Here is a 115,343-nt window from a genome sequence, read left to right as displayed (position 1 = left end):
CGCCGATGGGCAGAGTCAGGCGGATGGTGGTACCCGGCCCCTCATGATGGACCAAACGGATGGTGCCATTGTGCCGCTGGACAATTTCTTTTGCAATCGAAAGACCTAAGCCGGTTCCGCCGGACTCGCGGGAACGGGCCTTATCCACCCGGTAAAACCGGTCAAAGATCCGCTCCTGATCCTCTTCGGGAATCCCGATGCCGTCGTCTGCCACCTCCATCCAAACAGAGGCTTCCATGGAACCGGCAGTGATGTGAATATGACCGCCGTCCGGGGTATATTTGATGGCATTGCCTAAAACATTCATCATGACCTGTTCCAAACGGCTGCGGTCGCCGACAATTAACGGGAGGTTATCCAGCGGCCCGCAGGTCAGACTGTGGCTGTGGCGCTTGGCTTCCAGTGCATTGGCCTGAAACACACTTTCAATTGCCGCACCAAAGGAAAAACGGGACAACGTCAATTCTGCATTCCCCGCATCCAGACGGGAGAGCGTCAGCAAATCCTGAACGATGTGGGTCATTCTGTCCGTTTCGTTGATGATAATGCCCAGAAAGCTGCCGGCTGTCTCCTGCGGGAGATCCCCGCCCGAATCCAACAGAGTTTCCGCATAGCTGCGGACATTGGTGAGTGGGGTGCGCAGCTCATGGGATACATTGGCCACAAATTCCTTTCTGCGCTCTTCGTTACGGTGCTGTTCTGTCACGTCGTGCAGTACGATCAATACACCGCCGCTGACCTGATCGGAAAAAGGGGCCAGATACAGCTCCAGTGTCCGCTCACCGACCATCATTTCGCCCTCGGCATAATTGGGGCGCTGCAGGGCCAGCATCTGCTCAAAGGGATAAACTGTTCCGAACAGCTCGCCATAGGAACAGTTCTCATCCACTGTTCGCTGCAGCATGGTATTGGCGGCTGGATTGCAGTGAATCAAATGACCCTGGTGATCGAAAGCCACCACCCCGTCTGTCATATGGAGAAACAGGGTGTCCAATTTATTGCGCTCGTTTTCCATGGCAGCCAGTGTACGGTGCAAAACACCTGCCATCTCATTGAAGGTTCCGGTTAGAATGCCGATCTCGTCCGTAGACTCTACCGGCAGTTCACTGTCAAAGTCTCCGGAGGCAACTTTCTCCGCACCTGCTGTCAGCTTTTCAATGGGGCCAACCATGGTTTTTGACAGAAGAAAGCTCAACAATACAGAAATCAAAAGACCGATGACCAGGGCCTGCATAATGATTAGAAAAAGCTGGGAGTTCAGACCGGATACCGTATCCTTGGTGTCGAGAATATAAATGATGTAGGAGCTGTCACCATTGAAGATGGGAATGGCTACATCCATGTAATTTGCAGTGATATCGCTGTGATCTCCTGCCGTGGCTGCATCTTTTTGGACAATGGCGTTCCGGGCAGTTAAAAGATTGGCAGATGGATCCCGCGGCAACTGAGACGCATCTGTAGATCCAACGATGTAATCGCCGGTTCCTCCGTCCAGAATAAAGTAGTTCCGGGTGTTGTAATCAATTCCAAGCTTGCCGGTATTGGCTTTCAGCATCTCCTCCATCCGGCTTACCGCATCCGGCTGACCCGCTTCTTCCCGGAGGGTGTAAACGAAATCTGCATTTTCTTGGCCAAATACCGTATTCATCTGCTGATAAAAGGTTTCAATATAAAAGCTGGAGACACTGGTGGTCAAAAAGGCGCCCACCACAGCCATCAATGATGTGATCAGCAGCAGCAATATCAGCATCAGCTTCATATGCAGACTTCGGAACATGAGGCACCTTCTTTCAGGAAAGTTGGAACGGCGATTCGAACCCTGTGTGCGGGAGCAGGAACTGTGAGCTGCTTTGGGCAGCATCGGCCACTGCTTGTACAGCCGGAAGGGGAAAATAAACGGACGCCGCTTTATACTGCAAAATAATAACCTGCACCCCGCCGGGTCAGAATATAGACCGGGTTGGCTGGATCAACCTCAATTTTTTCGCGCAGCCGACGCACCGTTACATCCACGGTGCGCACATCATCCCCTACATAGCCGTAGTTCCACACCTGCTCCATCAGATCAATACGGGAGTATACCTTGTTGGGATGGCTGGCCAGAAAGGTGAGCAACTCATACTCGCGCTGGGTCAGATCGATGGCTTTTCCGGCCCGGAAGACTTGGTGACTGTCCGTATTGATGGACAAATCCCCTGACACAGGCATGGCGGAAGCTGCGGCTGCGGAGGCGGCGGGAGGCGTCATAGCGGTGCGGCGGATGTTGGCACCGACCCGGGCAATGAGCTCCCGCATGGAAAACGGCTTGGTGATATAGTCATCCGCGCCGATTTCCAATCCCAAAACCTTGTCCGCTTCTTCTTCCCGAGCGGTGAGGATGATGACCGGCACATTGTCCCCTTGTTCCCGCAGACGGCGGCACACATCAAAACCGTTCATCTTTGGCAGCATGACATCCAGAAGGATCAGATCCGGCTTAGAGGATACGGCGGCAGAGAGGCCGTCTTCTCCGTCATAAGCCTCACAGGTCTGATATCCCTCCCGCTGGAGATTAAACCGTAAAATATCCACAATGTTCTTCTCGTCTTCCACGATCAAAACAGTTTTTTGACTGTTCATGAAGAAACCTCCGTTTGTTATTACAAATCCAGTAGAATTTTCGCTTTCAGAACAGCAGCTACGGTTTTAGCATCGTCGATCTCGCCATTCATAATGCGATGAACCATCTCGTCAAAGGGAATACGCTCCAGGCGCAAAAATTCATCCGCATCTGGCTGCTGCTCGCCGATATGCAGGCCTCTGGCCAGAAAAAGATACAGCGTTTCGCCGTAACAACCGGGGGCTGGAAGAATTTTTCCCATGGGCAGCAATGTGTCGGGAACCGCTCCCGTCTCCTCCTTCAGCTCCCGCAGGGCACCGGTAACGGGATCCTCTCCTCCGTCCAGCTTTCCAGCGGGAATCTCCAGTAGCGTCTTCCCGAAAACATAGCGGTATTGTGTGACTGCCAGCACATTGTTCCGATCGTCCAGGGGTACAATGGCCACGCCGTCCACATGCTCAACGACCTCGCGAAAGGATGTGTGGCCATTGGGCAGTTCCACTTGGTCTACATGGACACTGAGAAACTTACCGGTGTATTTTTCCTCACGGGAAAGGGTTTTCTCCGTGAGATCCAAGGGATCATTCATTTTACAGCACCTCGCGTTTGATTCCTGAAAAATCAGGTTAGCCTACCATATCAAATTATTATATCACGGCGTATGAAAAATGCCAAGGCTGTTCTTTCTCTTGAAGAATGGGCGGAACTATGGTATACTGAATCAACTTTTTGAAAGAAGGAAATGAGGTGAGTCCCACGGAGAGGAAGGGAATTAAAATCGCGGCTCAGAACCGCAAGGCATTTCACGACTACTTCGTGGAGGAGCGGTATGAGGCTGGCATTGAGCTGTTTGGCACGGAGGTCAAATCCATCCGCGCGGGTACGCTGAACCTGAAGGATGCTTACTGCACGGTGAAGGATGGGGAATTGCTGGTCCATGGCATGCATATCTCCCCTTATGAAAAAGGCAACATTTTCAACCGGGATCCAGTACGGACACGGCGGCTTTTGATGCACAAGCGGGAAATCCGAAAGCTCCATGACCTCATCAAGCAGGATGGCTATACGCTGGTGCCCTTGTCCGTATACTTCAAGGATGCCCGGGTCAAGTTGGAAATAGGCCTCTGTAAGGGCAAGAAAAATTATGATAAGCGGGAGGCGGCCGCGCAGCGGGACGCAAAACGGGAGATGGACCGCACGATGCGGGAGCGGAATCGCTGATGAAACGGGATGCTACGCTGCAGCCGCGACGGAAAGGTGCGGAATTGTCCGGAGACGGACGGATATCGTGCATGTTTGGCAAAATGAATAAAGGCAGTAAAATTTAGATGAGGGCGGCACAGCCCGGAAGAAAGGAACGAAACAAAATGTCTGAAGTAAAAAATCCCATTGTCACCATTACCATGGAGGATGGCAGAATCATGAAAGGGGAGCTTTATCCGGAGAAGGCTCCCAACACCGTGAACAATTTTATCTCCTTGGCAAACAAGGGCTTTTACGACGGCCTGATTTTCCACCGGGTCATTCCAGGCTTCATGATCCAGGGCGGTTGCCCGGACGGCACCGGCATGGGAGGCCCCGGCTATGAAATCAAGGGTGAATTCTCTGGCAACGGCTTTGCCCAGAATGATTTGAAGCACACCACCGGCGTGTTGTCTATGGCGCGGGCCATGCATCCGGATTCCGCTGGCAGCCAGTTTTTTGTGATGGTGGCTCCGGCACCACACTTGGACGGCCAGTATGCTGCCTTTGGCCAGATCACCGAAGGAACAGAGGTTGCCATCGACATCTCCCGTGTGCAGCGGAACATGATGAACGACAAGCCCAAGACTCCGGTAGTGATCCAGTCCGTTCGGATTGACACCCAAGGCGTGGATTATCCGGAGCCCGCCACGCGATAAGCAACGAATAAGGAGGCGGTTTGATGAAGACTGCCATTATCACGGGTGCATCCTCCGGGCTTGGACGCGAATTTGTCCGCCAGTTGGCGGATGTGTTCCCGGAGGTGGAGCGAATTTGGCTCATTGCCCGCCGAAGAGAACGACTGGAAAAAATTGCCGAATCTTTGCCGGATCTATCGGTGGACTGTATGTCGCTGGATCTGTGTGATCCCATGGGCTTTTCCGCACTTCAAGGGAAGCTGATGGCAGAAAAACCGGATGTTGTGCTGTTGATTAACAATGCCGGCTGCGGTTACCTTGGAAATCTGGGCGAGGTGGAGACCTCCACGCAGACCCATATGATTGATCTGAACTTGCGGGCGCTGACCGCTGTTACCAACATGGTACTTCCCTTTATGGGCAGCGGAGGCCGGATTTTAAATGTATCCTCCATCGCTGCATTTTGCCCAAATCCGCGCATGACGGTTTATTCGGCCAGCAAGGCATATGTCTCTGCCTTTACAGTAGGGCTCTCCGAGGAAGTGCGAAAAAAGGGAATTGCCGTCACAGCGGTGTGTCCCGGCCCGATGAAGACGGAATTTTTAGAGGTGGGCGGTATTACCGGCAATTCCTCCGTGTTTGCAATGCTTCCGTATTGCGACCAGGTACGGGTGGCCGGCGGCGCCCTGCGGGCGGCAAGGGCGGGGCGTACCATTTATACGCCAAGGCTTTTCTATAAATTTTACCGCCTTCTTGCCAAGGTAACGCCTGTGAAGCTCATGGTGAAGCTGACAAAAACTTGATTGGAAGTCTGAAAAAGCCGGCCCTGAATGGGGCCGGCTTTTTACAGCGGCAGGGGCAATATGGAGCATCTGGAAATGGTTTTCATTCAACAGACTTTTTTGAGACACACAACAGGAAACGGCGGCATAGAATGCAAGGACGGATATGATTGGAGGAAGATATCATGGAAGATACCATCACTACCCCTGCCACAATACGCGCCAGGGTTCTCAGAGTCCAGTGCGATTGCCTGTTGGTTTGCGACTGCTGTGCCTGCCGGAGAATTGTGGTACATGCGGAAAACGCTTGCTGCTTTTGCCCGGGCGATCTTGTGTGTATCCAGTACAGCGGAGCCATGACCAAAAGCATCCCGCCGCAAATCAGTGCTACCTGCATTACAAAACTGTGCCACGGATAGGCTTTTCCAAAAGAGAGAATAAAAACAGCTGGTGGTGGAGAAACTTCTGCTCTGTAACGGAATTGTAATGGAATTTCAGATGGGGATATGTTATAGTAAGATTCAGTAATCCTGCAGAGCTCTCTGCGGACGGGGTTCCCCCATCATCTGATTGCGGATTGGTAATACCTGCGATTGGAAGAGGAGATACAGCAACATACCGTTGCTTTTGCCAAAGGCAGAAGGGAATGGTATGGAGTCTGTGTCAACAATAGGGGGGTGTACCGGTTTCGACGGGGGTATGGAGACGGGACCAGCGGGCGGCGGTGCCTGACCGCCATAAAACGGGCAACTTTTATAAATTAAATAACAACAACACTGTTGCTATTGCTGCCTGATTAAAGGCAGCCGTCCGACTCGGAAGGACCGCGAGCTGAGAAGGGCGTCGTTTAGCGGTAAATGTGAGCGCAGTAAGCTTTGCCTGCACCACACATCATGAAGCTCACCTGACCTGACGGCGTGACGGTTTGCCGTCTGGAAGGGGAACAGGGAGGAAGACTCTCATAATAATCGTCTGCGCCCGGAGAAAGTCCCGTTAAAGTGCTTTCGGACGCGGGTTCAACTCCCGCCACCTCCACCACGTCGGAGCAAGCGTCATATCGCTTGCTCCGACTTATTTTATAAGTCAGAGTGCGCTCATTCTGCTGCTCTTCCTCCTTCCCGAATCGCAACCGCCTGCACTGGGGTGCGCTTTGGGTTTGGGAGCATATCCGAGGAAGTGCCCTCAAAAGCGTTCGCCTGTTCCAATGAGTGCAAATCCGAACAAGGTGGGTTCGGATTTGGAACGCCATATTCCGCCAATAAAAATACCACGACAGAAGTCGTGGTATTTTTATTGGACTTCGGCCCAGCGGAGCGGACCCCATACCATTCAATGATTTAACGGCGGAAATGAATCCCTCCTATAACAATTCTCCGCTTCGATCCAATTACCGCGCTACTCAGCGCGGCTGTCAGAAGATAGAATCTACAGTGTAGCGACGTAAAAAATCTCAAATTCTTAAACTTATCAGAATAGGAGGTTTCCCTTTGCGTTCAGTGACTTTATAGTATTTTTGCTATGCATCATGTAGAACAGATACGCTGCATTTTTTATAGATGATTCGTGTGTGATGTACAGGCCATTTTACACTTGTATTATTGCGCGTAGTGAGAAAATGATTTAAGATGGAGGCGATACCTCCTATCAACAACGGAAAAGAGGGCACCTATGAAACTTCAAGAATTACTGGTTGGAAAAGGAGTCAATCTTGAACGGACAAAGCTCATCCGTCACAATTTGACAAATGAAGTGGTGGCAGAAAATTACGCACATGGGTATTTGGAAATTTACCAGTCTATTCAAGCCCCCACCCGCTTCAAAAACTGCAATATGGTCATCAGTTTCTTGGGAACGGAAGGGACAAACGGCGTTTTTCAGGGTTGTTATCAGGTGGGCAGTTTTACTCCCTACGATAGAGCCAAACTTCCCAAGGATTTCACACCGGACAGCGGTATGACTTCTGAGTCTGCCATCTTTGAATTGACCAGGACAGACCTCCTTGCGGATTTGAAGGACCGCCTTGTGATTGACTGGGGCAAAGGGGCTATCAATTGGTGCCAGAACGGAACAACGGAGAAAGAAGTGCTGGCTATCCGCCCCGCCGTATCTGAAATCAGCTTTACCAGTTATGACAAGGTATTGCTCTCCTTTGAGGCACTCCGCAAAATTATCTATAACAAAGCGGCATACAAGGAGTGGGAAGAAAAGCTGTCTGCCGTAGCCGGGGTATATCTCATTACTGATACGAAAACGGGTAAGCACTATGTCGGTTCCGCCAGTGGAGAACAGGGGGGTATCTGGGGCCGCTGGAGTGAGTACGCCCGGACAAAACACGGCGGCAACAAGCGCCTTGCGGAGCTTATCGCTGCCGACGCTGAGTATTGCAATAACTTCCAATATTCTATTCTGGAGGTGTTCCCCATTAAACGGGATAGACATGAGGTGCTGGAATATGAGCAGCTCTATAAGAAAAAACTGTGGTCAATTCCGTTTGGATTGAATGATAATTAATTTGTAAAAAGCTGCCTTACATTGATGTATTTGGTGCTACGTTCTTCGATGGGAAAAGCCTGACGGAGATATTTCCTGACATTGTGTTTGGCGGGGACAAATAAGAAGTTTACTTATGGATGCGTAAGCTATGAAAAAGATTTGGGTCATCATAACGGCGTGGGAATGAGGCTGTCTGGAAAACGGCGGTTCATACAATTCCTGCAAATAGTTTTAGATGAAAAAAGAGCGGCCTGGGTTTTAAAGCCTTGGCCGCTCTCTTTGCGATTCTGACGGATGTTTGTTCTGGCGATTCTTACAGCCTGTAAACGCTGTTTATCCCTCTGCGCTGCCGTAAAATCTGCGTATCCCTCCTGGGAGAGAAGACCGGCAAACAATTTTGAAATCCAATGTGGTATTTTCATGGGTATTGTTTTCGCGGATTTTAACGTTGGAAGTTATTCAGGATCCGGAGTAGGGAGGCACTTGACGTACCGAATAAAAATTACAGGGATGAAAGGTGATTGACCGCCATGTAATTTGTTTGGGACAGAATATGAGAAATCTCTCCTGCACAGCGCTTTAGCTCGCTGATGATTTCATCGCGCACATGCCCCTGCAGTCTGCCGACAGGACCGGAAACACTGATGGCGGCGGCAGGGGCGCCGGAGCAGTCAAAAATAGGCGCCGCGTAACAGCAGAGACCCTGCTCCAACTCCTCGTTGTCGCAGGCATATCCGCGCTCTTTCACAGAGCCCAACTCCCGGAGGAGGACTTCCGCGTTGGCGACAGTACCGCTGGAAAAACGACGGATGACCAGATGCTCTAAAAGCGGCTGAAGTGTTTCTTCCGGATAGTAAGCAAAAATGGCCTTCCCGTTGGCGGTACAATAAAAAGGGAGCCTTTGCCCAATACGGGTACAGGTCCGCATGGAATAGTCGCTTTCAATCTTATTAATATAAATGATATCGGTATCCATAGGAGCGGCAAGGTTGACAGTTTCCAAAAACCGTGCATTCAGGGAGGAGAGGTAGGGAAGGGTCAACGTGCGAAGATTGATCTGGGTACTGGATCCTAAAATGAAGGAGCCCATCCCAAGGCGGTATTTGCTGGTGGAGGGATCCTGCTCCAGCAACTGTTCATTTTTTAAAGTGGTCACCAGCGTGGAGGTGGTACTTTTGTGAAGCCCCACCATCTCGCAGATTTCCTGCAGTCCGAGCTCCTGATGGTCATAAAAGCAACGGAGAATTGCTGCCGCACGGGAGACTGATTGGATGGGGCCTTTCATTGTCTCTTCAGCCATAATTTGATTCCTTTCCAGAATGAATTGATGCGGCCGGAAAAGACTGGGTGCCCGGCGTACAGGGGTATCTTTACAAAAGAGTAATCAAAAATTGGCGGAAAGTCAAGGGATTGTCCAAAATCCAAAAAGGAAGGACAGAGGAAAATCACCAAAGAAATATCGTGGAATTCGTGGTATGTGACTATTGCGTTCGGAAATGTGAAATGTTATAATGCCTATATTATAGGACATAGTACTATATTATAGAATTAATCGGAGGGGAATATGAAGAAGCAGTTGAAGACGGCGACCATGGACGGCAACACTGCCGCCGCTTATGCCTCCTATGCATTTACGGAGGTAGCGACCATTTATCCCATCACACCTTCCTCGGTGATGGCGGAGATGGTGGATGTCTGGAGTGCCAATGGCAGAAAAAATATCTTTGGACAGACCGTAGAGGTTCGGGAGATGCAGCACGAGGGCGGCGCCGCAGGTGCCATCCACGGAGCTCTGCAGGGCGGCGCACTGGCGTCTACCTATACGGCTTCCCAGGGCTTGATGCTGATGCTGCCCAATATGTATAAAATTGCAGGCGAACTGCTGCCCGGTGTGTTCCACGTTAGTGCCCGGGCTCTGGCTTCCAATGCACTGTCTATTTACGGCGACCACCAGGATGTCATGACCTGCCGGAATACCGGCTTTACACTGTTGGCGGGCAGTACCGTACAGCAGGCGCACCATCTCGCCTGTGTGGCGCATTTGGCGGCGATTCAAAGCAGAGTTCCTGTACTGCATTTCTTCGACGGTTTCCGCACCAGCCATGAATATCAGAAGATTCAGTTGATCGATTACGAGGATTTGCGGGAGCTGGTGGATTGGGAGGCGCTGAAGGCCTTCCGGGACAATGCACTGAATCCGGATCATCCCAAGTCCAGGGGATCTGCGGAGAACCCGGATGTGTTTTTCCAGACCCGGGAGTCTGTAAACAAGTACTATGAGGCGGTTCCCGGTATTGTGGAAGCGTACATGGACAAAATCAACGCCATTGCCGGAACGAATTATAAGCTCTTCAACTACTACGGAGCCGAAGACGCCGAGGATGTCATCATTGCCATGGGTTCCGCCTGCGGTGTGGTGCGGGAGACCATGGATTTCTGGAATGCCCGGGGAAAGAAGCTGGGCCTGGTGGAGGTGCACCTGTACCGCCCCTTCTCCGCAGAGAAGCTGCTGGAGGCCGTACCCGTCACCGCCAAGCGCATTGCCGTACTGGATCGCACCAAGGAGCCCGGATCTCTGGGAGAGCCTCTCTATCTGGACGTGAAGAACGTGTTTGCAGACAGTGACCGCCATCCCCTGATTGTAGGCGGACGCTATGGCCTGGGCTCCAAGGACTTTACTCCTATGGACGTTATGGCTGTCTATGCCAATCTCCATGCGGACGCGCCCAAGAACGGCTTTACCGTTTCCATTGTGGACGATGTGACACACCATTCCCTGCCGGTGTATCCGGAGAACTTTGACTCCACGCCGGAGGGCAACTTCTCTTGTAAATTCTGGGGTCTGGGCTCTGACGGCACGGTGGGAGCCAACAAGTCCGCCGTGAAGATCATCGGCGACCACACGGACTACAACGTGCAGGCCTATTTCGCCTATGACGCAAAGAAGTCCGGCGGCGTTACCATCTCGCATCTGCGCTTTGGCCCCAAGGAAATCAAGGGTTCCTATCAGATCAAGGCTGCCAACTTCATTGCCTGCCATAACCAGGCCTATGTGGACAAGTATGATCTGATCGGCGATTTGAAGGAGGGCGGAACCTTCCTGCTGAACACCATCTGGAAGGGCGAGGAGCTGGAGAAAAACCTGCCCGCCTCTCTCAAGCGCCGCATTGCGGAGAAAAAGGCTGATTTCTATACCCTGGACGCTGTGGACATTGCCAAGAAGATTGGGCTTGGCGGCCGTATCAATATGGTTATGCAGGCGGGCTTCTTTGCTCTGTCCAAGATCCTGCCGCTGGACGATGCCGTTCAGTATCTGAAGGAGCAGGTGGAAAAGACATACGGCGCCAAGGGCCAGGATGTTGTGGACATGAACAATGCCGCCATCGACCAAGGCATCGCCCGGCTGCAGAAGATCGATGTGCCGGAGGCCTGGGCCACCGCTGAGGATGCTCCCGCCGCCGATAAGCAGGAAGTGCCTAAGTTTTTCAAGGACGTGCTCTTCAAGATGGGCCGCCAGGAGGGCAACGATCTGCCGGTCAGTGCCTTTAACGGCCACGAGGACGGCAGCTGGGAGCCCGGCTATACCCAGTATGAAAAGCGCGGCATCGCCATCGATGTGCCCGCTTGGGATGCGGCCAAGTGCGTTCAGTGCAACCGCTGCTCCGTCATGTGCTCTCATGCGGTGATCCGTCCGACACTGCTGAATACGGAGGAGGCCGCCGGCGCCCCGGCTGACTATGCCATGAAAAAGGCCAACGGCCAGGCGGAGCTGCAGTATCATCTGGCCATCTCTGGCATGGACTGCACCGGCTGCGGCGTGTGTGTGAAGGCCTGTCCTGCAAAGGCACTCACCATGGAGGCTTTTGCCCCCCGCAAGGAGGCGATGGACGAGGCGTGGGAATACACCCTCAAGCATGTCACCGCCAAAACGGTTACGCCGGCCCAGAAGGCCACCGTCAAGGGAAGCCAGTTCCTCAAGCCCTATCTGGAATTCTCCGGCGCCTGCGCCGGCTGCGGCGAGACACCTTACATCAAGCTCATCACCCAGCTCTACGGCGACCACATGCGGATCGCCAACTCCGCTGGCTGCACCCATATCTGGGGCGGTTCTCCGGAAATTCCCTTCTGCACCAATGAAAAGGGCCAGGGCGTGGCCTGGGCCAGCGGCCTGTTTGAGGACACCGCCGAGTACGGCTTCGGCATGCTGGTTGGTTCCAACGCCGTCCGGAAATGGCTGAAGACCCAGGTGGAGACATTGGTCGTTGCCGCACCTGAAGGGGAACTGAAAGCCGCGGCCCAAGACTGGGCAGCCCACTTTGAAGAGGGCGAGGGCACCCGGCAGCGGGCAGACCGTCTGATCGCTGCTCTGGAGCAGGCGGGGGTTTCTGAGGAACCCATGAAGTCCATCTATGAGCGCAAGGATTATCTGCCCAAGACCTCTCAGTGGATTGTGGGCGGCGACGGCTGGGCTTACGATATTGGTTACAGCGGCCTGGACCACGTGGTGGCCTCCGGGGAGAATGTGAATATCATCTGCGTGGATACCGAGGTGTACTCCAACACCGGCGGACAGTCCTCCAAAGCGACGCCCACTGCTGCTGTGGCACAGTTTGCCGCAGCCGGCAAGAAGACCAAGAAAAAGGATCTGGGCATGATGTGCATGAGCTACGGCTACGTGTATGTGGCCCAGGTGGCCATGGGCTATGATCCCCAGCAGACTCTGACGGCGATTCGCGAGGCAGAGGCTTACGACGGGCCCTCTATTATCATTGCCTACGCCCCCTGCATCAACCACGGCATCAAGGGCGGCATGAGCAACACCCAAAACCGGGCCAAGGCGGCCGTGGAGGCTGGCTACTGGCACTGCTATCGGTACAATCCCACTCTGCGGGCGGAGGGAAAGAATCCCTTCAGCCTGGATTCTAAGGAGCCTACGGCAGACTTCCGGGAATTCCTGATGGGTGAGGTACGGTATTCCTCCTTGCTGCGGAAGTTCCCGGAGACAGCGGAGGCACTCTTTGCCAAGGCAGAACAGGATGCCAAAGAGCGGACCGAGTCTTACCTGAAGCTGGCCCGAGGCTAAGCCGCATAGGACGGTTTCCCACCTCTTTATTTTGTGATCCTCTATCTTTATCCATAACGGCAGCAGCCCGCGGTGATGTGCCGCGGGCTGCTGCCGTTATTCACGGAGGAAGCTCAGGTTCAGGAGCCGTCTGCCAGACGGCTGGCGGCACGATGGATCACATCGGCCGCATTTGCGCAGAGCAGATCAATATCCCCGTGGGTGGCATTGTCCACATGAATTCCAGCCACCACAACCACATTGCAGCCGGAGGCCTGCAAAAGCATTTGAGCAGCATCCTGAGCAAGTGGAAGCTCTTTGTGGTTTCCGAAAGCCCCGGAATGCACCTGCGCCTCCGGCCCGACTGCGGCCCAAGCACCCAGATGGGGACGGGTACCGCCATACAGCTCGGCCAAAACACTTTCGTGGGTTTGCGTCACACGCATCCAAACAGCATAAGGCGGCTGTCCGGCTGTGATGGTCCATTGCAATTCCGCCATCGTGAAGCTCCTTTTACCTGAAAATAAATTCATTGTACAGCAAAATTGACAATCAGGCAAGACAGCAGAGACAGCAGCCTTGTGACGGAGAGATTTTCTTGGTATGATAGAATCAATAAATTTCCGCTGGTCGGGATTCTGGACCCAAGAGAAAGAGAGAACGGAATATGGAAGATCTGTTGGAACAATTTGACCGTATTGTGATCTTTGATACGGAGACCACCGGCATTGAATTCGGCCGGGACGAGATCATTGAGCTGGGGGCGGTCTGCCTGGGCACGGAGGGAGAAACGGACAGCATGAACTGCCTGCTCCGTCTGACGGACGGCCGGGTATTGCCGCCGTTTATTACAGAGCTGACCGGCATTACAGACGCGCAGCTAGCGGCAGAGGGCGTGGAAAAGGAAGAGGCCAGCAGGCAATTCTGCCGTTTGCTGGACGGGGCGGAGCGCCCTCTCCTGGTGGCGTACAACGCTCAGTTTGATTTGAACTTCCTGTATTACTTCCTGCGGCCCTTCCAGCGGCTGGACGTGCTGAAGGCAGCGCGCTTTCTGGACGCGCTGACCGTTTACCGGGACCGGCGGGACTATCCCCATAAGCTCTGCAACGCCATTGCGGCATATGGCCTTGAGGACCAGGCGGTCAACAGCCATCGGGCAGTGGATGACGCCAGGGCCGCAGCAATGCTGCTTTTTGCAATGGCGGCGGAGAAAAACGACCTGCTGCAGTATCTGGATCTGTTCGGCTACAATGCCCGGTACGGCGTCTCCGGACGGAAAATTTCCTCCGTGACATACCGGGCGCAGCCCTATCAGCGGACACGCCCGCTGTATGAGCTGTCAGCGGATACTCTGTGAAGAATTTGTGAATTGTTGCGAAAACTACTTGCAATACGACAACCTGTCAGGTATGATACCTGACAGGTTGTCGTACTATATTAAGGCCGTGCTGATAAAACGCTTGACCTTCCACAAGGGGGAAGGTGTAAAGTTTTTCTGCGGTTGAAGAAAAGGACGGCTGTATTTCGTAACAGAGAGGATGGACGGCATGCCGACCACAACATTTTTGAATCTTCCCGCGGAAAAACAGGAGCGGCTGCTGGACGCGGCCACCCGGGAGTTTTCTGAAAAGGCCTACAATGAAGCTTCCCTCAATCAAATCATTCAGGATGCCGGAATTCCAAGGGGCAGCTTTTACATGTATTTTCGCGATAAGGAGGATTTGTTCCGCTACCTGGTGCATGGATATATGGAGCAGCTGCTGATGGTTCTGGAGGAATCGCTGCTGCGGGAGCAGGGAGACGTGTTTGCCGCGCTGCTGCGGCTGTATGACTATACGCAGGAGAAGCGGCAGGAGCAGGGCCTTGGAGGAATCGGGGCCATGTCTGCCATTGTCAGCCGGAACAATGGCATGCAGAAAAATGTTCTTCTGGAGATGGTGGATTCCGCTGCAGTTTTGCGGCGGCTTCGGGAACTGGTGAATCCGGAACTGCTGGATCTGCGGCAGGAACGGGATCTGGGAGACATGCTGGGGGTTTTGATGATGGTGACAGCGCCGATGCTGTACGCCGGCCTTCAGGCCGGCGCCGCTCCCGGTGCCCGGGAGCGGCTTGAGAACATTCTGAAAATTTTACGGCGGGGCATGGGCAAAGAAAAACTGCCCAGTGCGTCAAATCATGAAGGTAAGGAGAACTGACCATGAACAAGGAATTGATGGAAGAGGGAAAAGTGGAGGCAGAGCCACTGTCTGTATCTGCTGAGTCGAAAAAGGTGAAAAAATTAGCATTGCCAAAGGGAAAGAAGGGACGACGCTGGCTGAAAGCAGTCCTTGCGCTGGCGGTTGTGGGGGCAATTGCCGTAGGCGTTTCCCGCTTGGGCGGGGGATCCAGTACCGCCATGGGTGCCAGCTATGTGCCAGTGGCAGCGGAACTGCGGAATTTAACCATTTCCGTTACCGGCACGGCCACGTTGGAACCGGCGGATGCCTACAACGTCACCACGCTGATGACCGGCGAGATTCTTACGGCGCCTTTTGAAGAGGATGATTTGGTGGAAAAGGACGCTCTGCTTTACAAGCTGGACAGCAGCGATGCGCAGGAGACCGTCAGCCGGGCCAACATCTCGATGGAGCAGGCACGGATGCAGGTTCAGCAGGCCCAGGAGGCGATGAAGCCTACCGCGCCAATCTCCGGCACCATCAACGAGGTTTATGTCCATGACGGAGACAGCGTTGTCATGGGGGCGCAGCTTTGCAAAATCGTGTCCAGCAAGGACCTGACTATCGATTTCCTGTTCCCCTATACCTCCTCCAGCTCTTTCTATGCGGGCCAGCCAGCTACTATTTTTATCGGCAATTTTGATGGATCCGTCCAGGGAACTGTGGTCTCCGTATCGGATTCCACTGCACTCACCAGCAATGGGATGGAAGCCTGCTCCGTCCGGGTGAAGCTGACCAATCCCGGCATTGTGTCGGATTCCTTTACGGCCTCCGCTGTCATCGGCAGCTATTCCAGCTATGGAAATGCCTCTGTGACAATGGCGGGATCTGCCATTGTCTATGCCGGCGGCTCCGGTACGGTCAGCGGCTTTGGCAAGCTCTCCGGCAGTACGGTGACCAAAGGGGAGACACTTTGCACCATCGACTCTGACAGCCTGCGGGACAATCTGAAAAGCGCAAAGCTGAACTTGGAGTCCGCCCAACTGTCCGCCAACACAGCAGCCAGCAATCTGGACAACTATACCATCAAATCTCCCATCTCCGGCACAGTGATTGAGAAAAAGCTGAAGGCCGGAGATAAGGTGGACGGTGTCTCTTCCGGCACTCTGGCCACAATTTACGACCTGAGCTATCTGAAGATGCAGATGAATGTGGATGAGCTGAACATCGGCAAGGTGCAGGTGGGCCAGATGGTTGAGATCACTGCGGATGCCCTGCCCGGCCAGAGCTTTACCGGCACGGTGGATAAGGTCAGCATCAACGGTACCACGACCAACGGCTTCACCACCTATCCCGTCACCATCACCCTGCAGGAATACGGGGATTTGAAGCCTGGGATGAACGTCTCTGCCCGAATTCTGGGTGAGACGGCAGAAAACGCCCTGTGCGTGCCCGTGGCCGCGGTAAGCCGGGGCAATACGGTACAGGTAGCGCAGCCCGGTGCCTTGGCGGAGGACGGCGTCACAGTGGCAGATGCCTCCAAAATTGAGGAACGGGCGGTGGTGCTGGGCATCAACGACGACGCATACATCCAGATCACCTCCGGCTTAGAGGAGGGGGAGACGGTTCTGATGGAGAGCCAGAGCGGCGGCGGCATGACTGCCGCGATGGGAGGCTGATGGTCTTGGAGCAGCTCATCCAATTAAGGGATGTCTATAAGATCTACCAGATGGGCGAGGAGGCGGTACACGCCCTGGATGGAGTCAGCTTTTCCATCAGCCAGGGGGAGTTTGTGGCGATTGTGGGATCCTCTGGATCCGGCAAGTCCACGGCTATGAACATCATCGGCTGCCTGGACGTGCCCACCTCCGGTACGTATCATCTGGGCGGCACAGACGTCTCCACCATGGACGATGACCAGCAGGCGGAGATCCGCAACAAGATGCTGGGCTTTATCTTTCAGCAGTACAACCTGATTCCAAAGCTGACGGTGCAGGAAAATGTGGAGCTGCCCCTGCTATATGGGGGCATTTCCGCCGAGGAGCGGCACAAGCGGGCCGTGCAGTCCCTGGAGCGGGTGGGACTGGCGGACAAACGGAGGAACCTGCCCAGCCAGCTCTCCGGCGGCCAGCAGCAGCGGGTATCGATTGCAAGGGCGTTGGCCGGGGAACCGTCCGTGATTCTGGCCGACGAGCCAACCGGCGCTCTGGATTCCCGGACGGGCCGGGAGGTATTGAGCTTTTTGCAAAAGCTCAATGCAGAAGGAGACACAGTGGTTCTAATCACCCATGACAATTCCATTGCCGTGAAGGCCAAGCGCATCATTCGCCTGCAGGACGGTAAAATTGTTTATGATGGCGATGCCAGGGCGCCCGAAGCAGTGGTTCAACCCCTGGAGAGCGGAGAGGAGGCAGAGGCATGAACGTATCCCAGTCATTTAAGCTGGCAATCAAATCCCTGCAAACCAGCAAAATGCGGGCCTTCCTCACCATGCTGGGCATCATCATCGGCGTTGGAGCAGTGATTGTTATTATCTCCCTGGGCAACGGCCTCACAGGCATGGTTGAGCAGCAGGTTGAGAAAGTGGGCGTCACCCAGATTTACGCCTATACCTGGGGCCAGGGCGATGGCACCACCAGCAATGTCACGCCGGAGGAAATGTATGCCTTTACTGACAGCCATCCGGATGTATTCGAGGGCATTACTCCCTGGGTTTCCGGTGGCCAGGGGGTCCGGTACGGCAACGAGGAGCACAAGAAGACTGGCATTTACGGCGTCAGCGAGGATATGTACCGCCCCCGGACTGGCACCACCCTGGATGGAGCCAGGCTGGAAAAGGGACGATACCTGCAATACGTAGACATCCTGACCCGCAGCGATGTCTGTGTGGTAGGAGCCTATGTGGAGCAGGTAATCCTGGGGGGTGACGCCGTGGGAAAGAGTCTCTCAATTGGCGGAGTCCCCTACACGGTGGTGGGTGTGCTGGCCCAGAACTCGGAGGAACTGCGGGAGGGCAGCGGCGACGACCAGGTGTTTATCCCCTATCCCAACGCCATGCGGCTCTCCGGCAGCAGTGTTGTCCAGCTCTACCAGATGACCGCCACTTCCAGGGATACGGTGACGGAGGCCCAGGCCCTGCTGCTGGACTTTCTTCAGACGTTCTACCACGATGAAAACGGAGAATACTTTTTTGACTGGTACTACGTCCAGTCCATGCTGGATCAGGTGAATCAGATCAATGCCATGATGGGTATCGCCATGGCAGTGCTGGTGGCCATCGCGGCAATTTCCCTGCTGGTGGGTGGCATCGGTATCATGAATATTATGCTGGTGTCCGTCACGGAGCGGACGCGGGAGATTGGCATCCGCAAATCCCTGGGAGCCAAACGGAGGGACATCCGGCGGCAGTTCATCATTGAGGCGGGAACCACCTCTGCCATCGGCGGTATCATCGGAATTCTGTTTGGGTGCCTGATGGCCATGGGAATCGGCACGCTGTTCGGCGGAATGCTGGTGCAGAGCTTGGGGGCCAGCGGCATTACCTTCAGTGCCACCCCAACTCTGGGTGCTATCGGCATTAGCTTTGGCGTCAGCGTTGGAATTGGCATCCTCTTCGGGTATCTGCCCGCCAATAAGGCGGCAAAGCTGAATCCCATCGATGCTCTGCGGTATGATTGAATCATCAGACAAAAGAGAAACCGGCTTTGCCGGTTTCTTTTTGCGATAAAATTTTTAAAAATTCAAACTTTTTAAGTTCCCCCTGCGTCTATCATACAGAACACACAGAAAGGACGCTTCATTGTGGCACAGTTGAAGGAGCGACAGCTCGTGACATTCCTTGTGGAAAATCAGACGCGTTTTTACCGTCTGGCCTACAGCTATCTGAAGAACAGGGAAGAAGCCCTGGACGCGGTGCAGTCCGCTGTCTGCAGGGCACTGGAAAAACAAGACAGCCTGCAGGAGCCGGACGCCATGCGCGCTTGGTTTTACCGCATTTTAATAAATATATGTACTGATGTGCTGCGGAGGCGGAAGCTGGTGACCTTAATACCGCCGGAAGCGTTGGATGCCGGCAGCTATGAGGATCCGCTGCCGTCCGACGGAACGCTGGCAGAGCGGGTGAATGCCCTGCCGCCTGAGATACAGACCATTATCAAGCTGCGCTTTTATGAGGAACTGTCTCTCAAAGAGATCAGTATGGTCACGGGCTGCAATCTGAGTACTGTGAAGACAAGGCTGTATAGCGGCTTAAAAAAGCTGCGAATCGAATTGAAAGGAGATTTGGCATGAACGAATTGAAAGATGCAAAAAAGGAATATGAGGAAACACCGCTCCCGGAGGAGCTGGACGGCCGGGTTCAGGCGGGCATCCGTCAAGGGCGGGCTGCCTGGGCACGCCGGAGATGGCGGAGAGGATTCACGGCTGTTGCTGCCTGCCTCGCGGTGGCGGTTGGAGCCCTGAATTTAAGCCCCACTGTGGCGGCGGCCGCTGCCGATGTGCCGGTACTGGGCGGCCTGTTCCGGATTCTGACGGTGCGGAACTACGAAGCGGCAGAGGACGGTATCAACTATCAGGTGTCCGTTCCGGAAGTAGAGGCTGGTGGAAACCTGGCCGATAAGGTGAACGAAGCCATTCAGGAGAAAGTGGATTCCCATTTGGAGAAGGCTCGGCAGGATTGGGAGGCGTATCGGGAGGCATTCTTTGCAACCGGCGGCACCGAGGAGGAGTGGGGTGACCGCGAGATGGATGTCTTTGTAGATTACGAGGTCAAAAGCCAGACGGACACGCAGGTTTCTTTTGTCGTGACATTGGCAGAGGGTTGGGTGAGTGCCATGGAGGAGCAGTACTGCTACAACCTGGACCTGGCAGAGAACCGGAACATCACGTTGGAGGATCTTCTGGGCAGCGATTGGGTGAATATCTGCAACACTGCCATCCAGGAACAGATCGACGCCAGTGTGGACAGTGAGGGCTTCACCTACTTCTTTGCGCCGGAAGAGGGCGGCTTTACCACTGTGGATGAGACAACCTCCTTCTATATCAATGAGGATGGAAATCCTGTTGTGGTGTTCCCGGAATACTCTATTGCCGCTGGCGCAGCAGGCATTGTGGAATTCGAAATTGCAAAAGCATGAAGGAAGAGACCGGCATAGCCGGTCTCTTTTTCATTGCGGCAGAGGACAAAAGGGTGTATGATGGGAAAAAAGCTTGGAGGTACCCTTTTATGAACATTGCCCGCAGCGTTGCCGATCTCATTGGCCATACGCCGCTTCTGGAACTGACAAATTACGAAACAGCCCACGGCTTGTCTGCCACGATCTTTGCAAAATTAGAATGTATGAACCCCGCGGGCAGCGCGAAAGACCGGGTGGCGGTTCGTATGATTGCCCGTGCGGAGGCCGAGGGCCGTCTGGCTCCCGGCGCAACCATCATTGAGCCCACCTCTGGAAATACGGGTATTGGCTTGGCTGCCGTGGCTGCCGCCAAAGGGTATCGGGTACTGCTGACTATGCCGGAGACTATGAGCGTGGAGCGAAGAAAACTGATTGCTGCCTACGGGGCGGAAATCGTGCTGACGCCGGGAAAGGAAGGAATGGCAGGCTCGGTAGCTAAGGCGGAGGAGCTGCACCGGAGCATTCCGGGAAGCATGATCGCCGGACAGTTTGAAAACCCCGCCAACCCGGAGGCGCATTTCCTCACCACCGGGCCGGAGATTTGGACAGATACGGACAAAAAAGTGGATATTTTTGTAGCAGGTGTGGGAACAGGCGGCACGATTACCGGAACAGGCCGGTATTTGAAGAAGAAAAACCCTGCTGTTCAGATTGTGGCAGTGGAACCTGCCTCCTCGCCGCTGCTGACCCAGGGGCACGCTGGCTCCCACGGCCTTCAGGGAATCGGTGCGAATTTTGTTCCGGAAAATCTGGATCGGAAAATTTTGGATGAGATTCTGCCCGTGGCGGAGGAGGACGCCTATGCTACCGGTCGAGAGTTGGCCCGGCGAGAGGGCATTCTGGTGGGGATTACCTCCGGCGCGGCCGTTTGGGCAGCGGCGGAACTGGCCCGTCGCCCGGAGAATCGTGGCAAGATCATCGTGGCGTTTTTGCCCGACAGTGGTGAGCGCTATCTCTCTACCCCTATGTTTGAAGAAGCGTGACAGAAAAAGGCGGGGCCATTTGGCTCCGCCTTTTTGCAATATGAGAAAAAGATGCAGGAAACTGCAACATTTCTCCGGGCCGATGGATATTGATAGGTAGAAAACCGCACAGCCTGAGCTGCGGCGGCAGGGAGGGAGTTCTTTGCAGGACCAAGTAGTAATACAGCTCCATCTGGGAGATCCAGCTGCTCTGGAGCAAATCATTGACCGCTACAGTGCCTACGTGGCAAAGATTATCGCTGCATATCTGAACCGGATGATGACGCAGGAGGATATAGAGGAGGCACTTTCTGATGTGTTTGTAGCCCTTTGGAACAGCCGGGAGCGGATAAGGGGGGACGACTTGCGGCCATATCTGGCGGCAATCGCGCGGAATACAGCCCGCCAGCGCCTGCGGGGATTGCACTTGACAGATCCGCTGCCGGAGACGGAGGAAATAGAAGACCCCTGTTCTGGTCCGGAGAAGCTGGCGGAGAACCTGGAGACTGCAGAGGAGCTGCGGCGGGCTGTGGACAGTTTGCCAGAGGAGGAGCGAAAGCTATTTTTTCGCTTCTACTATTTGGGACAAACCACCGACGAAATTGCTGCGGTGACAGGGGAGAATCCGGCTACGCTGCGCAGCCGTCTGCGGCGGGGGCGTGAAAAACTACGGCGGTATTTGATGGAAAGGGGGATGGCACAATGATGGATCGGATGTTTCCAACAGAGGAAGAGCTGGATGCTTTGGTGCCGGATCTGCCAACGTTTAATCCAAATGCTGTAAAGCGCCTTACACTTATGAAAATTGAAAAAACCGTCCCATCCAAATCCGCTGCGGGACGAAAGACGGCGCTTCGCGGACTTTGCATTGCGGCCGTAATTTGCGCACTGTCTGCCAGTGCGCTGGCAGTGGCCAACTATGCCACCCAGGGAACCATTGCAGCGGCGTTCGGACTAAAGACGGCACAGCCGCAGATCAAAACGGAGGAAACGCTTGCCCCGAAGCTGCAGCTGCCGGAAAAAGCGGCTCCGAAAGAAACTGCTCCAGAGGAACTGTGGCCGGAGAAGGAAGCACCGGCAGAGCCGGGCAGTTATGAGATGGACACGCGGGTGGCGGCGCGCCTGCAGGTGCCTGAAGAGCAGCAGGAGGCGCTGAAGCCTATGGGACAGGCGCTGAATCTGGTGACACAGGCAACCGGAGCGAGGATGACGGTTCTCCAGACCATTGGAGACAGCCGAAACCTGTATGCGTTGATCCGGGTGGACTTTCCGAATACCTTCCAGCTGACGGATGAGATGGACTTCCGGGAAAAATATTTTGAGTTCCGAAATACGGATGAGCTGAGCGGGGTTCAATTTGCATCCGGCCATTGGGAAGAGCTGGAGCGCACAGAGCATTCCATCACCTATCTGGTAGCGGCGGGAGCCAGAAACAGCATCTCCGGACAAACTGCCGCCGTGACGCTGGAAGAGTTTGGCCGGGAGAGAACGTTGCCGGAGAAAGACGATTATGTGCAGGTGTCTGCCGGCAGGGCGATCCAATGCACCTTTGTGCCGGACGAAACAGGGGCGTTTCGTGCCTATATCAGTGCTCCGGAGACCATCATAACGACCGGCTCGGCTGAAAAGCAGATTTGTATCGGAGACGGTAGTCATGATCTGTTCACCGAGGGATGGGAAACAGCGCTGGAAGAAGCCGGGGGCAGAATTGGTTGCCGCTGGGAGGACGGTGTCATCGCCGTACTGATAAAAAGTGAGCAGAATGCCCTGGTGTATCTGGATGGAATCACAAAAACCGTTTCCGTCACGTATGGCGAAGCGGCGGCCGACCCCTCTTATGAAGTGCTTCTGGCGGACAGCCTGACACAAAGCTGGGTGCTGGACTATCAGGATGCCACCCGGAGTTGGACAGTGGAACTGAAAAAAGAAGATGGCAGTACTGTGGAGGTGGGAAAGTTGGAGGTCTCACCGCTGGCGATGAATCTGGACCTGATTGGGAGTGAGGAGGCTCAGGTGCCGGTTGAAAAAGTGAAGGGAGCCCGGCAGACAGTTACGCTTCATCTGGCCGATGGAACGGAGGTTTCACCGGGAATTTTCTGGGAGTGGTGGCCTAAGGCAGGGATTCAGGTCCGTGAGCGGTTTGAGCAGATGATTGATCCGGCAGATGTGGCCGGACTGACGGGCTTTGGCCTGGAGTTCACACTGAAATAGAAACAGGAAGGCCGCCGAAAAAGCCAGTTGGCTTTTTCGGCGGCCTCGCATTTAAAAAAATCAGATCAGACCCTGTGCCAGCATCACGCCGGCCACCTTCAGGAAGCCCGCAATGTTGGCGCCCACCACCAAATCGCCGGGAGCGTCGCACTCCACAGAGGCATCATAGGTGTTGTGGAAGATGTTGACCATGATTTCCTGCAGACGGTGGTCCACCTCTTCGAAGGTCCAGGAATAGCGCATGCTGTTCTGGCTCATTTCCAGGCCGCTGGTGGCCACGCCGCCCGCATTGGCAGCCTTGGCAGGAGCAAACAGCAGACCGGCTTCCTGGAACACCCGAATAGCCTCGGGACGGCAGGGCATATTGGCGCCTTCCGCCACGGCCATCGCACCGTTTTTGACGATGATCTTGGCGGTTTCTTCGTCGATTTCATTCTGAGTAGCGCAGGGCAGGGCGATATCACAGGGGACATTCCAAATGCCACGGAAGCCATCTGCATACGTGCTGCCGGGAACCTCATCTGCATAAACTTTGATCCGTGCGCGGCGCTTGAGCTTGATATCCTTTACCACATCCAGCTTGATGCCGTCCGGATCGTGGATATAACCGTTGGAATCGCTGAGGGCCACAACCTTTGCGCCTAGTGCCGTGGCCTTCTCTGCAGCGAAGATCGCCACGTTGCCCGAGCCGGAGATCACAACCGTTTTGCCGGCGAAGCTGTCGTTCTTCATGCACTTGAGCATCTCTTCCGTCAAATAGCAAAGGCCGTAGCCTGTGGCTTCCGTCCGGGCCAAGGAGCCGCCGAAAGCCAGTCCCTTGCCAGTGAGAACACCGGCGTCATAGCTGCCGCGGATGCGGCGGTACTGGCCAAAGAGATAGCCGATTTCCCGGGCACCCACGCCGATGTCGCCGGCAGGAACATCCACAAACTGGCCAATGTGGCGGTTTAACTCTGTCATAAAGCTCTGGCAGAAACGCATGACCTCGTTGTCGCTTTTGCCCTTGGGATCAAAGTCAGCGCCACCCTTGGCACCGCCCATGGGCAGGCCGGTCAAGCTGTTCTTCAGAATTTGTTCAAAACCCAGGAACTTTAAAATAGACAGGTTCACTGTGGGATGGAACCGCAGGCCGCCCTTATAGGGGCCGATGGCAGAGCTGAACTGGATCCGGTAGCCGCGGTTTACCCGCACGCGGCCCTGGTCGTCCACCCAGGGTACCCGGAAGCTGATCACGCGCTCCGGTTCCACAAATGCTTCAATGATGCCGTGCTTCTCGTACTCGGGGTGCTTTTCCACGATCAAGTCCAGGCTCTCCAGAACCTCTAAAACCGCCTGATGGAACTCCCGCTGATCTGGATCGCGGGCGATCACCTGTGTATACACGCGCTGCAGATATTCGCTTTTCAACATACCCTTTGCCCCTCTTACTTCTATCAGCGTCACACTGATATTTTTATAAAATTAGGATACCGAAAAAACCGGAATTTACACAAGATCGAAAATCTCTAAAATATGGAGAAAAATGGGAGCGGTTTTTCATGGTTTCAACAAAAAAACAGAGCTGCCAGTCAACGGGGGACAGCGGCTCTGTCTTTTGTGTTTGATAGACGGGCGGGGTTATTCCGGTTCCATGGCGCTCCGGAGCTTATCAGTAATGGCGCCCTCGAACAACGGCGTGGAATGGGCGTGAAGCGTTTCCAGCGCGCCGGCGGACAGCGTGCAGGGAATATTCCCGCCCATGGATAAATCCATGTCGAAAATGAACTTGATCTCCGGATCCTGAGGAGCGCCGGGAGTGTTGGCTTTTATCCGGCCAGGGCCTGCGTGAATTTTTGCCTGGCAGCTGGAGTCCAGCTTCAGCTGCAGGTCATGGGATGCGGTGAGAACGTCATCCTCCCTGATGTCAGGTTCCTGGAGAAGGCCGGTGTAGGCAGGGGGGAACAAATCAGCCCAGAGTGTCCCCTCCAGTCCCAGCCGCTCTCTGGAGAAGATATTCACATACCGCAGTCCCACACGCTGGAAAAAGGCGGGCTTGTAGATCTGGATAAAGGCGGCCAGCGGCTTGTCCAGTTGACGGGCAAACTCCTCCCATCCCGAATAACGGAGCGTGGAGAGGGCGATAAAGTTCTGGGTCAGATTCAGCTTCCACTGATTATCCTCCGAGAGGAAGTTGTAGTTTGTGACAGGCCGCGCCTGTTCAACCTTCGGGCTGGGGCTGCCCAGGCCGGAGATTTTTGGGGGTGGGGCGTCCTGCCGCCGGACATACTGGGGAAACTCCGACCGGATGGCCTCCTGAAAGTCAGCGGGCTCCACGTTGTTGATGGTGAGAATGGTGGGAAACCGCAGCTGGCAGATAACCTCTCGGATCGGCGACACGCGGTAATGATTTCTGGGACGATGATCAAACAGCATGGATAAGGCTCCTTTGCTCTATATTGCCTTTATTTTATCCCGGCTGTATGAAAAAGTCAATTACAGGTAAAACCGGTGGCAGCCAATCGTTGTGTAATATGTACGGTTGGCGTTGATCCAGATGCCCTGGGACAGAGCAGGTGCATAAAAATACAGCGCGTTTCCAATGGCTTCCTCACCGTTCAGCACCCGCTTGGCCGCCTCCACCGACTGCGTGGTGGGAGTGCGGTAGACGGTACCGTTTTCCACAGGCTCAAACTGCACGCCGTCCACCCGGTCAAAAATTACAGCGGGAATCGTATCTGGAAACTCCTCGCTGAGAACTCGGTTCAAAACGACATTTCCAACGGCCATCTGACCGGTCAGGGACTCGCCCTGGCTCTCGGCGCTGATGATGCGGCTGAGCCAATAGAAATCCGAAGCATCAAAGGGAGCGTCTGCGGAAGTGACGGCGGCACCGCCGAGATACGTGTCCCACTCCGCTGTACCGCCCACAGCGGTGGTGACGGTCCGCAGGGGGATATAGGTCCGTCCGCTTTCCACATACACGGTTCCGGAATAGTCCACTCCGTTGATGGTAATGGTGTTTTCCGCCGGATTTGCCGTCAGGTGATAGTTCTGGGAGGAGGCCACCGCCTCCTGCTCCTGGGCGTCCCAGAAGACCTCCCAGCCGCCGAAGGCATCCATCAGAGTCCGAAGGGGAACGTAGGTAACACCCTGCTCCAGATAGCAGGCCGCAGGCAGGATATCGCCGTCCACCTGAACCGGCACTGTCCTGGCTGCCCTGGCGGGAAGCGAGAGGGAGGCCGCGGCCAGAAGACCGCATAAAAGCGTTCCCCCAAGGGAGTGCCCCTTGCCATTTCGCGTCAACATACCTTGCCGTTTCATATCGTTTCTTCCTTTCTTTGGCGTGTTATACAAAAAAGCATACCGGAAACCAGCGGAAGGAACAACCCTCAAAACCTGCCAGCGCTGGGAAGAATTTGCGAGGCTTTGCGAAAACCTGTTGACAATATCGAAACACGATATTACACTGGTGCTATACAGAATATCGATGAACGATATTGGGGGGGGAGACCATGGCGAAGGAACCGCTGAAAGTATTGACGGAGAGTATGTTTTATGTGCTGCTGTCCCTGTTGCGGCAGGAGCGGTGCGGCACGGAGATCGTCCAGTTTGTGGAGGATACCACGGCGGGCCGGGTGGCAATGGGGCCGGGGACCCTGTATACGATTCTGGCGAAATTTGTAGAGGAGCATTTGATTGAAGAAACCGCGGTGGAGGGCAGAAAGCGGACCTACTGCATCACGGAGCGGGGACGGGCACTGTACCGGCAGGAGCTGAGCCGCCTGAAGCTCTGTGTGGCGGATGGAGAGCGGGAGGGGACGCAATGAAGAAACGGTTTTTTATGCCCGATACCTACTGGGAGACAGGGCTTTTGGAGCAGTGGCTGGAGGAACAGGCGGCCCAGGGCTGGCTGCCGGTGTCTTTTGCCGGGTACAGCAGCGGAAAATTCGAAAAGGCGGAGCCTCAGATACTCCGATTTCGCCTGGAGCCCAACCAGCCGGAGTCCTTCGCGGCCCGGGAGGAACGGGAGAACGCCTACCGGGACATGGGCTGGCGGTTCGCAGCCAATTTGGGGGAGTATCGGGTCTACTATTGCGGCGATCAGGACGCTGCGGAGCTACACACCGATCCCGCCGCGCAGAGCTGGGCCTGGGAGACGCTGCTGCGCAAGCTGCGACGGAACAGCTGTATCTCTATGGCACTGCTGGCGGTGTGGACTGTGCTGCAGTTCCGCAGCATCTGGGAAAAGGGCATCCCGGTGGAGACCTTCCTCTATGGGATGTGGGGAATCTGGCTGTTTGTGCTGTGGTACTTCACCAGAAGCCTTGTTCAGAATCTGCGGGCGCTGCGGGGCATCCGCGCCGTGGGGCGCCGTCTGAAGGCAGGAATTCCCCTGGAGCACGGCGGAGATCTGAAATCGTCCCTCCGGCGGCGAAAATGGGGGGAGGCTGCCTCCTGGGCGGCAATTGCCCTGCTGGTACTCTTCACAGTGAGCATTGCCGGGGGCGCAAGCAGCATGGATTTGGAGGAGGCCCCGGTGGAGCGGCCCTGGGTGGCCATGGCGGCGCTGGATCCGGAGACCGCTGATTTGGAGATGGACTGGGCGCAGTACCGGGAAAATCGAAACCTGCTGGTGCCCTTCTGCTGTCAAATGGAGCAGTGGCGGTGGGAGTTTGGCCCCTGGATGAGAGCCGATTTTGACCGCACCGTGCTGCCGGTATTTGCCAAGGCCCTGTATGAGGAACGACTGAACACCCGGATAAAGGCCCGGCCAAATGATGTGGTAGAAATTTTAGAGGATCCCCGGTTTGACGGCGCGGCGGTGGTGACGGGCCGGGACAGCGATGGCGGCAGGAACATCCAGATGTTCGTGGCCTATAAAAATAAAGCGGTGGTGTGCCAGGCCATTCGCATGGACGCGGATCTGCGGGACCATTTGGACGACTTTGCCGCCATCCTGGCGGAATTCCAGTGAGAGGGGGCTCGGCTATGACGGAACAGCAGACGCCGGAAAAAGTGCTGCCGCCGGTCAGTGCCTATGATGTGGCGGCGGTGGAAACCTGGCTGGAGGACGAGGAGAGAAAGGGATACCGGGCGGTGGGGATTTCCGGCGGCCGGGTGCTGCGGCAGAGAGAGGAGCACCGGGAGAGCCGCTACCGCCTTCAGCCCATCAGCGAAAAGAAGGAGCCGCTGGATCCGGAGCGGGAAGCATTATACCGGGATTTGGGCTGGGAGCATGTGGGGGTGCTGAATGGGGTGTTCCGTGTCTGGCGGTGCACCGACCCGGCGGCACCGGAGCTGGACACCGACCCGGTGGTGCAGGCGGAAGGCTACCGCTATCTGAAACGGCGGATGCTCTGGCAGACGGCGGGGTATCTTCTGGTGCTGCTGGCACTGGCTGCGGCCACGCTCCGGATGGTGGCGGACATGACGCTGCTGGAGGCTCTCCGGGAGACCCGGTGGTCCGAATGGGTGGTGCGGCCGCTCCTTGGAAGCGCATTTTGGGTGCTGCTTCTGGTGGAGCTGTGGCTGGATGTGCGGAACATGCGCCGGCTTTGGAAAACACTCACCGCCGGCATTCCCCTGGAGCGGCCCCGGCCCTACCGCCGGCAGCTGTGGCTGGCCTGGATTTCCTACGGAACAGCCGTGGCGATTCTGGTGCTGCAGCTGGTGTACACCTTTCCCGGGACTGCGGGCTATACCAGTTCCAGCTTCCCCCAGCATACCAAAGAGGCCATGGACTGGGAGAAGGACCGCCCCCGGCCGGAGGTGGTGACGGTGGAGCTCTCCGCACTGGATGGAATCCCGGAGAATATGGTCAATTGGTTCAGCGCCGACCGCAAGTCCCTGCCCCCTGCTCCGGAGATGTACTGGACACGCCAATATGCGGACTTGCCGGATGGAGAGCAGGTGTTTGCAGAGATGGCGTACTACCGCCTGCGGACGCCCGCTCTGGCGGACAGACTGGAGGAGGAGCTGCTGGAGGAATTTGACGGCTGGCGAAGCTGGGAGCCTTTGGCCTTTGCGGAGGCGGCAGGGCTGGACAGCCTCTGGTGGACCCGGGAGCGGGGGGCGGAGGGAGACACGTATTGCACACAATATCTCGTGGCGGCCCAGGGAAATGCCCTACTGACGCTCTATTACCACGGCGCCGCAGATCTGCGGGACGCCGGAGAGTATCTGGCTGGCATTTTGGCCCGTACATAACGGCATGAAGGCAGCGGCGCTGCCCGGCATATTGGAATTCCATCTGTTCATAGACTGGAGAGGGAAGAGAGGAGGCGGAGTTGTGGACCCCATTGAGTGGAGCGCCAGCGTCTATGCCGCGGCGGCAGCCATCGCAAGATGCGCGGAAAGCCAGGAGGAACTGACCCGGCTGGCATTGCTGTTCACGCAGCTGGGAACAACCCTGTCCACCATTGCCGCCCTGCAGGCGCTGAACCAGAACACCGCCGCTGGTGATGCCGCGGCGGCGGATTTGAGCAGTCTGTGACATACAGAGAATGCCGACGGGGAGACGGGAATGTCGCCACCTATTGGCTGTACGGCAGATGAAGTGAAAAGCACCCGCGCATCTTTTGGATGCGCGGGTGCTTTTTTTAATTACGCCAGCTTTTTCGCCAGCCGACCGGCAATGGCATCCAGAAATTCCTCGCTGTTGACAGCGGTTGTTTGGAAGCCCTCGTCCACAAGGCCGATCAGATCACGGGTCATGATGCCGCCCAGCAGCGTTTCCAGGGAGGCATCCTCCAGGGCCTGGCCAAACGCAGCCAAGTCCTTCAGTCCGTCCAGTTCACCCCGGCGCTTAAGGGCGCCGGACCAGGCAAAAATTGTGGCAATGGGATTGGTAGAGGTCTTCTCCCCCTGCAGATACTTGTAGTAGTGCCGGGTGACGGTACCATGGCTGGCCTCAAACTCCATGGTGCCGTCGGGGGAGACCAGCACGCTGGTCATCATGGCAAGGCTGCCGAAGGCGGTGGCCACCATATCGCTCATCACGTCTCCGTCATAGTTCTTCAGCGCCCAGATAAAGCCGCCTTTGGAACGGATACAGCGGGCCACGGCGTCATCAATCAGCGTATAGAAGTAGGTCAGGCCCAGCTTTTCAAATTCCGCCTTGTAGGTCTGTTCGTACTCCTCCTCAAAAATCCGCTTGAACTCCCCGTCATAAATTTTGGCGATGGTGTCCTTGGTGGAGAACCACAGATCCTGCTTTTGATTAATGGCATACTGGAAACAACTCTTGGCAAAGGCACGGATGCTGGCCTCCTTATTGTGCTGCCCCTGCCATACGGCGGGGCCGTCCACCTTCTGAACAGTCAGCGTTTTTTCAGCCCCGCTCTCCCCTTTGAACGTCATGGTGCAGATGCCCGGCTCCTCCGTGGTCATATCCACAGCCTTGTACATGTCGCCATAAGCATGGCGGGCGATGGTGATGGGCGCCTCCCAGTTTTTCACCACCGGATGAATGCAGGGCAGAACAATGGGGGCCCGAAAGGCGGTGCCGTCCAGAATGGCCCGGATGGTGCCATTGGGGGATTTCCACATCTCCGTGAGCTGAGGGTACTCCTCCATCCGCTGCTTGTTGGGCGTGATGGTGGCGCACTTTACAGCCACGCCTAGGCGCTTGGTGGCGTTGGCGGCATCTACCGTCACCTGATCCTGGGTCTCGTTCCGGTGCAGCAGGCCCAGATCATAGTATTCCGTTTTTAAATCCACAAAGGGGAGAATAAGCTTTTCTTTAATCCACTTCCAGAGAATCCGGGTCATCTCGTCGCCGTCCATCTCCACCAGCGGCGTCGTCATTTTGATTTTCTCCACGTTATTTCACCCTCTTTGCATAGTAATTCATCAAACAGCCGTCCAGGATGATCTCTTTCTCGTCATCTGTGAGCCCCCTCACATGGAGGAGAATTTCCGTCTCTTCGCCGTTCTTTCGGAGAACCTTGGCGGGAATGTCTTCCGCGCCGGTTTCAATTGCCTGCCGGATCCCGGGGATGAATACGCAGTCGCCGGGCGCATAGTCGAAGGGCGTTTCCCAGTCGATGGTGAAGGGCAGAATGCCCCAGTTGATGCAGTTGGAACGGTAGCGTTTGGTGGCAAATTCGTAGCAGATGTTGGCAAAACCGCCCAGAACTTTCTGGCAGCTGGCCGCCTGCTCCCGGGCGGAACCGTCGCCGGGCTTGTTGGCGAACACACAGGAGCCGAACTGGGTGTTGTTCAGCAGTGCGGATCCGTCTCCAACTCTGTCCAAAATGGACCGCAGCGCTTCCGGAGCGCCTCCGGCCAGCCGTGCTGCTTCCAGACCTGCCGCAGCCTTGGCCCGGGGCACATAGTCCGGCTCCCGGCGGGAGAGGGTAAACTCCGCCAGACGCAAAGGATTGGAGCGATAGGAGGAGGTTTCGCCGGAGGGAATCAGCTCATCGGTGGTGGTGACGGGGTCCCGGAGCACTGCCGCCAGCTCCACCAGAAGGTTTTCTGCCAAGGGCTGCATCTTCGGCCAGTCGGTGATGTTGGGGCCCATAATCAACTCCGCATTGGGATCCGCCTTGCCGAAGCCATAATACAGACGCCGGTCGTAAACGCCCTTGTCAAAGTGATACTCGTGGCGAACCGGCGTATAGTCGATGTCCGTGGCGGCGGTAATCCTGCCGCCGCAGCGGGCTGTGGCGGCAATGGAGCGGGCGTCCATCAGGCACACGCCGGCAAACTGGCCCTCGCCGGGCTTGCTGCCCTCCCGGTTGGGGAAGTTCCGGGTGGTGTGCCGCAGACTCAGGCCGTTGTGGGAGGGCACATCTCCGGCACCGAAGCAGGGACCGCAGAAACTGGGTTTGATTACTGCGCCGCTCTCCAGCAGATCAGTCGTAGCGCCGATTTTTGTCAGTTCCAGACTGACGGGCACGCTGGTGGGATAGACGTCCAGCGTGAAATAGCCGTTTCCGCAGGAGCCGTCCTTCAAAATCTCCGCCGCCTCGTCGATGTTGTCAAAGAGTCCTCCGGCGCAGCCGGCAATTACGCCTTGATCGGCCCAAACGCCGCCGTCGTGGATCTTGCCGGAGAGGTCAATTTTTGCCTTGGGAAAACGTTTCTGGGCATCCGCCTGTACCCCGGCGAGAATTTCGTCTGCATTTTCCAGAAATTCGTGGATGGTCCAGGCATTGGAGGGGTGGAAGGGCAGCGCAATCATGGATTCCACCTTGTCCAGCTCAATGGTCACCATCCGGTCGTAGTAAGCCCCCTCGCCGGGATGGAGGGGCAGGTAATCCTCCGGCCGCTGGTGGGCTTGATAGAAGCCTTCTGTTACGGCGTCCGTTTCCCAAATAGAGGAGAGGCAGGTGGTCTCCGTGGTCATCACATCGATGCCGTTGCGAAAGTCAATGGGGAGAGCTGCAATGCCGGGACCGGCAAATTCCAGCACCCGGTTGTTGACAAAACCATTTTCAAACGTAGCTTTTACCAAGGCAATGGCAACGTCGTGGGGGCCGACGCCACGCTTGGGCGTACCGGTGAGATAGACCAGAACCACCTCGGGATAATTGACGTCCCAAGTGTTTTTCAGAAGCTGCTTGGCAAGTTCGGGGCCACCCTCGCCCACCGCCATGGTGCCCAGGGCGCCGTACCGGGTGTGGGAGTCAGAGCCCAAAATCATTTTTCCGCAGCCTGCCAGCTGCTCTCTTGCATAGGAGTGAATGACGCTCTGGTTGGCGGGCACATAGATACCGCCGTATTTTTTGGCGGCGGACAGGCCAAAGACATGGTCATCCTCATTGATGGTGCCGCCCACTGCGCAAAGACTGTTGTGGCAGTTGGTCAGTGCATAAGGAATGGGAAATTCCGTCATACCGGAGGCCCGGGCCTGCTGGATAATGCCAACATAGGTAATATCGTGGGACACCATGGCATCAAAGCGGATTTTCAGCTTTGACGGATCGCCGGAGGTATTATGAGCCTGGAGAATTTTGTAGGCCATGGTCTGCCTGCGGCCCTCCGCCGGGGAAAGGGATGCGGCGTTACAAGGGACACCGCCGGTCAGAAATACGCCATTTTCGTGGAGCGTGATCATGTGTGCGACCTCCTGATCATCACGGCTTTCGCCGGAGTTATCTTGCAGAATAATATAGCACAAATCCAAATTGTTGAAAAGTAATTTTGCAAGGAAAAGCACTTTAACTTGCAAATTTGGAAAACTGTCCAAGAAATTTGGTATCAGCGGATAAATGACGGTCCGTTTTGCATAGAGGAAAAATCTTCGGTTGGTGCGTTAAAGCGCAATTCAACGCAGCGTTGATTGCAAAATCCTCTGGAATCGGGTATGCTGATAAATGAGGTGAGTACGATGGACAGCAAAGAGACTGGCGCATTGATTCTGCGCCTGCGGATGGAACGGAATTGGACACAGCGATACATGGCGGAGGCACTGCATGTCAGCGTCCAGGCCGTCAGTAAGTGGGAACGCGGGGGTTCACTTAGATAAAGATACCACATCAATCCCACGCTGACTTTTGCTCAACCGATACAGCCGGAGGGCTGGATAACAAGAAAAGGCGGTATGCGCCCCGTGGAGGGGTAGCGTACCGCCTTTTCTTGTGGGGGTTTCCAAAGGGGGCAACGCCCCCATTTGGCACACGACTTTGCGAAGCAAAGTGTAGTGTGTTATACGCTCTGTCGGCGTTGCCGTGAAAATGCCGTTGCCGCCGGGGAGGGCAAGGGCATTTGAAGCGGCAGGAAAACAGGGCTGTGCTTGTGTGGCGTGGAGCCGTAAGCGCAGGTCTGGTTTCAACAGCAGACAGGGCGTATATGAAAGCCCCCGTTCATCGCCCTACGCTCCGACTTGTGGACAAAGTGTCCCGAAGTTGTGGCTACACTCCCGGAAAAGTAACAGGACAGCGGGTAACCGTCAAGGCTGAAATGAACGGGTTTACACCCGGCCTTGACCGCCACCCGCCGTCCCACTGAATGGGTGGACAAGGCGGCCAATCCCTCAAAGTGCTTGTCCGCGTTCTTTCTGATTTTGAGGTATTCAGTTTTTCAAAATTGAATAATCAAAATAAATTTTTTCGATTGAAAAAATTTTATTTGTTATCATCTTCAATGCCATATTTTTTCTTTTGCCGAATCACATAATTACTGATTTTTTCATCATATAGTGGATACTGGTAATCCAACTGGCATGCCACTTCTGACGAAACCTCCCGGAACAATGCCATACATTGTTCAAAGGATTCCCACATATGGGGATAGGAATCCATATTATAAGTGGACATAAGTCGTTCCCACAATTCCTCTGGGACATATTGCTTCATAAATTTATAGTTTTTTCCCAAACTGAAATGAAATCCCTGTTTGATACCAATCAGCCAGGAAATCATGCGAAGCAATTCTTTTCGTACTATATCATTCATATGGTCAATAGCAAAAAGAATTTCTTTGCGGCATAAGCCCTTTACTACATATGTTGTAGTATTCCAAAATTCATTACAGCAATCGTCAAACATTCTTTGAGTAGGCTTCTGCAAGTGGTAGTCTATATCCGTTGGTATTGGCGGCTTTACGATACGGTTGTCTTTATCCAACAGTAACTTTACCAGTTTATCCCATGTAAAATACTCGTCTATCAGTTCCAGCGGCAGCAAAGTTAAATCTATCTTAACATCATCAGTAAACAGCATTAAATATGAAAATCCCTTTTCTACAGCTGGAAATAATTCCATATCTTCCGGCTTTTGCAGAATCAACCTTTCACCAAATATATCTAGCCATTTATCATCACTTGTGAAGCTGTCCATATCCGTAACAAAAAAAGTAATATCAAAATCCTGAAAATCATCAGGCGGAATATTTGTATTTGTTCTAGATCCTTCCAAAGTAACCATGCGAATGCGTTTGTCTGTTTTTGCAAAATTCAAAACAATATCATAAACTTCCTTTTCTGATCTCATTTTTATCTCCTCCAATTATTGAAATAGGTGTGAAACCATTTTAGGGCTTTCCCGCCTTGATTACCCATCAGCAAAGACTGGCTCGGCTGGCTTTGTTATTTGTATCCATCTTTTAATTCAAATATATTTTTTCTTTGTCTATTCAATTTTTTAAGCCTTGGTTTTATGAGCAAGTATATTACATAGCCAATAACGGCTCCTAACACATTGGTGATAATGTCAGTCACATCAGATGACCTTGCGCCATTAATAAGTGGTTGCAATAGTTCGATGGAAAGGCTCATTAAAAAAGCATATATCACAACAGATGAAAAATTTTTCCTGGTATTCATAGGTAATAAGATACCAAACGGAATCGTCATTAGGACATTTAATCCGATTTGCTTGAAAAAATCGCCTCTCCCTTCTAATACATCAATAAATGGCACCATATTCATTGGTACATACGGGTGATTAAAAATAAGTGGTAAAGATGTGGCTATAGGCATCAAAGTAAAGTACAGAACAAATGCAAGGTACACATACATTGTTGTCCTGATAAATACGATTTCTTTTCCCTGTGCTTTCCATCTTTTGTAAAAATAAAGAATATACAGCAATAACAAAATTGCAAAATCTATGGCGTATTTCATTAGCGATGATATAACTCCTAAAGTCCTTAAACATGTAATTTATTGGTTTATTTATGTCCCCGTTGTGACTTGGGATTTTTCAGCAAGTCCGACTTCTGTGCAATCTTTTTCAGCCACTTCTTTTCTTCCTCAGACAGCTTCTTGTAATTCAGTTTAAGCCGCTTACAGATAAACGCCAAAGCCGCCTGCTCCGGGTCGCTGTCCTCTTTAGCGGCTTCCTCGGCTGTCTGCAAAAAATCTTCCAGAGGATTGTCCTCCGGGACGCTGAAAAAATCGTCCTTGTGGGCTTCCCGCAGGTCGAGGGCTATCTTGTTTATGTCCTGCTGTATCACATAGCGGCAAAAGCTGTCGTCGTCAATGTGGGCGGCGATAAGCTGTCGCAGCTGCGGGTCAGTCAAGCCGGGATTGTGTTGTTTCATAATCGTTGCACTCACAGCGTCCACAATGGCGTTTGCGCTCTGCACCTGCTTTCCCGCTACGCCGTTCACATAGATTTCAAGGTCGGCCATGAGCCGGGGGAAATCCGGGTGCGTCGCCAGTTCACACAAAAGGGAATTGTCCACCAGCCTGCTTTTCAAAAATTCAATCATATCATCACTCAAACGCAGGTCTGCAAGATCGGCGTTTGGGTGATTTTTTGTTTCAGAACGGCACAGCAGATAATCAACGGACACTTCGTAAAACTTTGCCAGCTGGATAAGGGCATAGTGGCTGATGTCCTTGAACTTGTCCCCCTCATAGCTGCCTAACGCAGACTTGGAGAGATGGGTTTCTTCCGCAAGCTGCTCCAGCGTCAGGCCACGCTCCACACGCAGGTCTTTCAGGCGTTCTTGTATGGATAGTTCCATGTTCTCCCTCCTTGTCTGCAAATCTTACTTTCATTCTACCACAATTCCGAGAGCGTGGAAATAGGGAGTTTTCCGGGCGGATTTCCTACCTTTCGGATATACGGGACGGGCGGTCATTTAGGTGTAGACTTAGGATAGTTCATCGATGGACAGCACCTTGAAAACAGAATGACCGTCCAAAAAGGAATACCCCGGCTGGGGAAGCACCGCAAGGAACCGAGCTTCGGGACAAAATGTCCCGAAGCTGCGGGGAGCGTGCCAACGCCGGAACACGCCGCAGGAATGGGGCAGGAAAACTTTTCGGGGGGAACGGCAACGGAAAGCAAAATGGAGGGAACGCATGAGAGATAACCCCTATAAAGACTTGCCGCCGCTGGAACGCAGGCTGGACGGTTCCCTTTACCGCATGACACCGGCGCAAAGGAAACAGGCGGCCAGCCTGATACGCCGAGAGTGCTGTTGCTGTGAGGACGGCAACTGCATTGTCCTTGACGATGGGGACACCTGCACCTGCCCGCAGACGGTTTCTTTCTCGGTCTGCTGTAAGTGGTTCCGCTGGGCGGTTTTGCCGCTGGACGGAACGCTGGAAGCGGAGATTTTCCGGGATAAGGACTTGAAACGCTGTGCGGTCTGCGGCGGTGTATTTGTCCCTAAATCCAACCGGGCAAAATACTGCCCCGGCTGTGCCGCCAGAGCTCACAGGCGGCAGAAAACAGAAAGTGAACGGAAAAGGAGGTCTGCTGTGGACAGTTAGGAGCGGAAAAAGCCTTGATTTATCAGGCTTCGCAAGCCCCAAACCGGGGCAGGTGGTATAAAGTATCGTCCGCCCCGGAAAACGGGCTTCTAACCGTCCACAAAACGCACTATGACAAATACCATCTATATCCATCAGCCGGAAAGGGCGTTCAGCTTCACCCGGCTCCCGAATTTCCTCTTTGAAGCCCCCACATTCAAGCCCCTGTCCAACGAGGCAAAGGTTCTGTACGCCTTTATCCTGCGCCGGACAGAGTTATCCCGCAAGAATGGGTGGGCGGATGACTGCGGACGGATTTTCCTGTATTACCCCATCTGTGAAGTGGTTGACCTGCTCCACTGTGGGCGGCAGAAAGCGGTGAATACCCTGCGGGAACTGCAATACGCCGGACTGGTGGAGATCCAGAAGCAGGGCTGTGGAAAACCCAATCGCATTTTTCCAAAATCCTATGAAGCGGTTCCAAACACCGACTTCAAGAAATCCCGTTCTGGTACGCCGGAGGACTGAAAACCGTACCCATGAAGTACGGAAATCACTCCTGAGACGTACGAAAACCGGACGGTATATAGAAATACAAAGATAAAAAGATTGATTTATATTCTATCCATTCCAATCCTATCCGAGCTATTTTCTGCGGGATTTTCCCTGTGGAAAACCCCGGATAGGAAAGGAATGGGGAAAGGAGCAGAATGGCACAACACGCAATTTTACGGTTTGAGAAGCACAAGGGCAACCCGGCAAGGCCGCTGGAAGCCCATCACGAAAGACAGAAAGAACAGTATGCCAGCAATCCCGACATTGACACAAGCCGGAGCAAATACAACTTCCATATCGTCAAGCCGGAGGGACGCTATTACCACTTCATTCAGAGCCGGATTGAGCAGGCCGGGTGCCGAACCCGCAAGGACAGCACACGGTTTGTCGATACGCTGGTAACTGCCAGCCCGGAGTTTTTCAAGGGGAAATCCCCAAAGGAGATACAGGCGTTTTTCCAGAGGGCGGCGGACTTCCTCATTGGCCGGGTAGGACGGGAAAATATCGTGTCGGCGGTGGTACACATGGACGAGAAAACGCCCCACCTGCATTTGACCTTTGTTCCGCTGACAAAGGACAACCGCCTGTGTGCAAAGGAGATTATCGGCAACCGGGCAAACCTGACGAAGTGGCAGGACGATTTTCACGCCTATATGGTGGTGAAATATCCCGACTTGGAGCGTGGGGAGAGTGCCAGCAAGACAGGCCGGAAGCATATCCCCACCCGGCTTTTCAAACAGGCGGTTTCCCTCTCCCGACAGGCCAGAGCCATTGAAGCCGCCCTTGACGGCATTAACCCGCTGAACGCCGGAAAGAAAAAAGAGGAAGCCCTCTCCATGCTAAAAAAGTGGTTCCCGCAGATGGAGAACTTCTCCGGGCAGTTGAAAAAGTACAAGGTCACAATCAATGACCTGTTGGCGGAGAATGAGAAGTTGGAAGCAAGGGCAAAGGCCAGCGAAAAAGGAAAGATGAAAGATACGATGGAACGGGCAAAGCTGAAAAGCGAACTGGACAATTTACAGCGGCTGGTTGACCGTATCCCGCCGGATATACTGGCGGAACTGAAACGTCAGCAGCGGCACACGGTAAAGGAAAGGTGATAGATATAAGCAGAAATTTTCGCCGCCTTTGTGCGGCATTGTACCTTGAAAACTGAATATGGAGGACACTGGATGGCAAAAAGCGAAAGCGATATTTTTACACCCCGGACAGGGCAGGTCATACAAGCAGAGAACGGCACGCAGTATTTTGTATGTGGGAACAACCGTATAAAAATCTCCGAACACTTCGCCGCAGGCGGGAAGCCCCTCGGTGATCTGATTGTAGATGTGGTGCGGCATACCGCAGAAAAAGCCGCTTCAACCTGATAGCCCATCATTGATAACACGCCCACGCTTATGATATAATTGCCATAGAGCAAAAGTATTGTAAGCGTGGGTTGTTTCTTTAGAAGGAGGATTTTTAACGGTGAAACAACCTTACAATACTACGATTTACAACACGGCGCTTTATATGAGATTGAGCCGGGACGATGAACTGCAAGGAGAAAGCGGGAGTATTCAGACACAACGCATGATGCTCCGGCAATATGCCGCCGAGCATGGCCTGAATGTCATAGATGAATATATCGACGATGGATGGTCTGGAACGAACTTTGACAGGCCGGATTTTCAGAGAATGATTGATGACATTGAGGACGGGAAAATCAACTGCGTTGTTACGAAGGATTATTGTGCGATAATGGGACTAAATCAGAAAGACCTTGAAAATCAAGGCATTCTGGCTTAGTCCCTTCTTTTTTTGACCGAAAACAAAGGACTACACACAATAATCAAGCAGCCGGACGGGAAAGCCTCGGCACACCCCCTCCGGCAGAAGGAGGAACAATGAGGGCTGTTAAAACACTGATCAAGGAGGTCATTCTTCCGCTTGCATTTGCTCTCTGCCTTGCCGCTTTTTTCAAACCGATATACATGACCGATGGTATCTGTGACTACTTCCTCATGTGGCTGTTGGTAGGATGTCCATTCGGTATCAGAAGGATGAGCCTCTGGCTCATCCCACATGGGTTTGGAATCGGCGGTACATTAGGGGTGCTTGCGGTCAATTTTATCGTCGGCGGTCTTATCGGAGGACTCGCCCTGATTATCGGGCTAATGCTCGGTATCATTCACACCATCCGAGAAATCATCTGAATATCAAAAAAGTAAGTTAAGAGGGGTTCGTTTCGTCTCCATCACGGAGTACGGAACGAACCCCTCTTTTTTTGTTGCCCGAAAGCTGGAAATAACAGGATTTGCAGTCTGACGGCAAGTAGCTACAAGAAAGGAGAATTACACCATGAGCTATTACACTGCCGGAAATCTGCAAGCCTTTGAAGCTCTCATGCGAGAAGTACCCGGCTTTAACCACTACGATAGCGGCTGTGATGGTATCTGCCCAGAATGCCGATCCTGCTGTTTCCATCGTCCGCATTGGAAATATCAATCCTGCGTTTTTGAGAAATGTCCCTACTCACCGGTTTCCCTTTCGACGCTTCGCAGTCCGCAGGATAGCAAAAAGGAGCGTTGATCACATGGCAATCTATCGCGTAAACAAAGACCGCAGCTACACGGTCATGGCTAATTTCCATCTCAGAGATAAAAGCCTGTCTCTCAAGGCAGTCGGGCTGCTTTCCAAGATGCTTTCATTCAACGACGGCTGGAAGTTTTCGACTCGCGGTTTGTCGGCAATCTGCAAGGAAGGTCCCGATGCCATCCAGTCCGCTCTCCGTGAGCTTGAAAAGCATGGTTATCTCGTCCGGCACAGGACAAGGGACAGCAAAGGCAGAATGTCCTGCATGGTCTTTGAGATATATGAGAAGCCGCAGCCGGTTCTTTCTGATACGGAAAATCCACATACGGAAAATCCAGATGTGGATAGTCCTGACATGGATAAGCCACACACGGATAATCCCGCACAAATAAATACTAATCAAGTAATTACCCAAGAAAGAAATAACTCTCTGAGTAATTATCAATCCATCAATCTTGATGGGATGGATGAGATGGACATGAGAGCGCAGTATGAAGAGATTATTCGGGACAATCTTGAGCTTGACATACTCTCTCAGGACAAGCGCTTCGATACTGACCGCGTAAATGAAATGGTTGAGATCATGCTGGATGCCATCTGTTCTACTCGCCCGACAATCCGCATCAACGGAGAGGAGATGCCGCAGCAAGTGGTAAAGTCCCGCTTTCTCAAGCTTAACAGCAGCCACATTGAGTATGTCCTTCACGCAATGGACGAATGCCCGTCCGACATTCGGAACATCCGGGCATATATGCTCACGACCTTGTATAACGCATCGCTGACGATGGACAACTACTACTCCGCTCTCGTCAATCACGACCTTTACGGTCAGAAATAAGCTCTTCGGAAGGAGGTATCAATCATGCGCACAATCTATCTCCGGGGTGTGCCGCCTTAACTGCGGCAAATGCGCTCGCAATAACTCAGGAAGGAGGTTCCCATGCAGGATGAAGTAAATACCAAGGTTGTTGCTATTGCCATCAAGGGCGGCAAAATCACCGCAGAGGTTCTGGATAAGGCTCTTAAAAAGTTCGTAGAGGAAATTGAGAAGGCACAGAAAACCGCCTCTCAGCCTAAGACCTATCGCGGGAAGCAGTCCATCAAGCATCTCGTCGAGCAAAACGCCGCCATCAGCAACATCGAAGTGACCGACGGAAATATCAAGTCCTTTGAGCGTACAGCAAGCAAATACGGGATTGACTATGCACTCAAGAAGGACACTTCCGAACAGCCTCCGCGATACCTTGTCTTTTTCAAGGGGCGCGATGTCGATGTAATGACACAGGCGTTCAAAGAGTTCTCCGCAAAGACGGTCAAGCAGAAGGATCAGCCATCTCTTCGCCGGAAGCTGTCCAGACAGCAGGATCAGTCCAAGAAGCAGCAGCGTGAAAAGGCTAAGGTCAAGAGTAAGGATCGAGGCGTTGAGCTATGACAAGAAAGCCCGACATAAAAAAGCTCATTCTTCTCAATCTCCCGTATGTGTTCGCGTTCTACTTTGTCAACAAGGTTGCTGCGGCTTTTCGCATGGCACCCGGCACCGAGTTTGTTGACAAGCTCACCACAGGCTTCGCCAATTTCGGTTCTGCTTTCGTAAATCCGCTTCCCAGCTTTCATCCGATGGATTTGCTCATTGGTGCTGCCGCAGGAGCATTGCTCAAGCTGGCAGTCTACATGAAGGGCAAAAACCGCAAGAAGTTTCGCCAAGGAGAGGAATATGGATCTGCCCGTTGGGGAAAACCGGAGGACATCAAGCCCTATATGGATGATGATTTCGCCAACAACATTATCCTGACGCAAACGGAAGCTCTTACCATGAACAGCCGTCCGAAGCAGCCAAAGTATGCCAGGAACAAAAATGTCATGGTAATCGGCGGTTCTGGCTCAGGTAAGACGCGCTTCTATGTGAAGCCAAACCTGATGCAGTGTTCCTCTCAGTCTTTTCCGGTCAGCTACATTGTGACCGATCCGAAAGGAACGCTACTGGTCGATTGCGGACGGATGCTTGAGCGCAACGGCTATGTGATCAAGTCCCTGAATCTAATCAACTTCAAGAAGTCTATGCACTATAACCCGTTTGCCTATATCCGCAGCGAAAAGGACATCCTCAAGCTGGTCAATACGATCATCGTCAACACGAAGGGAGATGGCGATAAGTCCGGCGAGGATTTCTGGGTGAAAGCTGAAAAGCTGCTCTATCAGGCATACATCGGCTATATCTGGTACGAAGCACCGGAACACGAGAAAAACTTTACTACCTTGCTCGAAATGATCAATGCTTCGGAAGCCAGAGAGGATGACGAGACCTTCAAAAATCCCGTTGACATCATGTTCGATGAGTTGGAAGCCAAAAACCCGGAACACTTTGCAGTACGGCAATACCGCAAATACAAGCTAAGTGCCGGCAAAACTGCAAAATCGATCTTAATTAGCTGCGGTGCGCGGCTTGCTCCCTTCGACATAGCTGAACTGCGAGAGCTGATGAGCTACGATGAGTTGGAGCTGGATGCCCTCGGTGACAGGAAAACCGCTCTGTTTGTAATCATCAGTGATACGGATGACACCTTCAATTTCGTCTGTGCCATCATGTATTCGCAAATGTTCAACCTTCTCTGTGATAAAGCTGATGATGAGTACGGCGGCAGACTTCCCGTTCATGTACGCTGTCTGCTCGATGAGTTTGCGAATATCGGTCAGATTCCGAAGTTCGATAAGCTCATTGCAACCATACGAAGCCGCGAAATCTCTGCATCCATCATTTTGCAGTCCCAGTCGCAGCTCAAGACCATCTACAAGGATGCAGCCGATACCATTGTCGGCAACTGTGACGCAACGCTCTTCCTCGGCGGCAAGGAAAAATCCACGCTGAAAGAGTTAAGTGAAGTGCTTGGCAAGGAAACGATTGACCTTTACAACACTTCGGAAACCCGATCCACCAACAATTCCTACGGGCTGAACTACCAGAAGACCGGCAAGGAGCTGATGTCTCAGGACGAGATCGCTGTTATGGACGGCGGCAAGTGTATTTTGCAGCTTAGAGGCGTGAGACCTTTTCTCAGTGATAAGTACGACATAACGAAGCATCCAAAATACAGGCTATTGTCCGACTATGATAAGCGAAACACCTTTGACATTGAAAGATACCTTTCCCGCAAGGCAGTTATTAAGCCCAATGACAAGTTCGATCTCTATGACATGGGCGTGATCGAAGCTGAATGAAGCCCCGTCTTGTACCGCGCAATGAAGCGGAACAACGACGGGGCTTCTATTTTTTTGCCCAGAATCCAAAACTCACAACATTTTTAGGAGGAAAAGCATATGGCATTTATCTCTCAGGCAATTACGGTTCTGCAGACTCTCGTTATCGCCCTCGGTGCCGGTCTGGCTGTGTGGGGCGTGGTCAACCTGATGGAAGGCTACGGCAACGACAATCCGGGTGCAAAATCTCAGGGCATCAAGCAGCTCATGGCTGGCGGCGGTGTGGTGCTGATCGGCACTACCCTGATCCCTCTGCTCTCCGGTCTGTTTTAATCGGCAGTCCGGCAAACCATCCACCGGGAGGGCGTGACAGACGCGCCCTCCCTTCATTTTAACAAAAACTAAGGAGGATTTTCTTTATGGCATTTATTACTCAGGCAATCACTGTTTTGCAGACGCTTGTTATCGCTCTCGGTGCCGGTCTGGCTGTGTGGGGCGTGGTCAACCTGATGGAGGGCTACGGCAATGACAATCCGGGTGCAAAATCTCAGGGCATCAAGCAGCTCATGGCTGGCGGCGGTGTGGTGCTGATCGGTACTACCCTCATTCCCTTGCTCTCCGGTCTGTTCTGATACCAAGCATCCCAGATAACCGAAAGGTGGTGAAATATTGGGCAGTATCTTAGAAAAAATCGAAGAAGCGATCAAGGAACTGCTTATCGGGTGGATTGAAAGCAACCTGACCAATATGTTCACCGATGTCAACGATAAGGTAGGCACAATCGCTGCGGAGGTGGGACAGACCCCCTCCGCATGGAACGGCGGCATCTACTCGATGATCCGGGGATTATCCGAAAGCGTGATAATCCCCATCGCCGGTATCATCATTACCTTTGTGCTGTGTTACGAGCTTATTTCCATGATAACGGAAAAGAACAATATGCACGAGATGGACACATGGATGTTCTTCAAGTGGTTCTTCAAGTCCGCAATCGCGATCTACCTCGTAACCAATACCTTTGACATCGTGATGGCGGTATTCGACATCGGTCAGAATGTCGTTGCGGGAGCTGCCGGAGTAATCAGCGGCAATACCAATATCGACATACAATCCACCCTCGATTCCATGCGAAGCAGCTTTGAAGCAATGGGTGTCGGTGAGCTGCTTGGCTTGTCCATAGAAACGCTGATGATCAGCTTGTGTCTCAAGATTATGTCCATTCTCATTACAGTCATCCTCTATGGGCGAATGATTGAGATTTACTGCACCGTCAGCATTGCGCCGATTCCCATAGCGACAATGAGTAACCGTGAGTGGGGCAGCATCGGCACGAATTATCTCAAAGGCTTGTTTGCACTGGCATTTCAGGGCTTCCTCATCATGATTTGTGTCGGCATTTATGCGGTGCTGATCAACAACATGATTATTGCGGCAAATATCCATTCGGCACTGTTCTCGGTGGCAGCGTACACGGTCATTCTCTGCTTCTCGCTCTTCAAGACCGGTTCGCTTTCCAAGTCACTTTTCAATGCTCATTAAGGAGGACGCGATGAAGAAATACGACATCATCTACGCCGATCCTCCGTGGCAGTACCGGACCTACTCCAAAAAAGGAAAGGGACGATCTGCGGAAAGTCATTACCCGACAATGAGCATTGAAGAGATCAAGGCACTTCCGGTTGGAGAGCTTGCGGCGAAGGACTGTGCGCTCTTTATGTGGATCACCTTTCCATGCTTGCAGGAGGCTTTGGAGGTTATTGCGGCATGGGGCTTTTCCTATAAGACCGTTGCCTTCGTGTGGGTAAAGCAAAACCGGAAAAGCGATAGCCTCTTTTGGGGCATGGGCTACTGGACTCGCGCCAATGCCGAGCTTTGCATCCTCGCAACGAAAGGACACCCGAAGCGAATAAGCTCCGGTGTGCATCAGGTCATTATGAGCCACATTGAACAGCACAGCAAAAAGCCGGATGAAACCCGTGACCGCATTGTTCAGCTCATGGGCGATCTGCCTCGCATTGAACTGTTTGCCCGTCAATCCCCGGAAGGTTGGGATGTATGGGGCAATGAGGTCGAATGCAGCATTACTCTCGGAAAGGAGGTTCCCAATGGCATTTGTACCGGTCCCGAAGGACCTGAATCGTGTAAAAACCAAGGTCATGTTTAATCTGACCAAGCGGCAGCTCGTCTGCTTTGCACTTGCCGCTGCGATGGGCGTTCCCGTGTACTTCCTCACCAAGCCCAGCCTCGGCATTTCAACCTCGGCAATGCTGATGGTTGTGATCATGCTCCCGTTCATCTTCTTCGCACTTTACGAAAAGGACGGGCAACCGGCAGAAAAAATCCTCGGTCATGTGGTGAAGTCCATGTTTCTGAGGGACAAGGTGCGTCCGTATCGCACAAACAATCTCTATGCTGTCATTCAGCAAAAAATCAAGGAACAGGAGGAATTGCAGCTTGAACAACAGCACGACGGCAAGGGCAAACGCCGCCCCTAAGAAAACCATCAAAAACGGCAAGGTGTATGGAGATGCGCTGTCCGCACAGGAGAAGAAGCGGATTGTCATGCAGAAGAAAAAGGACAAGAAGGCAAAGAAAATCCCCAAGTCCGCACAGCAGTCCATCCCTTATGTGGAAATGTGCCGCGACGGTATCTGCAAGGTGAACCATCGCCTTTACACCAAGACCATTCGTTTCAACGACATCAATTACCAGCTTGCGCAGAATGAGGACAAGACCGCCATCTTTGAAAACTGGTGCGACTTCCTCAACTACTTCGACAGCTCCATCTTCTTTCAGCTCTCCTTCATCAATCAGAGAACCAGCATCAATGAGTTCAAGAAACAGGTTCATATCCCGGATCAGGATGATGCCTTCAATGACATCCGCCGCGAATACTCGGATATGCTCCAAAACCAGCTCACCAAGGGAAACAACGGTCTGCTCAAGCGAAAGTACATCACCTTCGGCATCGAAGCCGATTCTCTCAGAGCGGCAAAGGCAAAGCTGGATCGGATTGAAACCGATATTCTCAACAACTTCAAAACGCTGGGCGTAACCACCGAGCCGCTGTCCGGCTACGAAAGGTTGAAGGTGCTGCACGATGTTTTCAACATGGACAGCAATGAGCCGTTCCGGTTCTCCTTTGACATGGTAGCCAGAACAGGGCTTTCTTCCAAGGACTTCATCGCACCTACTTCCTTTGATTTCTCCGAGGGCAAGTGCTTCAAGATGGGAAAAACCATCGGTGCGGTGAGCTTTTTGCAGATTCTCGCCCCTGAGCTGAATGACCGTATGTTGGCAGACTTCCTCGACATGGACACCAACATTACGGTCAATTTTCATATTCGTACCATCGATCAGGCAAAGGCAATCAAGAGCATCAAGTCCAAAATCACCGATCTGGACAAGATGAAGATTGAAGAGCAGAAAAAGGCAGTTCGCTCCGGCTATGACATGGAGATTATCCCCTCCGACCTTGCCACCTATGGCGGCGAAGCAAAGCGTCTGTTGCAGGATCTCCAGACGAGAAACGAGAGAATGTTCCTTGTGACCATTCTCATCATGAACACTGCGCCGTCCCGTGTTCGCCTTGAAAATGCGGTGTTCCAGACGGCATCCATCGCCCAGAAGTACAACTGCGCACTCAAACGGCTCGACTTCCAGCAGGAGGAAGGGCTGATGTCCTCGCTGCCTATCGGTCTGAATCAGATCGAAATTGAGCGCGGGTTGACTACCTCTTCCACGGCAATCTTCATGCCCTTCGTGTCGCAGGAGCTTTTTCAGGACGGTCAGGCACTTTATTACGGTCTGAATGCGCTGTCCAACAACATGATCATGGTGGACCGCAAGCAGCTTAAAAACCCCAACGGGCTGATTCTCGGCACCCCCGGCAGCGGCAAATCCTTCTCCGCAAAGCGTGAGATGACTAATGCCTTCCTGATCACAGAGGATGACATCATCGTCTGTGACCCCGAAGCCGAGTATTATCCCCTTGTCCAAAAGCTCGGCGGTCAGGTGATTCGCATTTCGCCCATCAGCCCCGACTATATCAACCCGCTGGACATCAACCTGAATTACTCCGAAGAGGAAAACCCGCTGACACTGAAATCCGACTTTATTCTCTCCATGTGTGAGCTGATTGTCGGAGGCAAAGACGGCTTGCAGCCGGTCGAGAAGACCATCATTGACCGCAGTGTCCGCATGGTCTATCAGGACTACCTTTCCGATCCCGTGCCGGAGAAGATGCCCATTCTGGAAGACCTCTACAACATCCTGCGCAGTCAGTCTGAGCCGGAGGCACAGCGTATTGCCACTGCCCTTGAGATTTATGTTCACGGCTCTCTGAATGTCTTCAATCACAGAACGAATGTGGATGTCAACAATCGCTTCGTCTGCTACGACATCAAGGAGCTGGGCAAGCAGCTCAAAAAGCTCGGTATGCTCATTGTGCAGGATCAGGTCTGGAACAGAGTAACCGTCAACCGCGCCCAGCACAAGGCAACGCGCTACTACATGGACGAGTTCCATCTGCTGCTGAAAGAGGAACAGACGGCAGCGTACAGCGTGGAGATTTGGAAGCGATTCCGTAAATGGGGCGGCATTCCCACCGGGATCACGCAGAATGTCAAGGATCTGCTTGCCTCCCGCGAGGTTGAGAACATCTTTGAAAACTCAGATTTTGTGTACCTTCTGAATCAGGCAAGCGGAGACAGAAAGATTCTCTCGGAAGCTCTGAATATCTCCCCCAGCCAGCAGAACTACATCACCAACTCCAATGCCGGTGAGGGCTTGATCTTCTACGGCTCTACCATCGTTCCCTTCAAGGACGATTTCCCGAAGAATACGATGCTCTACCGTATCATGACCACTAAACCCGAAGAAACCATGCAGAACTAAGGAGGATTATCTATATGAACAAGAACATGAACCACCCCACGAACGACATCATCAACGAGTTCACCGAGAAGTTTGGTGACAAAGAGGTCCGGATGACCTTCCGCACTGTCAAGGAGGGCATGGACAGCTACTTCGGCTTGATCGAAATGACCGCCGAGCTGGTGCGGCTCATCCGTGAGGAAGAGATGCTGCGCAAGCATCATCGCGCCTATCTCCATGTCCGGGAAGCAATCCTTGAAGGCTGCAATGAGCTGATGGCGTATATCAACGCCGAGCTGACCAAGTGCGGCGAAGAGCGGCATTTCCACTACATCCCCAAGTCCGAGTGCAGCAACGACTATCCCTTTGCGGAGGCAGAGGATGCTGATGACGATGAGGACGAGGAAACCGTCACCATCTTCAAGGGGCAGTACGAGGACATGATCGATGACCTTCTGACGATGGCAGAGCTGATCGACATGGTATCGGATATGCGCACCAAGGACATCCGCTTCATTCAGGAAATGGCAAAATTCATGCCCGCTTATGCGGAGTACGAAAAGAGCCGCCTTTCGCTTTACCGTGAGGCGGCAAAGGAAGCCGAGGCTATCTTTGACCGATGGGAAGATGAGATCGAAGATGATTACGAGCCGGAGGAATACTTCTCTGATTAAGTGTAACTGACAAATCTGAGGAAGGAGGAAACCGCTATACAGCTCGACACAATTTATACCGGTGATTGTCTCGAAGTCCTGAAGACGCTGCCCAATGAAAGCGTCCATTGCTGCGTCACATCCCCTCCGTATTACGCACTCCGCGATTACGGAATGGAGGAACAGATTGGCAGAGAGGCATCGCCCAAAGAATATATCGCGCGTCTGACCGAGGTTTTCACGGAAGTCAGGCGTGTTTTGCGTTCCGATGGAACGCTATGGCTCAACATCTCCGACACTTATGCCGGTAAAGGTCATCAGGGTGACTTCGTGGACCCGAAAAATCCCAACGGCAGAAATGGTCAGGCTGTGGCTCTCAACTACAAGGTTGAGGGCTGCAAGCCGAAGGACATGATCGGCATTCCGTGGATGCTGGCATTTGCTCTCCGTGACTCCGGCTGGTATCTACGAAACGACATCATCTGGATGAAGGAAAACCCCATGCCGGAAAGCGTCAAAGACCGCTGCGCCCGTTGCTATGAGCATATTTTTCTCTTCTCCAAGTCAAGGAGATACCACTTTGACCACAAAGCAATCTCCGAACCGATTGCTCCTGCAACGGCAGAACGGCTCAAGCGCGGCATGAAGGGCGGCAATAAGTTCGGCAAGGCGATTCCCGGACAGTCTCAGGTGCAGACCATCAACCGTCCACGGGAGCGCGGCGAAGTCACGGATGCGATGATCAATCCGCTCCGAAACAAGCGAGATGTCTGGATTATCAACACCGTCCCCTTCAAGGGCGGTCACTACGCTGCCTATCCTCCGAAGCTGGTGGAAACCTGTCTTCTTGCAGGATGTCCCGAAGGCGGCATTGTTCTCGACCCGTTTATGGGAAGCGGGACAACCGGCATGGTTGCAAAGCAGCTCAATCGGCATTATGTCGGCATTGAGTTGAATCCTGCGTTCACCGAGCTTGCCTATGCGCGGATTGGAGGTGAAATCTGATGCCACGCGAAGAGTACAAGCCCAAAGACAAGGTTGTCATGAGAATGACGCGGGAGGGTGCTGTCGAAGAAAACCTCACGGAAGGCACCTCCGAGAAAATCTCACAAAGGCCCGAAGACGCCCAGCTCGTAAAACCGCTTGAAACTGCTGCGGCAAAAGCTCCGGAAGAGGAAGTCAAGCGCAGACAGCCAAGACCGGAAGAATTTGAGCCGGATGCAGAGAAAGTCCCCACCGAGCAAATCCAGCCGGAGTACAAGCCCGGAGAGCTGCCCGTACATGGCACAGCTTCTCCCATTCCGTCTGTCGTGGATATTCAGCGCTCGTCCCATGTCAATGTCGGGCGTGTAGTTGCTGATACCGTAGTTTCAAGCAAAATCCGAAAAACGGATGCTGTCAGGAATGTAGACGGTGAAGTTGTCCTGAAGCAAGCGGCAAAAACGGCTGCGGATCAGCCTGTGCCCGACGAAGGGATTCCTGCCACAAGGAAAATCCAACGGCTTGAAAAGAAGTCCGAGAAGGCGCATGAGCGTCTGGATGCCGCCCGTGAGAAGCTGCCCACAAAGAAGGTCCTCAAGAAGGAGCGTGTCTTCGATGAGGAAAAGGGCAAGCCGAAGACACGCCTTCATTTTGAGGACGAGATCAAGCAGCCCAAGGGACAGAGCAAATTGTCTTTTGAAACAGAGAAAACCGTCCGCAAGGTCGGTGATACGCTGGCATCCGGCATTCATGGAAAAATCCATGAGGTCGAACAGGAAAACTCAGGTGTAGAAGCGGCACACCGGACAGAGATCGTTGCGGAGGCTGCTGCCCGTCATTACAGCCATCACCGTCAAAGTCAGGCAAACAAGCCCTTTGAGAAGGTTTCCAAGCTGGAACATGAGGCGCAAGCTGCTGATACAAAGCTCCATTACGAGAAAACCCAGCAGGAGCATCCTGAGATGAAGAAGCAGCGTCCCAATATGAACAAACACTATCAAAAGCAAGCCATCAAGAAGGAATACGCCGCAGCTCGAAAGTCCGGCTCTCAGACGGCAGCAGCAGCTACACAGAAAACCGGAAAGAAGACCGGCGAAAAGGCAGCGGATAAGGTCAAGGAGTTCTTTGCCAAAAACAAGAAGGTCTTCCTCTGGCTCGGTGTCGGGATTATGGTTCTCATCCTGTTTGCCGCCGGTATCAGCTCTTGTACGGCAATGTTTTCGTCCACCGGTTCTGCGATTATTGCATCCTCTTATCTCAGCGAAGACGAGGCAATGCTTGACGCCGAGGCAAGGTATTGTGAGATGGAAGCAGAGCTGCAACGAAAGCTCGATAACTACGAAGCCACACACAGCTACGACGAGTATCACTTTGATCTGGACGACATTGAGCATGATCCCTATGTGCTGATTTCCATTTTGTCCGCGCTGCATGAGGGGGAGTTCACCTTATCCGAGGTACAGGGGACGCTGGATATGCTTTTTGAAAAGCAGTACATCCTCACCGAAGAGGTCATCCGCGAAACCCGTTACCGCACAGAAACCCGTACCGGCACGAGGACGGTTACAGATCCGGACACCGGAGAATCCCATATCGAAACCTACACATATACGGTGCGCGTTCCCTACGACTATTACATCTGCAATGTGAAGCTGGAAAACTTCAATCTGTCCCATGTTCCGGTCTACATCATGTCGCAGGATGAGCTTTCCATGTATGCCACCTATATGTCTGTGGTCGGCAACCGTGAGGATCTGTTCCCGGATTCCGGTTATGTAGACAAGTACATCACAAACCCTCCCGCCGACTATACGGTCAATCCCGACTATCTGACGGATGAAACCTTTGCGACGCTTATTGCGGAAGCCGAGAAATACCTGAATTATCCCTATGTGTGGGGCGGCAGCAATCCGAGTACATCCTTTGACTGCTCCGGCTTTGTTTCCTATGTCCTGACAAATTCAGGGCTGGTCAACACCGGAAGACTTGGTGCGCAGGGGCTTTACAATGTCTGCACGCCCGTATCAAAGGCGAACGCAAAGCCTGGTGATCTGATCTTTTTTGTCGGCACCTACGATACGCCCGGCGTGTCTCATGTGGGCATTTATGTGGGCGATAATGTGATGCTGCACTGCGGCGATCCCGTCCAATACACCTCAATCAGCTCTTCCTATTGGCAGTCTCATTTCTATGCCTTTGGAAGACCCGACTATTAAACGAAAGGAGCTTCCCTATGAATCCCAAGTATCAGAAGGTCTGCGCTGACATTGCAAAGACTGAAAAGAAGGTGGAAGACCTTCAGGCGCAGCTCAAGGAGCTGTATGACAAGAAAACTGAGCTGGAAAACCTTGAGATCATCAACACTGTCCGCGCTATGGTGATGGACAAGGATCAGATTATGGCTTTCCTCTCCAACATGAAGGGCAGCAAGCCCGAAATCGACGAATATACGGAGGTATCTGAGCATGAGTAAGAAAAAAGGATTGCGACTTCTGACGGCATTTGCGCTCTGTTTGATGCTGGTATGCAGCTTTTCCGTTACGGCGTTTGCCTATGCGGATGACACCGAACAGAATCTCCCCGTAACCGAGGCAACGCAGCCGGAGGATATGCCCGACAGCACAGAACCGGAAAAGGACGAGCCTGTTCTGCCCGAAGGTGAGCCGATTGACGAGGAAGGCAATGCCTATACCCGCGATTTGCTTTATGACAAGGCAACCAACAAGCAGTTCATTACCGTTCAAACTAAGAGCGGCAATACCTTCTACATTGTCATCGACTACGATGCGCCCATCAACGAGGAAGAGGAACAGTATCAGACCTACTTCCTGAACATGGTGGACGAAGCCGATCTGCTTGCTCTGATGGATGACGCTGCTGTGGAAGCTCTGACAACCTGTGTTTGTGAAAACCATTGCGAAGCCGGTGCGGTAAATACATCCTGCCCGGTCTGCAAAAATAACATGAGCGAATGCGCCGGTGCAACACCTGAACCGGAAGCTCCCGCAGAGGATGCTCCTACCGTGACTCCCGTGGAGGAACCGGAAAAGAACAGCAACATGGGCATGATTATCGGCGTAATTGCCATTGTCGGCATTGGCGGTGCGGCTTATTACTACTTCAAGTTCATTCGCGGCAAAAAGCAGAAGGATGAAGACCTGGACTTCTACGACGATGAGGGCTACGAGGAAGAACCTTATATCAATGAGGATGCCGAGCCTGATATTGCTGCCGATGAGGAAACGGAGGATGAAGACATTTGATTTTAGTCATCGCTGAAAAGCCGAGTGTAGCCCAGTCTATTGCGAAGGTGTTGGGCGCAGTCTCTCGCAAGGACGGCTATCTCGAAGGAAACAACTACATCGTCTCATGGTGTGTCGGTCATCTCGTGGGGCTTGCGGATGCAAGCTCCTACGATGAACGCTATGCCAAGTGGAGATACGATGATCTGCCCATCGTGCCGGAGGAATGGCTTTTTGAAGTTCCGAAGGATAAAGCGCAGCAGTTCAAGGTGCTGCGTGATCTCATGAGGGACAAGCGCGTCACCGAGCTTGTCTGTGCCACTGATGCAGGACGCGAGGGTGAGCTGATTTTCCGTCTTGTCTACAACAAAGCCGGATGCAAGAAGCCGTTCAAGCGTCTCTGGATCAGCTCTCTTGAGGATGCTGCCATCCGCGAGGGCTTCCGTCATCTGCATGACAGCAGCGAGTATGACCGGCTCTATGAAGCTGCTCTCAGCCGTTCAAAGGCAGACTGGATTGTCGGTATCAACGGAACGAGGCTGTTCAGTACACTATACAATCGGAAGCTGGTGGTTGGGCGCGTTCAGACCCCTACACTGGCAATGCTTGTAGAGCGCGACGGGAAAATCTCCACTTTCAAGAAGGAGAAATACTTTAATATCCATGTGTCGAGCGGCAGTCTGACCGCCGATATGGAGAAAATCAAAACCGAAGATGAGGCAAAGACTATTGCGGCGGCTTGTGATAAAAAACAAGCCGTCGTTTCTTCTGTCCGCAAGGAAACGAAGACGGTCAATCCTCCCAAGCTCTACGATCTGACCACCTTACAGCGTGAAGCAAACCGCTATTACGGCTTCACGGCACAGCAGACGCTTGATCTTGTGCAGTCCCTCTACGAAAAGAAGCTCCTGACCTATCCCCGTACCGACAGCCAATTCATCACAGATGATATGGGAGGCACAGCCCGTTCGGTTATCGACATTATTTGCCGAAAGCTGCCTGTTTTCGACGGCATCTGGCTTGATCCCAACATCGAGAGAATCACCAACAATGCGAAGGTCACTGACCACCATGCCATTCTCCCTACCGTCCAGCTTGAGAAGCAGGACATCTACGAGCTGCCGCAGTCTGAGCAAAAGATTCTGAGCCTTGTGGGGATGCGTTTGCTGGCTGCTACCGGTGAGAAGCACATCTACGATGAAACGCAGATTACGCTCTCCTGCGAAGGCTACGAGTTCAAGAGCAAGGGCAAGACGGTTGTTCAGGAAGGCTGGAAGACTGTGGAGCAGCGTTTCAAAGCAGCTCTCATAACAAAGGACAAGGAAGAACCTGAGAATATGCTTCCTGCGGTCAGTGAGAATGATATCCTCAGCACGGTCTTTTCCAGCGTCACCGAGCATTACACAACGCCTCCGAAGCAGTACACCGAGGATACCTTACTGTCCGCTATGGAGACTGCCGGAAATGAAGCGTTCGATGACGATACCGAAAAGAAAGGGCTTGGTACTCCCGCCACTCGTGCCGGTATCATTGAAAAGCTGGTGAAATCCGGTTTCATCGAGCGCAAGGGCAAATCCCTCGTACCTACGAAGGACGGCAACAATCTCATCTGCGTCCTGCCTGAGCAGATCACTTCACCCACGATGACTGCTGAATGGGAAAACACCCTGATGGAGATTGAGCGCGGCAATGCGGATGCGGACACTTTCCTCAAGGGTATCGTTCAGATGACCGGTGATCTCGTGAAAACCTACCCCTTTCTCTCGGATGCCGAGGCAAATCGCTTTGAATCCGGGAAAGAGGTCATCGGCAAATGCCCTCGCTGCGGATCTCCGGTCTATGTCGGCAAGGGCAACTATTACTGTTCCGGCAAGGGATGTTCCTTCTGTATGTGGGAGGACAATAAGTTCTTTGCCTCAAAGAAAAAGAAGCTGACGAAGAAGATTGCAAAGGAGCTGCTTGACAAGGGCTGGTGTCGAGTGACCGGGCTTTATACCCCGAAAAAGCCTCAGCTCTACGACGCAATCATCAAGCTGGATGATACCGGCGGCAAATATATCAGCTTCAAGATGGAGTTTGAAAAATAAGGAGGTCTGAAATGGCTGAAAACAAGAATGCCCAGCAAGTCCGTGAAATCACAGATAAGCTGGAACAGGGCATCAAGGAACTCTTTGAATCCGAGCGTTTCAAGGAATACCTTCGCACGATGTCCAAGTTTTACAATTACTCGTTCAACAACACACTTCTCATTGCCATGCAGAAACCGGATGCTACCCTTATTGCCGGATATACCTCGTGGCAGCGCAATTTTGCCCGTCATGTCCTGAAAGGCGAGAAAGGAATCAAAATCCTTGCTCCCGCACCCTATAAGGCAACAATGGAGATGGAGAAGATAGATCCGCAGACACAGAAGCCCATTCTGGACGCAGACGGCAAGCCCGTCACGGAGACGGTTGAAGTGATGCGTCCCGCCTTCAAGGTGGTCAGCGTTTTTGATGTTTCTCAGACCGATGGCAAAGAGCTTCCTGATATTGTTGTGGATGAGCTGACCGGCAGCGTAGAGAACTACGCTGCCTTTTTTGAAGCTCTCACACAAATATCTCCCGTCCCCATTGCTTTTGAAGATATTTCCGGTGGTGCGAAGGGCTACTACCATCTGGAAGACCGCCGCATTGCCATTCAGAAAGGCATGAGTGAAATCCAGACAATCAAAACGGCGATTCACGAGATTGCTCACGCAAAGCTCCATGCGATCAATCCCGATGAGAAGGCTGCACCCGAAGACCGGAAGGACAGGCACACAAAGGAAGTGGAAGCCGAAAGTGTTGCTTATACTGTTTGCCAGAGATATGGCATTGAAACCTCGGATTACTCCTTCGGCTACATTGCCGGTTGGTCATCCGATAAGGAAACCAAGGAGTTAAAAGGCTCTTTGGAAACGATCCGAAGCACTGCGGCTGAGATGATCGAAAGCATTGACGGCAAGCTCAAGGTGCTGCTTGCAGAGAAAGCGCAGGAGCAGACCGTAGAGGTAGAAGTCGAAGCAAAGCCGGTGTATCACGATGTTCCCGTCTATCGGGAGACCGCAAACTACGCTTATGAAGCCGGTGAGCTGGATGCCTACCGCACCTCCCGTGACGCGAATATGGCTTGCAAGGAGGCAATTGAAGCTGCGATCAGCGAGAACTATGTCGATTACAGGCTCTCCACAAGAGTTGCCGTTGAGACAGTGCTTGAGCAGTTTCCCGAAGAGCGCGTTCAGTATGTATTGGCAAATACGGTGCAGCACAATCTTCACGACGGGCGGTATCACGCAGAAAACAAGGATTGGGCAGAAACGATTTCCGTCTGCGAGGAAAACAGCGATGCCTTTATTGTCAGTCAGGTGCATCCGGGCTTAGTCAATCTCTTTATCAACCAATTCAAGGATTTGCTGCCGGATAAATCTCAGGAGCAGATTGAAGCTGGCACCACACCGACTCTCGAAAAGAATGCTGCCTCAAAACCACGGCTTACTCCCGACGAAAGGAAGATCAGAGATGCCGTCATGGACACACTCAAGGCTCGAATCGCCTATTCCAACGACGGGATGATGTCAACTGTAAAAGTCTCCGCGCAGTCTCAAAAAATCATGGCTCAACACAAAATCAAGATCGACGGCAACACGGTTATACAGAACGGTGAGCCGATGTTTGCCATTCATCGCCGGTATTCTTCAAGGAAAACGCAGGGCTGCTACCGGGAGCTGACGCCTACTCTTGAGTATATCAAGCAGGAAAAAGCGCAGGAAGCAAAACCGGAAAAGCCGTCTATCCGGGAACAGCTCAAGTCTGCTGCCAAAGCCCAGCCGGAACGCAAAGCTCCGGTCAAGGAAAAAAAGCATGATATGGGATTGGAGTGATGCCTATGAAATATGAAAATATTGATCTGATCAGTGCAATGCGGCAAATCATGGAGCTTCACACAAAGCATTACAAGGAAGACTTTGAACTGGATGCAAAGCTGCTTCGTGATATGGCGGCATCGGAAAGTGCCGAGGACAAGCACTTGCTCTGGATGTCCCGCCCCAATGGGACACACATTCTGAGAGAACGGGAGGTCTATATCGAAGACACCTATGAAAACAAAACATGGGAGTTCTATCGTGATCAGACAAGTGACCCCATTCTCGCTTATGCGGTTGAAATCACGGAAGTCAAGGATGGAATAATTCACGGAAACCTCATTGAGCTTGATTATGCCGCTCATGTGGATCGTATGAAGCAGCTAACCGTTTCTGTGGACAAGGTTGCAGTCACCTTTGAGGATCAAAACACCTATTATCTCCCGTTTTCGTCCTACCGCCGTGATGCAGCAGCTATGCAGAAGGATCACGGCAATTTGAAATCTGTTGCCTTTCTCCCCGAAGGCGAACGAGAGCTGCAAATGATCCTGAGCCGGGAGCGTTTCAAAACAAGCTATCATGCAAAAAGCGGAGATATAGACGAGCATATTCATCAACTTGCCGTACAGCATGGCAAGAAAGCAGAAATGCTTGCTCCGCTTCCGGTTGCAGAGCTGCGGAAATATGTAGCAATTAAACAGAAGCATCCCGACGCGATGGTTTGCTTTGCACAGAACGGTTACTTTGAGCTTTACGGTGAAGATGCCAGAAAAGCAGCCCCGCTTCTCGGAGCAAAACTGCTTGAGAAAAAGGTACACGGGAAGCCAAACATTCCCGTCACCGGTTTCCGCGAAGCTGAGTGGGTAGCCGGTTCTCACAAACTATGGAAAACGGGCGAGGATGTCCTTCTCATCAAGAGCGGAGAAATCTTCAAGGAACTCAAGGGCGCGGATTATATTCCCATAGGCGCAACTCTCATGGTAGACAGCACGAAGTGCAAAATTGATGCCGTTGACTATGCGGCGGATGAAGTCCGTCTCATCAATCTTTCCGATGGAACGAACGCAGTTCCATTCACAGAAAGCATAGCCTATGTGCGCAGCTTCGTAGAGGATGCCGGGATTACTATTTACGATACGATTCCGAAGAAGGCTTCCGAGCGCATTTCCATCCGAGACAAGCTGAAAACGACGCAAAAAGAGCAGCCTAAATCAAAGGACAGACCGCAAAAAATTAAGGGAAAGGATATGGAATTATGATTTTCACCGTGGAAGAAACCAATTTGATGTGCTGCTTCGACACTTCCAGCCGCAGCAAGCTCATCTCTGAAATGAAAAAGCTGCCCAGCAAGGAGCTGGACAGCGGCATTGCCGAGCTGATTTGCAAGACAGTTCGGAAACTCGAAAATATCACGGATGCCGAGTTCGATGCGCAGTATATCGCGCCGGACAGCATGATGGATGATTGAAAGGAGTATGCCTATGCCCGTTTTAGATGGAAACTTTGAAGCATTTGTTACGAACCTCGGTAAGTACAACGAAGGTGTACTTGTCGGTGAATGGGTGAAGTTCCCGACTACCGAAGAGGAAATGCAGAAGGTCTTTGAGCGTATCGGGATCGGCTCAAAGGATGAGTTCGGTCAGGTTTATGAGGAATGGTTTATCACCGACTACGAATGCCCGGTACACGGTGTTTATGATATGCTCGGTGAGTATGAAAGCCTCGATAAGCTCAATTATCTCGCGTCCCGTATCGACGAGATGGACAAATGGGAGCAGGAAAAGTTCGTTGCCATCGTAGAGAGCGGCTGCGATGAGGTCAATGACATCGACGATCTTATCAACCTGACCTACAATCTGGACTGCTACGACTTTATCCCCGATATTCACGACGAATCGGATCTCGGCTACTACTATGCTCACGATGCCGGTATTTACTCCGAAAAGGAACTCGGACCTCTTGCCAACTACATTGACTATGAGCGTTTCGGACGCGACATTGCAATGGATGAGAGCGGCAAATTCACCGACGAAGGCTACATCCGCAATACCGGAGACGGCTGGAATCACTACTTTGACGGAACACGGGAGGATATTCCCGATGAGTACCGGATTACCGGTTCCGGAGAAGAGCAGGATCATGACAGTACCATAACCGTTCTGATTGTTGAGCCGGGAAAAGAGCCGTATGCAAAGGAGATTGACTCCGGTCTTGAGTCCTTGCAGCATGAGGTTGGCGGCTACATTGAAGCGGTCTATCCCTTTGAAGAGCCGGTTGCTATTGTATGCAACGAGGAAGCAAAGCTCGAAGGACTTCCGCTGAACCGCGCTCTCCGGGATGATGACGGAGACATCTATGACATCGTTGCCGGAACCTTTATGGTTAGCGGGCTGACGGAGGACAGCTTCGGCTCTCTTTCTCCGGAACTGATGCAGAAGTTTACCGATCACTTCAAAACGCCTGAGCAGTTCGCAAAGCTCGGAGACAGGATTGTTGCTATTCCCATGATTTCCGAAGAGCAGCAGGAGCATCAGGCAGCGGAACAGAAGGATTTTGAGGTCAACGCAGACACCTCTGGTCTGGCAGTGTCCGGTCATATCGGGACTTGGCACGCGATTGATCACAAGGAGGTTGACGGTCATACCTTCTGGCTCATGGAGCATGACACCTATGGTGATGAAGCTGCTTGCATTATCGTCGATAACTACGGCAAGCTGGCGATCTCCGATGTCTATGACGGCTTTGACGAGCATACCGTTGATCTGCTTCGTCAGGAGGTCATGCCAGTTGATCGGATGCCGGATGACAGCATCTCTGTTGACGAGATGAAGGAGTATGGTTATTCGTGGGGTGGTATGCTGCCGATGAGAGAGGAAGCTGCGGCAAAGGTTATGCAGTCCTGCACCGTCTATCGTCTTTACGGCGATAACACGGAGGGCATGGTCATGGATGCCAGCGAACTCAAGGCACACGCAGCTCAGGGCGGTATTTTCGGCGTTGAAAAGGTTGAGTGGATTGCCGCTCTGGAACGGGAAAATCCGCTGAAAGCTGCTGAGATGTCTATGGAGGATGACTACGGCATGATTGATGGGATTATCAACAACGGTCCTAAGGAGGACAAGTCCGCTGAGAAATGTGAAAAGTCCTCCATCATGGACAGGCTCAAAGCATCGAAGTCCGAGCCTACAAGGGACAAACCCGTGCCGCACAAGGAGCGCAAGGGGGATCTGGAATTATGAGCCGCAGCCAGAAATGGAAGGATGAGTGGGCATTCTTCTTAGACACAGATGGAAGGCGAAAATATAATGACCAGTGCCGCCGCTGCATCCATGATTGCAAGCAGAGCTTCCGCACCGAAGTTGTAGCCTGTCCCCGTTATTTCTCGAAGCGGTCTGAGGACGCGGTTTACTGTCAGGATAAAGGTCGAAAATGACGGATTTTCCGCTCTCAGAGCCGCGCGAAGAAGCAGCACTATTGTTTTCCCATGTGGCAGTCTTTCCTCGTTACTGCGCGAATAAGTGTCGATTTCAGGCACTAAGTTGAATCCCCAATAAAGCATGAAGAGCCTCAGTCGATGCCCGTTGTGGGTGTCGGCTGAGGCTCTTTTTTGCTTTTCGGAAAAAATATTATCAAAACTATATCGTTAATCCATATATACGATATTAGCGTTTCTGTATATGTATGTCGTTAATCCATATAATTATGGTGAGCATTATAGAAGGGCATGGTATCAGACATGATTGATCCCCGAATAGGAAAGCGCATAAAGCAATGCCGGGAGCGTTTAGGACTTACACAGGAGCAGTTCGCAGAGAAAACCGGACTCACAACCAACTACATTTCCACCGTAGAAAGAGGTGCGTCCTTTCCTCGTTGTGAGAAGCTGATCCTGATAATGAATGCTCTTGAAGTTTCGGCAGATGCTATTTTCTGTGATGTGCTTACCCATACAACAAGCTATCAGGCAACAGCTCTGTCAAAAGAACTTGCTGCATTATCGCCGGAAGCCCAGAAGCGTATTTTGCAAATGGTTGAGCTGATGGTCAAACAGGAAAAAGAAAACGACAAATGATTGTCTTCCGAAGGCTGCGCAAATTTTTTGCGCAGTTTTTCTTTATTTCACATCTTTCGACACATTTCTTCTTTTTTTATGTGCTATACTATGTATTAGAACCATAGTTCAATTCTTTAATACATATACAGAGGTACTTTCAATGAAAAATAAGATATGCGCATTTACCGGTCACAGACCGCAAAGCCTTCCTTTTGGCTTCAATGAAGCTGATGAGCGGTGCATTACTCTGAAAGGAAAGCTCAGAGAAGAGATTACCAAGCTCATCGAAAAAGAGGGCGTGTCACACTTTATCACCGGCATGGCACTCGGCGTGGATATGTATGCTGCGGAAATTGTACTCGATTTGAAGACAACTTATCCTGGCATTACTCTTGAGAGTGCTATCCCATGTGAAACTCAAGCAGTGAATTGGACAGTGCAGCAGAGAGAACGCTATTTTGACATAGCAAGCAAGTGCGACAAAGAAACGCTCATCCAAAACCATTACACAGCGGATTGTATGCAAAAGCGCAATCGTTATATGGTGGATCAGGCAGACTATATTATCGCCGTATGGGATGGCAGACCGAGCGGAACCGGTAATACCGTGAAATATGCCAAAAAGCAAGGAAAGCCCATCATCGCTATCAATCCCAAGACACTTTTAGTTGAAAACTTATAATCACATGAAAAGCCTCATCCAACACCGTTGCGGCGGTGCTGGATGAGGTTCTTTTTTTATAAGAGATCGTTCAGAAGATTCATGCACTTCACCTTTTGTTGGAGATTTGCGCTGCCGTAGACATTCAAAGTGAAGGAAACATTCTTATGCCCAAGAATTTCAGAGAGCGATTTAATATCAAACTCTGGTATCTCGATTGCCCTTACTGCGAATGTGTGCCGGATTTCATGGAATTTGACCTTTTGCAGCCCGTTTCGCTTGAGAAAACGGGTGAAGAACTGGCGGTATGTTCGTGGCTCTGTCGGCTTTGTTTTACCGGTCAAGAAATAATGATTCGGATTGTCCGTGTAGAACTTCTTGATGATGTTCATGAGCAGAGACGGAACAGGTATTGTCCTCGCAGATGTCTTAGTTTTCGGCGGGCCGATATGGAGATAGGACTCGCCTTTCTTTTTGTCGTAAATACGCTGGACAGTCTTGTTGATGCTGATTGTCTTATCAGCAAGAGAGATGTCCTTCATCTGCAAACCGCAGAGTTCACCGATTCGTACACCGGTAAACAGCGCAATCAGGATGCCAGCAGTCTTTCGGTTCAAGTCCATATATATGCACTGAATCAGGGCTTGCTCCTGATCCTTCGACAAGGAGACTACTTTCTTGACCCCAAGCTCTTTTGGGTACTCAATTAAATCCCAGTTGAGCAAGGGTATCGCCCGTTCTTTGTACGCATACTCCATCGCAAGCCTGAGTACGAGAATGACATCTCTGATTGTCTTTACAGTCAGACCGCCTGAGTTGTCCAACCTTCCGGCATTGTAGAGATACGATATGTAGCTCTGAATGTCCGCTTCGGTGATGCTGCCGATCTTACGCTTGCCGAAGTACGGAATAAGATGATTTTCGGCAATCAGCGTAAAACTGGCATGGGTTGACGGCGTGATCATTGGCTTCTTGTGATTTAGCCAAGTGTTCAGCAGCGTCTTGAATTGTGTATTGTTAGTCATATTGACCACCTCCACGAACATTATCAGGTGGAGGAATGAAATAGGCTTTATCATCCTCAAGTAACGGTCTCGAAAAGCGTCCGAAACTCCGGTTTCCGGGCTTTGACGAGCCGTGGCAGTCAACATTGCTATCCTCTGTGTTTGCTAAGAACACGAAGAAAAACACGGATGGGCAGATCACTAATGTTATCTGTAATTCTGCAAAACAAGGATTGATACCACAACGCGAGTATTTTGACAAAGACATCGCAAACAGCGACAACACCAGCGGATATTACATCATCGAAGAAAACGACTTCGTGTATAATCCCCGAAAATCCTCAGATGCCCCTTACGGTCCTATCAGCAGCTACAAATATCCTGATGCCGGTATTGTATCTCCGCTTTATCTTTGCTTTAGAGCCAAAGGAGCGATCAATCCCTCTTTCTATGAGTGGTATTTTCGTTCATCGGCTTGGCACAGATATGTCTATATGTCCGGCGATAGTGGAGCGAGGCATGACAGAGTTAGTATAAAGGACGATGTGTTCTTCGCTATGCCAATCAGTATTCCCTCAGCTCGTGAGCAAGAGCATATTGCCTCTTTTCTTGATATGATTGACCAGCGTATCGACAAACAACGCGCTTTGGTCGATAACCTCAAGAAGTATAAAAGAGGTGTCATGAGAGCCATTTTCAGAGAGAAGGCTATTCTTTTTTCTGAGACAACCAAGTGGAAGTCAATTCGCTTGGGGGACGAGTGTACCTTCTTTTCAGGAGGCACACCGAAATCAACGGACAGCAGCTTTTATGGTGGCAACATTCCATTTATTCGTTCCGGAGAGATACACGGGGAGAAAACAGAACTCTTTTTGTCCGATGATGGCTTGAAATATTCGTCTGCAAAGATGGTTTCCAAAGGTGATCTAATTGTTGCATTATACGGTGCAACAAGCGGCGAAGTCGATATTTCAAAGATAGAGGGCGCAATAAATCAAGCAATTTTATGTATTCGCCCAACATGGATAAACAGAGTTTTTCTGAAATACCTTCTTGAAGACAGCAAGGACGATATTCTGAACACCTATCTACAAGGCGGTCAAGGAAATCTATCCGCAGAGATAATTAAAAATCTTGTTTTTGATATTCCCGATGAACGCTCACAGTTAGCGGTTGTTGGATTCCTCGACATATTTGAGCAGCATATCAATAGTTCAATCGAATTGTTGGAGAGACTCACTGTGCTTCGCTCTGGCTTGATGCAACAGCTTTTTATATGAAAAGCTGTTGCATCAGTGCGGCACGAAGATCAAGCAGCGTATGCAAAGCAGTTTCTTCACAAGACACTCTTTGATCAAAAGCATTCAGCATTCCACAGATCTTTCGTTGCTCTCTCATATCCGGGACAACTATATTAAAATCTGATATTTGCTGGAAGTTTAGACCTTCACGACTGCCTCCGTTCTGACAGTCCATAACTTGTTGTTGAATACGATCCGACAAAATCTGCTGCAAAAGGAACTCAGGGAGCAATCTTTCTTTACCTTCTTGCGAAAGTCGCAATATGCACACATGCTGATTGACATTTGCGCGTTCATCAAGCGAGTAAATACAGCTTCGACCTATTGACGCACCGGTTATATTCAACAGAACATCGCCGCACCGGACTTCCGATGAAAGCATTGAATTATTTGTTTCTTCGTCAATATAAGATACATCGTTTAGATCAAGAGTACCCCATAGTACATTTTGGCTGCGGAGAAACATTACTCCGTGATCGACATATACTGATGAGCCGCCCCGTGGTGTTTTGCCGCTACCTATTTTGGAGCAGCACGGACCTAATTTACACTTATCCCATTTGCTATGAGTATTCCACTCATCAGTCATAAAATATGAACGAAGCAATCCTCTTTTATACTTCTTGAGGGCAGTGATAAGTTTTCGTTGATGCTCTATTCGCCTATTCAAACACTCTAAAAAAGATGCTATTTTGTCTTGCTCATCACAGCATGGTAAATCAAGCTTTACAGCTTTCAAAGCCTCAAATGAAAGAACCACTTGGCTTGTACCGACTGCGAGGACAGCCAGCCTTTTCTTTGCGCGTGGTGATGAGTTTAGAAACTCGGACATGAAGAGACTGTTTGCGTTCACGAAACGGAAAACGGGATAGAACTTGCTGACAATCGCTTTTGAGCTGATTGTGTTGATATTGAAAGCAAATCTCCCATCGTCACTTCTATTTCGGTATGTGCAGTAACCAAGAGGAATAATGTTATATCCATCAGTGTCATGCCGCTGCTTTGAGCCAAAATGATCTTCTTGCCGTTGGAGACCTTCGCGAGAAGAAGTTAGAATATCATACTCATGTTCTCCAAATACCTTTTCCGAATAAGGCTCTATAATAGAACTCAGAGAAGTTCTACTCCAATCGGGGAAACTTGATCCATCTGCATTTCTAAATGTTAATCTCGGACGCTTTTCGAGACCGTTACTTGAGGTTTATTTCAAGGGCAATTTTTCGCATGATCTAAAAGTAAAATCCCTTGCAGTAGCAGAGATTTTCCGCTATTGCAAGGGATTTCGTCTGTCATATAGCTATTTCTGTCTGCTTGATCAGAAGTATAAAAGAGGACTGTTGCGAGAGATTTTTGCTAAATTAAACGAGAGTTGTGATAAGCGAACTCTCAAGGATATTTCCGTGTTGTTTGCTGATGGCGATTGGATTGAATCTAAGGATCAGGCAGTAGATGGAATCCGTCTTATTCAAACCGGAAATGTAGGCTTCGGAGTGTATTTAGATAAACCTCAAAATGCTAAATACATTTCTGAGACTACATTCCATCGTCTCAACTGTTTGGAAGTATGTGATGGTGATATTCTCGTTTCCAGATTGCCTGAGCCAGCCGGAAGAGCGTGCCTTTTACCCCAAAGCGCTGAAAGAAGGATTACAGCAGTCGATTGTACCGTCATCAGAACGGACGAATCCGTAATAGATAGGAATTACCTTCTCCAATTCCTATGCTCTGACCAATACCTAAAAACAGTTAATTCCTTTCTTGCCGGTGGAACACGCCAAAGGATCAGTCGCAAAAACCTTGAAGGGATAGGAGTTCCTTATCCTTCCATTGACCAACAGAAATATTACGGGAGTTTTTTGGGCAAGGTTGATGCTCGTATCTCCAATGCGGAACATTGGTTAAACTGCTTGAGTAAATTGCGTTGCTATATGTTACAGCAGCTCTTTATATAAAAAGTTGCTGCATCAATCCTCTTCTGGCGCTCATAAGGTTATCAAGTGTTTTCTCTGCATTTGCCAGCTTGAGATCAATGGCTTGAAGGTATTCCGCAATTTGAGTTTGTTCAACCAGCGTCGGATAGGGAATCCTGATATTCCAAAATGTGTCCATGTTGATTGATTTTCCATCCCTTATTCCTTCAACTGCCATCCTGAGCTTATTACTAATAAACCAATACGATCTAAAATAGGCGTAATAGAACATCGGGGATATTTCTTTACTTGCTCTCAGGATAGTATATGCTGGACTAACTATGCCTTCGCTGTTAGCAATTTCAAGTCCTCCTTCAAAGGAGCGAAGATGAAGTATGAAATCGTTCTCAATGACACGCTTATATGTATTTGTGTTGGTTTTATCATAAGAAATGCGTCTGTCTACGCTGTCACGAGGAAGAGTTCCCGTACCCTGAACGATAGTTAATACAGTAAGATCACCATGCCCTTTGTCACTGATTGGCGAAAACAGGTCGGCTATTCTTATTTCTTCCCAATTATCGCTCGCGCGGAATTTGATTTTCCGAGACAACAGACCATCAACAGCACCTCTTTTATACTTCTTGAGGTTATCTACGAGAGACTGCTGCGCTTCGATACGACGCTCCAAAGCAATGATAAAATCGGCAATCTTTCTTTGCTCATCAGTGTTTTCAGGCAGATAGTGTTTCGTTTCAAAGAACTCATCGGTAGGAACATTCAAAAGACCATGATTTCTTGCTCCTTCGGCAGAAATCATATATATTTCCCGATACCATTTCAGGGAATCAAAATATGCCTTGATGAAGTCGCTATCATGTTTTTTGAGGGTAAAGCAGATATAAAGTGTCGATAAAGCCCCCATTGGGTAGCGATCCAGACGCTTGATAGAGCCGAAGTCATAACCTACGGAATAACTCTTGTTGTATGCAAACTCCCCGTTTTTGAGCAGATAGTAGCCGCTCATATCTTTACTGGCAACCGTCTTATTGAAGTAGCTCACCTGATCAACAAGACCGTCTTTTGACGAAATCGTTAAGGGGAGATTAGTTTCATTTTTGCTGTTCTTTCGTGTCACGCGGTCTGCAAAGTCAGATAGCTTCTCGGCTTTCCACGGCTCGTCAAAGCCCGGAAACCGGAGTTTCGGACGCTTTTCGAGACCGTTACTTGAGGATACATTTGCCATAATTATTTGCCCTCCACATCAAACGGGAAATCCAGTCCCAGCTCATCAAAGAAAGGTTTCAGTTCAGCATCAATATCCTTGATCTCAGCTTGCAGCTTGCGGATCTCGGCGGCAACTTCATTCAGGTCAATTTCTTCTTCCGGCTCAAAGGTGTCCACATAACGGGGGATGTTAAGGTTAAATCCGTTTTCCTCAATTTCCTGCATGGTTGCAACATGGGCATACTTGTCCACATCCTCACGCCGCTCGTATGTCTCGACAATCTTATCAATGTCGCATTCTCTGAGGATGTTCTGATTTTTGCCAGCCTCAAAATCATTGGAAGCGTCGATGAAGAGAATATTGTCAGAGTTGCCGTTGCGTTCTCTCTTGAGTACGAGAACACAAACAGGAATGCCGGTGCCAAAGAAAAGGTTAGCAGGAAGTCCGATGACGGCATCCAGAACATTCAATTTCTGAATGAGATGTTTACGAATCGTTTCCTCAGCCGCTCCACGGAACAGAACACCGTGCGGCAGTAGAACAACAGCGCGTCCGTCCTCATCCATGTGATATACCATGTGCTGAACGAATGCGAAGTCAGCTTTGCTCTTCGGCGCAAGTTTTCCGTATTCATTGAAACGCTCATCTTCCATGAAGCGCATATCGGCAGACCAATTTGCAGAGTACGGAGGATTAGCAACCTGAACGCGGAACTTCTTGTCACCGAAGTAATCATGTTCCAAGGTGTCCCCGTTGTAGATGTTGAAGTTGCGGTAAGGGATTCCACGCAGAATCATGTTCATTCGGGCAAGGTTGTATGTGGTGGAGGTCAATTCCTGACCGTAGTAGTTGCGGACATTGGCGTAATTCTTGAGCCGAAGCAGCAAGGAACCGGAACCACAAGTCGGATCCGCTGCATCCTTGACATCTGTTAGTCCAAGGCAAGCCAGACGGCAGAGCAGTTCAGCAGGACCCGAAGGCGTGTAGAACTCACCGGCTTTCTTACCGGCAGTTGCGGCAAACTGACCGATCAAATACTCATAGGCATTGCCGAGAACATCAATCTTAGTGTCTTCAACGCCAAAGTTGATCTCATCCAGCGAAGCAATAATTTTTGCCATAACTGCGCTACGATCTTTAACGGTGTGTCCGAGCTTCGTGGAGTCAAGCTGCATATCAGAAAACAGACCGTCAAAGTCTTCCTGAGAATCGTTGCCGATGGTAGACTCCATCAGAGCGTTGATCGCTTTTTGCAGGAACTCAATATCGAAGGAACGGTTTTCAACCATCTTGACCATCTTACGGAACAGATATTGAGGCTCGATGATATAGCCGAGATCGCGGAGTGCTTCTTCGATAACAGCGGCTTTGTATTCCTCGTCTGCCCATGCTTCTTCGTAGCTGATACCGTCATCCTTCAAAAGATTGACCATGTATTTCTCAGTTCTGTCGGAGAGGTAGTAGTAGAAGATCATGCCCAAGATATAGTTCTTGAACTCGTATGCTTCCATATTTCCTCTCAGGGCATTTGCCATTGCCCACAATTTGTTGCATAGCTCTTTCTGATGAGCCTGAATCGAATTATCCATCTCTCTGTCTCCTTATTGGTATTTCTCTGTGTGCTGCCGGATGAAGTCAACAATACGATTGACCAGTGAACGCTTTTTCAAAAGCGGCATCGGTTTTTCTATGCGATCTCGGATGTTACCGGCATCCATCGTGCCGGAGAACTCATACTCCGAAATAATGTCAGTCAGCATAGACGAGTCAATGTCCTCAGCCGTCGCAAATGCAATGATTTCCTCGCGCTTTGCTTCATTCTCAAAGTCATTATAGGCTGCATCAATTTCATCGGCACTTTCCAGCCCGACAACGACACGATCCAAGAAGGCTTGCAGAATCTCAACCTTGCGAAGCAACTGCGGGTTATCCGTTCTGCCCAGCTCTTCCTTGATGTGCTTGATGTCATAGTCCTTCTGCTTTGCATCATCAAAGTGGATGTTGCGGATGAGGTTCATGATGTAGGCAACATTGATTCTGTCGCTCTCCATCAGCTCAATGCAGAAGTCAACATCATTGAGAACTGAAACGACTTCACGATCCGTCTTTTGCCTTGCGTACAGCATCAGGTACTTGCTCTTGTAGTCCTGGTATTCCTGCTCAGACATGATAAGAGCATCCTGATCAAAGCTGAACTCAATAAAAGTTTGCAGCGATTGAAGATACTTCGTCAGCTCACGGAAAGTGATGACAAAGCGTTTCTGATCATCCTCGCTCTGCATGGTATCGACAGACTCAGGGAACAATGCAATTTCCTTGAGCTTCATCACCATCTCGTTGAACTTCTCCACAAAATACTGATAGCCCGGAACAACGATACCAGAGGTATCATGACTCTTCGAGAAGAGCGTCAGAGCATCGTCCGTTCTCTTCTTGAGGTTGCGGTAGCAGATAATAATGCCAAAGGGCTTTGTTTCTTTTTCAACACGGTTTGTGCGGGAGTAGGCTTGCAGCAAATCGTGGTACTTCAAATCCTTATCCACATAGAGGACGGAGAGCTGCTTGCTGTCAAAGCCGGTGAGGAACATATTGACAACAATCAGAATATCCAAGGATTTTGTTTTCTTACCCTTTACGCGGTCAGAAATATCCTTGTGGTACGCAGAGAAGGTATCAGTTGAGAAGTTCGTCCCGTACATCTCGTTGTAGTCAGCGATAATTCTCTCAAGCGAGTCACGGCTATGCTCGTCCTTGCCCTCTGCATCTTCATTCTGACCATAGGAGAAGATGCCGGTGATGTTCAGGTCGTGTTTAATCTTCTTGAAGATGTCGTAGTATTTCACGAGAGCTTCAATCGAAGAAACGGCAAAGATGGCGGTGTACTGCCCGTTTCTTGTCTTAGCCTTGTGATTCTGGACGATGTGGTTTGCAATCAGGGACATTCTCTCTTCGGAGAGGTAGAGTTCTCCAACATCAATGGCATCTGCAAGGGTGGGATCATCCCAATCAAAATCTCCCTCCATTGTCTTGATGTATTCGATATGGAAGCCAAGAACATTGTTGTCAAAAATGGCGTCCTTGATCAGATAGTTATGTACGCACTCGCCGAAGAGCATTTCGGTTGTCTGCGTGATCTTACCCTCAGTTTTTCCGTTCACTTCAAAGCGCGGCGTTCCGGTAAAGCCAAAGAACTGTGCTTTCTGGAAATGACGGACAATATCCTTGTGCATATCACCAAACTGGCTACGGTGGCACTCGTCGATGATAAAGACAACCTTTTCATCCTTGTATGCGTCCATGATTTTTGCATACTGAGGACGCTTGACCGCATTCGCCATTTTCTGCATGGTAGTAACGATGAGCTGCCGGTTTTTGTCCTGCATCTGCTTCACAAGAACATCGGTGCGATCCGTAGCATCCACGGAACCAGCTTCAAATTTGTTGAACTCTTCGGTAGTCTGAGAGTCCAAGTCCTTGCGGTCAACGAGGAAAATAACCTTCTTGATGTTCGGATTAGCAGCGAGGATCTGCGCAGTTTTGAACGATGTCAGCGTCTTACCAGCTCCGGTCGTGTGCCATACATAAGCATTCCTGTTGGTCAGGGTTGCTTGACGCACAAGAGCCTCAACAGCATATACCTGATAAGGACGCATAACCATCAGCAGCTTGTCCGTGTCATTCAAGATTGTATAGCGCGTCAGCATCTTAATGATGTGATCACGGGCAAGGAAGGAAATAGAAAAATCCTTCAAGTTGGTAATGCGGACATTATTGAAGTCTGTCCAGAAAAATGCAAGGCTGTAAAGCATATCCCTGTCGGAGTTCGCAAAGTATTTTGTATCAACACCATTTGAGACAACGAAAATCTGGATGAAATGGTACAGCCCATTATAAGAGTGCTTTTTGTATCTCATCACCTGATTGACCGCCTCGCGTATATCAATGCCGCGACGCTTTAACTCAACCTGAATCAAAGGCAATCCATTTACGAGCAGCGTCACATCATAGCGATTGACATACTTGCCAACAACGGTTGTTTGGTTTGTGACCTGAAAGATATTCTTTGTGTGATCAGTATCAAAGAACGAAAGATAAACCTTCGTTCCATCCTCCCGCTCTAATACAAACTTATCGCGGAGGATTTTGGCGCTCTGGAAAACGGACTTTCCGAGCATGAGGTTAAAGATACGCTCCCATTCCTTGTCAGTAAGAGGCGTATCAAGTTTTGCAGCATTGAAGGCTTCAAACTGAACTTTGAAGTTTGCCACTAAAGCATCGTAGTCCGGTATTGAAACCGTGCTGTAACCCTGTTTGTTTAATTGCTCTATGAATTGCTGCTCAAGAGCAGCTTCACTTTGGTATGCCATATCTTCATCTCCAATACTTGAGGATATTTTTTGGGGGTATTCCAGATGGCTATTTTAATTACGCATTTGCTTTTCTTTTGAACTCAAGGATGACATCGCCTACATCGCTGATTCGCATTTGCATGGTCTTTATATACTGAGCCATAAACTGTTTCTTTTCTGCATCGCTCATCTCTATACGGGTAGACCGAAGAGCTTCTGCAAACATTTCATTTACATTCAGCCGGACAGCACTATCAATATATCGGTACATCTCCTTGAAAAGTGCGCCCAGCTTAATATCCTCTGTATTGCCAGAGTAAAAATCATCTATGTAGCAGTAGAAGATTCCCGCATTAACAAGGGCATTTTTCAAATCTGGTCCGCAGTTTTCATGTTCAATCATGACAAGAAAACGGGCATCCGGCAAAGAGGAAATCAGTCCCCAATAGTCAGAATCGCTGGACACGATGATAAAGGAGTCCACATTGTTTCTGTAATGTTCCTGACAGGCTCTTGCCGTCAATTTTATATCGACGAGGGATTTATTTGACTTTACACGCTCAATCATCATGTGTTCGACGGGTATCTTCGTGAAGTTTTCCAAGATACTCCATGCGGATGCGGTATGCACATCGTCAAACAGAATGATCGTCGCAATTTTCTTCGTATACTGATAATCAAGGTTCTTCAGCGTGGCACACAGTTTATACGGATCTGAGTTCTCACAGTCCACAACCACCACGACTTTTTCACTGCTTTCGATGAACTCATAAATGCTGCCTTTTATATAGCTTCCGGCATCAGAAACCTTGCTGTACTCCGAGAAGTAATCATTGTGCCATTGATAGAGAAGCGAAACAAACTTCTTGTCGTTGTAAAGAATGTTCCCTTCCTCTTGTGGAATCCAGTTGATATACATTTGGTACGGATAGAGTGACAGGTTTGCATAATAAACATCCGCTGCGGTTTTCGTTCCATCTTCTTTCAAGCCGTCAGGCATAATGAAAAGTTCTTTAATGTAATCCCAGTTGATCCAGAGCGGAAAGAGTCTCTTGCAATTATTGATACGATCTGAAATCAATCTGTTTAGCTCAATAATATGATGGCACAGCTTTGTACTTGATTTCTTTATGAAGTTGACTCCATCCGTGTTTAACTGATTCAGACTTTCTGCTGGGATATATTCCGGCATGGACAATATGGTGCGGTATTCCATCCGCATTTTCTCATTGATATTCTTGAAGTTGCGCTCTATGGATGTCCGAATTATGCAAAGATGTCGGATAATCCTTGCGGTCTTATCTTGCTCAAGACGCGCGTATATTTCCATTTTCGGTGCCTCATGCTCGTTTTCAAAGATGCGTAGAGGAACACCGATAAGATAGGCTACCTTTGATACAATTTCGTATGTGCTATCTTTGTATGTAGCCTTTTCTTCGTCAGAGAAGTCAGCGGAGATCATATCCTTGCTGTCTCTTTCAGGTATCGCCGTGTAATGATGATCCATGAAACTCTCCCTTCGGTGTGTCGTGGTTTTTACTCAACTCGGACAGCTTCACATATATCGCCAATGTCACAATTCAGGTATTCACATATTCTCAGCAATACAGAAAGTGCAACATCCTCACCCTTGTTTAGCTTGCTCATTGTACCGGCTGCAAGACCTAAATCTCTTTTCAAAGTTACTTTAGTGATGTCCCTTTGAATAAGCAGCACCCATAGTTTTTTGTAGCTAATCTTCATGAAAGCACCTCTTTCAATCAAATCCTCGCGTGAATAGGTATATCTAAATCATATTATAGCAGAATAGGTCGATATTTTCAATCTATCCATCCAAGGATTAACAAAAAAGATGCAACTTCTTGGAGTAATTCGTTTACCCATAGTGTAACTGCTAAATATGGACTGCCTGAGAAGGCAGTCCATACGCACGACCACTTTATTCAAGCTGTTTGCTACGCTTTGGCATCGATTCCTGCTCTCGTCCCAGACTGAGGAACATATCGACATTCGCCTTGATGGTATCAATCTGCTTCGCTTGCTTCTTGAGACTGGCGCGTTCATCGTAAAGCCTCTGCTGCTCCTGAGAGAGCCGTTCCTGTTCGGCTTGCAGTGACTTCAAACTCGGCAGCTTTCCGTCTCCCTGCATTGCAAGAAGATTGCTCTTTGCTGCATCAAAGATGACCAGCTCCGCTTCGTGTTTTGCCCGGAATGCGTTCTTGTCCTTCGTCTTCTGGAAGGCATCGTAGACCGGCTTGAGGCGTTGGTAATTGCCGATATTTTTGAGAAGCGGCTGCACTTCTCGCAGACGGGCTTCCACGCCTTTCAGCTCTTCGCCGGTACGAGCATAGGAGCTGTGGATATCCTCGACCTTCGCTTCAAGATCAGAGTATTGGAGAAGATTATTCTCGGTGAGGAAGTTGAGAGTGCGGGCAGCTTCCTTTAGGTTGTTGAGCTTTGCCCAATGCTCGTAGCCTTTGCTTTCCTGAGCCTTGATGCAATTCTGAATGTCGATGATGAGGGAGACACCTTTGCGTCCGGTCTGCATTTGACGCTTGCGGGGATTGCGTCCCTGAATGCGTTCCTTGATGCGTTCTTCGGTGTAGTTTTCTCCGATGGTTTTTGCACGAGTAAACCGTTCCTGACCCTCGGCGCGGAAGGAAATGTACTTGCCGATTTTAATTTCGTAACCGGCTTCCTGCATCATTTTCAGGAACTCGTCATAGTCCTTTGCGGTAATGACACAACGGTCAATGGTCTGCTTGAGCTTCTGTTTCCAGCTCGTGCCGCGCTTTGCTTCCGTGTATTCTTTGTAGCCCATGCCCTTGCTCTGAGACGGAGGAATCACGGATAGTCCATGTTCTTTGCAGATGGAATCACTGAGCTGTCTCAGCTCTCGGTATGTTCGCTTATTGCTTCGGTACGCATGGTAATCGACAAAGTTTACGGCATTGAAAATGATGTGATTATGGCAATGCCCCTTGTCAATGTGTGTGGCGATCACATACTCGTATTTGCCCTTGAGCCATTCATCTGCAAACTGCTTTCCGATCTCGTGAGCTTTTTCCGGCGTGACCTCACCAACATCAAAAGACTGTATCAGGTGACGGGCGATGACAGTAGGAAGCTGCGCTCCCTGTTGTGCTGCAAGGTTTCGTGTCCATTCAAATTCCTTCGCAGCAGAATCACTGGCAGCACAGCCAAAAGAGGACACAAGCAGTTCATCATCCGTCTTCTTCGGATCAATGATGTAGGCGATTGCCTTATTCACAGTTCCTCGGATTGGCTTGATTTTAGTAACTGCCATATTTCCTTCTGCCTCTCTTTCAACTCGGCAACATCATCCTCGTAGAAGTGCCCTGTCGAGTTGATGCGTCGGCAAATATGATTGATATTCGCTGCGGCTCGGCTAACGGCTGCTGCAAGTTTTTTCTGCTGGGTATAGTCCACTTTGATAATGTAGCCGTCAATCGCCATCTTGCGAAGATAAGCTCCCATGTTCTTTGTACCAAGCTGCGCCATCTTTGCCTTGATGATCCGTTTCTCATCATCGGAGACACAGAAGAGGATTTGATTTGGTCTTGTTCTGTTTGCCATAGGCGGTCTGTCCTTTCATAAAGATAGAGGGTTTGGGAGACATCCCAACAAGCAGTTTTCGGGATTAAGGGAAGGTTTCCTTAATCCAAAATCGCCGTGTGTATATACACTGGCTGTGCTTGCTATTCTCTAAAATCGTATTCCCTCGTAGGAACTCCCCGTAAAATACCCCTTCACTTTACAACGGACATATTATTCGCATTTTTTAAGTATGCGCTACAAAAAACAGGTTATGAAGCAAACTTACTCCGTAGTTTACTTACTTCTTCCGGCTCTTTCCTCGCTTCTCATAGTCATCATCAATTCGCTTTTTCCAATCGGCACCAAGAGGCGCACTGCAACGAACAGCACAGATAGCCTCGCTCAGTACCTCGTAGTTAAGCTGCGTTCCTTTGCTGTCAGAGTGGTAGTTCACTGCACGGTCTTCGCTGATGCCGAAGTGTCTTGCTGTCTCAACTGCGTCGATGTTGGCACCGAGAAACAGAAACTCCCAGCCGTACTTTGTCTTCTGACGCTCGATCATCTTCTTGACTTTTTCACTGTCATAGCGGCGGCTTGCGTTTTCCATTCCGTCTGTCGTGATGACAAACATTGTATGTTCGGGAACATCCTCAGTTCTTGCATACTTATGGACATTGCCGATGTGATGGATTGCCCCACCGATTGCATCCAAAAGGGCGGTGCAGCCTCTCACAGTGTAGTCCTTATCGGTCAATGGCTTGATGCTCCGGACATCGACGCGATCATGAATAACCTCGCTGGTGTTGTCGAAGAGAACAGTAGAAATGAGAGCTTCGCCCTCTGCTTTTTTCTGCTTCTCGATCATGGAGTTAAAGCCTCCGATGGTGTCCGCCTCAAGTCCGCTCATGGAGCCGCTGCGATCAAGAATAAATACGATCTCGGTTAAGTTCTTTTTCATGTTCAGTACCTCCGTATATATTTTTGGGCTTGCAGCCAAAAAGAAAAATATGACTGCTCGATATGCGGCAGCTTGCTGACGCTTTTACCGTTACAGTCATATTATAAGAAAAATCGTATTCTGTTTGGTCGCATGACAAGCGACAATTAAAGCATTCCATTAAACAGATCGCATTCAATATCTGCGATGTCATCCATCGGTATTTTTCTGCCGTCCGTCAGGATCAGCAGACGCTCGTATTCGTCGAAGCGTTTCAGATTTCCGGTTATGGTCACATACGCGCCGCCTGACTTCCTTGTGTCCGGCAGGAAGTATGTGATGGAGATTTCCGGCTGTTCGCCTATCATCTCCATAAGGTAGGCTTGCTTTCTGTCGAGAACCGCCTTTGCTTCTTCGCCCAATTCAATCTTCTCGTCCGTCAACCGCCCTGTTTCTTTGATGGCAGCATCATAGCCAGTGAGAGCTGCGAAGGGAGAGAACTGAGCGGCACGATCCAGCATAGACATCTGCGGTCTTGTCTTGGAAACATGGTGCGGCAGATTGATTATTTCTTCGTACATTCAAATCCCTCCTTAATTGACTTTTATCAGGTGGTTATTCCTCGAATGCAGTGAGTATTTCTTGAGCTGCTTTTACAATATCAGCGTTGGTATAATGCAACCGCCTATCGTCAGGGCGTTTGCAGACTACGATCTTGCAAGATTGATTTGGTGCATATTCGTATCTTCCCGTAAACAAAACATTTGAATCGTAAGGCACGCGCTCCACATTGAAGGAGTTTCTCCCATTCATCGCAATATAGCTAAAGAAGTTTTCTCCGGTATTAAACAAAACTCTACTTGGTTTTAACATCTCGATTTCCCGTGAGATAATTCGGAGGCTGACATCGTTGATAACATCAATGATGCTGTCATCTGGATTGCCACCTTCGCTGAAAGATACTTTATATAGATTTGACCACGCGGCAGATTGTGACCATGCTTTTTTGAGCAGTTCTTCACGATCTGATTTATCTAATGTTTGAGGTATATAGAACTGTTCAAAATTTGAGTCGTTTGCACCGGTAATAACTTGATAATTTAACTTCCAGAACTTTGATCTCTTGTAGTAATAGCTTGCTGGATTTCCATTAACTTCACCGTGCCAGCCATTATAGTCAGCCATCACATACATCTCGCGATAGTTCTCTGAACTAAGCATTACCTCGGAAATCAGTGAAGCAACCTTCGTAGAGTCTTCGTTTTGCCATCCGTTCATAGCTTGCCCATAAATAAGAAGTCCGTTATCAAACAGCCTTCCAACATGGTGACCAGCTAAACAAAGATCGTCCGGGGTTATTCGCTCATACACAGTTTTCCCATTAGAGAAAGATAGGGAAAGCATTTCTTTATACAAATCAAAAAGTTGTTTATCCATATCTACCTCCTATGCCTTATGACCGCCAATCTGCTCATTGCGGTCCTTCGCCGTCGCGCCGTCCTCCAAGTTCATGCCTTTGAGGATAGCGTTCTTGCCAAACTTCTTTTTTATGGTCAACATGGCTTGCTGCATTTTCTTTTCACGCTCAAGTTCGGCTCGCTCCTTCTCCTGCTTTGCGTCACGAGCTGCGTAGTCCGTGAAGAGATCAAGCTGTTCAAAACCTTCGTTCTTCTTTGGCGCGTCTGCTTCCGGGAGAACATGATTTGCGACGATGTTCAATCGGCGCACGAGAAGGTTTTTATCAACAATCCGGTCAAACAGATCAGACACAGCGCACATGATTTTCCTTGTAGATGATGTGTAGCTGTCAAGGTTGGCAGTGCCGTGAGCGTGTTTCGGGATAGCTCTGCCGTAATGGTCTTTCACAACCGGACCGTGATACTTTCGGCTTCGCTCCGGATCGGTGAGGTTTTCAATGTCATATCCAATCGTGATGACAATTTGATCTGTGACAAGCCCTTTGTCCACCAAGTCCAGCACGAGCATATCTGCCATTTCCCGGAGGACAAGTTTTGCCTTGTCTGTATCATAAGGGCAGTGCAGCACTTGTCCGGAACCCAAGCTGTTGGTACTCGGTCTGTATGCCTTGATCGCTTCAATCGTGGTAGGCTCCCAGCCCCACGCATGGTCGATCAGCAGCTCTGCGTTTTTCCCGAAGAGCTTATAGAGTAAGTCTTCATTCTTTTCGGACATTCGCGCAACATCGCCCATTGTAAACATCCCGTTTTCTTCGAGCTTCTTTGCATAGCCGCGTCCCACGCGCCAGAAGTCGGTAAGAGGCTGATGTGACCATAGCTCACGCCGATACTTCATTTCATCCAGCTCTGCAATGCGAACGCCGTTCTTGTCTGCCGGGATATGCTTCGCCACAATATCCATCGCCACTTTGCAGAGAAAGAGGTTTGTGCCGATACCGGCTGTTGCTGTAATGCCGGTTGTCTCAAGGACATCCAGGATGATCTTCATGGCAAGGTCATGGGGAGAGAGCTTGTAGGTGTTCAGATAATCCGTGACATCCATGAATACCTCGTCGATAGAGTACACAACGATGTCCTCCGGTGCGACATACTTCATGTATATTTCATAGATGCGGGTGCTGTACTCCATGTAGTACGCCATTCTCGGCGGGGCGATTATGAAGTCAATCGCAAGCTCCGGCTTTGCTTGCAGCTCGGAAAACGAATATGATGCACCTTCTAACTTTCGCCCCGGCGCATCGTGCTGCCGTCCGGCATTTGCCTCCTTGACGCGCTGCTTGACTTCAAAGAGTCTTCCGCGTCCTGAGATGCCATAGCTCTTGAGGGAGGGGGTGACGGCGAGGCAGATAGTCTTGTCCGTTCGGCTCTCATCTGCGACAACGAGGTTTGTGTCCAGCGGATCCAAACCGCGCTCCCGACATTCAACCGAAGCATAGAAGCTCTTGAGGTCGATTGCGATATAGGTTTTCTGCTTCATGCTCCGACTGCCTCCTTTTTATCTTGCTTTATGTTTGCGCATTTCCTTCCCCATGTGTTCATGGGCAAGTCTCCTATTGATCAGGTTCATCCAACACCCAAGGGAGTGTCAAATAAAACTCCAAATCAAAATGTGGCTCAGGGAAATCAGGCGCTCCATATGGATATATCTCATGGCAGCATTGCCCGATATTTTCAGCAGATATAGTAAATTCTGATTTCCGAACCAAGTTTCCTGCGAGACGGTAGCTGAATTGGTAGTGGTGCCCTTCTGCATCATCGTAAAGCTGACAGACATAGGTTGCCTGCTCCGGACGAATACCAAACTTCTCTAACAGTTCCTTGATTTGCTGTGGGAATTGTTTTTTCCTTGCCAAAGCAAGAAAATTCCGGCAATGAGCGCAATCACATCCCCATTCATTTCCTCTGCTGTACCATTCTTTTGTCACTTCCAGATCGATTTCAACGACGGAGCCAAAAAGCACTTCCTGAATCAAGGTTATACATCACTCCATTCCTCATCCGTTCAAGTCCATTATAATCATAATTATCTTTCAATTTTCTTGAAAAATAATATGTAAATCAAAACCACATTGATAACGACATCATACCATCTGAATCCATCAAAAATAACGATAGACGAAAAAAATGAACAGGCAACAATACCGCAACGAATCAACCAAGGGAATAGCCCTTTTTCCTTAGTCATCCATGTGAAGTAAGCCATTACCGGGGACAGTAACGCAAATACTGTCCATCCAGTAATAAATATGCTGCTATATACGCCGTCTGTTAGTATTGCTGCAACATAATAGGTAATAAGCATACCCATACAGAATGGAAGTATATTTAGCATCGCTTTCTTTTTTGTTTCACTGTAAATCGAAATAACAACACCAAACAGGATCCAAATTGCCATCTGAGAAAAAATATTTCCCAAATTCTGTGTATATATGTCAAGCAATCTACTGATTACACCTAAAACCAACCCGACTACAAACATAACAAGCGGGTTCCATATTCTTCTTTTCATTCTAATACTCTCTGCATCTATTTCAAATATGTATGCGTTCTCACGCTCCGAGCAAGCTCTGGTCAAACGCGAACAGAGCCTCGTTGATTTCAAAGACATTGTAGTTTCCGTTTTCAATGAAATACTCAATGATGATGTCAAACTTGTTTGAGTGAGAAAGCGCAAAGCCAGCCTTCATGAGCATATCCTTCGTTTCATCCAGAGATAGCTCAAGGGCAATGGCAAATGCAATGACCGTGGGCTTTGACGGCTTATACAGCTTGTCACTGCGGATCTTTGAGAAGAGCTTTCGGTCGATGTTTGCTTTCTTATAGCACTGTGCATCCGTCATGCCAGACTCGTCAATCTTACGCAGCAGCATCTCGGAAAAGCTCTCGTCAAGCTGCTTCATTGCGTCATCCAAAGACATTGCCTTTTTAGAGGCTACTGCCATAGGCGCAAGAGGAAGGAGCATATCAGGAGACTCATCCGCTTCATCCTCACAGATATTTGCCTCATAGACCACTTCTTCAAGGGCGTTCATGCGACGCATACGCTCGGAGTAATCGTCGGTATGCTCGTCCACATAGCGGTCATCTATGTATTCTTCGATGTCCGAGAACAGCTTCTCGCTGATCCGATATGCCTTTTTATCAAAGATGACAATGAATACGGTCATGTCGTTCTCAAGCAGAAACTCGCTGATCGTATCAATGGCAACTCGGAGTGCCTGATCTTTCGGATAGCCATAGATACCGGAGGAAATGAGCGGAAACGCAACCGTCTCACACTTTGCTTCCTTTGCCAGCTCAAGTGATGTTCGATAGCAGGAGATAAGCTGTTTGCGCTCTCCGTGCTTGCCGTCCACCCAGCGCGGACCGACGGCATGAATCACATATCGGCACGGGAGCTTATACGCGCCGGTAATCTTTGCGCTGCCAGTTTCACAGCCGCCGAGCTTCCTGCACTCGGCAAGCAGTTCCGGTCCTGCAGCACGATGGATGCAGCCGTCCACACCGCCGCCTCCCAGAAGGGAGCTGTTAGCAGCGTTGACGATTGCGTCCACTTTCATTTTTGTGATGTCGTTTCTGACGATTTGTAATGGCATAAACTCACACCTCGTTGTTGTAATACTTGGTAATAACATCTGCGATGTCTTTTGCCACTTCGTGTATTTCAAACAACTCATGCTCCCAAATATAAATTGCAGTGTCATCAGTTTTCCCATCCGGAAGAACACGATAGCAATAGTAATCACCACAACCATTTGTAGCGAAGTACACATAGCGATTCACTTTTTCCTCAAACTCGTCCGGCTCAAGATACTCAGGGTAAATTTCACGGTTGGTCTTGACATGGGCAATCATCTCCTGAGCAGAGAGTAAAAACCAATGATCTCCGTTTGTTTCTCTAAGTAGTGCTTTCAGCGCTTCAGGGAAAGTAAAGCCAACATATTTTTCCGCGTTCTCTATATCGCATTCGGGGCAAGGTTCTTGTAACTTTGCCCAGTTATGATCCTTGATGAGATTTCCAATAAGTTCTCTATACATTATTTTATTCCTTTCCTGTTTACAGCTTCAATCCATCTACCCATGCAGCAAGCTCAGACTTGCTGGCAGACTTCTTGAAAACCTTACCTTCAAGCAGCTTCGCATTCGGACAGCTTGGTTGGAGTTTTTCGTTGGTTTTTCCCATGCCGCTTCCACCGGAAGTAGCGAAGGGAATGACAGTCTTGCCGGTCAGGTCATAGCTTTCAAGGAAGGTGTTGATGATAGTCGGCGCGACATACCACCAGATCGGAAAACCCACAAACACGGTGTCGTAATCGTCCATGTTATCCCTTTTTCCGTCAATCGCCGGACGGGATGCAGGATCGGTCATCTCAATCGTGCTGCGGGAGTTCTTATCCGTCCAGTCAAGATCACCTTTGGTATAGGGTACAGCCGGTGCAATTTCATAGAGGTCTGCACCGATAGCCTCAGATAGATTCTCTGCCACCTTTGCGGTCACACCGCTTGCAGAGAAGTAGGCAACTAATTTCCTGCTCATGTTTTATTCCTCCGTATCAGGATTATTTTCTTCGTTAAGCACCATTTCAAGCAGCCGCTCCGCAAATGCCACCATCATGTCCAGCGTTTGGTCTTCCTTCTCAACCTTGCTCATTCGCTCCAACAATGCTTTGAAAATGGTTGTGCGGTCATATTCGGTTTCTTCCTCAAAAACATCAAGGATTTCTTTCATCCGCTGGGCAGCTTCGTTCATCTCAGGAGGGAGCGATGACATCCCCAGCATATCAGATAGCTTCTCATCCTCTGTTATGGCGCAATACCTCAAATACCCCTTGTGTTCAGCGGTCATCAGCTCGTCAAAATAACAGATGAAAATGCGAACACGGATGCCTCCGTTCTCAGCCGGTTCAAAGGTTACGCTGTGAGACTTCTCGGTAATCTCTCTGAGAAACGCAAGGTCTTCCGGATCGCAGAACTCCGCAAATGCGAGAGTCATGACAATTTCTGAATGCCAGTGGTGGTAGTCAACAATCCCTCGAATCTGACCGCGATGTCTCTTGGCAAACTGATCGCATTTGTCCAGCAAATACTCGTAGTTGGCTTTATCTTCCGGCACAATGACCTTAGGAATCTTGTCCATTTCAGCTTGGAAGGAAGAGAAGAAGCCTCCGTTTACGGCTTGATCGAAGATTCTGCTGCTGCGTTCGTCGGCTTCATCCTGTGGTCTTGAACGGTAGTCTCTTTCAAAGATAATATCGTCCATTACTCCGCATCCTCCACGATACCGAAGTCAATGAGAATGTTCTTATCGGCATTCGGGGGATAGACAATGCCCGTCATTTCGTATTGATAACGCTTTACGCGCCGGAACTCTTTCACCGGTTCAGGTGCATAGGCAGCCGTCTTGCAGTGCGCATATTCTGGAAGCGCAGCCAGATCGTCAGCCGCATCTTTGATGAGATCGTCGGTTACTTCATCAATATCGCGCCCAAACTCAACGGCAACAAGCTCGTGCTTTTTAACATCCTTGTCTATATCTCCCAAAGAGCGGTACAGTTTATACTTCATCGGCGGCATCCTTTCTGTATTTCTTCGGAGTGTATTTCTCGGCATTTTTTCTCTTAGCGATAATGAACGCATCCATTATGGCGAAAATGGTTCCCTCTAAATCGTCAAGTGAGAAAGCGGGAGAGCGATGGGTTTTCAGCACATCATCCGCTTCGGCTATCAGTTCCTTTACTGCGCGGCTGCCGAACTCCGCTCGTACAGTTTCAATGCGTTGGTTGTATTTTGCTTCATAATTGCTTGACAGTGCCGCCCGTACTTCCTCCGGGGAACGATAGTTTTCCGCGATTGGAATATACTCGTCGATTTTTCTTCTAAGCTCTGCAATGTATTCGGTATAGAAAGAGACAATTTCCTCCGGATAAATCTCACCGACAGCATTCAGAAGTTTATCAATCTCTTTCTGATCAATCAGTTCAAATCGCTTCATCGGGGTATGGAGAATGCCCACTGCATCCTTGTCCGAGTAGTTGATATGCTTTGCGATAATCGGAGCTGCGCACTTTACCGCGCGGTCAAAGTTCTTTTCTCTGAATGCCTGTAAGCCGTTTTGAAGAAGCTGCAAACCAACTTTACGAGATACTTTGAAAGCATCCATCATAGCCTTTGTGAAACAGAAAGAATCCGAAAAATCAAAACCAACTATATGCTCGTCGGGTGTCATGGAGAGCTGGATGGCATCCGACTGGTCGAACATGATTGCAAGAGTGTAGTGTCCTGCATAATCGTATTTGACATTTGCGAAGTTTGACCCCGGCATTACAGCATATTTCGGATCATTTAGTTCGTCGCTTGTGAAAGAGCGTAAGCCGTCTATATACTCAATTCCCACAACATACGGAGACGCAAATAAATGAGCATCTTCCTTTGCTACATTCATCAGGTATGTGGTAGGTGTAGGAATGCCTAAAAGCCCCGCCAGTCTCGAATACATAAACTCGTTACCGGCAGAGCATGGATTTTCGTGTTTGATAATCAGCCGTTTTCCTCCGTTTTTGGGCGTGGCGAGATATAGCTGACCGCTGAATCCCTTGTTGGAATACGGCGCATATGTATAATCGTTTGTATTGAGAATAAATTTATCTTTCATTTTCGTCATCCCTCCGGTGTGATGTTTTTGAGAAAATCGGAATGAGGCACATAGGGCAAATTCAAGTTCCAGCCAAGACGATTCATCTCGTTGAGCTTGATCAGCATCAGATTGATGTTTGTTCCCATAATAGATGAGAGCTGAACTACATCATAGCCCTGACGCATATTCTCAATCAGCTCGTCATCGTCAATGATCACATGGGAGGCAAAGGCATTTGCCTCATATTCGTGTTTGGTACGCATATCAAACAGAACAAACTCCGGGAGAGCATCATTTCCTTTCGCAAGGTTACGATGGAAGGTGTCATGACCGATTTCGTGTCCGCAAACCATTTGCATGACCATATCTTCCATGCCGGAGTTCAGGAGAATGTGCCGTTCCTTGTGCCGATAGGTATACATCCCAAGCAGATCAGTGAAATTGTCCATGAAGTGAACATAGATGCCAAGCTCACGGGCAATCTTCAAAGTGTCCCTTGTTCCGCAGCATCTTACAATGCTTTTTGCCTTATTGTAGATTTCTTCGGAGCGAATTATCACGGGACCTTCACCCCCTTAATGTTACGAGTTGCCAATGTAATTCTATCAAATCCTCCGTACAATAAAACGGACAATATTAGGTATTGGTGTCTTCGCCGGTCTTCTTGTACTTTTTCGGCGTATACTTCTCTACATTACGGGCTTTGGATTCCCAATAAATATCCTGCAAGGCTTTCATCACAGCGTCCTTATCCTGCTCGGATAGTGAACCACCGGCAAACAGACCGGACATACCATCAATCAATTCCTGCGCCTGCTTCATGCCGCGAGAACCGTATTGCTCGGATGCCTGAACAACAAACTCTTCGTCCTCGGTCAACAGATAATTGACATCTACCTCGAAGTAATCTGCGATCTTTTTGTATGCGTCCCTTGAGCGCGGGAAAGAGATGCCGTTCTCATACCGGGTAATCATGCGCCGATTGATGCCCAATCCCTCGGCTACCTCCTGCTGCGTAAGACCCCGCTTTTCTCGTTCAGCTTTGAACTTCTCTCCAAATGTCATTTTGGTAATCACTCCTGTTCACAAAAAGTTTGCGACTTTGAATTGCTCAAAACTATTGACATAGGCAATTCAAATGCGTATAATAATAAACGAGCAGTTCAACTACTCATATTTTACTCATAATTGCTCACCGTGTCAAGCGATTTGAGCAATTATACAAAGAAAAGTTACAAATATGGGTAATCGAAGTGGTCAGAGAGGCAATTACAATCAATCGTGCGTATTTGCTGCCCCGTGCAGATGCGCACACAGCAAAGGGAGGTACAAAAGATGGAAGCTCAGTGCAGAAAGGCGTATGTCTCAGTCAATCTGGATGTCGATAAGGAGGGTGCTGTCCTTCCTCGGTTTATCCGCTGGGACAATGGTCAGGTGTTCAATATCGATCAAATCCTGTATAAATGCCGCGCCTCATCGAAAAAAGTAGGAGGCGGCGGTATTCGCTATACCGTCATGATTCGAGGAAGGGAGTCCTATCTGTTTCATGAAGGAGATAAGTGGTTTGTCGAAGCAAAGGAGGGTTGCTGATGATCCTATCCCACAAGCAAATAGAAGAAATAGCAGCAGCCGTCACCAAGGACTTCAATGTGTTCTTCTTTGGGCAGGAACCGGAGGATGTCCGCATTCCGAGAGCAACACCGATTGACCAGTTCGCCAAGGACTATCTCGGCTTGAATGTGTCCTTCGCCCGTCTGTCGGAGGACGGAAGCATCTGCGGCTTGACGGCTTATGCGGACACTGAGTATATCGCTGAGACGCGAGGTATCAGGAGAACGATTCCGCTCAAGCAAAATCAAATTCTGATGGACGATAGCTTCATTCAGCCGGGACAGGTTCGGAAACTCTGCGGGAAACGCAGATTCACGCTTGCCCACGAATGCGCACATCAGATTCTCTATTCGATGGAGGATGATGAGGCAAAAGCTGCTTGCCGGAAGAAATATGCCGCGCGATGCGCATATTCCCTCCGCGATCTGAAAACACGAGAGGACTGGAACGAATGGCAAGCAAATGTGCTGGGTGCAGCCATCCTCATGCCGCAAAAGGAGATAGACTACGCCATGTGGTATTTCGCCGGTGGCAAAAAGCTCGTCAATTATGAGGGAAGGTTCGCATATCATGACAGGCTTGCACTTGCGCTGATTTGCAGTCAGCTCGGTGTTTCTAAAACCGCTGCCGTTATCCGGCTGCAGGATCTCGGTTATATTGAGGACCGCCCGTACCGTGAGTATGTCGATCCGTTGGAGGTATGGGCATGAGAAAAAATATCCGAGTAAGTGAACCTTCTGCCGAGATGCAGATGAAGATACAAAGAGCGCGTCATGCTATTTCAAGCCAAAAGATGCGCATGGTCAAATGCCCCTACTGTGGGCACAATTCAATCGCAGTATTTGAGGACACAAGAGGTCATGTCCAAGCAAAGTGCAAGCTGTGTGGACGCGAAACGGTCTTCGATGTTCTCAGTATGAGACGGTTAAACCACTGTCTTCAACACTCAAGAAGATAGTGATTAACAAATAAATATTTTGATAGCTGTGCTGTGGAGCCGCTGATTGGTGAGTCTTCCTAATGCCGCATGAACAGAGTTTAATCGCTCTGTTTTATCGGCATGGGATCATAACTCACCGTCATGCGGCTCTATTTTTGTCTTGCCCATCCGCTGTTCCGTGCCAGCGGAAAGGACAAGACAATGAAAAGAATCCCCAAAACCCCTATCGAGTTCGATTATGACCTCTGGACAACGGAGGACGGCAAGTGCATGGTGCGCGTGAAGCGTACCGGAGAAGTAACGGAGGTTGACCGCGATGTCATGAAAGCTCTTCGTGCCGAAGAAAAGAGACTGCGCCGGTCTTATACCGGCAGCAATTCTGATGACACGGAGGAAGATGAAGTCAACAGCAGCACTCTCTCTTTGGATGCTCTCCCGGAGGACGATGTGAAGGCTTCGGCTTGGTTGGTTGATCCTCGTGACTTTGCCGAGGAAGTAACGACGGCAATGCTTGAACAGGACTTCCTCAGAATCCTCACAGACACGCAGAGAGACATTTTCGCAAAAGTTCTCAGAGAAGGAATGAAGCCGTATGACTATGCAAAAGCCAATGGTGTGTCAGCTTCAAGTGTTACGCAGCATATCCAAGCCATTCGCATAAAGGCAAAAAAATATTTTTGATTTTTTTGAGGGCGGTACTTAAAAAACGGCAAAAGAATGTCCGTTGTAAAGTGAAGGGGTTAATTCAAGCCTCCTTCGCGGTTCCTTGAAAACTGAATACTCAGTGCTGCGGATCTTTCCTCTTTTCTCGAAGCAACTTGTCTTCTGCCGCCATGACCTCCCGCTGATGTTTCATCTGCTGCGGAGCGAGCGATCAACAGAGAGGCTGAACAGCCGTGTGGTGCGGCTGCTTGCGATGATGGAGAAGTTGGGTATAATGATACTTCCGTTCTTTCTTTGAAGGGGCGGCTCGGAGCGATCCTCGGAGGGGTGAGAGTCCCATGATACTGATTAACCATCGGTAGTCCGCAGCATTCCCGGAGCTGTAAGGCTCTGCCGGTAGGGGTGCGTGCTGCAAATATACCGGAGCATAACGAAACGAACTTAACGAAACTTACTATATAGTTTCAGGATAAAAACTATGTGGCAGGACTTCTTAACCGTTGTCCTGCCATATCCTTTTGTCCTGAAAGCACATTGCACGCAGGAGGTGTAAAAGATGATGAGCGTTGAGACAATGAAAAATCTCAACCTGAAAACGGTTGACCGCAGCCAGCTCGTTCAGCGCAGCAGTGTCCGTCTGGACCCGGATGCGCCGAGGGAAGAGAGACTGCAAGAGTTCATCAGGCAGATCAAAAACCCCTATTGTTATCTGGATGGAAAGACGGTTGTAAAGATCAGCTTCTCCAATACGGACACAACAATGGAGGACTGCCTGGAACACTATCTGAGAGGACTTTGATTATGAACAAATTGAATCTTTTCGCCCGGATCTATGGACGAACGAGTGAGTTTGTGATATAATCTAATCAGGTCAAAAAAAGAAGATACTGACTAAGCCGCTTGCCCTGATGGTCATGTGGCTTTATCGTGCTTTTCATAGGAATGAAGCAAAGCCTTCGTCTTTCTGATTGGATGTATCACACCAACAGAAAACGGAGGTTATTTTTATGCCGAAAAAGGTTTACCGCGCTGCTATCTATTGCAGACTGTCCCGTGAAGATGGCGATAAGGTTGAGAGCAACAGTATAGCAAGCCAAAAGGCGATCTGCGAAGACTTCATCGCCAGACATGAAGACATTGAGCTTGTCTTTGAGCCGTTTATTGATGACGGTTACAGTGGTGTTTCTTTCAATCGTCCTCGTTTCAAGCAGCTTGAGGATGCGATCCGCAAAGGTACTATCGACTGTATTGTGGTCAAAGACCTCAGCCGCTTCTCAAGAAACTATATCGACGCCGGGCGTTATCTGGAAAAGCTCTTTCCCCAGCTCGGCGTTCGCTTCATTGCCGTCAACGACGCATACGACAGTCTGACCGGCGATCCACAGTCTGACTCGTTTGTCATCCCGTTCAAAAACCTGATCAACGATTCCTACTGCAAGGACATCTCTATGAAAATCCGTTCCAGCTTGGAGGTCAAGCAGAAGAACGGTGAGTTTGTAGGCGCATTTGCTCCCTACGGCTACATGAAGTCTCCGGAGAATAAAAATCAGCTCATCGTTGACGAGGCGGTCAGCGAATATGTGCAGATGATTTTCTCCATGTATAAGGATGGCATCTCCATCGGGCGAATTGCTGCCAGACTGAATCAGATGGGTATTCTCTCTCCGATGGAGTACAAGCATTCAGCCGGAGTGAAGTATGATACCGTCTTCAAGACCGGCGATACCGCAAAGTGGACTTACAAAGCTGTCCAGCGCATTCTCACCAATGAGGTTTATATCGGTGTTCTGGCTCAGGGAAAGCGCGGCACTCCAAACTACAAAGTCCGTGTTGTCCAGAGCAAGGATGAAACAGAATGGGTTAAGGTAGAGAATGCCCATGAAGCCCTTGTCTCCTATGAAGATTTCATGGCAGTCAAGGCGATGATGAAGCGCGATATGCGCTGCGCTCCCGATCAGGATGAAGCACATCTGTTTTCCGGTTTTCTTTTCTGCGGCGATTGCCAGCAGTCCATGATCCGCAAGACAGTCCCATCCAAGGCAAAGAAGTACATCTACTATGTATGCTCCACAAATAAACACACTCGCTCTTGCAGTCCTCACAGCATCAGTGCAAAAGAGGTTGAAGAGAAGGTGTTCACCGCTATTCACGATCAGATTGAGCTTGTCATCAATCTGGAAAAAGCCCTTGAGCTGATTGAGCGTCTTCCTTCACAAAGCAGAAAAGCCTTTAACTATGAAGCGCAGATTACAAAGCTGGAAGAGGAAATTGAGCGTTATCAGAAGCTCAAGCTGCGGCTCTATGAGGATCTGTCAGATGGTATCATCGACAAATCCGAGTATTTCGATTTCCGCAACAGCTACACACGCATAATTGAAGAGAAGCAGGAAGCTCTCCTGCGTGTAAAAAAGGAAATGAAGCAGACGGTTACAACCGGAACGACGGAACGGAATTGGGTAACGCTCTTCAAGCAGTATGAAAACATTGAAGAACTCAACCGGCGTGTTCTGATGGCTCTCGTTGACCGCATCCTCATTCACGAAAATCATGCCATCGAGATCGTCTTCAAATACAAAGACGAATACCAGCAGACGCTTGAATATGTTCTCGGTTATGCCGATGAACTTGCCATTGCCGGATAAAGGAGGGATGAGCGAATGGCACGAAAAAGCAGAAAAGCCGTAGTCGAACAGCAGCCGGAAATTGTTGCTGCTCCTGCACAGATATTTCCTACCGCCATTTATGCCCGTCTTTCCGTGGAAAACAGCGGCAAGTCGGAAAAGGTGGATGTGATCACCAATCAGATTGAGATATGTAAGTCTTACCTCGCTGATTGCCCCTACCTAAATCTCGTGGATGTTTACATCGACAACGGACGAACGGGTACTGTGTTTGACAGACCGGAGTTCAACCGCCTGATGAACGACATCCGTTCAGGCAGGATTAAGTGCCTTGTAGTCCGTGATCTCAGCCGTTTTGGTCGTGACTATATTGAAACAGGCACATACCTTGAGCGCGTATTTCCGCAGATCGGGCTACGGTTTATCTCTATCAAAGAGCATTATGACAGTTTTGATACTGATGGATCGAATGAAAGTCTGATGATCCCTCTGCAAAATATGATCAATGCTCTTTACTCAAAGGACATATCCCGGAAAGTCTCCACTGCCCTAAAAGCACAGATGGAACAAGGGACATTCCAAAAGAGAAACTTGCCCTACGGGTACAAATGGAATGATGAGCATACGAACATGGTCATCGACGAAGAAACAGCACCTTATGTTCGCCTGATGTTCCAATGGAAGATTGAAGGTCTTTCTATCCCGACGATTCTTGACCGCCTGGATGCAATGGGCGCACCGAACACAGAGCTTCGGAAGCGTCAGACCGGCACTCGCAAGGGCGATGGATGTTCCTGCAAGGGCTGGCACAGCTCGACGCTCTACGGCATCCTGACAAATCCACATTATGTCGGTGACACAGTCCTCGGACGGTCAGAGAAAGCAATCTATCGTGGGATCAAGTCTCATAATGTTAAGGACAAGAACGAGTGGATTGTATTTCCGGACACCCATGAGCCGATCATCTCCCGTGATACCTTTCAGAAGGTGCAGGACATCATGAATACTGCAAGCGAAGCAAGGCAGACCAAGATGATGCAGTCTGAGGAACACCGCGCAGCTCTCGTCAATTTCTTTGATGGCAAAATCGTCTGCGCAGACTGCGGCAAGCGGATGTACTATCATCGCAAAAAGATAGACAAGGACAAACGGGGACGCTGGTATGCGTATTATGAATGCAGTACCGCTGTTGGAAAACGCTACGAGAAATGTACTACCCATTATCTGAGGCAGGACAAACTTGAGCCTGATGTTCTCGCTGCAATCCAGCTTCAAGTCAAAGCGGCACTTGATTATGACAAGCTCCTTGATAAACTCAGAGGCAGCTCCGGCGAAAAGAGCATCCGCGATCAGCAGAATGCCCTTATCACAAGCCTGAATCTGAAACTCAACAGCCTTAGTAAGAAGCGCACTCGTCTGTATGAAGACTTTGCCGACGGAATCCTCGACGAAGAGGAGTACACCTTTGCAAAGAAAAGCTATGATGAGCAATACGCGGATCTGTCTCGCCGTTTGGATGAGGCAGTTCAGCGCAAAACTCGTTTCAACGAAGCTATGTCTGCCGACAACAAATGGATCAAACTTATGAAGTCGGTCAGTACAGCTACGCAGCTCTCTCAAGCATTGGTGGATGAAGCGATTGAGCTTGTTCGCGTCCATGCGGGAGGCAGCATTGAGTTGGTTATGAAATACGGTGACATCTATGCACTTACCTTGCAGAGTATTAAAGAAGTTCAGGAGGCGATGTAAATGAGCAAGGATTATAAAATCGGCATCTACATCCGTCTCTCTTTGGCTGATGAAGATACCGGCTGCACAAAGGATGAAAGTGACAGCATCGGCAATCAACGAATGCTCATCAACCGCTTTCTCGATGAACACCCGGAGCTGGCAAAATACCCGCGCTTGGAGTTTGCGGATGACGGATATACCGGCACGAACTTTCAGCGTCCTCATTTCACTGAGATGATGGAAAAGGTACGCGCCGGAGAGATTAACCTGATCTGCGTTAAAGACTTTTCGCGGTTTTCTCGTGACTACATCGAAACGGGAAACTACCTCGAATGCGTTTTTCCGTTCCTCGGTGTCCGTTTCATTTCTATCAATGACGGATATGACAGCGAGGACTACAAAGGAACAACCGGAGGACTTGAGGTTGTCATGCGCAGCATCATCTATGCAGCATACAGCAAAGACCTCTCTATCAAAACAACTACCGCAAAAATCCAGATGATGAAGCAAGGCAAGTATGTTGGGGGTTATGCGCCCTATGGCTACATGATGCACCCGACGCAGAGAAACAAGCTGGCGATTGATCCCGACTCTGCTGCCGTTGTCCGGCGTATTTTCGATGAAGCCCTTGAGGGCAGCAATACATCACAGATCGCAGAGGGATTGAATGACGATAATGTCCCGACGCCCGGACAGTATTTCAAAAGCAAATATCCGGGCAACAAGAAGTTCAGTCGCATGAGCGAAAAGATTAGCTGGACAACATCAATGGTCTACAAGGTGATTGTCAGCTATGTCTATACCGGTGCAACTGTGGGACATAAGCGTAAGTCTGCCGGTGTGGGCAACAAAAAAACCATCGCTCAGGATCACGAGGACTGGATCATTGTTGAGGGGATGCACGAAGCCATTGTCAGCAAGGAAGAATATGAACTTGCTCAGACAGTCATCCGCAGCGGTGAAAAGAAGCCGGAACGCAAGGTGCGGCAATATCCGCTCAGGGGGCTTGTCTACTGTCCAAACTGCAAACGGGTAATGAGCCGACGCAAGCTCAGAAACTCAGGCTATTTCTACACTTGCACCCACTCCACACACGATAAGAACACGGAATGTGCTGTTGGAGAAAGATATTATGAAGCAGAGCTTGAGCGAGTAGTTTTCAATGCCATCGGTCAGTATGTATCACTGGCTGAGAAGCAAGCAGTTCAAAACAAGAAAGTTGGCAAGGTCAGAAAGACTGCCATTGATGAGTGCGCGTCCCGCATTCGTTCCCTGCAAACTCAGGCAGAACAGCTCAAAGGGGTTAAGCTCCGCTGCTACGAGAAGTACACAGCCGGTGACATCTCAAGAGAAGAATACTTGAAAGCGAAGTCTGAAACCGATGCCAAAATCTCGGAGACTGATGACGCAATACGCAAGGCTCATTACCGGATGCAGCAGCTTGACTCAGAGCGTTCCTGCTCAGACGATAAGCTGGATGCCGTATGCGATTTGTATGCCCGATCTGAAAAGCTGACATACGAGCTGGCTCACGCATTCATAAAAGCGATCTATGTCCATTCTGACAATCGGATTGAACTCGAATGGAAGTTCAAGGACTTCATCACAAGTGAATAATGTCTTAAGAGATGCGCAAGAGTCCACGGATATGAACAAGCCGTGGACTCTTTGCAAAAAATCTCTATATTTTTTTAGTTCCTACTTGACACAAGAAGATTTATCCCGCTTAGGCAGAAACTACATTCTGACCGGCCAATACACGGAAATCTACTTTCCCAGCAAAGGCGTCCGCTATATCGCTGTCAATGACAATGTGGACACCATCAACGGAGAGAATGAGCTTGCCCCATTCCTCAACATTCTGAATGAAATGCACGCCCGCCAGACCAGCAAAAAGGTAAAAGCGGCCATGCGGACACGGTTTGCAAATGGCGCACACTATGGAGCCTATGCCCCGCTGGGCTATGTCAAAGACCCGGATAAGAAAGGCCATCTTCTGATTGACCCGGAAACAAGGTGGATTATCGAAAAGATTTTTGACCTTGCCGTTCATGGCCGGGGAGCCGCCAGCATTACACGGATTTTGGTCGAAGAAAAAGTACCTACTCCCGGCTGGCTGAATTTCCAGAGATACGGCACTTTCGCAAATATCTATGCCGGAGCGTCGGAGGAAAAAGCCTATGCGTGGACGATAGCGCAGGTGAAAAGTATTCTGAAAGAGGAAACCTATATCGGACACAGCGTCCACAATAAGCAGACCAACATTTCATTCAAAAACAAGAAGAAAGTACGCAAGCCAAAAGAGGAATGGTATCGTGTGGAGAACACCCACGAAGCGATTATTTCCGAAGATGTGTTCCGTCAAGTACAGGAGCAGATTTGCAACAGGCGCAGACGGCAGAAGAACGGCACAACACAGATATTTTCCGGGCTGGTAAAATGTGCGGACTGCGGCTGGTCGCTGGCCTATGGTGTGAACAGCCAGAACAAAAATCCCTATGCCCACTACCATTGTAGCAAGTACGGGCAAGGATTGCACCAGTGTTCCATGCACTATATCCGCTATGATGTGCTTTACGCCTATGTCCTTTCCCGTCTGCAATACTGGTCTGTGCTGGCACAGCAGGATGGGGACAAACTTCTGAAACGGCTACTTAACGCCAGCGATAAGGAACGCAATACTGCAAGGAAGCGGCAGACAGCCGAACTGAAAAAGGCGGAAAAGCGCAAAGCAGAAGTAGACACCCTGTTTGCAAAAATGTATGAGGACTGGTCTGCCGGACGCATTACAGAATACAATTTCAATATGCTGTCCGAAAAGTATCAGGGCGAACAGCGAGAATTGGACGCAAAAATTGAACGGCTTCACGAAGCGATGGAGGCCGCCGCCCAGACAGCGGTTGACGCTGAAAAGTGGATAGGTCTGACGAAACAGTATGTCAATCCCACAGAATTGACGGCTGAACTTCTGAATACGCTGATTGAAAAAATCCTTGTCCATGAAGCGGTCAAAAGTGAGGACGGAAGCCGGGAACAGGAAGTGGAAATCTTCTACCGCTTTATCGGCAAAATCGAATGACACATCTTGAGATACCCAACAATATCTTTAACTAAGGGAAACGGGCCTTGGCTGCCCTGATATAAGCCTGCTGCCGTCGCTGAGTGAACTGTTTGGCGTCAGCGTGGAGCGGCTTTTGGCGGGAGATCTGGCTCCCCAGGATACGGAGGTTGGAAATATGAAACGAGTAAAATTTTACGTGTGTCCGGACTGCGGAAACATTCTCACTGCCACTGGCGGCGGGGAACTGCACTGCTGCGGCAGGAAGCTGGAGCCATTGGAGGCCAGACCGGCAGATGAGGACCACGCCATGACGGTACAGGAAATCGAGGAGGATTGGTATATTACATTCCCGCATCCCATGAGGAAGGAGCATTTCATCCGCTTTGCCGCCTATGCGGCGACAGACCGGGTGCTGCTGGTGCGGCTGTACCCGGAGCAGGGGAGCGAGCTGCGGATTCCCCAATTGCGGGGCGGCGGAAAGCTGTATCTCTGCTGCAGCCGGGATGGGCTGTTTGAAATAAAGCTTTGAAAAGCAGAAGGCACCGCTGTACAGCATCAGAATGACTGGAGATATCAAAGCACTGGGAGCCGTGGCCCCCAGTGCTTTTTATATGATTCAGTTTTTGGGGAGCAGACCCACAATCAGAATTGCCAGAATGAGAATGGGCAGAATATACTGGAAATAGGGTTTCAGGCACCGGGGCATTTTCAGACCTGTGCCGGTGTTGGCCTCCTCCAGATAGTTGTCGAAACCCCAGCCCCATTTGGTGACGCAGAACAGCAGGTAGATCAAAGATCCAATGGGCAGCAGCAGGTTACTGACCAGGAAGTCCTCGGAATCCAGCACGTCCTTGCCCATAATGGGGCGGAAACCGCTCCACAGGTTGTAGCCCAAAACACAGGGCATGCTGGCCAACAGGATGAACACGCAGTTGATTAAAACGGCCTTCTTCCGGCTCCAGCCGAAGTTATCGATACAGCTGGCCAGAAGGTTTTCAAACACGGCCAGGACGGTGGAGAAGCTGGCAAAGGTCATGAACAGGAAGAACAGCGTGCCCCATAGACGGCCGCCGGCCATGTCTGCAAACACCTTTGGCAGGGTCATGAAGATCAAAGCGGGCCCCTGATCCGGAGCCACATTGAAGCTGAAACAGGCGGGGAAGATAATGAGGCCGGAGGTGACGGCCACAAAGGTATCCAGGCAGCAAATGCGGACGGCCTCGCCGGTGAGGGTATGATCCTTGCTCATATAGCTGCCGAAGATCTCCATAGCGGCGATGCCTAGGCTCAGCGTGAAGAAAGACTGGTTCATGGCGGCCACCATGACATTGAGCAGGCCCGCATCCGCCGCCCGCTGGAAGTCGGGCAGCAGGTAGAACTTGACACCCTCTGCCGCGCCGGGCAGCATCAGGCTGTGGACTGCCAGCACCACGATAAGGCCCAGCAGCCCCAGCATCATCCATTTGGTAATGCGCTCCAGACCTTTCTGGAGGCCGAAGGAACACACCAGAAAACCAACCAAAACGGTGATGACCATCCAGAGTGTCATCTCGCCGGGATTGGCCAGCATGTTGACAAATACGCTGTCAATGGCATCGCCCTCCAGGCCGCTGAAGGCGCCGCCGGCAAATTTGAAGAAGTAACCAAGCATCCAGCCGGACACCGTAGTATAATACATCATCAGCAGATAGCAGCCGATGATGCAGAACCAGCCGTGGATGTGCCACTTGCTGCCGGGCTTTTCCAGAGCTCGGTAGCCCAGAACCGCACTTTTACGGCTGCCGCGGCCCACTGCCAACTCCATGGTCAGCACAGGGACACCCATGATTACCAGAAACAGCAGGTAAAACAGCACGAATATGCCGCCGCCGTTTTCGCCAGTGACATAGGGAAATTTCCAGACATTGCCGATGCCGATGGCGCAGCCTGCACTCACCAGCAGGAATCCCAGCCGGGATTGGAAACTCTCTCGTTTCATGAAACAAACTCCTTCTCTTTTTTCACACAGCCCCAAAGACGAAAAAAGAGAGCGGTTCAGTACCGTTCTGTTTTCCCCGCCATTGGGGATAATTCCTATGGTAACGGACGGTTTACGGAAAGTCAACCGCTTTCGCAAAAGAACGCGCAAGAAAAAGTGGAAGAAGCGGCTGTTGCATGCTATAATAAAGTTGAAATTTTTATGGGAGGTGCGAAAAATGGATGTTTTGGTAGTTGTGGATATGCAGAATGATTTCATTGACGGCACTTTGGGTACGTCAGAGGCAGTTGCCATTGTACCGAAGGTTGCAAAGAAGATGCGTACCTTTCAGGGTCGGGTGCTCTGCACCCGGGACACGCATGAAACAGCGTATCTGGATACGCAGGAGGGCCGGAAGCTGCCGGTGGAGCACTGCATCAGGGGGACTGTAGGGTGGCAGTTGGCGCCGGATATCGAAGCGGTGCGAAAGGAATTGCCCATTGATAAGCCAACCTTTGGAAGCTTGGCGCTGGGGCAGCTGCTGAAAGCGCAGAATGAAGAACTGCAGGCCAAAGGGGAGTCCATCGGAAAGATTACACTCATTGGCCTTTGCACAGATATTTGTGTGATTTCCAACGCCCTGCTGCTAAAAGTATTTTTGCCGGAGACAGAAATTGCGGTGGATGCGGCCTGCTGTGCAGGCGTTACGCCGGAGCGCCACAAAACTGCTTTGGAGGCCCTGAAGGCGTGCCAGATCACAGTTGAAAACGAAGCATAAAGAGAGGATCGGCCCACTGGGCCGATCCTCTCTTTATATTTAAACATAACTCTGACTATTCACATCAAATACGCCCCGGGTAGTGATTCGCAGAGAGGGGATAACCGGCAAAGCCATAAAACTCAGTGTCATAAAGGGATCAATTCCTGGACTGACGCCCAGTTCAAAGGCCCGTTCCTTAGCGGTTTCCAGATGCTCGTTGACAGCCACCAGAGATTCCTCACTCATGATGCCAGCAATTGCCAGGGGAACCTCTGCCTGCGGCTGTCCACCGTCCCAGACTACAATCCCGCCATTCAGTTCAACAACACGGTTGGCAGCGGCGGCCATATCCGCTTCATTGGTCCCCACCACAATGATGTTGTGGGAATCATGGGAGATGGAGGTGGCCACGGCGCCGGACTTTAGACCATAACCCTGGAGAAAGCCAATGCCGATGTGGTGTGTGTTTTTATGGCGCTCTACCACAGCGATTTTCAGCACGTCGTATTCCACGTCAATGTGGTCGGAGTAGCCGGCATCCACGGTAGTGATTTCTCCATTCACCATCCCGATGATGCCTCTGGGCCTCCGTTCGGCAAAGTCCTGGGCGGTCAGGGGGGACACGTGGAAGGTGCTGTGGGCCCGATCGACCAGATACTGTTCAATGGATGGCGCAGAGAACGCCTTTACCACCCCGTTTTCCACCATCCGTTCGCCGCGCTTATAGACCTGCTCGATATGGAAGTTCTGGAAATTGTCAATGACCACAAAGTCTCCCAGATAGCCCGGCGCAATGGCACCCCGGTTGTTCAGAAGAAAATAACGGGCGGCGTTGTGGCAGGCCACCTTGATGGCTGTGATGGGATCGACCCCCAGAGCGATGGCACGCTTTACAATGTAATCGATATGTCCCTTTTCCAGCAGGTCGTTTGGATGCTTGTCATCGGTGCAGAACATACACCGTTCACTGTATTTGTCGCACAGCAGGGGGGCCAGGGCCTCCAAGTTCCGGGCAGCGGTTCCCTCCCGAATCATGATAAATTGTCCCCGCTCCAGTTTGGCAATGGCGTCCTTCAAGTCATGGCATTCATGATCGGAATAAACGCCGGCGGCAATATAGGCATTCAGATCATTGCCTGCTAAATCCGGCGCATGCCCATCAATTTTTTTGTGGTTGGCCTGCGCCGCCACAATTTTTTCCACGGCTTGATCGTCGTTGTTGATAATGCCGACAAAATTCATCATCTCAGCCAATCCCTGGACTCTGGGATGGGCATAAAAACTGTCGATGGCCCGATAGTCCAAAACAGCTCCCGACTCATCCAGGGGTGTGGCTGGAACACAGGAGGGGAGCATAAAGCGCACATCCACCGGCAGCCCCTCTGTTGCCTGAAGCATATATTCAATACCGTCCGTACCCATGACATTCGCAATCTCGTGAGGATCGGTAATAACGGTAGTGGTTCCATGGGGCAGGACGGCTTTTACAAATTCCTTTGGAGAAACCAAAGAACTCTCCAAATGGATATGGGCATCTAAAAAGCCGGGCAGAATAATCTTACCGGTCATGTCCTCCTCAACCACGCCGGAGTACTGTCCCATGCCAACAATGAGCCCTTCTGCCACGGCGATGTCCGCATGACACAACTCATTGGAAAATACGTTGACATACGTCGCATTTTTCAGCACCAGATCTGCCGGCTCCCGCCCGGCTGCTGCATTGATGATGCGCCGTTTTTTCAGCAGCTTTCGGTTGATCTTGCCTGCGTAACTCTCAGACATAGAACCACTCCTTTTTACAAAATAGAAAACATTTGTTTTACTTATGGTAGATATAAATGGTGCTTAAATATTGAGGACAGTATACGCTATAAAAAATGTTTTGTCTATGGGGAAACCTGGAAAATTTTTGTGCGCATTTGTTGCGGACGCAACAGGACGGAAGCATGAAACCTGCTATACTATTTCATATAAATATCTAATATTTCAATCGACAGGAGAAGAAAGGAAGGACGTTATGAATACGAAGGCTTTTGAGAAACTGAACTATACTCTGTCCCTGCTCTCTGCTGCAAATGGTGACAAGCATCATGGCTGTATCATCAATTCCCTCCATCAGGTGACTGCGTCCTACCCGGCAAAATTTACAGTTACGGTGAATAAGGATCATGAAACTTACCAGGCGATCAAAGCCTCTGGCAGCTTTTCGGTGACGCTGTTGGCAGCGGATTGCCCGGAGGGCCTCATTGACTGTTTTGGCTACCGCTCTGGACGGGTGAAGGATAAGTTTGCGGAATATGCGGTCAAGACGGACGGAATGGGCAATCCCTATCTGATGGAACATATGGTTGCCCGGATTTCCTGTAAGGTGGTGGACAGCTTGGACATCGGCAGTTATATGCTGCTGGTGGGGGAAGTAACCGAGTCGGAGGTTCTTGGAGACGGCCCGGTGCTGACGCTGCAGGAATTTACAAACCGCGGCAAGACCACGCCGCCTGCCGCCACTGTATACCGGACGATGGCGGGAAATGGGTTCCGCTGCACAGTCTGCGGCTATATCTATGAAGGGGAGAGCCTTCCAGCGGATTATGTGTGTCCCATCTGCCGGGCGCCGGCCAGCAAATTTGTCAAACAGGATTGAGCTTGCAGAAAGAACGGCTGATTTGCCGGATACCTGAGGATAAAAAAGCTTCGAAACCGTTTTCAATCGGTTTCGAAGCTTTTTGTTATTCATGCAGTACGCATCATTGAGCAAGCGCATTTCACCGCCGAAACAACGTCTCGTGAAGAGAACAGCCCTTGTCCGCCAGACAGACCAGGGCGGCCTCCCGGCAATGTGGCGGCCGGGTCAGGGTCAGCGGCCACATATGGCTGACAATGATGTTTTTTTCCCGCTCATCCAGAGAATAGGACGCAGAGGCGTTACGCAGGGCGATGGCCGGGTGCCGGAACCCGTGCCAGCGGCTGGCAGATCGGCGCCGGTGCCAGTCGTATAGGTAAAAATCGTGGAGAAAGGCACCCTGTACCAGACTTTTTTCGTTAGCACCCAGATGCAGCCGGCGGTTCAGCCAAAAGCTGATCCGGGCACATGTATCATGATTCATGCACCTTACAAAGCTTGGCTTCTTGTGCCGATAAATATAATATTATAGAAAAACGATAAGAAACGGACGATTATGAACGGACTGCTTAAAGGCAGATTAGGGCGTTGCCTCCAGCGGACGAACCTCAAGATAATAATGTGCCTCATCCGGGGACAGCTCCACTTCCGCCTTGCCGTTTTTCAGATCAAATCCAACGTTCTGCCGGACCAGTTCGATACCCCCTGTATTCACCAGAGAGGCACGCTGGATGGTGAATGTCAGAGTGGAGCCCAGATGCGTCACCAGATCATAGCCCTGCAGATCCACATTGTCTGACTCGGAACAGCCGAAGTCAAAGCTGGGCGCCTTCCAAAGCGACGCCGATACCGTGATACTGCCGCCTGCGGGCACGGTTACAGGAAAACGGAGATACAGTACCCGCTCCTGCGTCAAAGCCTCGCTGATCAAATCGTCCAGTCGCCCGTCGCTGTACCGGTCTACTAAGCCCTCACCAGACAAAACGCCGTATTGGGTCAAAAGCTCCGCCACAGCGTCCTGGAAGAGTTCCATAGACACAGAATCAAAGATATTCGCCATTTCCATTGGAAGATGGTCCATATACTGATCTGCATAAGCTCTGCACAAATTTCCAAGCGCCTCTTCCAAAGTGGCCTCCCGACGGATAATGGTACAGGAGACACCGTCGATTTTCCCATTTTCCTCACAGGCGCCGTTGGCATAGCCCTGAAGGGTGTAGTCCTGAAGATCATCGCCCAGCACAATCAGTACCTTCACCTCAGATTCCCCCCTCACCCCGTCCGGCACAAAGTAATCATACTGCCGCCAGCCGGTGTCCTCATCCCAGCTTGCGCCGTTAAAGCCATAGGTGAGGATCGTAGTACGGGACTTGTCGATGGTAAAGGAAATCGCTTGGGTAGCGGCCTCGTATTCCTCCGTCGGAGCCTCAAAGTCGGTGAATTCATATACGGTCACAGGAATATCCAATGCAGGGTTTTCACGCAGCGCTTGGGACAGATAGCTGCCGTCCTCCAGCAAAGCCTGATAGTCCGTCCAGCTGGCGGGTGGATGGAGATTCCAAGTGGAATCGTCAAGACCGTCCTCCTCATAAACGCCCCGGAAGCCCCCGGCATAGGCCCCGGCATACAGCACGGCCTCGGTTTTCACACCGTCCACGGTCACAGTGGGCGCTGCCTCCGCCAATTCGGAGAAGCTTCCGGTAAATGGATACAGGGCGGTTACTGTGGTATCCGTTTCTGTGGGATTGGCCAGCATATAGCGGTCAGTGACCACAGCACTCCACTGCCGGGGGGACCCGTCCCGATAGGTGCCCGGCGCAAAGTCCCAAGAGGTTGTGCGCTCTGCTGTCAGGCCTGGATCGGACTCTTCGGTTGTCATAGGGAGCACCGGCCCGGCGTAGGACATGAACACAGTGGACCCGTCTGTATAGAGGGGCTCGTTGTCATGAGCGATACCGCCGCCAGCTCCACTGCTCTCTCCGGGCGCAGCGGCGCCCATGCCGTGGAATCCTCCGGTGACCAGCCAGGCAAGGCCAAGGCCGCACATCAGCGTTAAACAGGCAGCTGCAGCCAGATACCGGCCCCAGGGTGTGCTGCGCCGCTGTATGGCAGTGGGGGAGGAGTCCGTCCCCGCCTCCTCAATGAGGTCTTCGTCCACCAGTCCCAAAATGCGAAACAGCCGTTCTCCGCTCATAACAGCACCTCCTCCTTTTCCAGATACGCGCGCAGGGCCTTGCGGGTACGGAACAGAGAGGACTTTACCTTTCCCTGGCTACAGCCAAGGCAGGCTGCAATGGTTGTCAAATCTTCCCCGTACCAGTACCGCCGCAGGAAAATTTTGCGAGTTTCCGGGGAGAGATCCCGCAAAAATAAACTAATCAAAGCGGCAATCTCCTGATCCTCCAGAGCCTTTTCCGTGCCGTGAGGCGCAGGAATGCAGGCATCCAGCTCTCCCAGCAGGAGCGCCGCTTCATCGCCTCCCCTCTTTTGCGCCCGGCTTTGCTTCCAGCGGTCCAGGGACAGGTTCCGGGCAATTCGCCCCAGCCAGACCCGGAGGGCTGAGGGGCGAGCGGGCGGAATGGCGTTCCAGGTACGTAAATAGGTGTCGTTCACACACTCCTCTGCATCGCCATGGCTGCGTAGAATATTCCACGAGATGTTCCGCAGATAGCCGCCGTATTTGTCTGAGGTCTCCGTGATGGCCTGTTCCGAGCGGGCCCAGTACAGCTCGACAATTTGGCTGTCCTCCATAGACTCCGCCTCCTTCCAATTGAGTGTTTCCTCCGCCTCATAGGAAAAGACGAAAAAAAGCGCCGCTGGTTGCAAAAAAATTCCGGGGGAATCAAGCTCCCCCGGAATAGATCCTATCAGGTTTTCAGCCGCTGATCAATCCCTGGCTGGACAGGAATTCGTGGGCAACTTCGTCCACGCTCCGGCCCACCACGTCCACCTGGTAGGTCAGTTCCGCCATCTGCTCGGTAGGGATCTTCCCAGACAGCTGATTCAGAATTTCCTCCAACTCCGGATATTTTGCCAATACGTCCTGGCGTACCAGGAAAGCGCCGTTGTAATCCGGGAAGAAGCTCTTGTCGTCCTCCAGAATTTTCAGGCCTACCTTACGGTTCAGACCATCGGTGGCATAGACTACCGCCACATCGAAGCTGCCGTTTTCAATGGCGGCGTATTTCAAACCCTGGTCCACAGGCTTATAGGTCTTGAAGTTCAGCCCGTAGAACTCCACAAAGGGGTTGTATTTCATGCTGCCCTCCAGCGTGAAGAACTCCTGTTCTGCGCCGAAAACCAGCCGGTCTGCCACAGGGACCAGGTCGCTGATCGTTTCCAGCTGATACTGCTTCGCCAGCGCTTCCGGCACGCCGATGGCGTAGGTGTTGTCAAAGCCAAGCTGATCCAGCAGCTTCATACCGTAGTCCGTCTGGGCCTTCTGATTGACGTAGTTGTAAATACTCATGCCCGCCGGCACATCGGAGGTGTCCTGTTGGAAGAAGGTGGTCAGCAGTGTGCCGTCGTAGGAGATCATCAGATCGCAGGTGTGTCCATCGCCCTCCAGGGCCTTAAAGTTATTCACCTGGGACATCTGATCCTGAATGGTGACGCTCAAATCTGTCTGCTCCTCCACCAGCATCTTCACCATGTGGTGCATCAGCTGAGTTTCAGAGTAATCCCCATCATAGAGCATCAGATCGCCGCTGCTGCCGCGGCCATAAGGCAGCAACAGGCAGAAGGCCAGCAGCAGTGCCGCAACGGGAATCCACATTTTCCGGGAGCCGCCTCTGCTCTTGCGCATCTGGCCTTCAAACCAGCCCATCACCAGATCCAGCACCACGGCAATCACCATCAGTACGCCGGTGGCTGCCGCAATGACTGGCATATTCTTAATTCGGATAGCTTGGGTAATGACGCCGCCAAGGCCGCCGCCGCCGACAAAGGCCGCAAATACCGCGGTGCCAATGGCGTTTACCACGGCAATGCGGATGCCGGTGAACACCGTGGGGAAGGCCAGGGGAAATTCCACCATCAAAATGCGGTAGGGCTTGCTCATGCCCATGCCGCGGGCAGCCTCCTTCACGCCGGGATCCACTTCCTGGAGTCCCAGGCAGGTGTTCCGAACAATGGGAAGCAGGGAGTAGAGGGTGATGCCCAGGATGACAGTGAGTTTGCCTGGATCCAGCACCACCATGATGATACCCAAAAGGGCCAGAGAGGGAATGGTCTGCAGCAAATCCACCACCCGGAGAATGACACCTCTGGCCCTGGGAGACACATAGGCCCAGATGCCAAGCGGCAAGCCAATGGCAATGGACAGAATGCTTGCCGCCAGTACGATGAACAGGTGCTCAAGGATTACCGTCCAGGTCATTTGTCTACCTCCTTCCGGAGACCCCTGGGCGTGACCTTTTTCTGAATCAGATCAATCACTGCGCCAAAGACGATGGCCAGGATGGCTGCGGGAATGGCGCCCAGCAGGATCAGCGTATTGTTGTTGGAAGAAGTGCCCCGGTATACAAAGTTGCCCAGGCCCCCCTGGCCGATCATGGAGGCCAGCACTGCCCAGGAAACGGTGTAGATGGCAGCCATTCGAAGCCCCGCGATAATGGTGGGCATGGCTAGGGGCAGTTCTACCTGCAGCAGCGTCTGGAAGGGGGACATACCGCAGCCGCAGGCGGCTTCAACGTATTTGTCCTCTACGCCTAAAATTCCGGTATAGGTGTTTTTCAGCACCGGGAACATGGCGTATACGCTGAGGGCCGCTATCACAGTATAGGGCTGGCTGCCCCACCAGATGAAGAGAACTCCGATGAACACCAGGCCGGGGATGGTCTGAAAGACGGAGAGCAGGGGAATAATGACGCCGGACCATTGGGGAATCCGGGAAAGCAGGATGCCCAGCAGCAGTCCCAGGGCAAAGCCAACAGCCACGGAAACCAGAACATATGCTGTATGGATGCCGATGGCGGAGATCAGCTCACTGCCGTAATCATGAAACAGAGCGCTCATTTTGCATCCCCCCACAGGTTCTCCGCCACCGATCGCGCCACGCTGGTCTTGGTCACGATGCCTGCGATGGTGTCGTCCATATTCAGGACCACCACGTAGTTTGCGCCGGAGTCCAGTAAGTAGTCAAAGGATTCCTTGGCCTCGTCACCAACACGGACGGTTCGTGCGGTCTGGCGGACAAGGGGCTCAATGCTGGTAAGTCCCTGGCCCCAATGGCGGATATCGCCGATGGAGACCGTCCCAGCATAGCGGCCGTCTGTATCCGTGACCAGCAGCGTATCCACGCTGCTGCGGGCCATGCGTTCCGCACACTCCAGAACGCCGCGGTCCTTCCCAACGGTCAGAACATTGGTGCGCATGAAGCTCTCCACAGTGGAGGGGGCTGGCGTGTCGGGCGCATGCTTGCCCAGGAAATTGCGGACCAGATCATTGGCCGGGTGCTCCAACATTTCTTCCGGCGAGGCCATTTGAACCACCTCGCCGCTCACCAGGAAAATAATCGTGTCCGCCAGTTTCAGCGCCTCGCCCATGTCATGGCTGACGAAGACGATGGTCTTGTTCAGCTTCTGCTGAATGTTTTTCACTTCATCCTGGAGAATTTCCCGGGTCATGGGGTCCAAAGCGCTGAAAGGCTCATCCATCAGCACGATGGGGGGCGAGGCGGCCAGGGCGCGCAGCACCCCGATTCGCTGCTGCTGCCCGCCGGAGAGTTCGGAAGGGTATTTATCCGCATACTGCTCCATATGGACCATCTTTAAGAGGTCCTGGACAATTTCGTTGCACTTGGCCTTTTCATACTTTAAAAGCTTTGGCACCACGCAGATATTCTGGGCCACCGTCATGTTGGGGAACAGACCAATCTGCTGAATGACGTATCCGATATGGCGCCGCAGAGCCACCCGATCTGTGGTGCGGATGTCCTTTCCATCGATGAGAACCGCACCGGAATCCGGTTCCAGCAGGCGGTTAATCATCTTCATGGTTGTGGTCTTTCCGCAACCGGAAGGGCCGATGAGGACCACAAACTGTCCGTCGGGAATGGTGAAGTTCAGGTCCTTGAGAATGGGGGTCTTTCCATAGCTTTTGCAGACATGTTCAAATTGGATCATACGGGTTCTTCACTCCTTTGCAGTTACAAGTCGGTTGGCAGCCTCGGCGGCGGCGGGATTTCCCACCAGGATAATGACATCGCCGCCATATAGCTCCGCATAAGGGCCGGGGGAGAGGATTACGGTTTGCCCACGGCGGATAGCCACAATCGTTCCCCCGGTGGACTGCCAGAATTTCAGGGCGCCGATGCTCTGCCCAATTAATGGGGAATCGGCTGGAACGGGTACTTCATAGTTGGGAAAGGGACGCTCGGCGGATGCAAATGTTTCCTGGCTTTTCGAAAGAGCCGTTACAACATCTGTCAGACGGTGGGTAATTTCGCCGTATTGCTGCATCAGGGATTTCAGCTCTGCCCGCAGGGTGCGTACCTCTGCGTTTTCGCCGAAATTTTCAATGTACCGCCTGGCACTGTCCGCAGAGAGAACCACTGCGCCGCTCTGGGGCTTCACTTCCACTACCTTCATATCCGCCAGCAGACGCAGGGAACGCCGGATGGTTTCCGGTGACACATTGTACTCTGAGGCCATCAGGGAGCGGCCATAAATCCGGCTGCCCTCCGGCAGGTCGCCTTTGGAAATGCGGGTGGCGAGATCCAAGGCAATCTGCAGATACTGTGAGGGAACGACCGTTTGCTTCATGGGGCGACTGCACCTCCGCCTTCATCAAATGATAGATTTATTATATACTGACAACTTTAAAAAGTAAATAGATGTGGCAGTTAAAAAATTGTTAACAGATTTGAGAAAGTTGCAAAAATGGTGAAAAAACGAGGGAAACATGGGAGGAAAATTATCTAAAAGAGTTTGCGGCATAGCTGAAGATAATGGATGCAAAAGCGGGCGAATTTTGCCGTAAAACGGATTGGTGCATTGTGAAATACTGGTTTAAAATCCGATGCAGGTCAGAAAACAACGCGGGGATCAAAAAAAGAGCGGCATTTGCCGCTCTTTTTTAATTTATATTACCACAAAACCGCTCAAAAATTAAGTCTTGTTCGAAAATGCCTCCGGGCGTAAGCTGTCTCGGGAGGTGGTTTGAATGGAGGAATTATTTCCGATGACGCCTGTACAGCTTGCCCGGACGGAACAGGCGCTGGCGGCCTGCAACGCCAAAACGGCCCGATTTGGGTTGACGCTTTCTCCGGAGCAGATTGCTGCGCTGGCCGCGGGACGGACGCAGGCCCTGCGGAACACGGGGCGGGTAGAATTTGGAGAGGGGATTTTGCCCCGTCTGGTACTGGCCTTTTGCGATTCCCCCTATCTGCATCAGGAGGATTACGCCGAGACGATGCTGACGCTGCAGGAAATTTTTTACAACTTCAAGAATGAGTTTCAGGAGCGGCTTTCCGACGATCGCCTGCTGCGGCTGTTGCGCCGAGCCTTTGATGAGAGAGCCCACGGCGCGGCGGAGTATCTGGCCGGCCTGTCTCCTGCGGAACTGCTGGCGAAAAGGGAGGAACCGGATGACAGAGAGACGTGAACTGCCCCTCCGGCTGCTGACATCGGAGGAGAACCTGATGCTTCAGGAGCGGGTCTGGTCGCTGCTGGTCCGGCAGACGGCGCGCTATACCATGGGGGACAGCACGTCTGTTCCGGCGGAGACCGCCCGGGCACTGTTGGAGTCCATCCGTGTGTCGCTGGAGCTGTATATCGGGGAAAACGGCCTTTCTCCGGAGGCGCTGCTGCGGGAGGAGCCGGAAGGATTGCTGCGGGCGGCGGAGACAGCAGTCCGCCGGCAGGTGGAGCGCGCCCGGCTGCAGTACGCCCGTGCCCGGCGGTGTCGGTTTCAGGAGGAGAGCGCCGCGCTGACGGACACCCTGACTTCGGTCAGCGGTTTTTTCCGGGACTATGACGCAAGATATTTTGCGGCGGAACTGCCCTGTGACATCGACTATCAGCTGTGCCATCCAGTGCCGGAGGAGACCAGGGGTGTTTTATATCTGCGGGAGTATCTGCGCCGTTTGCTGACGGAGGACGCCTTTCTCCGCCGGTTTGACCCGGCGGCGGTTCGAAGGCTGCTGTCGGCGGTGTGTCCGGCCCACCGGGAACTACTGGTAAATCTGTATGAGCCGGTGGCAGATGCCGCCCTGGGGCTGACGCTGACGGAGGGGGCGCTGGCGGGGCTGGATATGACTGCGGCGGGACAGGGGGCGCTGACAGAGCTGTTGTCCCCGCGAAGGCCTGCGGAACAGCTGCATCTTCTGGACTGCGCGGCACAGACTTTGGCACGGCGTCTGGAATTGCCGCCCTTCGGTGCTGCATATCTGGGGAAAACAGCACGGGGCCTGCATCCCCGCATGGAGGCAGTGCTGGAGGCGGGGGGCAGCTGGCAGGCGTGCTTTCCAGCGTTTTCATAAAAAACAGGGACCGGCACAGCTGTACCGGTCCCCGCTTTTTATGGATTCGTCTGTCTATAAAATATGGATTATGCCTCAAAATGCTCGATGATGTCCACCAACTCCGCACCAATACGCTTCTGCGCCTCTTTGGTGCCCGCGCCGACGTGGGGGGTGCAGGAGACGGCCGGATGCTGGGCCAGAGCCCAGTTGGGATCCTTTTCGCTCATCCATACATCCAGGCCTGCAGCTTTTACCTTGCCGGAGTTCAGGGCCTCCAGCAGAGCGGCCTCATCCACGTTGGAACCACGGGAGACGTTGACGATCACCACGCCGTCCTTCATCTTCGCTAAGCTCTCCGCATCCACCAGGGCCTTGTCGCCGCCGGGGGCGCACAGGCAGATGATGTCCGACTGGGAAAGCAGTTCGTCCATGGAGACGAAGTGCATGGTTTCGCACTCGCAGCCCTCGGGCTTGTTGCGGTGCACCACAGACAGCACGTTCATGCCCAGAGCCTGCCCCTTGGTACCAACCATTTGGCCGATGCGGCCGTAGCCGATGACACCCATGGTCTTGCCGGCAAGCTCAAAGCCCTTGGAGTAGGCCTTCTTCTCCCATTTGTTCTCCCGCATGGTGTGTCCGGCGATGGAGATGTTCCGGGCACAGGAGAACAGCAGAGCCATGGCCAGCTCCGCCACGGCGTTGGAGGAGGCGCGGGGCGTGTTTTTCACAGTGATGCCCGCCGCCTCGGCGTACTTGACCGCGATGTTGTCTACACCCACACCGGCCCGGATGATCAGCTTCAGGCGGCTGCCCTTGGCCGCATCAATCTGAGGTTCCTTGATCTTCGTGGCAGAGCGGATAATGACCGCGTCAAAATCCCGGAGGGCGGTGCCCAACTGATCCGGCTCGTAGAACTGCTCCACGACTTCATATCCGTCCTTGCGCAGCTGCTCCATGGCGCCGGCATCCATACCGTCAGTGACCAAAACTCGCATAGACATATTCAATTACCCCTTTTATCATTTTCCGTATGCGCACCCCAGGGGCGCATCCATATTTCATTGGAAAATCCCAGCACCCATTGGGGGACAGGTGCTTGGCAAAAGCCGGACGGGAATCTGGAGGATCAGGCGTGCTCCGCCTCATACTTCTTCAGGAATTCCACCAGAGCCTCCACGCCCTCCTTGGGCATGGCATTATAGATGGAGGCGCGCAGGCCGCCCACGCTCTTGTGGCCTTTCAGGTTATCAAAGCCGGCAGCCTTGGTGGCGGCCACTACCTCGGCATCCTGATCCTTGGAGGGAGAGACGAAGGGCACGTTCATCAAAGAGCGGTCCTCCTTCACCACAGCACCAGTGAAGAACTTGCTGGAATCCAGATAGTCGTACAGGATGGCAGCCTTCTCCTCATTGCGCTGATTCATAGCCTCCAGCCCGCCGTTTGCCAGCAGATACTTGAACACCTTGCCGCAGCAGTAGATGGCCCAGCAGTTGGGAGTGTTGTACATGGAATCATTGTCTGCGTGGGTCTTGTAGCTCATGTAAGTGGGGACGGACTTGGGCAGATCCTCCCGGATAAGATCCTCCCGGATGATAACCACAGCCATACCTGCCGGGCCCACGTTCTTCTGCACGCCGGCCCAGATCAAACCGTAGTCGGCGACATTGCAGGGACGGGACAGGAACATGGAGGACTGGTCGGACACCAGAACCTTGCCCTTGGTGTTGGGCAGCTTATGATAGGTGGTGCCGTTGATGGTCTCATTCTCGCAAATGTATACATAGTCCGCATTGTCGGGAACATCCAGATCAGAGCAGTCAGGGATATAGGAGAAGTTCTTGTCGGCAGAGGAGGCGACAATTTTCACCTCACCGTATTTCTGGGCCTCCTTAATGGCCTTCTTAGACCAGGCACCGGTCTCCACATAGCAGGCGATGCCGTTTTTCATCAGGTTCATGGCCACCATGGCGAACTGTACGGTGCCGCCGCCCTGAACGAACAGCACTTTATAGTTGTCCGGAATTCCCATCAGCTTCCGAAGATCGGCTTCCGCTTCGTCACGGATCTGCTGGAACACCTTGGAACGGTGGCTCATCTCCATGACGCACATGCCGCTGCCGCGGTAATTCATCATTTCAGCGGCAATTTCCTCCAGAACCTCCTCCGGCATCATGGCGGGGCCGGCGGAAAAGTTATACGTACGGCCGTATTTCATACTTATTTCCTCCATTTCGACTAAATTTTGAACGTTCGGACGGTATTGACAAGACAGACGAGTTGCCCGAACCTATGCTTGGTTATTTTTAGTATACGACAGAGAGAAGGAAAGAATCAACCAGTAATTCAAATTTTTTCAGAGCATCTAAAATTCTGTTAGGCTTTTGTGGAAAATGACCTACAAAACGGTATTTTATAATTGACATTGAAATATTAACAGTTTTTTAATATAATAAATTCGTTCAAGCTTGCATGGCAGGATGTGTCGATTTTTAGGAAAGAATGAGGGAATCAGGATGAGACCGGACGGAACCAGAGTGAAGGGTCTGACGCCGATTATGCGGGCGCTTCCTTATATCATGCCGCGCCGTTTTGACGCACAAAACTGGGCCAGCGATTATGTAGATGAAGACATTATGAAAGCCTATATCCGAAAAAAGCGCAGGGATGGGCAGGCTGTGACGCACATGAGCGTTTTGGTGGCCGCCTATTACAAAGCGGCGTTGGAGAACCCGAAGGTGAACTACTTTGTAATGAACCGCAAGATTTATCAGCGGAATCACTTTTGCTTCAGCTTTGTAATCTTGAAGACCCGCGCGGACGGAACGCCGGATGAGACAACCTTAAAAATCCATCTGGAGCCGGAGGATACCGTATTTTCCATCAGCCGGAAGATCAAAGAACACATTGACCGGAATGCTGTCACGGTTCATAACAACAGCACGGACCGGTTTGCCAATGCGGCCTTCGCGATTCCGGGCCTTGCCAGACTGGTATTCTGGCTGGCTTACCATCTGGATCTTCACGGACTGCTGCCGCGGAAGGTGATTGATCTAAGTCCGTTCCACACCAGCCTGTTCATCACGAATCTGGCGTCCATCAACACCAGCTACATCTTCCATCACTGCTATGAATTCGGTACAACCAGCGTGTTCATTTGTATGGGCAAGCCTGTGCCGGATCCGATGGCTCCAACTGGCAGCCGAAAAAAACAGATGCCCCTCGGCGTGGTGATGGACGAGCGGATTGCCACAGGTATTGAATATTCCCGCTTTTTTGCCGCCTTCAGCCGTTATCTGAAGCAGCCGGAGATTCTGGAAAACCGGCTGGACGGCAAAGAGCAGGTGCAGGCAGTGGCTGCGTACGCAGAGGCGTAAGATAGGCGGCAGAGGAGAAGTCATGGGCAAAGAAAGAGGAAAGAAGTTTTTGGACTGGGTTGTCCATACAAAATTGTATATCCAGGCGCTGGCGAAGTGGCTGCTGCTGGCTGTGGTTACCGGTACCTGCTGTGGAATCATTGGATCACTGTTCCACATTGGCGTCCACAAGGTTACGCAGCTGCGGGCAGAACATCCTTGGCTATTGTGGTGCCTTCCATTGGCGGGTCTGGCTATTGTCGCCTTTTACAAGCTGACAGGGACAGAAGGACAGGGCACCAACGATATCATTGACGAAGTCCACCATGGAAAGGGCCTCTCCATCGGGTTGCTGCCGGCCATCTTTCTGGGCACGGTATTGACCCACCTGTGCGGCGGATCTGCCGGACGGGAAGGAGCGGCGCTCCAGATGGGCGGTACCATCGGCTATCATGCCGGGCGGCTCTGCAATTTGGACGACCGGGATCTGCGCACCGCCACGATGGCGGGCATGGCGGCCTTCTTCTCCGCATTGTTCGGCACGCCGCTGGGAGCGACGATGTTTGCCATTATGGTCATCAGTGTGGGGGTATTCTACCATGCGGCGCTGATTCCGTGCCTGACTGCCTCCCTGGTGGCATTCTGGGTGTCTTTGGCCATGGGCGTGGAACCCACCCGTTTCACGGTGGCCGCCCCCATGCTGGAAGCCGGCATGATGACACGGGTCGCAATCCTGGCGGCACTCTGTGCACTGGTGTCCATTCTGTTCTGCAATACCATTCATTTTGCGGAACATCAAATGCAAAAGCATATACCCAATCCCTGGGTACGGGTAATGGCTGGCGGCCTGGCGGTGGTCGCCCTGACGTACCTTGCGGGCAGCACGGATTACAACGGCGCCGGTATGGAGATTGTCACCGCTGCAATAGAACAGGGCGTTGCCAACCCGGAGGCATTTCTTCTGAAAACGCTCTTTACCGCTGTGACGCTGGCTGCGGGTTTCAAGGGCGGCGAAGTGGTGCCATCGTTCTTTGTGGGAGCCACTTTCGGCTGTGTGGTGGGGCCGCTGCTGGGGATTCCGGCAGGCTTTGCCGCGGCGCTGGGGCTGGCGGCGGTTTTCTGCGGCGCCACCAACTGCCCGATGGCTTCAACCTTCCTGGCCATTGAGCTGTTTGGGGATGGGGGACTGCTGTACCTTGCGGTCACCTGCGGAATCAGCTATATGCTCTCTGGGTACAATGGCCTCTACTCCAGCCAGACCATTCTGTACTCCAAGCTGAAGGCTCAGTACATCAACGTCCGCACAAACCACCATCACGCGGGTGCTCTCCATGCGGAGCCGCCGGCGGCCGTTGGCACGGGAAGCGGGGGGGAACAGAGAAGATGAAAAGGGAAAGCACCCCTGTGGCAGCCCCCACCCCCACGCGAAATCAGACGGTGGATTTGGTGAAGGCCGTTGCGATTGCCAGTGTACTCCTCATCCACGTCAGTGCCGGCGGACTGGGAGGTGAAGTGGGTTCCGCAGAGTGGATTTCCTGCCTGTTTTGGGGAAGTGTATCCAGAGCCGCCGTTCCGCTGTTCCTCATGGCCAGCGGCGCGCTGCTGCTGGACCCGGCCCGGGATCTGACGCTGAAAAAGCTGTACACCAAAAATTTCCTCCGTCTGGTGGCAGCACTTCTGTTTTGGGCGGTATGCTATAAGGTGTTCCACTTGCTGGTATGGGGACAGATGACGGTTTCGGCTCTGGTTCAGGCCGCAAAGGAGATTTTCCTCTTCCGCCATGAGGAACATCTCTATTATCTGCACATCATGCTGCTGGTATATGCGTTTTTGCCCGCCACCCGGCTGGTGGCGGCCCATGCGGGCCGGAGGCAGATAGAATACCTGCTGGGCCTTTGGTTTTTGCTTGGAATCCTCTACCCCACGGTCAAGCCCTTCTGGCCTTTTACGCTGCTGGTGGGAATTCCGGCCCAGTGGCTGATGAACATGACCTATGCCTCCATCGGCTATACCTTGCTGGGGCATTATCTAAGCGTTTACTATACACACTCCCGGCAGTGGATTTGGACGGCGATGGCCGGTTTTCTGCTGACCTTTGGAGGAACCTGGGCTGCCTCCGAGGTGGCGGGGAAGCTGGATCCCCATTTCCTGGAGGGCATGGGCGTGGGCGTTTGCCTGCTGGCGGTGGGAATTTATGGCCTATGCCAGTCCGTCTTTGTTTCAGAACGGGCAGAACAAGCACTGGCATACATCTCCAAGGCCTCCTTCTGCGTTTTTTTGACACATATCTTCTTTTTAAAAACCTTTGCTTGTATCGGACTGTCGGCGCAGGCGGGACCCGCTGTTTTCACGGTGCCGCTTCTGTCAGCCTTGCTGCTGGGATGCGGGTGCGCTGCATATGCTGTGCTGTCCCGGATTCCAGGAGTACGGCGCTGGCTGATTTAAAACAGCAAATTCAGTTGTTTTTTGTGCGCCGGTTCGTTGGACACATGGGCACTTAGACTTCAGACTGCGGTGAGTACCAGCCGCACGGCGATTCATAAAAATCGACTCCTGTGGCAAACTATGTCGAATCGTGTACTACGGGAGGTTTTTATGCAATCCTTTGTTGAATTCTTGATGACATGTCTGACATCCCTGCTGACGCTGGGGGCGCTGTTCCTTCTTGCAAAACTGATGAGCAGCAGATGAGAACCGCAAATCAAAACCACCGGCCGTGCCGGTGGTTTGCACAAGCCCCCTTGGGGCATGCCCTGGGCAGAGCCTATAGGCTCATCGAAAAGTCTGCCAACCGCACGACTTTTCCAGGCTGCCCCTAAAGGGGCTTGATTTTATTTGCCTTCTTTTACTGGCTTACCCGTAAACGGGTCAATATACTCCTGGATGCTCATCTGGTCATCCGTATAATCCTCTTGCAGCTGATTCCTGATATACTGCTCGATTGCCTTCTTGTTTCGGCCAACCGTACTCACATAGTACCCTCTACACCAAAAGTGCCAATTCCCGTACTTGTACTTCATGTTGGCATATTTTTCGTATA

112 protein-coding genes, 1 other RNA gene and 2 pseudogenes (1 of these 115 running past the window's edge) are annotated in these 115,343 nt (G+C 51.3%); 67 read left to right on the top strand and 48 right to left on the bottom strand.

Features of this window, described 5'->3' with window-relative positions; translation table 11 throughout:
* The 3 genes from BMZ81_RS05885 to BMZ81_RS05875 all read right to left on the bottom strand — a co-directional run.
* A protein-coding gene (locus BMZ81_RS05885; RefSeq protein WP_091129742.1) for an ATP-binding protein crosses the window boundary here: on the bottom strand, positions 1–1,777 show its 5' portion. 14 nt of this gene lie to the left of the window's left edge; the window shows 1,777 of its 1,791 coding nt (coding positions 1–1,777); its start codon is at positions 1,775–1,777; its stop codon lies beyond the left edge, outside the window.
* 131 nt (positions 1,778–1,908) lie between these two features.
* On the bottom strand, positions 1,909–2,619 hold the full coding sequence (locus BMZ81_RS05880; protein ID WP_091129739.1) for a response regulator: 711 nt from the start codon (positions 2,617–2,619) through the stop codon (positions 1,909–1,911).
* 20 nt (positions 2,620–2,639) lie between these two features.
* A complete protein-coding gene (locus BMZ81_RS05875) occupies positions 2,640–3,188 on the bottom strand; it encodes an NUDIX domain-containing protein (RefSeq protein WP_091129737.1) in 549 nt (182 codons plus the stop codon).
* A gap of 158 nt (positions 3,189–3,346) precedes the next feature.
* Here BMZ81_RS05875 and smpB point away from each other — a divergent pair, with 158 nt between their 5' ends.
* The 6 genes from smpB (at position 3,347) to BMZ81_RS05845 (ending at position 7,772) form a co-directional block, all read left to right on the top strand.
* Positions 3,347–3,820: an SsrA-binding protein SmpB gene (gene smpB / locus BMZ81_RS05870; protein ID WP_091129735.1), complete on the top strand. Its 474-nt coding sequence runs from the start codon at positions 3,347–3,349 to the stop codon at positions 3,818–3,820.
* Positions 3,821–3,966: 146 nt separating this feature from the next.
* Positions 3,967–4,500 carry a peptidylprolyl isomerase gene (locus BMZ81_RS05865; protein WP_091129733.1) on the top strand — a complete coding sequence of 178 codons (534 nt, stop codon included), beginning with the start codon at positions 3,967–3,969 and terminating at the stop codon, positions 4,498–4,500.
* Positions 4,501–4,523: 23 nt separating this feature from the next.
* Positions 4,524–5,282, top strand: a complete 759-nt coding sequence (locus BMZ81_RS05860) for an SDR family NAD(P)-dependent oxidoreductase (protein ID WP_091129730.1) — start codon at positions 4,524–4,526, stop codon at positions 5,280–5,282.
* 164 nt (positions 5,283–5,446) lie between these two features.
* Positions 5,447–5,680 (top strand): hypothetical protein, encoded by a 234-nt coding sequence (locus BMZ81_RS05855; protein ID WP_091129728.1) that lies wholly within the window; start codon positions 5,447–5,449, stop codon positions 5,678–5,680.
* Positions 5,681–5,934: 254 nt separating this feature from the next.
* Positions 5,935–6,299: a transfer-messenger RNA gene (ssrA, locus tag BMZ81_RS05850) on the top strand.
* 630 nt (positions 6,300–6,929) lie between these two features.
* A complete protein-coding gene (locus tag BMZ81_RS05845) occupies positions 6,930–7,772 on the top strand; it encodes a GIY-YIG nuclease family protein (protein ID WP_091129726.1) in 843 nt (280 codons plus the stop codon).
* Between the two features lie 484 nt (positions 7,773–8,256).
* Here the strand turns inward: BMZ81_RS05845 and BMZ81_RS05840 are convergent, their stop codons facing one another.
* Complete coding sequence (locus BMZ81_RS05840) at positions 8,257–9,054, bottom strand: IclR family transcriptional regulator (protein WP_091129724.1); 798 nt, start codon at positions 9,052–9,054, stop codon at positions 8,257–8,259.
* A gap of 264 nt (positions 9,055–9,318) precedes the next feature.
* On the opposite strand from BMZ81_RS05840, the gene nifJ reads away from it, so the two are divergent.
* Positions 9,319–12,837, top strand: coding sequence for a pyruvate:ferredoxin (flavodoxin) oxidoreductase (gene nifJ, locus BMZ81_RS05835; protein ID WP_091129721.1), 3,519 nt, complete (start codon positions 9,319–9,321; stop codon positions 12,835–12,837).
* A gap of 119 nt (positions 12,838–12,956) precedes the next feature.
* Here nifJ and BMZ81_RS05830 read toward each other — a convergent pair whose 3' ends face one another.
* Positions 12,957–13,316 carry a prenylated flavin chaperone LpdD gene (locus tag BMZ81_RS05830; protein WP_091129719.1) on the bottom strand — a complete coding sequence of 120 codons (360 nt, stop codon included), beginning with the start codon at positions 13,314–13,316 and terminating at the stop codon, positions 12,957–12,959.
* Positions 13,317–13,483: 167 nt separating this feature from the next.
* Here BMZ81_RS05830 and BMZ81_RS05825 point away from each other — a divergent pair, with 167 nt between their 5' ends.
* The 10 genes from BMZ81_RS05825 (at position 13,484) to BMZ81_RS05780 (ending at position 23,319) form a co-directional block, all read left to right on the top strand.
* Positions 13,484–14,173, top strand: coding sequence for a 3'-5' exonuclease (locus BMZ81_RS05825; protein WP_091129717.1), 690 nt, complete (start codon positions 13,484–13,486; stop codon positions 14,171–14,173).
* Between the two features lie 190 nt (positions 14,174–14,363).
* Positions 14,364–15,011, top strand: a complete 648-nt coding sequence (locus BMZ81_RS05820) for a TetR/AcrR family transcriptional regulator (protein WP_177187215.1) — start codon at positions 14,364–14,366, stop codon at positions 15,009–15,011.
* Positions 15,012–15,013: 2 nt separating this feature from the next.
* Positions 15,014–16,651 (top strand): efflux RND transporter periplasmic adaptor subunit, encoded by a 1,638-nt coding sequence (locus BMZ81_RS05815; RefSeq protein ID WP_091129713.1) that lies wholly within the window; start codon positions 15,014–15,016, stop codon positions 16,649–16,651.
* Positions 16,652–16,656: 5 nt separating this feature from the next.
* Entirely contained in the window at positions 16,657–17,394 is a 738-nt protein-coding gene (locus BMZ81_RS05810; RefSeq protein ID WP_091129837.1) for an ABC transporter ATP-binding protein, read from the top strand.
* A complete protein-coding gene (locus BMZ81_RS05805; protein WP_091129709.1) occupies positions 17,391–18,650 on the top strand; it encodes an ABC transporter permease in 1,260 nt (419 codons plus the stop codon). The genes BMZ81_RS05810 and BMZ81_RS05805 overlap by 4 nt, the downstream gene beginning before the upstream one ends.
* A 123-nt stretch (positions 18,651–18,773) precedes the next feature.
* Complete coding sequence (locus BMZ81_RS05800) at positions 18,774–19,262, top strand: RNA polymerase sigma factor (RefSeq protein ID WP_091129707.1); 489 nt, start codon at positions 18,774–18,776, stop codon at positions 19,260–19,262.
* Entirely contained in the window at positions 19,259–20,107 is an 849-nt protein-coding gene (locus BMZ81_RS05795) for an RsiV family protein (protein ID WP_091129705.1), read from the top strand. Before BMZ81_RS05800 ends, BMZ81_RS05795 begins: the two co-directional genes overlap by 4 nt.
* Positions 20,108–20,196: 89 nt before the next feature.
* On the top strand, positions 20,197–21,129 hold the full coding sequence (gene cysK / locus BMZ81_RS05790; RefSeq protein WP_091129835.1) for a cysteine synthase A: 933 nt from the start codon (positions 20,197–20,199) through the stop codon (positions 21,127–21,129).
* 142 nt (positions 21,130–21,271) lie between these two features.
* A complete protein-coding gene (locus BMZ81_RS05785) occupies positions 21,272–21,814 on the top strand; it encodes an RNA polymerase sigma factor (RefSeq protein WP_177187213.1) in 543 nt (180 codons plus the stop codon).
* Positions 21,811–23,319 (top strand): hypothetical protein, encoded by a 1,509-nt coding sequence (locus tag BMZ81_RS05780; protein WP_091129699.1) that lies wholly within the window; start codon positions 21,811–21,813, stop codon positions 23,317–23,319. Before BMZ81_RS05785 ends, BMZ81_RS05780 begins: the two co-directional genes overlap by 4 nt.
* A 60-nt stretch (positions 23,320–23,379) precedes the next feature.
* On the opposite strand, the gene gdhA is transcribed toward BMZ81_RS05780, so the two are convergent.
* From gdhA to BMZ81_RS05765, 3 genes are all read right to left on the bottom strand, one after another.
* Complete coding sequence (gdhA, locus tag BMZ81_RS05775) at positions 23,380–24,729, bottom strand: NADP-specific glutamate dehydrogenase (RefSeq protein WP_091129697.1); 1,350 nt, start codon at positions 24,727–24,729, stop codon at positions 23,380–23,382.
* Positions 24,730–24,936: 207 nt separating this feature from the next.
* Positions 24,937–25,731, bottom strand: coding sequence for a TIGR04255 family protein (locus BMZ81_RS05770; protein ID WP_091129694.1), 795 nt, complete (start codon positions 25,729–25,731; stop codon positions 24,937–24,939).
* Between the two features lie 60 nt (positions 25,732–25,791).
* Positions 25,792–26,619, bottom strand: coding sequence for a cell wall hydrolase (locus tag BMZ81_RS05765; RefSeq protein ID WP_091129693.1), 828 nt, complete (start codon positions 26,617–26,619; stop codon positions 25,792–25,794).
* Between the two features lie 191 nt (positions 26,620–26,810).
* Here BMZ81_RS05765 and BMZ81_RS05760 point away from each other — a divergent pair, with 191 nt between their 5' ends.
* The 4 genes from BMZ81_RS05760 (at position 26,811) to BMZ81_RS05745 (ending at position 29,791) form a co-directional block, all read left to right on the top strand.
* Positions 26,811–27,125 carry a PadR family transcriptional regulator gene (locus tag BMZ81_RS05760; protein ID WP_091129690.1) on the top strand — a complete coding sequence of 105 codons (315 nt, stop codon included), beginning with the start codon at positions 26,811–26,813 and terminating at the stop codon, positions 27,123–27,125.
* Positions 27,122–28,273 (top strand): DUF2812 domain-containing protein, encoded by a 1,152-nt coding sequence (locus BMZ81_RS05755; protein WP_091129687.1) that lies wholly within the window; start codon positions 27,122–27,124, stop codon positions 28,271–28,273. Before BMZ81_RS05760 ends, BMZ81_RS05755 begins: the two co-directional genes overlap by 4 nt.
* A 14-nt stretch (positions 28,274–28,287) precedes the next feature.
* Positions 28,288–29,505, top strand: coding sequence for a DUF2812 domain-containing protein (locus BMZ81_RS05750; protein WP_091129685.1), 1,218 nt, complete (start codon positions 28,288–28,290; stop codon positions 29,503–29,505).
* A gap of 82 nt (positions 29,506–29,587) precedes the next feature.
* Positions 29,588–29,791, top strand: coding sequence for a DUF6774 domain-containing protein (locus BMZ81_RS05745; protein ID WP_091129683.1), 204 nt, complete (start codon positions 29,588–29,590; stop codon positions 29,789–29,791).
* Positions 29,792–29,901: 110 nt separating this feature from the next.
* On the opposite strand, the gene BMZ81_RS05740 is transcribed toward BMZ81_RS05745, so the two are convergent.
* Both BMZ81_RS05740 and BMZ81_RS05735 read right to left on the bottom strand, forming a co-directional pair.
* Positions 29,902–31,119 carry an NADP-dependent isocitrate dehydrogenase gene (locus tag BMZ81_RS05740; RefSeq protein WP_091129681.1) on the bottom strand — a complete coding sequence of 406 codons (1,218 nt, stop codon included), beginning with the start codon at positions 31,117–31,119 and terminating at the stop codon, positions 29,902–29,904.
* A gap of 1 nt (position 31,120) precedes the next feature.
* The gene (locus tag BMZ81_RS05735; RefSeq protein WP_091129679.1) at positions 31,121–33,361 is read right to left on the bottom strand and encodes a hydratase; all 2,241 of its coding nucleotides are present in this window, start codon (positions 33,359–33,361) and stop codon (positions 31,121–31,123) included.
* 273 nt (positions 33,362–33,634) lie between these two features.
* Here BMZ81_RS05735 and BMZ81_RS05730 point away from each other — a divergent pair, with 273 nt between their 5' ends.
* Positions 33,635–33,772 carry a helix-turn-helix domain-containing protein gene (locus BMZ81_RS05730; RefSeq protein WP_091129677.1) on the top strand — a complete coding sequence of 46 codons (138 nt, stop codon included), beginning with the start codon at positions 33,635–33,637 and terminating at the stop codon, positions 33,770–33,772.
* A gap of 598 nt (positions 33,773–34,370) precedes the next feature.
* Here BMZ81_RS05730 and BMZ81_RS05715 read toward each other — a convergent pair.
* From BMZ81_RS05715 to BMZ81_RS05705, 3 genes are all read right to left on the bottom strand, one after another.
* Complete coding sequence (locus BMZ81_RS05715) at positions 34,371–35,237, bottom strand: aminoglycoside 6-adenylyltransferase AadE (protein WP_001255868.1); 867 nt, start codon at positions 35,235–35,237, stop codon at positions 34,371–34,373.
* A gap of 95 nt (positions 35,238–35,332) precedes the next feature.
* The gene (locus BMZ81_RS05710; protein ID WP_087200395.1) at positions 35,333–35,869 is read right to left on the bottom strand and encodes a VanZ family protein; all 537 of its coding nucleotides are present in this window, start codon (positions 35,867–35,869) and stop codon (positions 35,333–35,335) included.
* A gap of 47 nt (positions 35,870–35,916) precedes the next feature.
* Positions 35,917–36,717, bottom strand: coding sequence for a helix-turn-helix domain-containing protein (locus BMZ81_RS05705; protein ID WP_091129674.1), 801 nt, complete (start codon positions 36,715–36,717; stop codon positions 35,917–35,919).
* A gap of 340 nt (positions 36,718–37,057) precedes the next feature.
* On the opposite strand from BMZ81_RS05705, the gene BMZ81_RS05695 reads away from it, so the two are divergent.
* From BMZ81_RS05695 to BMZ81_RS05550, 27 genes and pseudogenes are all read left to right on the top strand, one after another.
* Positions 37,058–37,471: a cysteine-rich VLP domain-containing protein gene (locus BMZ81_RS05695; protein ID WP_091129670.1), complete on the top strand. Its 414-nt coding sequence runs from the start codon at positions 37,058–37,060 to the stop codon at positions 37,469–37,471.
* Between the two features lie 111 nt (positions 37,472–37,582).
* The gene (locus BMZ81_RS05690) at positions 37,583–37,978 is read left to right on the top strand and encodes a replication initiator protein A (RefSeq protein WP_091129667.1); all 396 of its coding nucleotides are present in this window, start codon (positions 37,583–37,585) and stop codon (positions 37,976–37,978) included.
* Positions 37,979–38,160: 182 nt separating this feature from the next.
* A complete protein-coding gene (gene mobV / locus BMZ81_RS05680; RefSeq protein ID WP_091129666.1) occupies positions 38,161–39,105 on the top strand; it encodes a MobV family relaxase in 945 nt (314 codons plus the stop codon).
* Between the two features lie 72 nt (positions 39,106–39,177).
* A complete protein-coding gene (locus BMZ81_RS05675) occupies positions 39,178–39,372 on the top strand; it encodes a hypothetical protein (protein ID WP_002334813.1) in 195 nt (64 codons plus the stop codon).
* Positions 39,373–39,517: 145 nt separating this feature from the next.
* A pseudogene (locus BMZ81_RS05670) lies at positions 39,518–39,733 on the top strand (recombinase family protein); the annotation flags it as partial.
* Between the two features lie 158 nt (positions 39,734–39,891).
* A complete protein-coding gene (locus tag BMZ81_RS05665) occupies positions 39,892–40,200 on the top strand; it encodes a DUF6050 family protein (protein WP_091129664.1) in 309 nt (102 codons plus the stop codon).
* 380 nt (positions 40,201–40,580) lie between these two features.
* Positions 40,581–41,417: a DUF6017 domain-containing protein gene (locus BMZ81_RS05655; RefSeq protein ID WP_091129660.1), complete on the top strand. Its 837-nt coding sequence runs from the start codon at positions 40,581–40,583 to the stop codon at positions 41,415–41,417.
* A 102-nt stretch (positions 41,418–41,519) separates the two neighbouring features.
* Entirely contained in the window at positions 41,520–42,011 is a 492-nt protein-coding gene (locus BMZ81_RS05650; protein ID WP_091129657.1) for a PcfB family protein, read from the top strand.
* Positions 42,008–43,795, top strand: a complete 1,788-nt coding sequence (locus BMZ81_RS05645; RefSeq protein WP_091129655.1) for a VirD4-like conjugal transfer protein, CD1115 family — start codon at positions 42,008–42,010, stop codon at positions 43,793–43,795. Before BMZ81_RS05650 ends, BMZ81_RS05645 begins: the two co-directional genes overlap by 4 nt.
* 99 nt (positions 43,796–43,894) lie before the next feature.
* On the top strand, positions 43,895–44,107 hold the full coding sequence (locus BMZ81_RS05640) for a Maff2 family mobile element protein (protein WP_091129654.1): 213 nt from the start codon (positions 43,895–43,897) through the stop codon (positions 44,105–44,107).
* Positions 44,108–44,193: 86 nt separating this feature from the next.
* Entirely contained in the window at positions 44,194–44,406 is a 213-nt protein-coding gene (locus BMZ81_RS05635; protein WP_091129651.1) for a Maff2 family mobile element protein, read from the top strand.
* 37 nt (positions 44,407–44,443) lie between these two features.
* On the top strand, positions 44,444–45,313 hold the full coding sequence (locus BMZ81_RS05630; RefSeq protein WP_091129649.1) for a VirB6/TrbL-like conjugal transfer protein, CD1112 family: 870 nt from the start codon (positions 44,444–44,446) through the stop codon (positions 45,311–45,313).
* A gap of 10 nt (positions 45,314–45,323) precedes the next feature.
* On the top strand, positions 45,324–45,938 hold the full coding sequence (locus tag BMZ81_RS05625; RefSeq protein WP_091129647.1) for an MT-A70 family methyltransferase: 615 nt from the start codon (positions 45,324–45,326) through the stop codon (positions 45,936–45,938).
* Positions 45,880–46,269 (top strand): PrgI family protein, encoded by a 390-nt coding sequence (locus BMZ81_RS05620; protein ID WP_091129644.1) that lies wholly within the window; start codon positions 45,880–45,882, stop codon positions 46,267–46,269. The genes BMZ81_RS05625 and BMZ81_RS05620 overlap by 59 nt, the downstream gene beginning before the upstream one ends.
* Positions 46,184–48,670 carry a VirB4-like conjugal transfer ATPase, CD1110 family gene (locus BMZ81_RS05615; protein ID WP_207645610.1) on the top strand — a complete coding sequence of 829 codons (2,487 nt, stop codon included), beginning with the start codon at positions 46,184–46,186 and terminating at the stop codon, positions 48,668–48,670. The genes BMZ81_RS05620 and BMZ81_RS05615 overlap by 86 nt, the downstream gene beginning before the upstream one ends.
* Positions 48,671–48,684: 14 nt before the next feature.
* The gene (locus BMZ81_RS05610) at positions 48,685–49,323 is read left to right on the top strand and encodes a nitrogen fixation protein (protein WP_091129639.1); all 639 of its coding nucleotides are present in this window, start codon (positions 48,685–48,687) and stop codon (positions 49,321–49,323) included.
* Positions 49,324–49,476: 153 nt separating this feature from the next.
* Positions 49,477–50,307, top strand: coding sequence for a DNA-methyltransferase (locus BMZ81_RS05605; protein ID WP_242942577.1), 831 nt, complete (start codon positions 49,477–49,479; stop codon positions 50,305–50,307).
* Complete coding sequence (locus BMZ81_RS05600; RefSeq protein ID WP_091129634.1) at positions 50,307–52,499, top strand: C40 family peptidase; 2,193 nt, start codon at positions 50,307–50,309, stop codon at positions 52,497–52,499. The genes BMZ81_RS05605 and BMZ81_RS05600 overlap by 1 nt, the downstream gene beginning before the upstream one ends.
* A gap of 17 nt (positions 52,500–52,516) precedes the next feature.
* The gene (locus BMZ81_RS05595) at positions 52,517–52,756 is read left to right on the top strand and encodes a DUF4315 family protein (RefSeq protein WP_091129632.1); all 240 of its coding nucleotides are present in this window, start codon (positions 52,517–52,519) and stop codon (positions 52,754–52,756) included.
* The gene (locus tag BMZ81_RS05590) at positions 52,749–53,546 is read left to right on the top strand and encodes a DUF4366 domain-containing protein (RefSeq protein ID WP_091129629.1); all 798 of its coding nucleotides are present in this window, start codon (positions 52,749–52,751) and stop codon (positions 53,544–53,546) included. Before BMZ81_RS05595 ends, BMZ81_RS05590 begins: the two co-directional genes overlap by 8 nt.
* Positions 53,543–55,612: a DNA topoisomerase 3 gene (locus tag BMZ81_RS05585; RefSeq protein WP_091129626.1), complete on the top strand. Its 2,070-nt coding sequence runs from the start codon at positions 53,543–53,545 to the stop codon at positions 55,610–55,612. Before BMZ81_RS05590 ends, BMZ81_RS05585 begins: the two co-directional genes overlap by 4 nt.
* 29 nt (positions 55,613–55,641) lie before the next feature.
* A pseudogene (locus tag BMZ81_RS05580) lies at positions 55,642–57,426 on the top strand (DUF3849 domain-containing protein); the annotation flags it as partial.
* Between the two features lie 5 nt (positions 57,427–57,431).
* Entirely contained in the window at positions 57,432–58,667 is a 1,236-nt protein-coding gene (locus tag BMZ81_RS05575; protein WP_091129621.1) for a MutS N-terminal domain-containing protein, read from the top strand.
* Positions 58,664–58,876, top strand: coding sequence for a transposon-transfer assisting family protein (locus BMZ81_RS05570; RefSeq protein WP_242942576.1), 213 nt, complete (start codon positions 58,664–58,666; stop codon positions 58,874–58,876). Before BMZ81_RS05575 ends, BMZ81_RS05570 begins: the two co-directional genes overlap by 4 nt.
* 13 nt (positions 58,877–58,889) lie before the next feature.
* Positions 58,890–60,647 (top strand): antirestriction protein ArdA, encoded by a 1,758-nt coding sequence (locus BMZ81_RS05565; RefSeq protein WP_242942575.1) that lies wholly within the window; start codon positions 58,890–58,892, stop codon positions 60,645–60,647.
* A 497-nt stretch (positions 60,648–61,144) separates the two neighbouring features.
* Complete coding sequence (locus tag BMZ81_RS05555) at positions 61,145–61,480, top strand: helix-turn-helix domain-containing protein (RefSeq protein ID WP_091129612.1); 336 nt, start codon at positions 61,145–61,147, stop codon at positions 61,478–61,480.
* Between the two features lie 142 nt (positions 61,481–61,622).
* Positions 61,623–62,144, top strand: a complete 522-nt coding sequence (locus BMZ81_RS05550) for an SLOG family protein (protein ID WP_091129608.1) — start codon at positions 61,623–61,625, stop codon at positions 62,142–62,144.
* Between the two features lie 56 nt (positions 62,145–62,200).
* Here BMZ81_RS05550 and BMZ81_RS05545 read toward each other — a convergent pair whose 3' ends face one another.
* Positions 62,201–63,148, bottom strand: a complete 948-nt coding sequence (locus BMZ81_RS05545; RefSeq protein WP_091129832.1) for a tyrosine-type recombinase/integrase — start codon at positions 63,146–63,148, stop codon at positions 62,201–62,203.
* Positions 63,149–63,285: 137 nt separating this feature from the next.
* Here BMZ81_RS05545 and BMZ81_RS05540 point away from each other — a divergent pair, with 137 nt between their 5' ends.
* A complete protein-coding gene (locus BMZ81_RS05540) occupies positions 63,286–64,407 on the top strand; it encodes a restriction endonuclease subunit S (protein WP_242942574.1) in 1,122 nt (373 codons plus the stop codon).
* On the opposite strand, the gene BMZ81_RS05535 is transcribed toward BMZ81_RS05540, so the two are convergent.
* Positions 64,400–65,485: a restriction endonuclease subunit S gene (locus BMZ81_RS05535; RefSeq protein WP_278308872.1), complete on the bottom strand. Its 1,086-nt coding sequence runs from the start codon at positions 65,483–65,485 to the stop codon at positions 64,400–64,402. The two genes, BMZ81_RS05540 and BMZ81_RS05535, sit on opposite strands and share 8 nt — an antisense overlap.
* 280 nt (positions 65,486–65,765) lie before the next feature.
* Between BMZ81_RS05535 and BMZ81_RS05530 the strand changes: the two genes are divergently transcribed.
* Entirely contained in the window at positions 65,766–66,380 is a 615-nt protein-coding gene (locus BMZ81_RS05530; RefSeq protein ID WP_177187212.1) for a restriction endonuclease subunit S, read from the top strand.
* Here BMZ81_RS05530 and BMZ81_RS05525 read toward each other — a convergent pair.
* From BMZ81_RS05525 to BMZ81_RS05425, 21 genes are all read right to left on the bottom strand, one after another.
* Complete coding sequence (locus BMZ81_RS05525; protein ID WP_091129602.1) at positions 66,373–67,584, bottom strand: restriction endonuclease subunit S; 1,212 nt, start codon at positions 67,582–67,584, stop codon at positions 66,373–66,375. The two genes, BMZ81_RS05530 and BMZ81_RS05525, sit on opposite strands and share 8 nt — an antisense overlap.
* Positions 67,585–67,586: 2 nt before the next feature.
* Positions 67,587–69,155 carry a type I restriction-modification system subunit M gene (locus tag BMZ81_RS05520; protein WP_091129600.1) on the bottom strand — a complete coding sequence of 523 codons (1,569 nt, stop codon included), beginning with the start codon at positions 69,153–69,155 and terminating at the stop codon, positions 67,587–67,589.
* Positions 69,156–69,167: 12 nt separating this feature from the next.
* Positions 69,168–71,933: a type I restriction endonuclease subunit R gene (locus BMZ81_RS05515; protein ID WP_091129598.1), complete on the bottom strand. Its 2,766-nt coding sequence runs from the start codon at positions 71,931–71,933 to the stop codon at positions 69,168–69,170.
* A gap of 58 nt (positions 71,934–71,991) precedes the next feature.
* On the bottom strand, positions 71,992–73,377 hold the full coding sequence (locus BMZ81_RS05510; protein ID WP_091129596.1) for an NYN domain-containing protein: 1,386 nt from the start codon (positions 73,375–73,377) through the stop codon (positions 71,992–71,994).
* Positions 73,378–73,451: 74 nt separating this feature from the next.
* The gene (locus BMZ81_RS05505; protein ID WP_091129594.1) at positions 73,452–73,658 is read right to left on the bottom strand and encodes a helix-turn-helix domain-containing protein; all 207 of its coding nucleotides are present in this window, start codon (positions 73,656–73,658) and stop codon (positions 73,452–73,454) included.
* 196 nt (positions 73,659–73,854) lie between these two features.
* A complete protein-coding gene (locus tag BMZ81_RS05500; protein WP_177187211.1) occupies positions 73,855–75,222 on the bottom strand; it encodes a relaxase/mobilization nuclease domain-containing protein in 1,368 nt (455 codons plus the stop codon).
* Positions 75,183–75,512 (bottom strand): plasmid mobilization protein, encoded by a 330-nt coding sequence (gene mobC / locus BMZ81_RS05495; RefSeq protein WP_091129590.1) that lies wholly within the window; start codon positions 75,510–75,512, stop codon positions 75,183–75,185. The genes BMZ81_RS05500 and mobC overlap by 40 nt, the downstream gene beginning before the upstream one ends.
* Before the next feature lie 259 nt (positions 75,513–75,771).
* Positions 75,772–76,431, bottom strand: a complete 660-nt coding sequence (locus BMZ81_RS05490) for a vWA domain-containing protein (protein ID WP_091129587.1) — start codon at positions 76,429–76,431, stop codon at positions 75,772–75,774.
* Positions 76,432–76,577: 146 nt separating this feature from the next.
* A complete protein-coding gene (locus BMZ81_RS05485; protein ID WP_091129584.1) occupies positions 76,578–76,991 on the bottom strand; it encodes a YolD-like family protein in 414 nt (137 codons plus the stop codon).
* Positions 76,992–77,025: 34 nt separating this feature from the next.
* Positions 77,026–77,847 carry a hypothetical protein gene (locus tag BMZ81_RS05480; protein WP_091129581.1) on the bottom strand — a complete coding sequence of 274 codons (822 nt, stop codon included), beginning with the start codon at positions 77,845–77,847 and terminating at the stop codon, positions 77,026–77,028.
* A 9-nt stretch (positions 77,848–77,856) separates the two neighbouring features.
* Complete coding sequence (locus BMZ81_RS05475) at positions 77,857–79,365, bottom strand: Y-family DNA polymerase (RefSeq protein WP_091129579.1); 1,509 nt, start codon at positions 79,363–79,365, stop codon at positions 77,857–77,859.
* A 73-nt stretch (positions 79,366–79,438) separates the two neighbouring features.
* Complete coding sequence (locus BMZ81_RS13875; protein WP_143072741.1) at positions 79,439–79,861, bottom strand: hypothetical protein; 423 nt, start codon at positions 79,859–79,861, stop codon at positions 79,439–79,441.
* Between the two features lie 50 nt (positions 79,862–79,911).
* Complete coding sequence (locus tag BMZ81_RS05465) at positions 79,912–80,397, bottom strand: DUF6518 family protein (RefSeq protein ID WP_091129574.1); 486 nt, start codon at positions 80,395–80,397, stop codon at positions 79,912–79,914.
* 40 nt (positions 80,398–80,437) lie between these two features.
* Positions 80,438–81,484: an O-acetyl-ADP-ribose deacetylase gene (locus BMZ81_RS05460; RefSeq protein ID WP_091129573.1), complete on the bottom strand. Its 1,047-nt coding sequence runs from the start codon at positions 81,482–81,484 to the stop codon at positions 80,438–80,440.
* Positions 81,485–81,488: 4 nt separating this feature from the next.
* Positions 81,489–81,926, bottom strand: a complete 438-nt coding sequence (locus BMZ81_RS05455) for an SMI1/KNR4 family protein (protein ID WP_091129570.1) — start codon at positions 81,924–81,926, stop codon at positions 81,489–81,491.
* 19 nt (positions 81,927–81,945) lie between these two features.
* A complete protein-coding gene (locus tag BMZ81_RS05450) occupies positions 81,946–82,425 on the bottom strand; it encodes a flavodoxin (protein ID WP_091129568.1) in 480 nt (159 codons plus the stop codon).
* A gap of 3 nt (positions 82,426–82,428) precedes the next feature.
* Positions 82,429–83,148: a hypothetical protein gene (locus BMZ81_RS05445; protein WP_091129567.1), complete on the bottom strand. Its 720-nt coding sequence runs from the start codon at positions 83,146–83,148 to the stop codon at positions 82,429–82,431.
* On the bottom strand, positions 83,148–83,453 hold the full coding sequence (locus tag BMZ81_RS05440) for a carboxylate--amine ligase (RefSeq protein WP_091129564.1): 306 nt from the start codon (positions 83,451–83,453) through the stop codon (positions 83,148–83,150). The genes BMZ81_RS05445 and BMZ81_RS05440 overlap by 1 nt, the downstream gene beginning before the upstream one ends.
* Positions 83,443–84,540, bottom strand: coding sequence for a hypothetical protein (locus tag BMZ81_RS05435; protein ID WP_091129562.1), 1,098 nt, complete (start codon positions 84,538–84,540; stop codon positions 83,443–83,445). The genes BMZ81_RS05440 and BMZ81_RS05435 overlap by 11 nt, the downstream gene beginning before the upstream one ends.
* 5 nt (positions 84,541–84,545) lie before the next feature.
* Positions 84,546–85,082: an ImmA/IrrE family metallo-endopeptidase gene (locus BMZ81_RS05430; protein ID WP_091129560.1), complete on the bottom strand. Its 537-nt coding sequence runs from the start codon at positions 85,080–85,082 to the stop codon at positions 84,546–84,548.
* Positions 85,083–85,158: 76 nt separating this feature from the next.
* Entirely contained in the window at positions 85,159–85,587 is a 429-nt protein-coding gene (locus BMZ81_RS05425) for a helix-turn-helix domain-containing protein (protein ID WP_091129557.1), read from the bottom strand.
* Positions 85,588–85,857: 270 nt separating this feature from the next.
* On the opposite strand from BMZ81_RS05425, the gene BMZ81_RS05420 reads away from it, so the two are divergent.
* From BMZ81_RS05420 to BMZ81_RS05375, 9 genes are all read left to right on the top strand, one after another.
* A complete protein-coding gene (locus BMZ81_RS05420) occupies positions 85,858–86,112 on the top strand; it encodes a hypothetical protein (protein WP_242942573.1) in 255 nt (84 codons plus the stop codon).
* Entirely contained in the window at positions 86,112–86,843 is a 732-nt protein-coding gene (locus BMZ81_RS05415; protein ID WP_091129555.1) for an ImmA/IrrE family metallo-endopeptidase, read from the top strand. Before BMZ81_RS05420 ends, BMZ81_RS05415 begins: the two co-directional genes overlap by 1 nt.
* A 371-nt stretch (positions 86,844–87,214) precedes the next feature.
* Positions 87,215–87,754, top strand: coding sequence for a hypothetical protein (locus BMZ81_RS05405; protein WP_091129551.1), 540 nt, complete (start codon positions 87,215–87,217; stop codon positions 87,752–87,754).
* A 538-nt stretch (positions 87,755–88,292) separates the two neighbouring features.
* Complete coding sequence (locus tag BMZ81_RS05400; protein ID WP_091129548.1) at positions 88,293–88,535, top strand: DUF6870 family protein; 243 nt, start codon at positions 88,293–88,295, stop codon at positions 88,533–88,535.
* A 208-nt stretch (positions 88,536–88,743) separates the two neighbouring features.
* The gene (locus tag BMZ81_RS05395) at positions 88,744–90,378 is read left to right on the top strand and encodes a recombinase family protein (protein ID WP_091129546.1); all 1,635 of its coding nucleotides are present in this window, start codon (positions 88,744–88,746) and stop codon (positions 90,376–90,378) included.
* Positions 90,379–90,393: 15 nt separating this feature from the next.
* Entirely contained in the window at positions 90,394–92,106 is a 1,713-nt protein-coding gene (locus tag BMZ81_RS05390) for a recombinase family protein (protein ID WP_091129543.1), read from the top strand.
* Positions 92,107–93,705 (top strand): recombinase family protein, encoded by a 1,599-nt coding sequence (locus BMZ81_RS05385; protein WP_091129541.1) that lies wholly within the window; start codon positions 92,107–92,109, stop codon positions 93,703–93,705. It begins immediately after the preceding gene.
* 31 nt (positions 93,706–93,736) lie between these two features.
* Positions 93,737–95,167, top strand: coding sequence for a recombinase family protein (locus BMZ81_RS05380; RefSeq protein ID WP_242942572.1), 1,431 nt, complete (start codon positions 93,737–93,739; stop codon positions 95,165–95,167).
* Between the two features lie 157 nt (positions 95,168–95,324).
* Positions 95,325–95,678, top strand: coding sequence for a hypothetical protein (locus BMZ81_RS05375; protein WP_143072740.1), 354 nt, complete (start codon positions 95,325–95,327; stop codon positions 95,676–95,678).
* Positions 95,679–95,765: 87 nt separating this feature from the next.
* Here BMZ81_RS05375 and BMZ81_RS05370 read toward each other — a convergent pair whose 3' ends face one another.
* The gene (locus tag BMZ81_RS05370) at positions 95,766–97,127 is read right to left on the bottom strand and encodes a sodium-dependent transporter (protein ID WP_091129537.1); all 1,362 of its coding nucleotides are present in this window, start codon (positions 97,125–97,127) and stop codon (positions 95,766–95,768) included.
* A 217-nt stretch (positions 97,128–97,344) separates the two neighbouring features.
* Here BMZ81_RS05370 and BMZ81_RS05365 point away from each other — a divergent pair, with 217 nt between their 5' ends.
* Entirely contained in the window at positions 97,345–97,884 is a 540-nt protein-coding gene (locus tag BMZ81_RS05365; RefSeq protein ID WP_091129534.1) for a cysteine hydrolase family protein, read from the top strand.
* A gap of 39 nt (positions 97,885–97,923) precedes the next feature.
* Here the strand turns inward: BMZ81_RS05365 and ade are convergent, their stop codons facing one another.
* On the bottom strand, positions 97,924–99,648 hold the full coding sequence (gene ade / locus BMZ81_RS05360) for an adenine deaminase (RefSeq protein WP_091129531.1): 1,725 nt from the start codon (positions 99,646–99,648) through the stop codon (positions 97,924–97,926).
* Positions 99,649–99,883: 235 nt separating this feature from the next.
* Here ade and BMZ81_RS05355 point away from each other — a divergent pair, with 235 nt between their 5' ends.
* A complete protein-coding gene (locus tag BMZ81_RS05355) occupies positions 99,884–100,507 on the top strand; it encodes a flavin reductase (RefSeq protein ID WP_177187210.1) in 624 nt (207 codons plus the stop codon).
* A gap of 121 nt (positions 100,508–100,628) precedes the next feature.
* Here the strand turns inward: BMZ81_RS05355 and BMZ81_RS05350 are convergent, their stop codons facing one another.
* The 7 genes from BMZ81_RS05350 to BMZ81_RS05320 all read right to left on the bottom strand — a co-directional run bounded on the left by BMZ81_RS05350 (position 100,629) and on the right by BMZ81_RS05320 (position 107,250).
* Positions 100,629–100,970: an HD domain-containing protein gene (locus tag BMZ81_RS05350; protein ID WP_091129526.1), complete on the bottom strand. Its 342-nt coding sequence runs from the start codon at positions 100,968–100,970 to the stop codon at positions 100,629–100,631.
* A 96-nt stretch (positions 100,971–101,066) separates the two neighbouring features.
* Positions 101,067–102,680 carry a hypothetical protein gene (locus BMZ81_RS05345; protein ID WP_091129523.1) on the bottom strand — a complete coding sequence of 538 codons (1,614 nt, stop codon included), beginning with the start codon at positions 102,678–102,680 and terminating at the stop codon, positions 101,067–101,069.
* A complete protein-coding gene (locus BMZ81_RS05340; RefSeq protein WP_091129521.1) occupies positions 102,677–103,237 on the bottom strand; it encodes an RNA polymerase sigma factor in 561 nt (186 codons plus the stop codon). The genes BMZ81_RS05345 and BMZ81_RS05340 overlap by 4 nt, the downstream gene beginning before the upstream one ends.
* 124 nt (positions 103,238–103,361) lie before the next feature.
* The gene (locus BMZ81_RS05335) at positions 103,362–104,864 is read right to left on the bottom strand and encodes a glycine betaine ABC transporter substrate-binding protein (protein WP_091129519.1); all 1,503 of its coding nucleotides are present in this window, start codon (positions 104,862–104,864) and stop codon (positions 103,362–103,364) included.
* Positions 104,861–105,502, bottom strand: a complete 642-nt coding sequence (locus BMZ81_RS05330) for an ABC transporter permease (RefSeq protein ID WP_091129517.1) — start codon at positions 105,500–105,502, stop codon at positions 104,861–104,863. Before BMZ81_RS05330 ends, BMZ81_RS05335 begins: the two co-directional genes overlap by 4 nt.
* On the bottom strand, positions 105,499–106,611 hold the full coding sequence (locus BMZ81_RS05325) for a betaine/proline/choline family ABC transporter ATP-binding protein (RefSeq protein ID WP_091129514.1): 1,113 nt from the start codon (positions 106,609–106,611) through the stop codon (positions 105,499–105,501). The genes BMZ81_RS05330 and BMZ81_RS05325 overlap by 4 nt, the downstream gene beginning before the upstream one ends.
* A 9-nt stretch (positions 106,612–106,620) precedes the next feature.
* Positions 106,621–107,250: a GntR family transcriptional regulator gene (locus BMZ81_RS05320; protein WP_091129512.1), complete on the bottom strand. Its 630-nt coding sequence runs from the start codon at positions 107,248–107,250 to the stop codon at positions 106,621–106,623.
* Between the two features lie 400 nt (positions 107,251–107,650).
* On the opposite strand from BMZ81_RS05320, the gene BMZ81_RS05315 reads away from it, so the two are divergent.
* Complete coding sequence (locus BMZ81_RS05315; RefSeq protein WP_091129509.1) at positions 107,651–108,091, top strand: DUF6323 family protein; 441 nt, start codon at positions 107,651–107,653, stop codon at positions 108,089–108,091.
* On the top strand, positions 108,075–108,968 hold the full coding sequence (locus tag BMZ81_RS05310; protein WP_091129506.1) for a DUF6179 domain-containing protein: 894 nt from the start codon (positions 108,075–108,077) through the stop codon (positions 108,966–108,968). Before BMZ81_RS05315 ends, BMZ81_RS05310 begins: the two co-directional genes overlap by 17 nt.
* 68 nt (positions 108,969–109,036) lie before the next feature.
* Here the strand turns inward: BMZ81_RS05310 and BMZ81_RS05305 are convergent, their stop codons facing one another.
* Together BMZ81_RS05305 and serC are read right to left on the bottom strand one after the other, a co-directional pair.
* On the bottom strand, positions 109,037–109,951 hold the full coding sequence (locus BMZ81_RS05305; protein ID WP_091129503.1) for an NAD(P)-dependent oxidoreductase: 915 nt from the start codon (positions 109,949–109,951) through the stop codon (positions 109,037–109,039).
* A gap of 125 nt (positions 109,952–110,076) precedes the next feature.
* Positions 110,077–111,165, bottom strand: a complete 1,089-nt coding sequence (gene serC, locus BMZ81_RS05300; protein ID WP_091129501.1) for a 3-phosphoserine/phosphohydroxythreonine transaminase — start codon at positions 111,163–111,165, stop codon at positions 110,077–110,079.
* 298 nt (positions 111,166–111,463) lie between these two features.
* Between serC and BMZ81_RS05295 the strand changes: the two genes are divergently transcribed.
* The 3 genes from BMZ81_RS05295 to BMZ81_RS05285 are packed head-to-tail and all read left to right on the top strand — an operon-like array spanning position 111,464 to position 114,748.
* Positions 111,464–112,324 carry a hypothetical protein gene (locus tag BMZ81_RS05295; protein ID WP_091129499.1) on the top strand — a complete coding sequence of 287 codons (861 nt, stop codon included), beginning with the start codon at positions 111,464–111,466 and terminating at the stop codon, positions 112,322–112,324.
* A gap of 22 nt (positions 112,325–112,346) precedes the next feature.
* On the top strand, positions 112,347–113,690 hold the full coding sequence (locus BMZ81_RS05290; RefSeq protein ID WP_091129496.1) for a chloride channel protein: 1,344 nt from the start codon (positions 112,347–112,349) through the stop codon (positions 113,688–113,690).
* Entirely contained in the window at positions 113,687–114,748 is a 1,062-nt protein-coding gene (locus BMZ81_RS05285) for an acyltransferase (RefSeq protein ID WP_091129493.1), read from the top strand. The genes BMZ81_RS05290 and BMZ81_RS05285 overlap by 4 nt, the downstream gene beginning before the upstream one ends.
* 386 nt (positions 114,749–115,134) lie before the next feature.
* Here the strand turns inward: BMZ81_RS05285 and BMZ81_RS05280 are convergent.
* The coding region (locus BMZ81_RS05280) for a transposase (RefSeq protein ID WP_177187209.1) at positions 115,135–115,343 on the bottom strand (209 nt) is incomplete at its 5' end.

Source organism: Oscillibacter sp. PC13 (assembly GCF_900115635.1).
Classification (GTDB): Bacteria; Bacillota; Clostridia; order Oscillospirales; family Oscillospiraceae; genus Oscillibacter.
This window is presented reverse-complemented; position numbering and strand designations above follow the sequence as displayed.

Coding starts and splice junctions, on each gene's coding strand:
- BMZ81_RS05880 (WP_091129739.1), bottom strand. CDS start 2,619: ATGAACAGTCAAAAAACTGTTTTGATCGTGGAAGACGAGAAGAACATT.
- BMZ81_RS05875 (WP_091129737.1), bottom strand. CDS start 3,188: ATGAATGATCCCTTGGATCTCACGGAGAAAACCCTTTCCCGTGAGGAA.
- BMZ81_RS05865 (WP_091129733.1), top strand. CDS start 3,967: ATGTCTGAAGTAAAAAATCCCATTGTCACCATTACCATGGAGGATGGC.
- BMZ81_RS05860 (WP_091129730.1), top strand. CDS start 4,524: ATGAAGACTGCCATTATCACGGGTGCATCCTCCGGGCTTGGACGCGAA.
- BMZ81_RS05855 (WP_091129728.1), top strand. CDS start 5,447: ATGGAAGATACCATCACTACCCCTGCCACAATACGCGCCAGGGTTCTC.
- BMZ81_RS05845 (WP_091129726.1), top strand. CDS start 6,930: ATGAAACTTCAAGAATTACTGGTTGGAAAAGGAGTCAATCTTGAACGG.
- BMZ81_RS05840 (WP_091129724.1), bottom strand. CDS start 9,054: ATGGCTGAAGAGACAATGAAAGGCCCCATCCAATCAGTCTCCCGTGCG.
- nifJ (WP_091129721.1), top strand. CDS start 9,319: ATGAAGAAGCAGTTGAAGACGGCGACCATGGACGGCAACACTGCCGCC.
- BMZ81_RS05830 (WP_091129719.1), bottom strand. CDS start 13,316: ATGGCGGAATTGCAATGGACCATCACAGCCGGACAGCCGCCTTATGCT.
- BMZ81_RS05825 (WP_091129717.1), top strand. CDS start 13,484: ATGGAAGATCTGTTGGAACAATTTGACCGTATTGTGATCTTTGATACG.
- BMZ81_RS05820 (WP_177187215.1), top strand. CDS start 14,364: ATGCCGACCACAACATTTTTGAATCTTCCCGCGGAAAAACAGGAGCGG.
- BMZ81_RS05815 (WP_091129713.1), top strand. CDS start 15,014: ATGAACAAGGAATTGATGGAAGAGGGAAAAGTGGAGGCAGAGCCACTG.
- BMZ81_RS05805 (WP_091129709.1), top strand. CDS start 17,391: ATGAACGTATCCCAGTCATTTAAGCTGGCAATCAAATCCCTGCAAACC.
- BMZ81_RS05795 (WP_091129705.1), top strand. CDS start 19,259: ATGAACGAATTGAAAGATGCAAAAAAGGAATATGAGGAAACACCGCTC.
- cysK (WP_091129835.1), top strand. CDS start 20,197: ATGAACATTGCCCGCAGCGTTGCCGATCTCATTGGCCATACGCCGCTT.
- BMZ81_RS05780 (WP_091129699.1), top strand. CDS start 21,811: ATGATGGATCGGATGTTTCCAACAGAGGAAGAGCTGGATGCTTTGGTG.
- gdhA (WP_091129697.1), bottom strand. CDS start 24,729: ATGTTGAAAAGCGAATATCTGCAGCGCGTGTATACACAGGTGATCGCC.
- BMZ81_RS05770 (WP_091129694.1), bottom strand. CDS start 25,731: ATGCTGTTTGATCATCGTCCCAGAAATCATTACCGCGTGTCGCCGATC.
- BMZ81_RS05765 (WP_091129693.1), bottom strand. CDS start 26,619: ATGAAACGGCAAGGTATGTTGACGCGAAATGGCAAGGGGCACTCCCTT.
- BMZ81_RS05760 (WP_091129690.1), top strand. CDS start 26,811: ATGGCGAAGGAACCGCTGAAAGTATTGACGGAGAGTATGTTTTATGTG.
- BMZ81_RS05755 (WP_091129687.1), top strand. CDS start 27,122: ATGAAGAAACGGTTTTTTATGCCCGATACCTACTGGGAGACAGGGCTT.
- BMZ81_RS05750 (WP_091129685.1), top strand. CDS start 28,288: ATGACGGAACAGCAGACGCCGGAAAAAGTGCTGCCGCCGGTCAGTGCC.
- BMZ81_RS05735 (WP_091129679.1), bottom strand. CDS start 33,361: ATGATCACGCTCCACGAAAATGGCGTATTTCTGACCGGCGGTGTCCCT.
- BMZ81_RS05730 (WP_091129677.1), top strand. CDS start 33,635: ATGGACAGCAAAGAGACTGGCGCATTGATTCTGCGCCTGCGGATGGAA.
- BMZ81_RS05715 (WP_001255868.1), bottom strand. CDS start 35,237: ATGAGATCAGAAAAGGAAGTTTATGATATTGTTTTGAATTTTGCAAAA.
- BMZ81_RS05710 (WP_087200395.1), bottom strand. CDS start 35,869: ATGAAATACGCCATAGATTTTGCAATTTTGTTATTGCTGTATATTCTT.
- BMZ81_RS05705 (WP_091129674.1), bottom strand. CDS start 36,717: ATGGAACTATCCATACAAGAACGCCTGAAAGACCTGCGTGTGGAGCGT.
- BMZ81_RS05695 (WP_091129670.1), top strand. CDS start 37,058: ATGAGAGATAACCCCTATAAAGACTTGCCGCCGCTGGAACGCAGGCTG.
- BMZ81_RS05690 (WP_091129667.1), top strand. CDS start 37,583: ATGACAAATACCATCTATATCCATCAGCCGGAAAGGGCGTTCAGCTTC.
- mobV (WP_091129666.1), top strand. CDS start 38,161: ATGGCACAACACGCAATTTTACGGTTTGAGAAGCACAAGGGCAACCCG.
- BMZ81_RS05675 (WP_002334813.1), top strand. CDS start 39,178: ATGGCAAAAAGCGAAAGCGATATTTTTACACCCCGGACAGGGCAGGTC.
- BMZ81_RS05665 (WP_091129664.1), top strand. CDS start 39,892: ATGAGGGCTGTTAAAACACTGATCAAGGAGGTCATTCTTCCGCTTGCA.
- BMZ81_RS05655 (WP_091129660.1), top strand. CDS start 40,581: ATGGCAATCTATCGCGTAAACAAAGACCGCAGCTACACGGTCATGGCT.
- BMZ81_RS05650 (WP_091129657.1), top strand. CDS start 41,520: ATGCAGGATGAAGTAAATACCAAGGTTGTTGCTATTGCCATCAAGGGC.
- BMZ81_RS05645 (WP_091129655.1), top strand. CDS start 42,008: ATGACAAGAAAGCCCGACATAAAAAAGCTCATTCTTCTCAATCTCCCG.
- BMZ81_RS05640 (WP_091129654.1), top strand. CDS start 43,895: ATGGCATTTATCTCTCAGGCAATTACGGTTCTGCAGACTCTCGTTATC.
- BMZ81_RS05635 (WP_091129651.1), top strand. CDS start 44,194: ATGGCATTTATTACTCAGGCAATCACTGTTTTGCAGACGCTTGTTATC.
- BMZ81_RS05625 (WP_091129647.1), top strand. CDS start 45,324: ATGAAGAAATACGACATCATCTACGCCGATCCTCCGTGGCAGTACCGG.
- BMZ81_RS05620 (WP_091129644.1), top strand. CDS start 45,880: ATGGCATTTGTACCGGTCCCGAAGGACCTGAATCGTGTAAAAACCAAG.
- BMZ81_RS05615 (WP_207645610.1), top strand. CDS start 46,184: ATGCTGTCATTCAGCAAAAAATCAAGGAACAGGAGGAATTGCAGCTTG.
- BMZ81_RS05610 (WP_091129639.1), top strand. CDS start 48,685: ATGAACAAGAACATGAACCACCCCACGAACGACATCATCAACGAGTTC.
- BMZ81_RS05605 (WP_242942577.1), top strand. CDS start 49,477: ATGGAGGAACAGATTGGCAGAGAGGCATCGCCCAAAGAATATATCGCG.
- BMZ81_RS05600 (WP_091129634.1), top strand. CDS start 50,307: ATGCCACGCGAAGAGTACAAGCCCAAAGACAAGGTTGTCATGAGAATG.
- BMZ81_RS05595 (WP_091129632.1), top strand. CDS start 52,517: ATGAATCCCAAGTATCAGAAGGTCTGCGCTGACATTGCAAAGACTGAA.
- BMZ81_RS05590 (WP_091129629.1), top strand. CDS start 52,749: ATGAGTAAGAAAAAAGGATTGCGACTTCTGACGGCATTTGCGCTCTGT.
- BMZ81_RS05575 (WP_091129621.1), top strand. CDS start 57,432: ATGAAATATGAAAATATTGATCTGATCAGTGCAATGCGGCAAATCATG.
- BMZ81_RS05570 (WP_242942576.1), top strand. CDS start 58,664: ATGATTTTCACCGTGGAAGAAACCAATTTGATGTGCTGCTTCGACACT.
- BMZ81_RS05565 (WP_242942575.1), top strand. CDS start 58,890: ATGCCCGTTTTAGATGGAAACTTTGAAGCATTTGTTACGAACCTCGGT.
- BMZ81_RS05555 (WP_091129612.1), top strand. CDS start 61,145: ATGATTGATCCCCGAATAGGAAAGCGCATAAAGCAATGCCGGGAGCGT.
- BMZ81_RS05550 (WP_091129608.1), top strand. CDS start 61,623: ATGAAAAATAAGATATGCGCATTTACCGGTCACAGACCGCAAAGCCTT.
- BMZ81_RS05545 (WP_091129832.1), bottom strand. CDS start 63,148: ATGACTAACAATACACAATTCAAGACGCTGCTGAACACTTGGCTAAAT.
- BMZ81_RS05525 (WP_091129602.1), bottom strand. CDS start 67,584: ATGGCAAATGTATCCTCAAGTAACGGTCTCGAAAAGCGTCCGAAACTC.
- BMZ81_RS05520 (WP_091129600.1), bottom strand. CDS start 69,155: ATGGATAATTCGATTCAGGCTCATCAGAAAGAGCTATGCAACAAATTG.
- BMZ81_RS05515 (WP_091129598.1), bottom strand. CDS start 71,933: ATGGCATACCAAAGTGAAGCTGCTCTTGAGCAGCAATTCATAGAGCAA.
- BMZ81_RS05510 (WP_091129596.1), bottom strand. CDS start 73,377: ATGATCTCCGCTGACTTCTCTGACGAAGAAAAGGCTACATACAAAGAT.
- BMZ81_RS05505 (WP_091129594.1), bottom strand. CDS start 73,658: ATGAAGATTAGCTACAAAAAACTATGGGTGCTGCTTATTCAAAGGGAC.
- BMZ81_RS05500 (WP_177187211.1), bottom strand. CDS start 75,222: ATGGCAGTTACTAAAATCAAGCCAATCCGAGGAACTGTGAATAAGGCA.
- mobC (WP_091129590.1), bottom strand. CDS start 75,512: ATGGCAAACAGAACAAGACCAAATCAAATCCTCTTCTGTGTCTCCGAT.
- BMZ81_RS05490 (WP_091129587.1), bottom strand. CDS start 76,431: ATGAAAAAGAACTTAACCGAGATCGTATTTATTCTTGATCGCAGCGGC.
- BMZ81_RS05485 (WP_091129584.1), bottom strand. CDS start 76,991: ATGTACGAAGAAATAATCAATCTGCCGCACCATGTTTCCAAGACAAGA.
- BMZ81_RS05480 (WP_091129581.1), bottom strand. CDS start 77,847: ATGGATAAACAACTTTTTGATTTGTATAAAGAAATGCTTTCCCTATCT.
- BMZ81_RS05475 (WP_091129579.1), bottom strand. CDS start 79,365: ATGAAGCAGAAAACCTATATCGCAATCGACCTCAAGAGCTTCTATGCT.
- BMZ81_RS05465 (WP_091129574.1), bottom strand. CDS start 80,397: ATGAAAAGAAGAATATGGAACCCGCTTGTTATGTTTGTAGTCGGGTTG.
- BMZ81_RS05460 (WP_091129573.1), bottom strand. CDS start 81,484: ATGCCATTACAAATCGTCAGAAACGACATCACAAAAATGAAAGTGGAC.
- BMZ81_RS05455 (WP_091129570.1), bottom strand. CDS start 81,926: ATGTATAGAGAACTTATTGGAAATCTCATCAAGGATCATAACTGGGCA.
- BMZ81_RS05450 (WP_091129568.1), bottom strand. CDS start 82,425: ATGAGCAGGAAATTAGTTGCCTACTTCTCTGCAAGCGGTGTGACCGCA.
- BMZ81_RS05445 (WP_091129567.1), bottom strand. CDS start 83,148: ATGGACGATATTATCTTTGAAAGAGACTACCGTTCAAGACCACAGGAT.
- BMZ81_RS05440 (WP_091129564.1), bottom strand. CDS start 83,453: ATGAAGTATAAACTGTACCGCTCTTTGGGAGATATAGACAAGGATGTT.
- BMZ81_RS05435 (WP_091129562.1), bottom strand. CDS start 84,540: ATGAAAGATAAATTTATTCTCAATACAAACGATTATACATATGCGCCG.
- BMZ81_RS05425 (WP_091129557.1), bottom strand. CDS start 85,587: ATGACATTTGGAGAGAAGTTCAAAGCTGAACGAGAAAAGCGGGGTCTT.
- BMZ81_RS05420 (WP_242942573.1), top strand. CDS start 85,858: ATGGAAGCTCAGTGCAGAAAGGCGTATGTCTCAGTCAATCTGGATGTC.
- BMZ81_RS05415 (WP_091129555.1), top strand. CDS start 86,112: ATGATCCTATCCCACAAGCAAATAGAAGAAATAGCAGCAGCCGTCACC.
- BMZ81_RS05405 (WP_091129551.1), top strand. CDS start 87,215: ATGCGGCTCTATTTTTGTCTTGCCCATCCGCTGTTCCGTGCCAGCGGA.
- BMZ81_RS05400 (WP_091129548.1), top strand. CDS start 88,293: ATGATGAGCGTTGAGACAATGAAAAATCTCAACCTGAAAACGGTTGAC.
- BMZ81_RS05395 (WP_091129546.1), top strand. CDS start 88,744: ATGCCGAAAAAGGTTTACCGCGCTGCTATCTATTGCAGACTGTCCCGT.
- BMZ81_RS05390 (WP_091129543.1), top strand. CDS start 90,394: ATGGCACGAAAAAGCAGAAAAGCCGTAGTCGAACAGCAGCCGGAAATT.
- BMZ81_RS05385 (WP_091129541.1), top strand. CDS start 92,107: ATGAGCAAGGATTATAAAATCGGCATCTACATCCGTCTCTCTTTGGCT.
- BMZ81_RS05380 (WP_242942572.1), top strand. CDS start 93,737: ATGAACAAGCCGTGGACTCTTTGCAAAAAATCTCTATATTTTTTTAGT.
- BMZ81_RS05375 (WP_143072740.1), top strand. CDS start 95,325: ATGAAACGAGTAAAATTTTACGTGTGTCCGGACTGCGGAAACATTCTC.
- BMZ81_RS05370 (WP_091129537.1), bottom strand. CDS start 97,127: ATGAAACGAGAGAGTTTCCAATCCCGGCTGGGATTCCTGCTGGTGAGT.
- BMZ81_RS05365 (WP_091129534.1), top strand. CDS start 97,345: ATGGATGTTTTGGTAGTTGTGGATATGCAGAATGATTTCATTGACGGC.
- ade (WP_091129531.1), bottom strand. CDS start 99,648: ATGTCTGAGAGTTACGCAGGCAAGATCAACCGAAAGCTGCTGAAAAAA.
- BMZ81_RS05355 (WP_177187210.1), top strand. CDS start 99,884: ATGAATACGAAGGCTTTTGAGAAACTGAACTATACTCTGTCCCTGCTC.
- BMZ81_RS05350 (WP_091129526.1), bottom strand. CDS start 100,970: ATGAATCATGATACATGTGCCCGGATCAGCTTTTGGCTGAACCGCCGG.
- BMZ81_RS05345 (WP_091129523.1), bottom strand. CDS start 102,680: ATGAGCGGAGAACGGCTGTTTCGCATTTTGGGACTGGTGGACGAAGAC.
- BMZ81_RS05340 (WP_091129521.1), bottom strand. CDS start 103,237: ATGGAGGACAGCCAAATTGTCGAGCTGTACTGGGCCCGCTCGGAACAG.
- BMZ81_RS05335 (WP_091129519.1), bottom strand. CDS start 104,864: ATGACCTGGACGGTAATCCTTGAGCACCTGTTCATCGTACTGGCGGCA.
- BMZ81_RS05330 (WP_091129517.1), bottom strand. CDS start 105,502: ATGAGCGCTCTGTTTCATGATTACGGCAGTGAGCTGATCTCCGCCATC.
- BMZ81_RS05325 (WP_091129514.1), bottom strand. CDS start 106,611: ATGATCCAATTTGAACATGTCTGCAAAAGCTATGGAAAGACCCCCATT.
- BMZ81_RS05320 (WP_091129512.1), bottom strand. CDS start 107,250: ATGAAGCAAACGGTCGTTCCCTCACAGTATCTGCAGATTGCCTTGGAT.
- BMZ81_RS05315 (WP_091129509.1), top strand. CDS start 107,651: ATGGAGGAATTATTTCCGATGACGCCTGTACAGCTTGCCCGGACGGAA.
- BMZ81_RS05310 (WP_091129506.1), top strand. CDS start 108,075: ATGACAGAGAGACGTGAACTGCCCCTCCGGCTGCTGACATCGGAGGAG.
- BMZ81_RS05305 (WP_091129503.1), bottom strand. CDS start 109,951: ATGTCTATGCGAGTTTTGGTCACTGACGGTATGGATGCCGGCGCCATG.
- serC (WP_091129501.1), bottom strand. CDS start 111,165: ATGAAATACGGCCGTACGTATAACTTTTCCGCCGGCCCCGCCATGATG.
- BMZ81_RS05295 (WP_091129499.1), top strand. CDS start 111,464: ATGAGACCGGACGGAACCAGAGTGAAGGGTCTGACGCCGATTATGCGG.
- BMZ81_RS05290 (WP_091129496.1), top strand. CDS start 112,347: ATGGGCAAAGAAAGAGGAAAGAAGTTTTTGGACTGGGTTGTCCATACA.
- BMZ81_RS05285 (WP_091129493.1), top strand. CDS start 113,687: ATGAAAAGGGAAAGCACCCCTGTGGCAGCCCCCACCCCCACGCGAAAT.